General features: G+C 71.8%; 81 protein-coding genes and 1 tRNA gene. 28 read left to right on the top strand and 54 right to left on the bottom strand.

Going from position 1 to position 93,075, the window contains the following annotated elements; translation table 11 throughout:
• Positions 1-197 precede the first annotated feature (197 nt).
• Together pcrA and ACZ4A5_RS23010 are read right to left on the bottom strand one after the other, a co-directional pair.
• Complete coding sequence (gene pcrA, locus ACZ4A5_RS23015; protein WP_398868071.1) at positions 198-2,651, bottom strand: DNA helicase PcrA; 2,454 nt, start codon at positions 2,649-2,651, stop codon at positions 198-200.
• A gap of 101 nt (positions 2,652-2,752) precedes the next feature.
• Positions 2,753-3,106, bottom strand: coding sequence for a hypothetical protein (locus tag ACZ4A5_RS23010; RefSeq protein ID WP_398868072.1), 354 nt, complete (start codon positions 3,104-3,106; stop codon positions 2,753-2,755).
• A 360-nt stretch (positions 3,107-3,466) separates the two neighbouring features.
• Here ACZ4A5_RS23010 and ACZ4A5_RS23005 point away from each other — a divergent pair, with 360 nt between their 5' ends.
• Positions 3,467-4,549, top strand: a complete 1,083-nt coding sequence (locus ACZ4A5_RS23005) for a C40 family peptidase (RefSeq protein WP_467587164.1) — start codon at positions 3,467-3,469, stop codon at positions 4,547-4,549.
• A 64-nt stretch (positions 4,550-4,613) separates the two neighbouring features.
• Here ACZ4A5_RS23005 and ACZ4A5_RS23000 read toward each other — a convergent pair whose 3' ends face one another.
• From ACZ4A5_RS23000 to ACZ4A5_RS22985, 4 genes are all read right to left on the bottom strand, one after another.
• Entirely contained in the window at positions 4,614-5,729 is a 1,116-nt protein-coding gene (locus ACZ4A5_RS23000; protein WP_467587160.1) for an alpha/beta hydrolase, read from the bottom strand.
• A gap of 145 nt (positions 5,730-5,874) precedes the next feature.
• A complete protein-coding gene (locus ACZ4A5_RS22995) occupies positions 5,875-6,558 on the bottom strand; it encodes a LuxR C-terminal-related transcriptional regulator (protein WP_467587158.1) in 684 nt (227 codons plus the stop codon).
• Entirely contained in the window at positions 6,555-7,820 is a 1,266-nt protein-coding gene (locus ACZ4A5_RS22990) for a PspC domain-containing protein (RefSeq protein ID WP_467587155.1), read from the bottom strand. Before ACZ4A5_RS22990 ends, ACZ4A5_RS22995 begins: the two co-directional genes overlap by 4 nt.
• A gap of 68 nt (positions 7,821-7,888) precedes the next feature.
• The gene (locus ACZ4A5_RS22985) at positions 7,889-9,511 is read right to left on the bottom strand and encodes a serine/threonine-protein kinase (RefSeq protein ID WP_467587194.1); all 1,623 of its coding nucleotides are present in this window, start codon (positions 9,509-9,511) and stop codon (positions 7,889-7,891) included.
• A gap of 238 nt (positions 9,512-9,749) precedes the next feature.
• Between ACZ4A5_RS22985 and ACZ4A5_RS22980 the strand changes: the two genes are divergently transcribed.
• Positions 9,750-11,057, top strand: a complete 1,308-nt coding sequence (locus tag ACZ4A5_RS22980; protein ID WP_467587150.1) for a PspC domain-containing protein — start codon at positions 9,750-9,752, stop codon at positions 11,055-11,057.
• On the top strand, positions 11,044-11,280 hold the full coding sequence (locus ACZ4A5_RS22975) for a hypothetical protein (RefSeq protein WP_467587147.1): 237 nt from the start codon (positions 11,044-11,046) through the stop codon (positions 11,278-11,280). The genes ACZ4A5_RS22980 and ACZ4A5_RS22975 overlap by 14 nt, the downstream gene beginning before the upstream one ends.
• A gap of 81 nt (positions 11,281-11,361) precedes the next feature.
• Here the strand turns inward: ACZ4A5_RS22975 and ACZ4A5_RS22970 are convergent, their stop codons facing one another.
• From ACZ4A5_RS22970 to guaA, 6 genes are all read right to left on the bottom strand, one after another.
• A complete protein-coding gene (locus ACZ4A5_RS22970; protein ID WP_467587144.1) occupies positions 11,362-11,889 on the bottom strand; it encodes a DoxX family protein in 528 nt (175 codons plus the stop codon).
• Positions 11,890-12,080: 191 nt separating this feature from the next.
• Positions 12,081-13,106 (bottom strand): L,D-transpeptidase, encoded by a 1,026-nt coding sequence (locus tag ACZ4A5_RS22965; RefSeq protein WP_467587142.1) that lies wholly within the window; start codon positions 13,104-13,106, stop codon positions 12,081-12,083.
• Positions 13,107-13,273: 167 nt separating this feature from the next.
• Positions 13,274-14,062, bottom strand: coding sequence for a class II aldolase/adducin family protein (locus tag ACZ4A5_RS22960; protein ID WP_467587140.1), 789 nt, complete (start codon positions 14,060-14,062; stop codon positions 13,274-13,276).
• Between the two features lie 87 nt (positions 14,063-14,149).
• On the bottom strand, positions 14,150-15,022 hold the full coding sequence (locus ACZ4A5_RS22955; RefSeq protein WP_467587137.1) for an alpha/beta fold hydrolase: 873 nt from the start codon (positions 15,020-15,022) through the stop codon (positions 14,150-14,152).
• A gap of 107 nt (positions 15,023-15,129) precedes the next feature.
• Positions 15,130-15,750 carry a Uma2 family endonuclease gene (locus ACZ4A5_RS22950; protein ID WP_467587135.1) on the bottom strand — a complete coding sequence of 207 codons (621 nt, stop codon included), beginning with the start codon at positions 15,748-15,750 and terminating at the stop codon, positions 15,130-15,132.
• Between the two features lie 124 nt (positions 15,751-15,874).
• A complete protein-coding gene (guaA, locus tag ACZ4A5_RS22945) occupies positions 15,875-17,473 on the bottom strand; it encodes a glutamine-hydrolyzing GMP synthase (protein ID WP_398868085.1) in 1,599 nt (532 codons plus the stop codon).
• A gap of 315 nt (positions 17,474-17,788) precedes the next feature.
• On the opposite strand from guaA, the gene ACZ4A5_RS22940 reads away from it, so the two are divergent.
• Complete coding sequence (locus ACZ4A5_RS22940) at positions 17,789-18,076, top strand: chorismate mutase (RefSeq protein WP_361529878.1); 288 nt, start codon at positions 17,789-17,791, stop codon at positions 18,074-18,076.
• Between the two features lie 592 nt (positions 18,077-18,668).
• Here ACZ4A5_RS22940 and ACZ4A5_RS22935 read toward each other — a convergent pair.
• From ACZ4A5_RS22935 to ACZ4A5_RS22925, 3 genes are all read right to left on the bottom strand, one after another.
• On the bottom strand, positions 18,669-20,423 hold the full coding sequence (locus ACZ4A5_RS22935) for a GMC family oxidoreductase N-terminal domain-containing protein (protein ID WP_467587190.1): 1,755 nt from the start codon (positions 20,421-20,423) through the stop codon (positions 18,669-18,671).
• 129 nt (positions 20,424-20,552) lie between these two features.
• Positions 20,553-22,193, bottom strand: a complete 1,641-nt coding sequence (locus tag ACZ4A5_RS22930) for a succinic semialdehyde dehydrogenase (protein ID WP_467587124.1) — start codon at positions 22,191-22,193, stop codon at positions 20,553-20,555.
• Between the two features lie 163 nt (positions 22,194-22,356).
• A complete protein-coding gene (locus ACZ4A5_RS22925; protein ID WP_467587120.1) occupies positions 22,357-24,024 on the bottom strand; it encodes a serine/threonine-protein kinase in 1,668 nt (555 codons plus the stop codon).
• Between the two features lie 225 nt (positions 24,025-24,249).
• On the opposite strand from ACZ4A5_RS22925, the gene ACZ4A5_RS22920 reads away from it, so the two are divergent.
• Positions 24,250-24,322: transfer RNA gene (locus ACZ4A5_RS22920), tRNA-Arg, on the top strand.
• Positions 24,323-24,402: 80 nt separating this feature from the next.
• On the opposite strand, the gene ACZ4A5_RS22915 is transcribed toward ACZ4A5_RS22920, so the two are convergent.
• Together ACZ4A5_RS22915 and ACZ4A5_RS22910 are read right to left on the bottom strand one after the other, a co-directional pair.
• The gene (locus ACZ4A5_RS22915) at positions 24,403-24,897 is read right to left on the bottom strand and encodes a GNAT family N-acetyltransferase (protein WP_467587117.1); all 495 of its coding nucleotides are present in this window, start codon (positions 24,895-24,897) and stop codon (positions 24,403-24,405) included.
• A gap of 72 nt (positions 24,898-24,969) precedes the next feature.
• On the bottom strand, positions 24,970-25,665 hold the full coding sequence (locus ACZ4A5_RS22910) for a TetR/AcrR family transcriptional regulator (RefSeq protein WP_467587114.1): 696 nt from the start codon (positions 25,663-25,665) through the stop codon (positions 24,970-24,972).
• A 101-nt stretch (positions 25,666-25,766) separates the two neighbouring features.
• Here ACZ4A5_RS22910 and ACZ4A5_RS22905 point away from each other — a divergent pair, with 101 nt between their 5' ends.
• Both ACZ4A5_RS22905 and ACZ4A5_RS22900 read left to right on the top strand, forming a co-directional pair.
• Positions 25,767-27,266, top strand: a complete 1,500-nt coding sequence (locus tag ACZ4A5_RS22905) for an MFS transporter (RefSeq protein ID WP_467587111.1) — start codon at positions 25,767-25,769, stop codon at positions 27,264-27,266.
• A 14-nt stretch (positions 27,267-27,280) separates the two neighbouring features.
• Entirely contained in the window at positions 27,281-27,706 is a 426-nt protein-coding gene (locus tag ACZ4A5_RS22900) for a VOC family protein (protein ID WP_467587109.1), read from the top strand.
• A 152-nt stretch (positions 27,707-27,858) separates the two neighbouring features.
• Here the strand turns inward: ACZ4A5_RS22900 and ACZ4A5_RS22895 are convergent, their stop codons facing one another.
• The 3 genes from ACZ4A5_RS22895 to ACZ4A5_RS22885 all read right to left on the bottom strand — a co-directional run bounded on the left by ACZ4A5_RS22895 (position 27,859) and on the right by ACZ4A5_RS22885 (position 31,950).
• Positions 27,859-29,040, bottom strand: a complete 1,182-nt coding sequence (locus ACZ4A5_RS22895; protein ID WP_467587106.1) for a winged helix DNA-binding domain-containing protein — start codon at positions 29,038-29,040, stop codon at positions 27,859-27,861.
• A 68-nt stretch (positions 29,041-29,108) separates the two neighbouring features.
• Complete coding sequence (locus ACZ4A5_RS22890) at positions 29,109-30,401, bottom strand: M64 family metallopeptidase (protein WP_467587103.1); 1,293 nt, start codon at positions 30,399-30,401, stop codon at positions 29,109-29,111.
• Between the two features lie 208 nt (positions 30,402-30,609).
• Positions 30,610-31,950, bottom strand: a complete 1,341-nt coding sequence (locus ACZ4A5_RS22885; RefSeq protein ID WP_467587100.1) for an alpha/beta fold hydrolase — start codon at positions 31,948-31,950, stop codon at positions 30,610-30,612.
• A 169-nt stretch (positions 31,951-32,119) separates the two neighbouring features.
• Between ACZ4A5_RS22885 and ACZ4A5_RS22880 the strand changes: the two genes are divergently transcribed.
• The 3 genes from ACZ4A5_RS22880 (at position 32,120) to ACZ4A5_RS22870 (ending at position 35,765) form a co-directional block, all read left to right on the top strand.
• Positions 32,120-33,481, top strand: coding sequence for a tetratricopeptide repeat protein (locus ACZ4A5_RS22880; RefSeq protein WP_467587187.1), 1,362 nt, complete (start codon positions 32,120-32,122; stop codon positions 33,479-33,481).
• Between the two features lie 369 nt (positions 33,482-33,850).
• Positions 33,851-34,564: a response regulator gene (locus ACZ4A5_RS22875; protein WP_467587096.1), complete on the top strand. Its 714-nt coding sequence runs from the start codon at positions 33,851-33,853 to the stop codon at positions 34,562-34,564.
• Positions 34,565-34,640: 76 nt separating this feature from the next.
• The gene (locus ACZ4A5_RS22870; protein WP_467587184.1) at positions 34,641-35,765 is read left to right on the top strand and encodes a sensor histidine kinase; all 1,125 of its coding nucleotides are present in this window, start codon (positions 34,641-34,643) and stop codon (positions 35,763-35,765) included.
• Between the two features lie 52 nt (positions 35,766-35,817).
• On the opposite strand, the gene ACZ4A5_RS22865 is transcribed toward ACZ4A5_RS22870, so the two are convergent.
• Positions 35,818-36,186: an STAS domain-containing protein gene (locus ACZ4A5_RS22865; RefSeq protein WP_467587094.1), complete on the bottom strand. Its 369-nt coding sequence runs from the start codon at positions 36,184-36,186 to the stop codon at positions 35,818-35,820.
• A gap of 398 nt (positions 36,187-36,584) precedes the next feature.
• On the opposite strand from ACZ4A5_RS22865, the gene ACZ4A5_RS22860 reads away from it, so the two are divergent.
• Together ACZ4A5_RS22860 and ACZ4A5_RS22855 are read left to right on the top strand one after the other, a co-directional pair.
• The gene (locus tag ACZ4A5_RS22860) at positions 36,585-37,148 is read left to right on the top strand and encodes a sigma-70 family RNA polymerase sigma factor (protein WP_467587091.1); all 564 of its coding nucleotides are present in this window, start codon (positions 36,585-36,587) and stop codon (positions 37,146-37,148) included.
• Positions 37,145-38,284 carry a maleylpyruvate isomerase N-terminal domain-containing protein gene (locus ACZ4A5_RS22855; protein ID WP_467587087.1) on the top strand — a complete coding sequence of 380 codons (1,140 nt, stop codon included), beginning with the start codon at positions 37,145-37,147 and terminating at the stop codon, positions 38,282-38,284. The genes ACZ4A5_RS22860 and ACZ4A5_RS22855 overlap by 4 nt, the downstream gene beginning before the upstream one ends.
• 28 nt (positions 38,285-38,312) lie before the next feature.
• On the opposite strand, the gene purU is transcribed toward ACZ4A5_RS22855, so the two are convergent.
• The 3 genes from purU to ACZ4A5_RS22840 all read right to left on the bottom strand — a co-directional run bounded on the left by purU (position 38,313) and on the right by ACZ4A5_RS22840 (position 41,254).
• A complete protein-coding gene (gene purU, locus ACZ4A5_RS22850) occupies positions 38,313-39,197 on the bottom strand; it encodes a formyltetrahydrofolate deformylase (RefSeq protein WP_398868103.1) in 885 nt (294 codons plus the stop codon).
• Positions 39,198-39,256: 59 nt separating this feature from the next.
• Positions 39,257-39,703 (bottom strand): SCO4402 family protein, encoded by a 447-nt coding sequence (locus ACZ4A5_RS22845; protein WP_467587180.1) that lies wholly within the window; start codon positions 39,701-39,703, stop codon positions 39,257-39,259.
• Between the two features lie 117 nt (positions 39,704-39,820).
• Positions 39,821-41,254: a hypothetical protein gene (locus ACZ4A5_RS22840; RefSeq protein WP_467587082.1), complete on the bottom strand. Its 1,434-nt coding sequence runs from the start codon at positions 41,252-41,254 to the stop codon at positions 39,821-39,823.
• A 342-nt stretch (positions 41,255-41,596) separates the two neighbouring features.
• Between ACZ4A5_RS22840 and ACZ4A5_RS22835 the strand changes: the two genes are divergently transcribed.
• Complete coding sequence (locus ACZ4A5_RS22835; protein WP_116213435.1) at positions 41,597-41,899, top strand: hypothetical protein; 303 nt, start codon at positions 41,597-41,599, stop codon at positions 41,897-41,899.
• A 707-nt stretch (positions 41,900-42,606) separates the two neighbouring features.
• Here the strand turns inward: ACZ4A5_RS22835 and ACZ4A5_RS22830 are convergent.
• The gene (locus ACZ4A5_RS22830) at positions 42,607-44,001 is read right to left on the bottom strand and encodes a transcriptional regulator (RefSeq protein ID WP_467587079.1); all 1,395 of its coding nucleotides are present in this window, start codon (positions 43,999-44,001) and stop codon (positions 42,607-42,609) included.
• 329 nt (positions 44,002-44,330) lie between these two features.
• Here ACZ4A5_RS22830 and ACZ4A5_RS22825 point away from each other — a divergent pair, with 329 nt between their 5' ends.
• Entirely contained in the window at positions 44,331-45,002 is a 672-nt protein-coding gene (locus ACZ4A5_RS22825; RefSeq protein ID WP_390752581.1) for a bifunctional DNA primase/polymerase, read from the top strand.
• Between the two features lie 33 nt (positions 45,003-45,035).
• On the opposite strand, the gene ACZ4A5_RS22820 is transcribed toward ACZ4A5_RS22825, so the two are convergent.
• The 3 genes from ACZ4A5_RS22820 to ACZ4A5_RS22810 all read right to left on the bottom strand — a co-directional run bounded on the left by ACZ4A5_RS22820 (position 45,036) and on the right by ACZ4A5_RS22810 (position 48,741).
• Positions 45,036-46,445 carry an FAD-dependent monooxygenase gene (locus ACZ4A5_RS22820; protein ID WP_467587075.1) on the bottom strand — a complete coding sequence of 470 codons (1,410 nt, stop codon included), beginning with the start codon at positions 46,443-46,445 and terminating at the stop codon, positions 45,036-45,038.
• A 144-nt stretch (positions 46,446-46,589) separates the two neighbouring features.
• Positions 46,590-47,447 (bottom strand): alpha/beta fold hydrolase, encoded by an 858-nt coding sequence (locus ACZ4A5_RS22815; protein ID WP_467587069.1) that lies wholly within the window; start codon positions 47,445-47,447, stop codon positions 46,590-46,592.
• Positions 47,448-48,048: 601 nt separating this feature from the next.
• Complete coding sequence (locus ACZ4A5_RS22810; protein WP_398868108.1) at positions 48,049-48,741, bottom strand: metal-dependent transcriptional regulator; 693 nt, start codon at positions 48,739-48,741, stop codon at positions 48,049-48,051.
• 196 nt (positions 48,742-48,937) lie between these two features.
• On the opposite strand from ACZ4A5_RS22810, the gene ACZ4A5_RS22805 reads away from it, so the two are divergent.
• On the top strand, positions 48,938-49,693 hold the full coding sequence (locus ACZ4A5_RS22805; RefSeq protein ID WP_467587059.1) for an SIS domain-containing protein: 756 nt from the start codon (positions 48,938-48,940) through the stop codon (positions 49,691-49,693).
• 31 nt (positions 49,694-49,724) lie between these two features.
• Here the strand turns inward: ACZ4A5_RS22805 and ACZ4A5_RS22800 are convergent, their stop codons facing one another.
• Entirely contained in the window at positions 49,725-51,122 is a 1,398-nt protein-coding gene (locus ACZ4A5_RS22800) for a PAS domain-containing protein (protein ID WP_467587054.1), read from the bottom strand.
• Positions 51,123-51,502: 380 nt separating this feature from the next.
• Positions 51,503-52,126 carry a pyridoxamine 5'-phosphate oxidase gene (gene pdxH, locus ACZ4A5_RS22795; protein ID WP_467587176.1) on the bottom strand — a complete coding sequence of 208 codons (624 nt, stop codon included), beginning with the start codon at positions 52,124-52,126 and terminating at the stop codon, positions 51,503-51,505.
• 441 nt (positions 52,127-52,567) lie between these two features.
• On the opposite strand from pdxH, the gene ACZ4A5_RS22790 reads away from it, so the two are divergent.
• Positions 52,568-53,677: a citrate synthase 2 gene (locus ACZ4A5_RS22790; protein ID WP_467587049.1), complete on the top strand. Its 1,110-nt coding sequence runs from the start codon at positions 52,568-52,570 to the stop codon at positions 53,675-53,677.
• Between the two features lie 70 nt (positions 53,678-53,747).
• Here the strand turns inward: ACZ4A5_RS22790 and ACZ4A5_RS22785 are convergent, their stop codons facing one another.
• The 13 genes from ACZ4A5_RS22785 to ACZ4A5_RS22725 form a co-directional block, all read right to left on the bottom strand.
• Positions 53,748-54,248, bottom strand: coding sequence for an ester cyclase (locus ACZ4A5_RS22785; RefSeq protein WP_467587045.1), 501 nt, complete (start codon positions 54,246-54,248; stop codon positions 53,748-53,750).
• A 58-nt stretch (positions 54,249-54,306) separates the two neighbouring features.
• Complete coding sequence (locus tag ACZ4A5_RS22780) at positions 54,307-55,422, bottom strand: 3-oxoacyl-ACP synthase III family protein (RefSeq protein ID WP_467587040.1); 1,116 nt, start codon at positions 55,420-55,422, stop codon at positions 54,307-54,309.
• A gap of 2 nt (positions 55,423-55,424) precedes the next feature.
• A complete protein-coding gene (locus ACZ4A5_RS22775) occupies positions 55,425-57,761 on the bottom strand; it encodes a beta-ketoacyl synthase N-terminal-like domain-containing protein (RefSeq protein WP_467587032.1) in 2,337 nt (778 codons plus the stop codon).
• A 92-nt stretch (positions 57,762-57,853) separates the two neighbouring features.
• A complete protein-coding gene (locus ACZ4A5_RS22770) occupies positions 57,854-59,152 on the bottom strand; it encodes a beta-ketoacyl-[acyl-carrier-protein] synthase family protein (protein ID WP_467587028.1) in 1,299 nt (432 codons plus the stop codon).
• A complete protein-coding gene (locus ACZ4A5_RS22765; RefSeq protein ID WP_467587025.1) occupies positions 59,149-59,559 on the bottom strand; it encodes an ApeI family dehydratase in 411 nt (136 codons plus the stop codon). Before ACZ4A5_RS22765 ends, ACZ4A5_RS22770 begins: the two co-directional genes overlap by 4 nt.
• A complete protein-coding gene (locus ACZ4A5_RS22760) occupies positions 59,556-60,824 on the bottom strand; it encodes a beta-ketoacyl-[acyl-carrier-protein] synthase family protein (protein WP_467587021.1) in 1,269 nt (422 codons plus the stop codon). Before ACZ4A5_RS22760 ends, ACZ4A5_RS22765 begins: the two co-directional genes overlap by 4 nt.
• Positions 60,821-61,273, bottom strand: a complete 453-nt coding sequence (locus ACZ4A5_RS22755; protein ID WP_467587017.1) for a hotdog family protein — start codon at positions 61,271-61,273, stop codon at positions 60,821-60,823. The genes ACZ4A5_RS22760 and ACZ4A5_RS22755 overlap by 4 nt, the downstream gene beginning before the upstream one ends.
• An 18-nt stretch (positions 61,274-61,291) precedes the next feature.
• Positions 61,292-62,059 carry an SDR family NAD(P)-dependent oxidoreductase gene (locus tag ACZ4A5_RS22750; RefSeq protein ID WP_467587014.1) on the bottom strand — a complete coding sequence of 256 codons (768 nt, stop codon included), beginning with the start codon at positions 62,057-62,059 and terminating at the stop codon, positions 61,292-61,294.
• A gap of 58 nt (positions 62,060-62,117) precedes the next feature.
• On the bottom strand, positions 62,118-62,528 hold the full coding sequence (locus ACZ4A5_RS22745; RefSeq protein ID WP_467587011.1) for an acyl carrier protein: 411 nt from the start codon (positions 62,526-62,528) through the stop codon (positions 62,118-62,120).
• Positions 62,529-62,599: 71 nt separating this feature from the next.
• Positions 62,600-63,523 carry an ACP S-malonyltransferase gene (fabD, locus tag ACZ4A5_RS22740; protein ID WP_467587007.1) on the bottom strand — a complete coding sequence of 308 codons (924 nt, stop codon included), beginning with the start codon at positions 63,521-63,523 and terminating at the stop codon, positions 62,600-62,602.
• Positions 63,524-63,827: 304 nt separating this feature from the next.
• Complete coding sequence (locus tag ACZ4A5_RS22735) at positions 63,828-65,720, bottom strand: AfsR/SARP family transcriptional regulator (RefSeq protein WP_467587003.1); 1,893 nt, start codon at positions 65,718-65,720, stop codon at positions 63,828-63,830.
• A 449-nt stretch (positions 65,721-66,169) separates the two neighbouring features.
• Entirely contained in the window at positions 66,170-66,778 is a 609-nt protein-coding gene (locus tag ACZ4A5_RS22730) for a TetR/AcrR family transcriptional regulator (RefSeq protein ID WP_467587000.1), read from the bottom strand.
• Positions 66,775-67,365 (bottom strand): TetR/AcrR family transcriptional regulator, encoded by a 591-nt coding sequence (locus ACZ4A5_RS22725; protein ID WP_467586997.1) that lies wholly within the window; start codon positions 67,363-67,365, stop codon positions 66,775-66,777. The genes ACZ4A5_RS22730 and ACZ4A5_RS22725 overlap by 4 nt, the downstream gene beginning before the upstream one ends.
• Positions 67,366-67,471: 106 nt before the next feature.
• Here ACZ4A5_RS22725 and ACZ4A5_RS22720 point away from each other — a divergent pair, with 106 nt between their 5' ends.
• The 5 genes from ACZ4A5_RS22720 (at position 67,472) to ubiG (ending at position 71,568) form a co-directional block, all read left to right on the top strand.
• A complete protein-coding gene (locus tag ACZ4A5_RS22720) occupies positions 67,472-67,900 on the top strand; it encodes an ester cyclase (protein ID WP_467586992.1) in 429 nt (142 codons plus the stop codon).
• Positions 67,897-68,373 (top strand): DUF1772 domain-containing protein, encoded by a 477-nt coding sequence (locus ACZ4A5_RS22715; RefSeq protein ID WP_467586987.1) that lies wholly within the window; start codon positions 67,897-67,899, stop codon positions 68,371-68,373. Before ACZ4A5_RS22720 ends, ACZ4A5_RS22715 begins: the two co-directional genes overlap by 4 nt.
• Before the next feature lie 107 nt (positions 68,374-68,480).
• Entirely contained in the window at positions 68,481-69,482 is a 1,002-nt protein-coding gene (locus ACZ4A5_RS22710; protein WP_467587173.1) for an aldo/keto reductase, read from the top strand.
• Positions 69,483-69,595: 113 nt separating this feature from the next.
• Complete coding sequence (locus tag ACZ4A5_RS22705) at positions 69,596-70,807, top strand: FAD-dependent oxidoreductase (RefSeq protein ID WP_467586984.1); 1,212 nt, start codon at positions 69,596-69,598, stop codon at positions 70,805-70,807.
• A gap of 41 nt (positions 70,808-70,848) precedes the next feature.
• On the top strand, positions 70,849-71,568 hold the full coding sequence (gene ubiG, locus ACZ4A5_RS22700; RefSeq protein WP_467586981.1) for a bifunctional 2-polyprenyl-6-hydroxyphenol methylase/3-demethylubiquinol 3-O-methyltransferase UbiG: 720 nt from the start codon (positions 70,849-70,851) through the stop codon (positions 71,566-71,568).
• 87 nt (positions 71,569-71,655) lie between these two features.
• Here the strand turns inward: ubiG and ACZ4A5_RS22695 are convergent, their stop codons facing one another.
• A complete protein-coding gene (locus ACZ4A5_RS22695) occupies positions 71,656-73,128 on the bottom strand; it encodes a DHA2 family efflux MFS transporter permease subunit (protein ID WP_467586977.1) in 1,473 nt (490 codons plus the stop codon).
• 282 nt (positions 73,129-73,410) lie between these two features.
• Here ACZ4A5_RS22695 and ACZ4A5_RS22690 point away from each other — a divergent pair, with 282 nt between their 5' ends.
• The gene (locus tag ACZ4A5_RS22690; RefSeq protein ID WP_467586973.1) at positions 73,411-74,574 is read left to right on the top strand and encodes an FAD-dependent oxidoreductase; all 1,164 of its coding nucleotides are present in this window, start codon (positions 73,411-73,413) and stop codon (positions 74,572-74,574) included.
• Between the two features lie 118 nt (positions 74,575-74,692).
• Here the strand turns inward: ACZ4A5_RS22690 and ACZ4A5_RS22685 are convergent, their stop codons facing one another.
• The 9 genes from ACZ4A5_RS22685 to ACZ4A5_RS22645 form a co-directional block, all read right to left on the bottom strand.
• Positions 74,693-75,166, bottom strand: a complete 474-nt coding sequence (locus tag ACZ4A5_RS22685) for a DUF1772 domain-containing protein (RefSeq protein ID WP_467586970.1) — start codon at positions 75,164-75,166, stop codon at positions 74,693-74,695.
• A 156-nt stretch (positions 75,167-75,322) separates the two neighbouring features.
• Positions 75,323-75,766, bottom strand: coding sequence for an enediyne antibiotic chromoprotein (locus tag ACZ4A5_RS22680; RefSeq protein WP_467586967.1), 444 nt, complete (start codon positions 75,764-75,766; stop codon positions 75,323-75,325).
• 157 nt (positions 75,767-75,923) lie between these two features.
• Positions 75,924-76,565 (bottom strand): TetR/AcrR family transcriptional regulator, encoded by a 642-nt coding sequence (locus ACZ4A5_RS22675; protein WP_467586963.1) that lies wholly within the window; start codon positions 76,563-76,565, stop codon positions 75,924-75,926.
• Positions 76,553-77,293, bottom strand: coding sequence for an enoyl-CoA hydratase family protein (locus tag ACZ4A5_RS22670; RefSeq protein WP_467586959.1), 741 nt, complete (start codon positions 77,291-77,293; stop codon positions 76,553-76,555). The genes ACZ4A5_RS22675 and ACZ4A5_RS22670 overlap by 13 nt, the downstream gene beginning before the upstream one ends.
• 18 nt (positions 77,294-77,311) lie before the next feature.
• Positions 77,312-78,469, bottom strand: coding sequence for an acyl-CoA dehydrogenase family protein (locus ACZ4A5_RS22665; RefSeq protein WP_467586956.1), 1,158 nt, complete (start codon positions 78,467-78,469; stop codon positions 77,312-77,314).
• Positions 78,466-80,487 (bottom strand): acetyl/propionyl/methylcrotonyl-CoA carboxylase subunit alpha, encoded by a 2,022-nt coding sequence (locus ACZ4A5_RS22660; protein WP_467586953.1) that lies wholly within the window; start codon positions 80,485-80,487, stop codon positions 78,466-78,468. The genes ACZ4A5_RS22665 and ACZ4A5_RS22660 overlap by 4 nt, the downstream gene beginning before the upstream one ends.
• Before the next feature lie 8 nt (positions 80,488-80,495).
• A complete protein-coding gene (locus ACZ4A5_RS22655; protein ID WP_467586950.1) occupies positions 80,496-82,094 on the bottom strand; it encodes an acyl-CoA carboxylase subunit beta in 1,599 nt (532 codons plus the stop codon).
• A complete protein-coding gene (locus ACZ4A5_RS22650; protein WP_467587170.1) occupies positions 82,091-83,854 on the bottom strand; it encodes an acyclic terpene utilization AtuA family protein in 1,764 nt (587 codons plus the stop codon). The genes ACZ4A5_RS22655 and ACZ4A5_RS22650 overlap by 4 nt, the downstream gene beginning before the upstream one ends.
• Positions 83,855-84,005: 151 nt before the next feature.
• Complete coding sequence (locus ACZ4A5_RS22645) at positions 84,006-86,831, bottom strand: FAD-binding and (Fe-S)-binding domain-containing protein (protein ID WP_467586947.1); 2,826 nt, start codon at positions 86,829-86,831, stop codon at positions 84,006-84,008.
• A gap of 497 nt (positions 86,832-87,328) precedes the next feature.
• Here ACZ4A5_RS22645 and serC point away from each other — a divergent pair, with 497 nt between their 5' ends.
• The 4 genes from serC (at position 87,329) to ACZ4A5_RS22625 (ending at position 90,319) form a co-directional block, all read left to right on the top strand.
• Positions 87,329-88,447 (top strand): phosphoserine transaminase, encoded by a 1,119-nt coding sequence (gene serC / locus ACZ4A5_RS22640; protein ID WP_467586943.1) that lies wholly within the window; start codon positions 87,329-87,331, stop codon positions 88,445-88,447.
• A gap of 188 nt (positions 88,448-88,635) precedes the next feature.
• A complete protein-coding gene (locus ACZ4A5_RS22635) occupies positions 88,636-89,580 on the top strand; it encodes a hypothetical protein (protein ID WP_467586940.1) in 945 nt (314 codons plus the stop codon).
• Positions 89,581-89,666: 86 nt separating this feature from the next.
• Positions 89,667-89,861 carry a hypothetical protein gene (locus tag ACZ4A5_RS22630; RefSeq protein ID WP_467586938.1) on the top strand — a complete coding sequence of 65 codons (195 nt, stop codon included), beginning with the start codon at positions 89,667-89,669 and terminating at the stop codon, positions 89,859-89,861.
• 149 nt (positions 89,862-90,010) lie between these two features.
• On the top strand, positions 90,011-90,319 hold the full coding sequence (locus ACZ4A5_RS22625; protein WP_467586936.1) for a hypothetical protein: 309 nt from the start codon (positions 90,011-90,013) through the stop codon (positions 90,317-90,319).
• A gap of 265 nt (positions 90,320-90,584) precedes the next feature.
• On the opposite strand, the gene ACZ4A5_RS22620 is transcribed toward ACZ4A5_RS22625, so the two are convergent.
• The gene (locus ACZ4A5_RS22620; RefSeq protein WP_467586933.1) at positions 90,585-90,968 is read right to left on the bottom strand and encodes a VOC family protein; all 384 of its coding nucleotides are present in this window, start codon (positions 90,966-90,968) and stop codon (positions 90,585-90,587) included.
• Between the two features lie 158 nt (positions 90,969-91,126).
• Here ACZ4A5_RS22620 and ACZ4A5_RS22615 point away from each other — a divergent pair, with 158 nt between their 5' ends.
• Both ACZ4A5_RS22615 and ACZ4A5_RS22610 read left to right on the top strand, forming a co-directional pair.
• Positions 91,127-91,813: a GDSL-type esterase/lipase family protein gene (locus tag ACZ4A5_RS22615; RefSeq protein WP_467586929.1), complete on the top strand. Its 687-nt coding sequence runs from the start codon at positions 91,127-91,129 to the stop codon at positions 91,811-91,813.
• Positions 91,814-91,872: 59 nt separating this feature from the next.
• Positions 91,873-92,859 (top strand): aldo/keto reductase, encoded by a 987-nt coding sequence (locus ACZ4A5_RS22610; protein WP_467586925.1) that lies wholly within the window; start codon positions 91,873-91,875, stop codon positions 92,857-92,859.
• The last annotated feature ends 216 nt before the right edge of the window (positions 92,860-93,075 follow it).

The raw sequence follows: 93,075 nt of genomic DNA, 5'->3' as shown, positions 1-93,075 counted from the left end.
GAGGGTGGGGTTCTGGAACGCGGTGCGAATTCGGGGCACTCAATGCGCATGACCCGCACCGCACCGCGTTCCAGGTCCCCAGCCCGGAAGACCCACCCCCGCACCCACCACAAACCAGCCCGGCCGGCGCTTGAGGCCACCCGAACCCCAACCACTCACAAAGCCGCACCCGACAAAGCCCCCCAAGCCCCGCAGGGCTAAAGCTTCTCCACCGGCGCATACCGCAAAAGCAACCGCTTCGGCTTCTCCGAGCCGAAGTCGACCGTCGCCTCCGCGTTGTCGCCGCTGCCCTTGACCGCGACGACCGTGCCCAGGCCGAAGGAGTCGTGCGTGACGCGGTCGCCGACGGCGAGGGCCACGACCGGCTTCTCCTTGGCGCGCCGGGTCGCGAAGCCGCTCGGGCCCGCCTTCGTGCTGCCGCGCGAGGACGAGAAACCGGGCGTGAGCCCCGAGACCGCGCCCATCGACGCGGACGGCGTCGAGGGGCCCGTGCGGCGCCACTGGAGATACTGCTCGGGGATCTCCTCGAGGAACCGCGACGGCGGGTTGTACGAGGGCTGGCCCCAGGCGCTGCGCATGCTCGCCCGGGTCAGATACAGCCGCTCGCGCGCCCGGGTGATGCCCACATAGGCGAGCCGCCGCTCCTCCTCCAGCTCCTTCGTCTGTCCGAGGGCGCGCAGGTGCGGGAAGACGCCGTCCTCCAGGCCGGTGAGGAAGACGACGGGGAACTCCAGGCCCTTCGCGGTGTGCAGGGTCATCAGCGTGATCACGCCGGTGCCCTCGGTGTCCTCGTCGGGGATCTGGTCGGAGTCCGCGACCAGCGCGACCTTCTCCAGGAACTCCGCCAGCGTGCCCTGCCCCTCCTCGCCCTCCCGCTCCTGCTCGAATTCCAGGGCGACGGCCGCCAGTTCCTGGAGGTTCTCGATGCGGGTCTCGTCCTGCGGGTCGGTGGACGCCTGGAGCTCGGCGAGATAGCCCGTGCGCTCCAGCACCGCCTCCAGCACGGTCGCGGGACCGGCCCCCGACTCGACGACGGTGCGCAGCTCCTCCATCAGGACGTTGAAGCGGTTGACCGCGTTCGCCGAGCGCGCGGCCATGCCGTACGCCTCGTCCACACGCCGCAGCGCCTGCGCGAAGCTGATCTTCTCGCGGAGGGACAGCGCGTCGATCATCGCCTCGGCGCGCTCGCCGATGCCGCGCTTGGGGACGTTGAGGATGCGCCGCAGCGGCACGGTGTCCTCGGGGTTGGCGAGCACCCGCAGATACGCGAGGACGTCGCGGACCTCCTTGCGCTCGTAGAACCGCACGCCGCCGACGACCTTGTAGGGCAGGCCGACGCGGATGAAGATCTCTTCGAAGACACGCGACTGGGCGTTGGTGCGATAGAAGATCGCGACGTCGCCGGCCTTGGCGTCGCCCGCGTCCGTCAGCCGGTCGATCTCGTCGGCGACGAACTGCGCCTCGTCGTGCTCGGTGTCGGCCACATAGCCGGTGATGGACGCGCCGGCCCCGGCCTCGGTCCACAGGTTCTTCGGGCGGCGGTTCTGGTTCCGCTCGATCACGGCGTTGGCGGCGCTGAGGATCGTCTGCGTGGAGCGGTAGTTCTGCTCCAGCAGGATCGTGGTGGCGTCCGGGTAGTCCTCCTCGAACTGGAGGATGTTGCGGATCGTGGCACCGCGGAAGGCGTAGATCGACTGGTCGGCGTCACCGACGACGCACAGCTCGGCGACACCGTCCTCGGGGGCGTTCTCCGCGGTACCGACCAGCTCCCGCACCAGGGTGTACTGCGCGTGGTTGGTGTCCTGGTACTCGTCGACCAGCACGTGCCGGAAGCGGCGGCGGTAGTGGTCGGCCACATCCGGGAAGGCCTGGAGCAGGTGGACCGTGGTCATGATGATGTCGTCGAAGTCGAGCGCGTTGGCCTCGCGCAGCCGCGACTGGTACATCGCGTACGCCTGGGCCAGCGTCTTCTCAAAACCGTCGGCCGCCTGCCCGGCGAAGGTCTCCTCGTCGATGAGCTCGTTCTTGAGGTTGGAGATCTTCGCGCTGAACGACTTCGGCGGGAACTTCTTCGGGTCGAGGTCGAGGTCCCGGCAGACGAGCGCCATCAGCCGCTTGGAGTCGGCGGCGTCGTAGATCGAGAAGGACGAGGTGAAGCCGAGCTTCTTGCTCTCGCGGCGCAGGATCCGCACGCACGCGCTGTGGAAGGTCATCACCCACATCGCGTGGGCGCGCGGGCCGACGAGCTCCTCGACGCGCTCCTTCATCTCGCCCGCGGCCTTGTTGGTGAAGGTGATCGCGAGGATCTGGCCGGGGTGGACGTGGCGGGCGCCCAGCAGGTGGGCGATGCGGTGGGTGAGCACACGCGTCTTGCCGGAGCCGGCGCCCGCGACGATCAGCAGCGGCGAGCCCGTGTGCACGACGGCGGCGCGCTGCTGGTCGTTCATCCCCTCCAGCAGCGCGGCGGGGTCGACGGCGGGCCGGGCCGCGCCGTCGCGGTAATACGCCTCGCGGGGCACGGGCGCGTCGAAAGCGCCCCCGAAGAGGTCGTGCGGCACCGGCTCCGGGGCCGCGTCCTCCGGGGGCGGCGGGGGCTCCTCGCCGCTGGGGCCGAGATCCGCCAGGAAGCTGTCGTCAAAGAGGCTGCTCATCGCCTCCCGAGTCTAGGCCGCCCCACTGACAGCCGGTCCCACTTCCCCGGGCACCCCGTGAATCGGCCATGATCCGTGCGGGGTCCGGGGCCCGAGGGGGCTCACGTCCAGAGCAGCGCGATGAAGATGTTGGCCACGGTCAGCGCGCCGACCGTGCCGAAGGCGGCCGCCTCGACCTTCTCCTCGTCCCGCTTCACATAGACCAGCCCGAGGATCACGATCAGGAACGCGAGCTTCACGCCGATCTTGAAGGTGTCCAGGGTGTAGCCCTGGGCCTGGTTCAGGCCGACCAGCGCCATGCCGGTGACCAGCATGGTCAGGGCCCCGTGCAGCATCGCCGGGACCATGCGCGCCTCGCCCTTGCCCATGGCCTTCATCTGGGTCATGAAGCCGCCGAGCAGGGCGGCGATGCCGATGATGTGGAGGCCGACGACGGCGTGAATGAGTACGTCCATGAGGCCGACCCTAGCCGGGGCCATAGCACCCCCCGACAGTGAGGTAAGGCTCAATCGCCACTTCGATCACTCACGGCATATATCCATCCGTACCAACGCGTTCCGCTTGATCAACCTCAGTCGCATCATGGCCGATTCACGCCAGTAGCAGTCATGTGCGTTCTCGGGCGTGACCCCTCGGTTTAGCGTCCTGCCCCAGACAGCGGCGGTCCGTGTTCTCTCCCTCCCTGCGGGCCGCCGCCGTCCCCGCCGCAGGGCCCGCACAGGCCGTACGGCAGGACCGGGACAAGCCAGCACCACCAGCGCGAACCGCACCACCAGCACCATCAGCCGGTGTGGAAGAAGGAAGTGACGGCCGACGTGGCATCGCACCGAAAGCCCAAGCAGCACCCGCTCGCCAGCAGCACCGTGCGGACCGCGGCCACCCTGGCCCTGGCGGGCGCGGCCACCGCCACCGTCCTCGACGGCACCGGCCATGCCGCGCCCCGCCCGACGACCGCCCAGCTGCGGGACCAGGTCGACCGCTTCTACCAGCAGGCCGAGGCCGCCACCGAGCGCTACAACGGCGCCAAGGAGAAGGCCCGCGCCGCGGAGACGGCCCTCGACGGCCTCCAGGACGAGGCGGCCCGCAAGACCCAGAAGCTCAACGCCGCCCGCGCCGCGCTGGGGTCCGTGGCCACCGCGCAGTACCGCGACGGCGGCATCCCCACGAGCGTGCAGCTCCTGCTGTCCTCCACGCCCGGCCAGTATCTGGACCGGGCCGCCCTCGCCGACCAGGCGGGCAGCCGCGAGGCCCTCGCCGTCGACCGCTTCCGGCACGAGCTGCGGGACGTCCAGCAGGTGCGGACCACCGCCGACGGCCGGCTCGCCGAGCTCAAGCGCCAGCAGGCGTCGCTCGCCCGCGACAAGCAGACCATCGAGGCGAAGCTCAACGACGCCCGGCAGCTGCTGGACCAGATGCCCGCACCGGCCCGCGCGGCCGTCGAGCGGGGCGACATCGCCTCCGCCCCCGCGCAGGGCGTGGCGGCCGTCGTGCCCACCGCGGCCCGCACCGTCCACGCCGTCGCCCAGGGCGGCGAGGCCCAGGCCCCCACCGACCGCGCCGCCAAGGCCGTGGCCTTCGCGTACGCCGCGCTCGGCAAGCCGTACGTCTGGGGGGCGACCGGTCCGTCGGCGTACGACTGCTCCGGCCTGACGCAGGCCGCGTGGCAGGCGGCGGGGGTGTCACTGCCGCGTACGACCTACACCCAGATCAACTCCGGGCGGCGCGTCGCGCGGGGGCAGCTGGAGCCTGGGGATCTGGTGTTCTTCTACTCCGGCGTCAGTCACGTCGGCCTCTACGTGGGTGGCGGCCAGATGATCCATGCGCCGCATCCGGGGGCGCCGGTGCGGCTGGCTCCTGTCGATGAGATGCCGTTCGCCGGGGCGACGCGGCCGGCTTGAGGGTGCGGCACCCCGGGTGCGGGTGAGTGGCGCCTGCGGCGGGCTTTTCCCCTGCCCGCCGCGCCTACTGCTGCACCCTCTTCGTCAGCCACCGGAAGACGTCCGGCACCTGCCGCTCCCATACCGCCGTGCCATGGCCGCCCGCCCCCGCCGGGACCTTCACCACGTCCACCGTCGTCGGCGCCTTGGCCGCCTGCTTGAGGGCCATGCCTCCCTGATAGCCGTCGTCCTCCGCGCCGGAGACGAAGAGGGCCACGCGCGGCGGCGTCTTGGCGCGCTGGAGCATCTTCCAGGGGTTGTTCTCGTCGCGCAGCTCGGGCGTCTTGGCGGTCAGGGAGGCCGACTCGCCGGCGGGGTCGTTGTAGCCGGAGAGGCTGACGCCGGCGCGGTAGCGGTCGGGGTGGGCGATGGCCAGCTTCGCGGCGCAGTGGGCGCCCGCCGAGTAGCCCGCGACGGCCCAGCCGTCCGGCTTCTCCTCCGCGCGGAAGTTGTCGACGACCATCTTGCGGACGTCGACGCTCAGCCAGGTGTCGGCGTTGACCTTGCCGGGGATGTTGGCGCAGCCGGTGTCCACGTCACCGAGCAGGGTGGTGCGCGGGGCCACGATGATGAAGGGCGCGACCTCGCCCTTCTCCATCATCGGCTTGAGCTGCGTGTTGACCTCCAGCGAGCCGAACCACGCCTTCGCCGACCCGGGGAAGCCGGGCAGCACCTCGACGACGGGGAACTTCTTGTCCCGGTAGGCGGGGTCGTCGTACTGCGGCGGCAGCCAGACGTAGACCTCGCCCTCCACGCCCGATATATGCCCCTTGAGCTCGGTCTGCCGCACGCCGGCGCCCATGCGCTTGTCCGACACGGGCGTGAACTTCTGGAGCATCTTCGGCTCGTCCTGCACGGACTTGCCGCCGGTGCCGTCGGGCCCGAGGTCGGCCGCCGCCCGGACGTGGTTGCCGGTGCCGAGGAGGTCGGCCCAGTTGTCGAAGAGCCCGTTGGCGTTGTTGACGATCACGAACACCAGCGTGACCGCGGTCGCCTGCGCGAACAGCAGCATGAGGAAGCGGGTGACGTGACGTACGGCCTTGGGCCCGCCGACCCTGCCCCACAGGGTCAGCGGCACGGCGAGTGCCACCACGACCAGCACGATCGTGGTGAGGAGGAAGGGCGTCCCCGTCAGACTCATCGGGCTCTCGTTTCGGATCGAAGGGCCCGGTCCGGGCCCCGGCCCTACGGGAGTGAGAGCCTCTCGCCCGTTCTAGATGGCCTGGAGGCCGCGCGGGTTCCCGCCCGCCCGGCCGCCGGGCACAGCGGACGGGCGGGCGGCCGCCTCAGACCAGCCTGCGGGCGGTGGCCCAGCGGGTCAGCTCGTGGCGGTTGGACAGCTGGAGCTTGCGCAGCACCGCGGAGACATGGGACTCCACCGTCTTCACCGAGATGAAGAGCTGCTTGGCGATCTCCTTGTACGCGTAGCCGCGCGCGATCAGGCGCAGCACCTCGCGCTCGCGCTGGGTGAGGCGGTCCATGTCCTCGTCGACCGGCGGGGCGTCGGTGGAGGCGAAGGCGTCGAGGACGAAGCCGGCGAGCCGCGGGGAGAACACCGCGTCGCCGTCCTTGACCCGGAAGACGGCGTCGATGAGGTCCGTGCCGGTGATGGTCTTGGTGACGTAGCCGCGGGCACCGCCGCGGATGACGCCGATGACGTCCTCGGCGGCGTCCGAGACGGACAGCGCGAGGAAGCGCACCGGGCGCTCCGGGTCGGCCATCAGCGGGGCGCTGCGGCGCAGCACCTCGACACCGCCGCCGCCGGGGAGGTGGACGTCCAGCAGGACGACCTCGGGGCGGGTCGCGGTGATGACGGTGATCGCCTGGTCGACGTCGGCGGCCTCCCCGACCACCTCGACGCCCGTGCGGTCGGTGGCGCCGATCTCCGCCTGCACGCCGGTCCGGAACATCCGGTGGTCGTCCACGAGCACCACCCGCACATGGCGCTCCGCCGTCTCTTCGGTCGTCATGACGCCCTCTCCATTTCCAGCTCCACTTCGGTTCCCCCGCCGGGCACGGACCGCAGTCTCGCCGTGCCGCCGTTGCGCTGCATCCTGCCGATGATGGACTCGCGGACGCCCATCCGGTCGTCCGGCACCGCGTCCACGTCGAAGCCCGGGCCGCGGTCGCGCACGGAGACGAAGACCGTGCGCCCCTCGACCTCGGCGTAGACCTGGACGGCGCCGCCCTCGCCACCGTACTTGGCGGCGTTGACCATGGCTTCACGGGCGGCCTGCATCTGCGCGGCCAGCCGCTCGTCCAGCGGGCAGTCGCCGACCACGACGACCTCGATCGGGACGCCGTGGTGGTCCTCGACCTCGGCGGCGGCGGCCTTGACCGCGTCGGCGAGGGTGGTGGGCTCCCGCTCCTCGTCCTTGCCGCGGCCCTCGGGCCGGTAGAGCCAGGCGCGCAGCTCGCGCTCCTGCGCCCGGGCGAGGCGGGCGACCTCGCGGGGGTCCTCGGCGTTGCGCTGGATCAGGGTGAGGGTGTGCAGGACGGAGTCGTGGACGTGGGCGGCGACCTCGGCCCGCTCCTGGGCGCGGATGCGCATGGTGCGCTCGGCGGAGAGGTCCTGGGTCATCCGTACGACCGAGGGTCCGGCCAGCAGCGCTATGCCGACGAGGACGGCCAGTGACGCCTGGAGGACGGTGCCCAGGTGCTCGGCCGAGCCCTGGAGTACGACGATGCCGGTGACGCCGACGCCCGCGAGCACGACGCCGGCCGCGCCGCGCGCGAGCGGCAGGACGCGCTTGCGGCGGCTGACCTCCATCCAGTGCGCGCGCCGGGCGTTGTCGGCCTGCCGCCAGACGAGGGCCACGCCGGCGCCGACCAGGAGCATGGGCCAGATGTAGGCGTTGGCGCGGCCGAGGTGGAGGTTGTCGACGAAGATCGCGGCGCCGATGACGAGCGCGATCAGCGCGAAGACCTGCCCGCGGTCGGGCTTGCGGGCGAAGAGGCGCCGCGGCCCGTCGGGGTAGGTCTCCACGGGCGCGGGGCGGGGGGCGTCGACCCCGCCGACGCCGAGCGGGACGACGAACCAGAAGACGGCGTAGAGCACCGCGCCCATGCCCTGGGCGAGCAGCAGCGCGAGGAAGACGATGCGCACCCACGAGACCGGCACGCCGAGGTGCCCGGCGAGACCGCGCGCCACGCCGCCCAGCATCCGCCCCTCCGCGCTGCGGTAGAGCTTGCGCAGGGGGCGGTCGTCGGTATGGGGGGTGGCGGTGGTCATGGTCCGATCGTCACACGGGGAGGCGGGCGGGAGCATCAGGGGCGACCCTGACAAGACCCGGGGGCGGGCTACCGCTTGGGGCGGAAGCCGTCGCTCACCACGTCGAACACGGGCCGGTAGCGGTCCCAGTCGGCCGAGGGGGCCGAGAGGTAGATCGCGTACTCGCTGCCGCCCTCCTTCCCGAAGCCGAGGTCGATCGCGCGGTACTCGCGCGCCCGGCCCTGGAAGGTGAACTCCCAGACCGCGGCGGGCTCCCCCCGGAAGGACGTCTCCTGCATGCGCCCCCGTTTGTAGCCGTCGACCTCGGTCTTGAGCTGGCCCTCGACGTCCTTCCAGTGCTGGAGGTGGTCGGGTCCGGCGAAGTCCAGCACGTTGATCTTGATGCCGACGCGGGTGGTGCGGTCGAGGTAGTCGACCTCCACCGCCGACTTCTCCTGCCGGGTCCAGCCGTCGGGCACGGGGAAGGACACGCCGAGCTTCTTCTCCTCCACCAGGTGATAGCCCGCCGGCACGGGCGGCGGTGAGTACGAGGAGGCGGACGGGGAGGGTTTCGGCGTCGGCCGGGGCCCGCCGGACGCGGCCTCCTTGCCGGGCTCGTCACGGGCCACGGCCTCATCGGAGGTCCCGCCGTCCTCGAAGTGGACGTAGAGGCCGCCGGCGACCCCCGCGAGGGCGACCACGGCCACCGCGCTCCACAGGAGCGCGCGTCCCTTGCGGGCCTTGCCGCCGGGGGGCGCGGGCGGTCCGGCGGGCGCGGCCTCCGTCCTGGCCTCCGTCGCCGCCTCGCCCGCGGCGCGTACCGCGTCCGCGCGGGACCCGGCCTGCGTACGTGCCGTGTCGTCCCTACGGGTCCCGGGCCCGGCGGCGTCCGCGAGGGCCGGCTTCTCCCCGACGGCGGGCGGAACCACCGGCTCCGAGAGTGCCGGGTGCACCGCCGTCTCCGATTCGGCGGCCGGCTCCCGCAGAATCTGCTCGGCCAGCTCGGCCGGGGGCCGCAGCGCCGGGTCCTTGGCCAGCAGCGTCTCGACCAGCCTGGTGAGCGGCCCCGCGTTGCGCGGCGGCGGCAGCGGGTCCATGGCGATGGCGTAGGCCGTCTCGACGGCGGTGTCCTTGCGGAACGGCGGCCGGCCCTCCAGCGCCTGGTAGAGCGTGGCACCAAGCGCCCACAGGTCGGCGGCGGGGCCCGGCTTGGCGCCCTTCACCCGCTCGGGCGCGATGTAGTCGATGGAGCCGACCATCTCGCCGGTCTTGGTCAGCGTCGAGGTGCCGGTGGACTGCGCGATGCCGAAGTCGGTGAGCACGACCCGCCCGCCCTCGCCGAGCAGGACGTTGCCGGGCTTGACGTCGCGGTGCAGCACCCCGGCCGCGTGGGCCGCGCGCAGGGCGGCGATCATGCCGCGGCCGATCCGGGCGGCCTCGTCCGGGGTGATCGTGCCGTTCTTGAGGACGTCGCCGAGCGTCGTCGACGGCACGTACTCCATGACGATGCAGGGCAGGCCCCGGTCCTCGACCACGTCGTGGACGACGACCACATTGGGGTGGTTGATCCGGGCGGCGCTGCGGGCCTCGCGGCGGGTGCGCTCGTAGAGCGTGGCGAGCTCGTCCTCGTCCAGATAGTGCGCGACGTGCAGCTGTTTGAGGGCGACCTGACGGTCCAGCAGCGAGTCCTCGGCGCGCCAGACGGTGCCCATGCCGCCCCGGCCTATCCGCTCGAGCAGCCGGTACCGGCCGGCGACCAGCCGCCCCCGGTCCTCCCCCGGCCCGGCCGCCGCGGGCCCGGACGCTGACTCAGACACCGTGCTCCCCTCCGCTTCCCCCATGAGTGTTCGATGCGCCACGATATCCGGCGCCGTCTCAGGGGCGATCTCAGGGAACGGCCAGGGTTGGGAGGTGTGCCGAAAGCGCGTTCCGGTTGACACCATGTTCTGTATGACCGACACACCCACCACCGAGGACGCCCGGCAGGGCGGCACGGTTCACGGCTCCCCGCCGGAAGTCCGGCCACCGCTGCGGCGCAGCCGTGAGCACAAGGTGGTCGCCGGCGTGTGCGGCGGCCTCGGCCGCTGCTTCGACCTCGACCCCGTGATCTTCCGGGTGGTGCTGGGCGTGCTCGCGGTCACCGGTGGCCTCGGCCTGATCGTCTACGGCTTCGCGTGGCTGCTCATCCCGCAGGAGGGCGAGGAGGAGAACGAGGCCAAGCGGCTGCTGTCCGGGCGCGTCGAAGGCCCGGCCCTGACCGCCGTGCTGTGCGCCCTGGTGGGCTGCGGCCTCTTCCTCTCCATGCTCAACAACAGCGCGGTGATGTCCTTCGCGCTGATGCTGAGCGTCGCCCTGGCCGGCGCGGCCTACTGGTCGAGCCACCGCCACCGCCCGGAGGCCCCCGAGGAGGCGGCCGCCGCCGCGCAGAAGCCGCTGAAGACGGTGGAGGCTCCCCCGGAGACCAAGGCGCCACCCGCCCCGGGCACGCCGTCCTGGTGGCGCGACCCGATCGTCAAGGACGGCACCACGGGCCCCATGGGCACGCGGACCGGCTATCTGTGGGGCCCGGACGACGGTCCGTACGACAAGGAGACCGCCGAGCGCACCCGCTCCCGCCCGGTCCGCCGCCCCCACCCGCTCGGCGGCTGGATCTTTCTGCTGGCCCTCCTCCTCTTCGCCCTCGGCGCCGGCCTGACCTGGCACCACGAGCCGCTGGGCACCAGCCTGGAGACCGGCCTGGCCCTCGCCCTGGGGGCCTACGGCCTCGGCATCGTGATCAGCTCGCTGTACGGCCGCACGGGCGGCGGCACGGTCGTCATGGCCGTGCTGACGGCGCTGCTGCTGAGCGGCGCGGCCGCGCTGCCCAAGTCGGTCACCACCGAGTGGACGCGGTCCACCTGGCACCCGGCGAGCGTGGCCTCCGTGCAGGACTCCTACCGGGTGGGCAGCGGCGTGGGCGTGCTCGACCTGACCGGCCTCCAGTGGCCGAAGGACGCCCCGGTCCGCACGGCCGCCGAGGTCGGCGCGGGACAGCTCAAGCTGGTGGTCCCGGAGGACGTGACGACGAAGCTGACCGTCGACGTGGGCGTCGGTGACGTCCGGATGCCCGGCGAGGGCCGCGACAACGTCGACATCAGGCCGAACCAGAAGCAGCACCTGACATTGGAGCCCCGCGTCGGGCAGTCCTCGCGCGGCACCTTGGAGATCCGGTTGAAGGTCGGCATCGGCCAGGTGGAGGTGGACCGTGCGAAGGCATGAATTCGAGCCGGGCAAGGTCGTCGTCGGACTGGTGCTGCTGGGTGGCTGCTTCGCCTATCTGGCCCTGGCCCACGGCACGTGGCACTTCCCCTCCTACGCTCTACTGCCCGCCCTGGGCATCGGCTTCTGCGCGGCCGGTCTGGTCTCCTCCCTCGCCTTCGCGCTGCGCCGCCACCGGGCCCGCGGCGACTCGCCCGACCCGCTGGACCGGGACGCGCGCTGAATCCGCCCGCGGGCGGGAGGGGCACTGGGGGATGCGGCCGCATCCACCCGCACACGGGCGGGGCGCACGCCTCACGCCCCGTCAGCTGAAGAGCCTCCCCCGTCGCGCGTGGTCCCGGTGGCCGCGGGACCATAGGGCGTCGACGGACAGACAGGGCGCGCCCGCGAGCACCAGGGGAAGCCAGGCCATCAGATAGGCGAGGTCGTTGCCGTAGTAATACGGCGTGGACGACCAGCTCACCGTCATCCACAGGCTCAGCGAGATCAGGGCGCCGCCCGCCGCCGCGACCCGGGCGAACAGGCCGAGGAGGGTGCCTATGCCCACCGCCAGCTCGCCGAGGGCTATGGCGTATCCGAAGCCGACCGGGCTCTTCAGCGCGAGGTCGACCAGGGCCGGGATCGCGCTCGAATCCCGCACCGAGTGGAGCAGTTCGCCGAGGGAACCCGGCCCGCCGCTCGCGAGGAAGGCCGAGTCGGTGAGCTTGTCGAGCCCCGCGTAGATGAAGGTGACGCCGAGGAAGATCCTCAGCGGCAGCAGGGCATACCGCGAGAGCGTGGACCGCCGCTCACCGCTGCCGCCCACCGCCTCCCCGCGACCCAGGAATGACATACCGTCCGCCGCCTCTCCGTCGTTGTCGTCATCCGACCATACGTACGGAAGGTGGTGCCTGTTCAGCCCTGTGGACAACCCGCCTGTGGACAACGCATCGTCGTCACCCGAAGGACTGGCGGTTTTCTCAGCCGGTCTTCCCGGCCGGCCTTCCCCGGCTGTCCTCCCGGCCCGTCCTCCCGGCTGCCTTCTCAGCCCGTGCGGACGCCCAGCGCGCTGCCCTCCAGCCACTCCTGCCAGCTGAGGTTCCAGTCGCCGTAGCCGTTGCCGAAGTGGTCCATCGGCTTCGGCTTGGAGCTGCCGGTGACCTGCACGACGTCGCCCTTGAGGCTCAGCCCGTACAGCCACTTGGCGTCGGCGGTCGACATGCCGATGCAGCCGTGGCTGACGTTCTCCTTGCCGAAGGACTCGGCGTTGTCGGGGGCCGCGTGCACGTACTCGCCGCTGATCGTCTCGCGCATGCTGAAGTCGTACGAGCCGTAGAACCCGTCGGGGTGGCTGCGCGGGATGCCGATGGACAGCGAGTCCATGACGACCCGGCCCTCCTTGGCCAGGATGGTCTTGATGCCGTCGCGGGTCTGGAAGTTCTTCGACTCGTCGCCGCCGCTGATGGGGATCGTCCGCAGCGTCTCGCCGTTGCGGACGACCGTCAGCTTGTGGGCCTTGAGGTCCACGGTGTTGATCATCGAGTCGCCGACGGTGAAGGAGACCGTGCGGTCGCCGCCGCCCGCGGCCGTCCCTTCGGCGAGCTTGACGCCCGCGAGGCGCGCGTCGAGCGTGACCTTGGTCCCCGCGGGCCAGTACTTCTCGGGACGGAAGTGGACGCGGGTGTCACCCTTGGTCTCATTCCAGTGCCAGGCGCCCGGGACCTTCGGCGAGGTGGAGACCTTCAGCCGGCCCTCGATACCCGCGCGCAGTTCCTTGGAGACCTTCTGCTGCTTGAAGACCAGGGCGATGGGCTGGCCGACGCCGACCTTCTCACCGTTCGCGGGGGCTATCTCCGGGCGTACGACCTTCGCCGCGCTGGTCAGCGTCTGAGCGGCCGGGGCGGGCTTCTCCGTGACGGGCGTGGCGGAAGGGGACGGCGATGCCGGTGCGGACGAGGAGGACTTCGCGGCGGGCCGCTCCTCGGCCTCGGCGCCACCGCCGCAGCCGGTGACGGCCAGCCCTGCCAGGGCCAGGGCGACGGGCAGCCCGACGGAACGGGAGAGGCGCATGGTTCTCCAACCGGTTCATTGCTTCCAGGCATGGCGGAGCCGAGGCGGCGAAGCCCCGGCTTCCGACCATCGTAAGCAGGGCGAATGCCCCGAAAAGGCGCCCGGAAGAACGAGTGACCCCCGCCTGTCGGCGGGGGTCGGGCCACCGGCCGTCGACGCCGCCGGCCTCAGCTCAGCAGCTCGGGCTCGCTCCGTGTGATCTGCTCGTAGAGCGGCTGGTAGTTGATCCACGCCGCCAGGTCGTTACCCAGCTTCTCCCGGGTCTCCTCGGCGTGCGCGGCGTCGATGTGCACGGGCTTCCCGGCGGCTTTGGCCAGCAGCTGCACCTGGCACGAGCGCTCCATGGTGATGAACCACCAGGCCGCGGCGTCCACGGAGTCCCCGACCGTGAGCAGCCCGTGGTTCCGCAGGATCACGGCCTTGTGCGGCCCCAGGGTGGTCGCGATGCGGCGGCCTTCCTCCAGGTCCACGACGACTCCGGTGTAGTCGTCGAACAGCACGTGGTCCTGGTAGAAGGGGCAGACGTCCTGTGTGATCGGCTCCAGCAGCTCCCCGAGGGCGGACAGTGCCCGCCCGTACGTGGAGTGGCTGTGCGCGGCGGCCACGACGTCCGGGCGGGCCTGGTGGATCTGCGAATGGATCGCGAACGCCGCCTCGTTGACATGGTGGCGCCCCTCCACGACCCGCCCGTCGTGATCGACCATGATCAGATCGCTGACGGTGATGTGTTTGAAGGACATCCCGAAGGGGTTCACCCAGAAGCAGTCCGTGAACTCCGGGTCCCGCGCGGTGATGTGGCCCGCGACGCCCTCCTCGAAGCCGAACCGTCCGAAGATCCGCAGCGCGGCGGCCAGCCGTTCCTTGCGGTGCCGCCGCTCGTCCTCGACGTTCTCGTGCTTCGGCGGCAGCGCGAACCGGAGCTGATCCGCGGGTACGGGCTCGGGCCTTGGCGACATGAGCTTCTCCTTACGATGCGCGCGGTTCCGTACGCCTCGGAAGCTACCTCTGGGTAGGCGAGGAGGACAGGGGCACGGCGCCACGGATCACACACGCGCCGTGTGCGCCAGGATCGCGTCGGCGAGCGGCCCGAGGCACTCGCGCGGCAGCGCGTGCCCCATGCCCGGCATCCGCACCAGGCGGGCGGCGCCGATGACCTGCTGGAGGTGGCTCGGGTGCGGCGGCGGGAAGACGGGTTCGGCCGGGGCCTCGATGATCAGCGTGGGAACGGTGTTGCGTGCCAGCTCGTCCGTGCGCAGCATGTCGGAGTGGTCGGCGCGCCCATGGGCGGTGGAGACGTCGTAGCGCCCCGCGTGTTCGATGATCCGGCGTTCGCGCTCGCGCATCTCGTCCGCGTGGAAGGGGAGTTCGGTGCCGCTGAGCACCTGCCAGTGCTCCACACGCCGGTCGAGCTCGGCCTCCAGGCCGTGGTCCTCGACGGGCCGCGCCCACATCTCCAGCACGCGCGGGTCGATGGCCGGCAGGTCGGCGGCGGCGGTCTCCGTGCCATCGGGAGCGGTCAGCGGCTTCTCGCTGAGCGCGCAGGTGCTGAAAAGGGTGGCACTGAGGATGCGCTCCGGATGGTCGGCCAGCAGCAGCTGGGCCAGCATGCCGCCGAGCGACATCCCTACGACGTGGGCGCGTGCGACGCCGTACGCGTCCAGGACGGCGAGCGCGTCCTCGGCGAGGTCGTTGATGCGGTAGGGGTGCGCGTCGTACGACCAGGTCGAGCGGCCCGCGTCGCGGTGGTCGTAGCGGATCACCCGGTGCCGGGCCGCCAGCGCGTCGACCAACTCCTCGGGCCAGCCCAGCCCGGACGCCTGCGCGCCCATGATCAGCAGCAGCGCGGGCGCGTCGGCGGGCCCCCGCGCTTCGCTCCACAGGTGCACGCCGGGGGCGACTTCGACGGTTTGCTGCATGCGGTTCCTCCTGCGGGGGTTCGGCGAATCAGGAGTTGAAACGATACGTATCGTCTCGTCATCACGCAAGAGAAAAGCGGCGCCCACGCGTGGACGCCGCCCGGCGTTTACAGCTGGTCGATCTCCGTGAGGTCGATGTCGATATCGAAGGGGACGGAGAGCTTGAGGCGGTCGTGATAAATGCCGGTGACGACATAGGACTTCGTCGCCGGATCGAGCTCGTACACATAAGCCACGGGCCTGTCCTCGTCACCCACCATCTCGACACGCCAAAAATGCGGGATACCGGCTTGGGCGTACTTGCGCGGCTTGGTATCCCGGTCGCGAGCTTCCGAATCCGGGGATACCACCTCTACGGCCAGCACAACATCCTTCACGTCATAGCGAGTCTGGCGGCGACCGGTGACGGCCTCTGCCCGCACGACGGACATATCGGGCTCCAGAGCATTACGACCGTTGAGCACCACGGCCATCTCCCGCTTGACCCGTAGATCGTCGGGCGCCGTCCGGCGCAGCCCGCTCTCCAGCAAGTAGAGGGTCAGCGCATGAAAATCCCGCTGAGGACTCACGAAGACCAGACTCCCGTCGATCAGCTCAGTGTGTGGCGGGAGGTCGGGCAGGCTGAACAGATGGTCCACGGTCCAGCCGCCAGGCGGCGGGACCGGCCACCGCGGCGCAGTCGGCCGCTCGGGCTCAGGCAGAGAATCGGGCAGCGGTTCAGCGGTCATGAGTCCTCCCATGAACGGGATTCTGGGCCGTACAGCCAGCGTACCCACCCCACATGACAGCGCCGCCGCCCAAACGAATGAGCGACGGCACTGGCGTATGACCCCGGCGGGCCTCAGGGGAGGACTACTCCCACTCGATGGTGCCCGGCGGCTTGCTGGTGATGTCGAGGACGACGCGGTTCACGTCGTCGACCTCGTTGGTGATGCGGGTCGAGATCTTCGACAGGACGTCGTACGGCAGGCGCGACCAGTCGGCCGTCATGGCGTCCTCGGAGGAGACCGGGCGCAGCACGATCGGGTGGCCGTAGGTGCGGCCGTCGCCCTGGACGCCGACGCTGCGGACGTCCGCGAGCAGGACGACCGGGCACTGCCAGATCTCGCGGTCGAGACCGGCGAGGGTCAGCTCCTCGCGGGCGATGGCGTCGGCCTCGCGCAGCAGGTCCAGGCGCTCCTTGGTGACCTCGCCGACGATGCGGATGCCGAGGCCAGGGCCCGGGAAGGGCTGGCGCTGGACGATCTCGTCCGGCAGGCCCAGCTCCGAGCCGACCATGCGGACCTCGTCCTTGAAGAGCTGGCGGAGCGGCTCGACGAGCTCGAACTCCAGGTCCTCGGGGAGGCCGCCCACGTTGTGGTGGGACTTGATGTTGGCGGTGCCGGTGCCGCCACCGGACTCGACCACGTCGGGGTAGAGCGTGCCCTGGACGAGGAACGCGACGTCCTCGCCCTCGGCGCCCGCCTCGGCCACGATCTCGGCCTGGGCCTGCTCGAAGACGCGGATGAACTCCCGGCCGATGATCTTGCGCTTGGCCTCCGGCTCGGAGACGCCGGCCAGGGCGGTCAGGAAGCGCTCCTGGGCGTCGACGACCTTCAGCTGGACGCCCGTCGCGGCGACGAAGTCCTTCTCGACCTGCTCGGTCTCGCCCTTGCGCATCAGGCCGTGGTCAACGTAGACGCAGGTGAGCTGGTCGCCGATGGCCTTCTGGACGAGGGCGGCGGCGACGGCGGAGTCCACGCCGCCGGAGAGACCGCAGATCGCGCGCTTGGTGCCGACCTGGGCGCGGATCGCGGCGACCTGCTCCTCGATGACATTGCCGGTGGTCCAGCTGGGCTCGATGCCGGCGCCGCGGTAGAGGAAGTGCTCCAGCACCTGCTGGCCGTGCGTGGAGTGCATGACCTCGGGGTGGTACTGGACGCCGTAGAGCTTCTTCTCGTCGTTCTCGAAGGCGGCGACGGGCACGACGTCCGTGGACGCGGTGACGGTGAAGCCCTCGGGGGCGGCCGAGCAGGCGTCGCCGTGCGACATCCACACCGACTGCTCGGCGGGGGTGCCCTCGAAGAGCGTCGAGCCGGGGCGGGAGACGGTCAGCGCCGTACGGCCGTACTCGCGCGCGCCGGTGTTGTCGACGGTGCCGCCGAGGGTGGTGGCCATCAGCTGGAAGCCGTAGCACATGCCGAAGACCGGGACGCCGGCCTCGAAGAGGGAGCGGTCGACGGTCGGCGCGCCCTCCTCGTAGACGGACGACGGGCCGCCGGAGAGGATGATCGCCTTGGGGTTTCTGGCGAGCATCTCGGCCACCGGCATGGTGGACGGGACGATCTCGCTGTAGACCCGCGCCTCACGGACTCGACGGGCGATGAGCTGGGCGTACTGCGCACCGAAGTCGACAACGAGCACCGGTTCCGCGGTGTTGTCGTGGGCGGCGGCGGGGGGTGCTGCTGACACGGGAGCGGCCTTCCGGCGGTCGGTGAGGGGGTCTCTATTTGTCGATTCTACCGGGGCGTGGGGGCTTGCTTTTGTCTCACCATCCGAATCCGCGTTGGCCCCGGGGCCCCGCCCGGGCCATACTGTGCGCCATGCGCAAGCACCTGACCTACGTCTTTACCTATGGCAACCGGCCCGTCCGGCTGCCATGGTCGTGCTGCTTGAGCCACTGACAAGCGACTTCGACAGGCGCCCCGGGCCGACAAGGCCCGGGGCGCCTGTCGTTTTCCCGGGCCTTGCCGCTCCGGGGGGCCGCGCCCCTTTGGAGGAACACACATGAGCACTCGGACCGTCGCGGAAACCGGCGCCCGTACCGACGAGGCCGCGGGCGTCATCACCGACGAGCGCAAGCGGATCGACGATCTCGACGGCCGGATCATCGGTCTCGTGCAGGAACGGATGGCCGTCTCGGCGGTGATCCAGCGCGAACGCATCGCCTCCGGCGGGCGGCGCGTGAACCTGGCGCGCGAGATGGAGGTCCTCGGCCACTACAGCGACCAGCTGGGCAAGCCGGGCACGGCCCTCGCCATGACGCTGCTGGAGCTCTGCAGGGGGCGCGTCTGAGCCGGCGGTCCGCTCCCGCACCACCCCCTCGTCACCCGTACGGCGCGTGACCGCCCTCCGCACCCTTCGTTGGACCCGGTGCCGCGCTGGCCAGGAGCGGCTCACCGAATTGCACGCGTGGCTTCCGTCCCTGCTCGCCCGGTCGTCCGGCGCGACAGGGCGGATCCGCCGGAGCGCGAGACGTGCGCGTACGTACGTCGTGGGACCGCGGTCCGGTGGCGAGGCGACCGGTCAGCAGGGGACAGCAGCCCGGCCGCCACCCGAAGGACGGTCGGTTCCGGGGACGCCTGGAACCGACCGTATCCGGTCGAAACGGTTGCGCTCGGAGCGGCGCATCCCGCACGATGCCAAGAGAGCGCCGAAGCCCCGGCTCCGTACCGCCATTGGTTGGACCACTGCCCTCGGCGAGGCGCCCGCACGAATCGCGCGGCGAGCGCGAACGCACCACCCAGATGCCAGCGGCGCTCCCCCCGGCGCCGCTCCGCGGCACCGACCCTGTCCGACCCCCGGTGCCGGCAGTCAAGGGCCCCGGGCCGCCCGCACGCCCCCGCGGAAGCGGCCCGGGGCCCTTCGCCATGCGCGGTGATCCCGGTCAGCGGTCGGCCTGACCGTCATCCGAAGGCGCCGGCCAGGGCAGCCGCAGCTCCGCGAACGCGCCCTTCGGGACCGCCGGATGGTGCGGTGCCACCGCCGGTACGCGCTCGTACGTGCCGCCCTGCGGCGGGCGCGCGTCCCGCTCGCCCTTGTTGGGCCAGAAGGACATCGCGCGTTCCGCCTGGGCCGTGATCGTCAGTGACGGGTTGACGCCGAGGTTCGCCGAGACCGCGGCGCCGTCGACGACCGAGATCCCCGGGTGGCCGTACAGCCGGTGGTACGGATCGATGACGCCCTGCGTGGCGTCCGCGCCGATCGGGCAGCCGCCCAGGAAGTGCGCCGTGAGCGGGGTGCCCATCAGCTCGCCGACGTTGCTGCCCGCGAAGCCGTTGATCTCCCGCGCGATCAGCGTCGCCGCCTCGGTCGCCTCGGGGATCTGCTTCGGGTTGGGCGTGCCGTGTCCCTGCCGCGCGGTGAGCAGTCCCCTGCCGATGCCCTTCTCCTTCCGGTACGTCGTCAGTGAGTTGTCCAGCGACTGCATGACGAGCCCGATGATCGTGCGCTCGGACCAGCGGTGGAGGGACAGCGACCGCAGCAGCTGCACCGGGTGCCGCGCGCAGTGCGCCGCGAACGCCACGGCGCGCGGCGCGCGCGTGCCCACCGGCACCTGGAGGATCGACAGCGCGCCCATCGCGTTGGAGCCCTTGCCGTAACGGACGGGCTCGATATGCGTGTTGGCGTTCGGATGGATCGACGACGTGATCGCGACGCCCCGGGTGAAGTCGACCTCCGGCACGCCATGGGCCGCGCGGTAGCGGCGGTTGTCGGTCTGCGCGCCGACCAGCGCCTCCGAGTTCGTCCGGGTCAGCCGCCCGAGCCCGTCGGGGATCCGGGGCAGCAGTCCCTTGTCCTTCATGGTGTGCAGCAGCGTCTGCGTGCCGTACGTGCCGGCCGCGATCACGACGTGCCGCGCGCGCAGCACCCGGGGGCGGGCCTTGCGCCGCTTGTCGGTGGGGACGGTGACGACGCGGTGGCCGCCCTGACGGTGTTCCGTGACGGCGACGACCGTCGTCATCGGGTGAATAACGGCCCCGGCCCGTTCGGCGAGGTGGAGGTAGTTCTCGTTGAGGGTGTTCTTCGCGCCGCGACGGCAGCCGGTCATGCACTCACCGCACTCGACGCACGCCTTGCGCGCCGGTCCCGCGCCCCCGAAGTACGGGTCGGCGGCCTCCTCGCCGGGCCGCGCGCGGGCCGCGCCGTCCGCGTCCTGCCCGTCCCCGAAGAAGACGCCCACCGGCGCGCGGTGGAAGGTCTCCCCCACGCCCATCTTCTCGGCCGCCGCCCGCAGATGGACGTCCGAGGGCGTCATGGTCGGGTTGAGCCGCACGCCGAGCATGCGCTGCGCCTGCGCGTAGTACGGCTTGAGCTCCTCCTGCCAGTCGGTGATGCCGGCCCACTGCGGGTCGTCGAAGAACGCCTTCGGCGGGACGTACAGCGTGTTGGCGTAGTTGAGGGACCCGCCACCGACGCCGGCGCCCGCCAGGACCATCACATGGCCGAGCAGGTGGATGCGCTGGATGCCGTAGAGGCCGAGGGCGGGCGCCCACAGGTAGTTGCGCACGTCCCAGGAGTTCCTGGGCAGGGTGTCGCGGGTGAAGCGGCGGCCCGCCTCCAGCACGCCCACCCGGTAGCCCTTCTCGGTCAGGCGGAGGGCGGACACCGCTCCGCCGAAGCCCGAGCCGACGACGATCACGTCGTAGTCGTAAGGGTCTTTCCCGCCGGAGTCATCCCCGGCGCCGTCTTCCCCGGCGCGGGCCTTCTCCTCGCGGTCCTTCTCGTCGTCGGCAGACGCGGGCACCTGTACCTCCGTAAGAGCGTCCGGTCAGCGCAGGCGCAGTGCCTTCAGCGCGCGCAGGCTGCGGGTCATGAACTCCGCGTACTTCTCGTCCGTCATCCCGAGGGACGGTGCGAGCGGCATGAGCCGCTGCTGGGCGACGGTCTGGGACTCGGTGTACTTCAGGATGCCCTCGGAGCCGTGCCGGCGGCCGAGGCCGGAGTCGCCCATGCCTCCCATGGGTGACTGCGCGCTGCCGTAGGCCGCCGCGTACGCCTCGTTGACGTTGACGGTGCCCGCCCGCAGCCGGGCGGCGACCGCGCGGCCGCGCCGCCCGTCCTCGGTCCAGACGGAGGCGTTCAGCCCGTACGGAGTGGCGTTGGCCGTCGCGACGGCCTCGTCCTCGTCACGGAAGCGGTAGACGGAGACCACCGGCCCGAACGTCTCCTCCGTGCAGACCGCCATCGGCGCCTCGACGCCTTCGAGGACGGTCGGTTCGTAGAAGAGCGGGCCGACGTCCGGCCGGGGGCGACCGCCGGTGCGGACGGTGGCGCCCTTGGCCACGGCTTCCTCGACGTGCCGGGTGACGGTCTCCAGCTGCCTGGCGGAGACCAGCGACCCCATGTCGGCGCCGTAGGCGAGGCCCGTGCCGAGCCGCATCGCGCGCGTCCGGGCGACGAAGCGCTCGATGAAGGCGTCGGCGACCGACTCGTGGACGTACAGCCGCTCGATGGAGACGCACAGTTGCCCCGCGGACGAGAAGCAGCCGCGGACCGCGCCCGCCGCCGCCTTCTCGATGTCGGCGTCGCGCAGGACCAGCATGGCGTTCTTGCCGCCGAGTTCGAGCGAGCAGCCGACCAGCCGGGCGGCCGCTCCCCGCGCGACCTCGCGGCCGGTGGCGGTGGAGCCGGTGAAGGAGACGTAGTCGGCGTGCGCCACCACGGCGGGTCCGACGACGGGCCCCTCTCCCAGCACGATCTGCCAGACCGCCGGGGGCAGCCCCGCCTCGATCAGCAGCTCCCGGGCCCACAGGGCGGTCAGCGCGGTCTCGGTGTCGGGCTTGGTGACAAGGGCGTTGCCCGCGACGAGGGCGGGCAGCGCGTCGCCGGCGGACAGCTCGAAGGGGTAGTTCCACGGCGAGATCTGGCCCACCACACCGCGCGGCCGGCGCAGTTCGGTGACCTTGGTGAGTGCCGGCACGACGCCGGTGTGCCTCTTGGGACGCAGATACACGGGAGCCTTGCGCCCGTAGTGGCGGGCGGAGACGGCCACCGCCTGCACCTCCTCGTGCGCGTGCAGCCGGGCCTTGCCGGTCTCCACCTGGATCAGGTCGAGCACCTCCGCCTGGCGGGCCAGCACGAGGTCGTGGAAGCGCAACAGGACGGCGGCGCGCTCCCGTACGGGCACGGCCGCCCACGCGCGCTGCGCCTCGCGCGCCCGCCCGAACGCCGCGGCCACGTCCTCCGGGCCAGACTCCGGCAGGTCGGCCAGCTTCCGCCCGGTGAAGGGCGTATGGCTGACGGTCGTCCCGGATCCGGTGAGCCCCCGGGTGAGCCGGGCGACGAGCGCGGGCGTGACGACGTCCGCGGTGGTACGGGCTCCGGGCGGGGCGACCGGGTTCCCGCCCTCCACCGGTGCCGCTTCCGCTGCCGGTCCCTCTGCTGCTGCGCTGTGCCGCGAGTCGGTCATGGGGGCGAGCGTAGGCGGGCTCGCACACTTTGGGTACCCGGCAGTAACCACTTTCCGCCGGGCCGCCCCGCGCCGCTTCCGTGACGGCCGTAGAGGAATTCCGGGGGCCTGCCGGGGACGGCGTCGCCTGGCGGCCGTCCGTGGCGACGTTCTCCGACGGCCGTCAGGGAACCGACACGGGCCGGACGCGTACGAAGGTGTCGAGCGCCGTCTGCGCGTAGCGGCGGCCCTCGGCGGCCCGGCCGTCGGGGGAGGCCACCCACACGTCGTACCTCTTGTCGCCCTCGTCCCAGCAGACGTCGTACATGTGCCGGGCGCTCCCGTCGCCCGTGTCCTCGTCCCAGGTGAACTCCCAGAGGGCGGCGAAATCGTCCTTGTGCGTGACGGGGGTGACCGTGGCGTCGCGGTAGCCCGGGTAGCGGTCGGGTGCCGCCTCGGCGGCGGTGCGCAGCGCGCCCATCGGACCGTCCTCCTGCCGGTCCTGGATCGTGACGCCGATGACGAACTTCCCGTCGGGCGAGCGGTAGAGGACGCGCGGCGGCTCGAAGGAGCGGGTGAAGCCGTCCGGGACGGCGAGGGCGAACCCCGCCGGGTCCTGGACCGCGTGATAGCCGTCCGGGGCGTCGACGGCGGCGGTGGCGGGCGGCGCGGAGGGCGAGTGGGGTGAGGGCGAGTGCGACAGCGGGCCGCTCGCCACGTGGCTCGGTTTGTCGTCCACCCCTGCGGTGTCCGAGCCCGTCAGCAGGGCGGCGAGCCCGGCGCCCATCCCGGCCAGCGTCATCACGGCGACACCGGTCATCAGGGCGAGCCGGGCGCGGCCTTGCGGGGCGGGCGCGAAGGGCGGTGGCGGGGGCAGCGGCGAGGTGGCGGCGGACCGCGGGGTGAACGGGCCGGTGCCGTGGGCGCGCCGTCGCGCCCGCGTCCTGCCCCTGCGGCGGGGGCGCCGCAGCGCGCGGGGTCCGGGCCGGCCCACCGCCTCGGGCATCCGGCCCGAGGCGAGGTAGGTCAGCAGCAGCCATTCCGCCTCGTCCGCGCCCATCCGGCGGCCGGGGTCGCGCTCCAGCAGTCCCCGGATGACCGGCAGCAGGGGTTCGGCCGCCGCGGGTGGCCGGATCTCGTCCTGGACGACGGCTTGCAGGATGCCGCCCAACGAGTCGCGGCGGAAGGGCGATTCACCGCTGAGCACCACACAGAGCAGCACGCCCAGGGACCACAGGTCGGACGCCGGTCCGGTGCTTCGGCCCGCGATGCGCTCCGGCGCGGTGTATTCGGGTGAGCCGACGAACGCGCCGGATTCGGTGATCGTCGTGGCTCCGGAGACGCGCGCGATGCCGAAGTCCGTCAGCACGACACGCCCCGTACCGGCCTCCAGCAGGACATTCGGCGGCTTGATGTCACGGTGCAGGACGCCCCGGGCGTGCGCGGCCCGCAGCGCGCCCAGCAGCGCGGCCCCGATGCGGGCCGCCTCCCGCGCCCCGGCGGGCCCGTCCGCCGCCAGGACCTCCGACAGCGCGCGCCCCTCGATCAGCTCCATCACGATCCAGGGGCGCCCCTCCTGGATCACTATGTCGTGGAGGGCGACCACATTCGGATGGTTGATCAGCGCGGCGGCGCGCGCCTCTCTGAGCGTGCGGTCGACGCTGGACGTCGGGAGAGTGGTGGCTCCGGAGAGCGAACGGTCGCCATCCATGTGCAGCTCTTTGACCGCGACTTCGCGGGCGAGCAGCTCATCGGTGGCACGCCAGACGGTGCCCATGCCACCGCGCCCGATCTTCTCCCTCAGGCGGTAGCGGCCGACGATCAGACCATCGTGCGCGGCGAAGGTCCCCATGAACACATCTTGCCCCTCCTCCCCCCACCTCACCGCGCCCGTACCGGCCGGTTGTGCGCGTACGGGGGACACGCTCCACAGGTGCGCCTCCGGAGCCCCTCCGCGGGCGTCCCCGGCCGGCGGGACGGCCCGGCGGCCGGGCGGGAAGGATCACGGAAATGTTCGGGTAATATTGCTCCCGCAACGCCGACCCGGCAGCCCCCAGAGGGCCACCGGAAGCGACGGGCACTCGTAGCTCAACGGATAGAGCACTTGACTACGGATCAAGAGGTTGCAGGTTCGAATCCTGCCGAGTGCACAGCCACCGCCCCGGACGATGAGGTCGTCCGGGGCGGTTCCGCGTTTCCGGGCGGCGGCCGCCACCGCGACTCCCGGACCTCACTTGCGCGCGGCCACCGACTGCGCCATTCCCGGCCACACGTAGCGGATGTCCGGCTCCCCCTCCTCGTTCGCGCTGCCGTCCGTCCGTTCCGCCTCGGTGAAGCCGTGGCGTTCGTAGAAGCGGTGAGCCGGGGTGTTGACCTGGAACGTCCAGAGGTCGAGGCCGGTGGGGTGGCGCCGTTTCGCCAGGGCGACGAAGCGGTCGCCGAGGCCCTGTCCGCGCCGGTCCGGTGCGAGGTAGAGCTGATCGATGCGGCCCTCCCCGAGAACCATCACGCCGACGAGAGGGCCGTCCGGCGACTGCGCCACCCAGACCTCCCGGCCGGGGATCACCACTTCCCGGAAGTAGTCGCGGACCTCGTCGTCGGAGTGCGCGCGCCGGACCGTGGGCAGCGCCGCGTCGTACGAACGGAGCCAGACCTCGGCGGCCTCCCGCGCGTCGAGCGCTCCGGCACGCCGAATGGCCGCCTCATGGGCGGTGATGTCATCCATGTCGCGTACGGTCCCAGCGCCGCCGGGTCACCGCATGCGAATTACCCGCCCAGGGGCGGAGAAGACGGGCCGCTACGCCGCGTCCAGCACGTCCGATTCCGCGTACGCCCGGGCCAGCCGGCCGGTGGCGCGGTCGAGTGTGTCGCGCACCGCCGCGCGGATGCGGGCGGGCGGCTCGTCCTCCGCGAGCTTGGCGTGCAGTACGTCGAACACCAGCTGCCGGACGGCGACCGCGAGGGCGGCGAAGATCTCCAGCTCCGCGCGGAGCCCCGGCACGGCGCGGACGCGCGGGCCCGCGCGCTCGACGAGCAGCTCCAGAAGGCGCTCCTGGCGGCGCCGCATGAAGTGCGTGTAGCTGCAGCCGAGGGCCGAACTGCCCAGCAGCACACGGGAGAAGACGCGCCCCTGGGCGACGGCGTCCTCATCGCCGAGGATCAGTTCACAGGTGTCCGCGAGCGAGCCGCGCAAGGCATCGAGAAGCTCCGCGCCGGTCGCGCCGGAACGCACCGCTTCCCACAGCTGCGCGTCGAACTCCTCACGACGGCCGAAGAAGATGTCCTCCTTCGAGGCGAAGTGCGTGAAGACGGTGGCCGGCGCCACGTCCGCCTCGGCCGCGATCCGGGTGAGGGTGACGGCGTCGAACCCCTCCCCGGCGAAGAGCCGGAAGGCCGCGTCGGAGATCGCGCGGCGGGTGCGCTCGCGCTTGCGGCCGCGCAGCCCGGCCGCGGGCACACAAGCGGTCGGCGCGGCGTCGGCGGGCGTGGTCATGAGCCCAGGATACGTCCCGGGGAGCCGAAAATAGAGGTGCTACATTTTTAGACAGCCTCTAATTTAGAGAGGTGTCCAGCGCTCGTGAGGATGTCTCCGCCATGCCCGACCCATCAGCACCGACGACCCGGACCCCGGCCCCACGGGAGGCACTCCACCCGGCCGCGGCGCACGCCGGTCCCGCGCCCTCCCGGACCCCCCGGTCCACCGCGGCGATCCTCTTCATCGCCTGCGCGGCCCAGTTCATGGTCATCCTCGATGTGTCGATCGTGAACGTGGCCCTGCCGTCCATACGCGCCGAACTCCACCTCAGCGGCGCCGGTCAGCAGTGGATCGTCAACGCCTACACCCTCGGCTTCGCCGGGCTGCTGCTGCTCGGCGGCCGCGCGGCCGACCTCGTGGGCACCAAGCGCGCCTTCCTCACCGGCCTCACGGCCTTCACCGCCGCCTCCCTGGCGGGCGGACTCGCCACCGACGGCGCACTGTTGATCACCGCCCGCGCCGTGCAGGGCATCGGCGGCGCGGTGCTCGCCCCGGCCACCCTCACCCTGATCATGACGACGTTCACCGAGCCCGCGGCCCGGACCCGCGCGATGGGCGCCTGGAGCGCCGTCATGGCCGCGGGCGGCGCGGCGGGCGCGGTCATCGGCGGGGTGCTGACGGAGTACGCGGGCTGGCGCTGGGTACTGTTTGTCAATGTGCCCCTAGGCGTAGCCCTGTTGGCCGCGGCCCTGGTGTACGTCCCGGCCACCGCCTCCGGGCGGGGCGGGCTGCGCCGCCTCGACCTCCCCGGCGCCGTGTCCGTCACCGCCGGTCTGACCGCGCTCGTCTACGGGATCATCTCCACCGAGACGCACGGCTGGGACTCCCCCGCCGTGTGGGCGCCGCTCACCGCCGGTGTGCTGCTGCTCCTGGCCTTCCTCGCCGTGGAGTCGCGGGTCGCGCATCCGCTCGTACCACTCGCCGTCCTGCGCCGCCGCGGCCTGGCCACCGCCAACCTCGTCGTGCTCGGGATGGGCGCGGCCTCCTTCGCGATGTGGTTCCTGCTGTCGCTCTACTTCCAGCAGATCCTCGGCTACAGCGCGGTCAAGGCCGGCCTGTGCTTCCTGCCCGGCTCGCTCGCCATCATCGTCGGCGCGCAGCTCGCCACCCGGATCATCGCCCGCACGGGGCCGCGCCCGCTGCTCGTCGCCGGCATGGCACTGAGCACGGTCGGCTTCGTCTGGCTCTCCTGGATCCGGGCCGACGGGAATTATGCAACTGATGTGGCAGCACCGTTCGTTCTCGCCACCTTCGGTACGGGACTCGGGATGATGCCCGCCACCGTGGCCGCGACCAGCGGCACCGACCGCGCCGAGGCGGGGCTCGCCTCGGGCCTCGTCAACACCTCCCGCCAGGTCGGCGGCGCGCTCGGACTCGCCCTCCTGGCGACCGTCGCGTCGCACGTCACGACCGGGCGCCTGGCCGCTCACCCCCAGGACGTCCAGCAGGCACTGACCGCTGGATACGGCAGGGCCCTGCTGATCGCCGCCGCGTTCACGGCATGCGCCGCGCTCGGCGCGCTCGCCGTGCCCGGCAAGGCGCGCGGGGTCACCTCATGAAGGAAGGATCCGTCATGGCCAACGAGTTGAACCACATCATCGTCCACGTCAGGGACCGCCGGGAGACCGCCGCGTTCATCGCCGAGCTGATGGACACCGAAGCGCCCTTCGACTGGGGTCCCTTCACCCAGATCACCAGCTCCAACGGTGTCGGCATCGACTTCGCCGACGACCACGTGGCGCCGGACGCGATCAACATCAGCCACCTCGCGTACCTCGTGACGGACGCGGAGTTCGACGCGATCTTCGGCCGCATCGAGAAGAAGGGCGTGCGCTACTGGGCGGACCCGGCGATGAAGCGCGAGGGACAGATCAACCGCGAGTACGGCGGGCGCGGTGTCTACATCAAGGACCCGGGCGGCACGTGCGCGATCGAGTTCATCACCAAGCCGTACGGCGCGACGCCGTCCCCGAACGTCGAACGGCCCCAGCCCGCCTGACACCGGGGGCACGCCGAATGGCACGCCCGGCGCACTGAATCGCACACCTGCGTAAGCCGCGTCCAGCCTGCGGCGCTTGAGGACAGCGCCGCGCCGAGGTCGTGCGGAACGAGACCACCCGCAGCCGGCCGACAACGTGCGCCGGACCCCGCTCAGCGCGGGAGCGAAAGCTCCCTTTCCAACGGCGTGCGGAAGCGCGGCGTGACCCGCACGGCGCCCAGCCACGCCGACAACCGGGCGGCCTCCGCCGCGATCGCGGAGGCCGCGCCGCTGCCCGCGTCCGACAGCAGCCGCCAGACGACCTCGCCGTCCGGGCGCTGCGCCCAGCCGCCGACGACGCGGCCGTTCCACCACACGGTGGGACCGATGTTGCCCGCGCGGTCGAAGAGGGCGGGCACGTGGTCCGGGTCCAGGTACCAGTCCCGGCCTCGCCAGCCCATGGCGGTGGGGTCGAGGCCCGGGAGGAACGCCGCCCACGGCTCGGCCGCTTCGACGTCCTCCAGGTCGTCCGGCAGGGCGAATCCCGGGCCGTGCGCCAACTCCACGTCCCGCACGCCCACATCGGCCAGTGCCCGGCGCGTATCACCGAGCGTCCAGCCCGTCCACCACTTCAGATCCGCTTCCGTCGCCGGACCGAAGGACGCGAGCCACCGCCGGGCCACTTCCGCCTTGGACTCCCGCACGGGGAGTTCCGGCAGTCGGTGCACGGGCGCCCACGCATACATGCTGCTGGTCCACGATCCTCTCGGACGGGCGCGGCGTACGTGTCCGTCCGAGGCCAGCAGGCGCAGCAGCCGGCTGCCGACGCTCTGCCGGGCCGCGTACGGCTTGCCCGCCGAGACCAGGATCGTCTCCCGCAGGGCGGGCACGTCCTCGGCTAGCTGGGCCGTGGTCGCCTCCCCGCGGGCGGCGAGGGCGGCGAGCACCTCCTCCTCCGTCCGGGCGAGCCGCTGTTCGTCCCAGCCGCTCTCGGCGCTCTTCTGGAGGAATTTCATGAACGCGGCCCGCTCCCGCGCCGCGATCGCCCGCGCGGTGGAGGCTTCGACGTACGGGGCGAGCCCGGAGCTCACGGCGAAGATCGTGTGGCGCATGGACAGCAGCTTCCACAGTGTGACGTCCTCGTACAGCGCGCGCTCCACCTCCGCCGCCGACGGCTCGGCCAGCCGCGCGTACGCGGACAGATACACGGTCGCGGCGTCGGTGGCGTGCAGCCCTACGAGGGCGTCCGCCACGTCCTCGACGGACGCGGCCCGGTGCGCGGGCGCGAGGAGGTGCCGGCGGCCGAGGCGGGCGCGGCGCTGTTCATCGGTGATGCGAGGGCGGAAGCTGCTCATGGGGGTGAGCCTAGGAGCGATGTAGGGCGGAGCCTGTCCTATTCCGCGCCGGTCCGGTCAGGCCCGGCTCAGTGCGCGGTCGTCCAGGTCAGCGAGCCCCGCATCCGGCCCCGCAGCAGGGGGTCGCGCACCGCGTCCGTGCCGTCCGCCGCCCGCGCCGACACCGTGTGCGCCCGGTGGTCGTCGGGGACGCCGAGCGCCCGGGGTGTCACCGACAGCCGCCCGCGCGCGCCGGTGACCTCGCGCCCGTCGACGTACCACCGGACCGCCACGCTGCTCGCGGACAGCCGCACGGTGAGGCGTTCGCCCCGGCCGACGGCGGCGTCCGTGCGGCGGTCGCTCGTCAGCGCGCTCGCGTGCCGGTAGAACCCGGCGATCATGGCCTCCCGGCCGGGCAGGTTGAACTCGTGCCCCAGGGTGCGCATGATCGAGTTCTCGGTGGGCCGGAAGAGGCCCTTGGGGTAGTAGCCGCCGCCTTCGTACGCGCCGACCGTGCCGCCGTCCGGTGAGGTCCGACCGATCCAGCGGTACCACTTCTGCCGCTGCGCGGTCATCTCGGCGGCGCTCAGCTTCGTGATGTTCGCCTGGGCCGGTTCGGCGCCCGTGTAGGTGCCGTACTCGTCGTACTGGTACTCGTCCGCGAGCTTCCCCAGGGAGTGGCCGGTCTCGTGGACGGCGATCTGGTCGGACTTGGCGTTGTCCGAGGAGGCGGTGGCGATGCCGTCGTAACCCACCTTGGAGACGACGTCGTTGTAGCCCGCGCCGCCGTATTTGGTGGAATTGGACAGGACCACCACGAGGTCGGCGGCGGGCGCCTTCGCGGCGTACGACTCGACCCTGCCGGTGTCGACGCACAGCAGCCGCTCGATGCCGTCGCAGAAGAAGGCGGAGCGGAGCGCGGTGTCCTTGACGACGTCCTTGCCCGGGTCGCCGGAGACGCCGGAGTCGTGGGAGACGGCGTCCACGGCCCAGACGTTGAACAGGTTCTTGTACGAGGCGTACGGCTCGACGGCCGACATCTTCGCCCACTTGGCGCGCACGGCGGCGTGGAAGTCGCCCTGCTGTGCCGCGGTGTAGCCGTCGCCGACGAAGACGACGTCGAGCTTGCTGCCGACCGGGCCGTTCCGGACGACCGAGGTGACGTCGCCGTCGCCGCGGACCGAGGGCCGCAGGGACCGGGGCGGGGTGGGGGACGCGGTCACCGTGGTGTGGCGGGGGTGGCCGTCGGGGCCGGTGAAGTATTCGACGGACTGGGAGCGTCCGGGCTGCGGCGTGGCGGCGGAGACCGCCGGCGCGGCCGTGGCGGCCAGGGCGGCGGTCAGGGCGGCCGCGCCGGCCGCGAGGGATATTCGTCTGCGCATGGGGGGTTCCTCCCGAGTTCCCGCCGCGGTGTAAGCGGCGGGTTAAGTCGAGTTAAGGTGCCGCTCAACGTAGGGGCTCGGGAGGACCGGGGCAATGGCTGTGACGTGAGGGATGGCTCAAAAAGAGGCGGGAACTTCCGTGGTGTCACGGGGAGTTATCACTCCGGTACGGCCACCCGCCGGTCCGTATCAGCCTGAAGCGCCATGGTCACCCGTCGTCCCGCACGAGCGTCAGCAGCCGGTCCAGCACCACGCGACCGCTCGCCCGCACGCCGTCGTGCTCGAACTCGTCGGTGACCCAGGTGCGCAGGCCGCCGATGGCGCGGGCGGTGCGCAGGGAGTGGCCGGTGTCGACGTAGAGGTCGTCGTGGTAGATCGCGGCGGCCACGGGGACGGTGTTGCGGGCGAGGCGTTCGGGGTCGTAGAGGGGCGTCCAGCCCCTGCGTTCGGCGAGGAGCTCCGCGGTGTGCCGCAGGGGGCGCAGCGCGGGGTGGGTGCGCAGCATCCAGGGGTGGACGGTCTCGCCGGTGAAGAGGAAGCGCGCGCCGGGCTCGAAGTGCTGGTCGAACTGCGGGAATTCGGCGCGCACGCGCTCGGCGGACCAGTGCGTCGCACGCCCGTCCTGGGCATAGATGGCCTCATGGAGGATCGCGTAGAGCGGGCAGTGGGCGCGGGAGAGCACCGCGGCGACCGCTTCGGCGAACGCGTCGGACAGCCGCGGCCCGGCGACCGTGTCCACGAAGGCGTCCTCCAGGAGATAGTGCAGCCGGTGGGAGCCGTCGCCGGTGCCGAGCAGGACGCCGAGCTGCTGGAACGCCTCGACAGTCAGGAGGGTGCCGTCGGGCAGCACCTCCTCGCGCCCGGCGAGGTGGGCCGCTATGCGCCGGGCGGCCGCCTCGTCGCCGGGGTAACGCGCGTAGTGCGCGAGGTTCTTGCGCTCCATGCGCGGATAGGCGGCGCGGTAGACGGCGTCCGGGTCGGCGTCGAGCGAGGGCAGGCCGCCGGTGATGATCACCTCGGCGAGCCCCTCGGGGGCGTACGAGAGGTAGCTGACCGCGCAGAAGCCGCCGAAACTCTGGCCGAGCACGGTCCAGGGCCGCCCGCCGGTCAGCCGGGGGCGGATGAGCTCGCAGTCGCGGACGATGGAGTCGGCCCGGAAGTGGGCCAGGTAGTCGGCCTGTTCGGCGGGCGTGCCGCGCAGCGGCAGCGTCTGGCGGTCGGCGGGTGTGGAGCGTCCGGTTCCGCGCTGGTCGAGCAGGAGGACGCGGTAGTCCTCCAGCGCGCGGTCGAGCCAGTTCTCCCTGCCGAGCGGGCGGCCCGCCGCGAAGCCGGGCCCGCCCTGGAGATAGACCAGCCAGGGCAGGTCGTCGTGCTCACGGCGGGTGGCGACGACCTCGCGGGCGTAGAGGCGGATGGTCTCGCCACCGGGGTCGGCGTGGTCGAGGGGCACCTCGAAGTGGTGGTCGGTGAGGACGAGTCCGGGCTGCCGGAAGGTGGCCGTACCAGCTCTTCCCGTCGTGACAGCCGCCCCGCGGACGGTCTCCGGCATGCTTTCCACCCTCATGTGAACGGGCCCGCCGGATGTCGGCCGGACATCGGACAGGCATCAGCAGGACATCGGACAGCCGTGAGCGGGCCCGGAAGGGTTTGACTCACCGCGTGCATCGCACGGCGTAACTTATCGAGGGGCACCAGTGGCCGAGAACAGCACCCAGGGCATGCGGGCGGACGGGCCCTTGGACATAGGGCGGCGCGTGCTGCGGCTGCGCACGGAGAAGGGCCTCACCCAGCGCCAGCTGGCCGAGCCCGCCTATACGGCCGCGTACGTCTCCACCCTGGAGGCCGGGCGGGTGCGTCCGTCGGAGAACGCGCTGCGCCACCTCGCCGGGCGGCTCGGCACCACGGTCGAGGAGCTCGCCACCGGCCGGCCGGCGCACCTGGCGACCGCGCTGCGGATGCGGCTCGCGGACGCCCGCCGGACGCTGGCCACGGGCGCCGCGCGGGACGCCGCGGAGCTGTTCGGCGCGCTGCGCGAGGAGGCGGCCGGGCTGGCGCTCGTCCCCGAGCAGAGCGCCGCGCTGCTCGGCCTCGGGGACTGCGCCCTGGAGACGGGCGATCTCGCCGGGGCGCGCGGCCACTTCACGGCCGCCGAACGGCTCCTCGCGGACGAGCCGCTGCCACGCCGCGTCCCGGCCCTCCGGGGGCGCGCCACCGCGCACCTGCTCGCGGGCGAACTGCGCTACGCCTGCTATCTGCTGGAGTCCGCCGTCGACGAACTGAACGCCTCGGGGCTGCACGACCCTGACGCGCTGCTGTTCCTCTACACGGCGTCCATCGCGCCCTATATGGACATGGGGGCGCACGCCCGGGCCGCGCACGCCGCCGAGCTCGCGCTGGCCCTCGCGCCCAAGGTGGAGGACCCGGCGCTCGTCGCGGGGATGCACCGGGGGGTGGCCCGTACGCTGATCGCCGAGGGGCGCATCGCCGAGGCCGACGCGTCCCTGGCCAAGGCGCAGGAGCTCTACCTCCAGCTGCACATCCGTACGGAACTCGCCCACTGCCACTGGATGCGCGGTTACGTCCGCGCGCAGGACGGCGACCTGGAGGGGGCCGAGAGCGAGCTGCGCACGGCCCGGGACATGCTGGCGTCCAAGCGGGCCGCGCTGTTCACCGTGCAGGTCGAGGTGGAGCTGGCGGACGTGCTGCGGCGGCGTGGCAAGACGGACGAGGCGGAGCGGCTGCTGCGGCCCCTCCTGGCGCCCTCGGCGCTGGGTGCCGAGCGGGGCGCCGTCCACGCGGGCGGCGCGCACCGGCTGCTGGGCCTCATCGCGGAGGAGCGCGGGGAGCACGAGACGGCGGAGGAGCACTACTGCTCCGCCCTGTCCCTCCTGGAGCGCACGGGAGCCGCGGGCGACCTCGCCGACCTCTGCCGTCTGCTGGGTGATCTGCTGCGGCGTACGGGCCGTACGGAGGCCGCGCTGGACGCGTACCGCACGGGGCTGGGGCACCGCGCGGCGCCGGGGACGACGACGCTGGGCCCCGCGCCCACCGAGCCGCCCTTCAGGAGCGGAGTGCTGTAGCGGGCCACCGGTGGCGGCGGCACGCGGTGCACAGGCCGCCGCTTGTGGGGGACGCGGCGGTCCGTGACCGCGTGCTGCCGCCTCGCTCCGGGCGCGTGGGCGCGCCACGGGCGGCCGGGCGCCCGGTCGCGGCCCCCGGCATGGTGCAGCATGGACGTCATGCTGCCCGGACGGTATCCGTCTCGGGTCCCGGCGGACCCCCTCCGGTCGGCGGGGGTGCCGCACGGAGCGGACAAACCAACGACTGGAGCCTTACGCTCCGTTTCTGGCCGTCCTCTCGGGCGGTGCGGCGGGCCGGAGACCGGCCCGCCCGCCGGAGGCCCCCGGGCGGTCCGGCCGGACAGAGCTGACAGGAAGAGGTAGCGGTCGGTGATCCGTGTTGCGGTGGTGGACGACGAGCAGCTCGTCCGGTCCGGGCTGCGGATGATCCTGGGCACGGCCCCGGACATCGAGGTCGTCGCGGACTGCGGCGGGGGCGAGGCCGTGGACACCGTGCTCGGCCGCGCCCCGGACGTCGTCCTGCTCGACATCCGGATGCCGGACGTCGACGGCCTGACCGTGCTGCGCGCCCTGCGCGAGCTCCCGCGGCCGCCCGCCGTGGCCATGCTCACCACCTTCGACGCCAACGAGTACCTCGCCGCGGCGCTGCGCGGCGGGGCCACCGGCTTCCTGCTCAAGGACACCGACCCGGAGCAGCTCGTCCAGTCCGTACGCACTCTCGCGGCCGGCGGCAGCGTCCTCGACCCGGGCGTGACGCGGGCGGTCATCGGCGGCTACCTCGCCGCGGAGGCCGAGTCGACGGCCGCGCGGGCGGTGGCCACGCTGACCCCGCGCGAGCGCGAGGTCCTCACCCACGTCGGCGCGGGCCTGGCCAACCCGCAGATCGCCGAACGCATGGGCCTGGCCCCCAGCACCGTCAAGGACCATGTGCGGGCCGTCCTGGGCAAGCTGGGCGGCCTCAACCGCGTCCAGGCCGCGATCGTCGCCGACCGCGCGGGCCTGGTGGCGACCCCGCACCCCACACCCACCCGCGGCCCGCGCCCGGCAGGCGGCCCGCACCCGGCGCCGGGGAGCCCGCGGTGAGGCGCGCCGCGGCCCGCGCCGCCGAGGTGATGACGGCGGGGCGGGGCGCGCGGTGACCGTGCGAGCGGGGCACCGGATGCCCGCCGCGGTGCGGAAGGCCGCGCCCGTCCTCGTGCCCGTGCTGCTGGCGACGGTGGACGCGCTGCTCGTCAACGGCGCCGGGCTCGGCCAGGGCATGGGCGTCTCGCTGCTCGCCGCGGTGGCGCTGCTGTGGCGGCGGCGGTTCCCCGTCACCGTCTTCCTGGCCACGCTGCCGGGCATCTACATCGGCTACATCTGGTTCGCGCCGATGATCGCTCTCTACACCGTGGCCGTACGCCGCACGGACCGCCGGCTGCTCGCCGTCACCGGGCTGCTGCTGGCCGTCGCGCACTTCCTGCCGTTCCCGGCCTCCGAACTCTCCTTCTCCGACCGCCGCCAGACCGCTCTGCTGCTCGTCGACGCGCTGGTCACCGCCGCGACCCCCATCGCGCTCGGCCTGCTCACCCGCACCCGCCGCGAACTCGCCGCCCGGCTCGCCGACCTGACCCGCAGCCGCGCCCGTGAGGACCGGCTCCTCGCCGACCAGGTGCTGGCCACCGAACGCGCCCGGCTGGCACGGGAGATGCACGACGTCGTCGCCCACCAGGTCAGCCTGATCAGCCTGCAGGCGGGCGCCGTGCAGATCAGCACGCGGGACGCGCAGGCGCGCGACGGCGCCACGAAGATCCGCGAACTGTCCGTGCGCACGCTGGAGGAGCTCCGCCACATGGTCGGCATCCTGCGCGCCGCGGGCGCGGACACCGAGGAGCTCACCCCGCAGCCGAGCCTCGCCGATCTGCCGCGGCTGATCGAACTGAGCGCGCTGGACGTCGCGTACGACAGCGGGTGCGACCCGGCGGCGGAGCGCTCGGAAGCCGTGGAGCGCGCGGCCTTCCGCACGGTGCAGGAGGCGCTGACCAACGCCCGTAAGCACGCGCCCGGCGCGCGCGTACGCGTGCGCGTGGCCGAGACGGACACGGGGACGGCGGAGCCCCGGCTGCTGGTGGAGGTCCGCAACGGCCCGCCGGACGCGGCCGCGCCCGCGCCGGGGCTGCCGGGCGGCGGCCACGGGCTGGTGGGCCTGCGCGAGCGCGCGCAGAGCCTCGGCGGAACGCTCCTGGCGCACCGGACGGAGGACGGGGGATTCGTCGTACGGGCGGAACTCCCCCTGGAAGGGTAGGGGCCGGGGGCACACCGGGCGGCGGCGGTCGCCGTGGGCAGCCGGGCAACCGCTAGGCGGAAAGCGGCTCTTCGTGCGTCGCGGCCGCCAGGTCGGGGTAGATGTCGAAGAGACGGCGCACCCCGAGCGCCGCGAGGACCCTGTTGACGTGTGATCCGTCCGCGCCGCCCTGCTCGGGCAGGATGAGTCTCAGCCGGCCCTGACAGGAGCGCATCAGACGGCGCGCGGCGATCAGCACCCCGACGCCGCTGGAGTCGCAGAAGCGCACGTCGGCCAGGTCGAGCACCAGACTGCGGCGGCCGTCGGCGACCGCGTCGTGCACGCGTTGCCGGACCACCGGCGACGTCACCAGGTCCATCTCACCGGAGACCAGGAGGACTGCCCAGTCCCCTTGGTCGGCGTCCTTCACCTTCAGCGTCACGCGCTCGAAGCCCCTTCGCTCGGTCTCTCGTTCCCCGGAACGGACCCTTCCTCGGGTGCGGCTGCCCGACCGCTCCCTCGTGAAACACCACAGCGCCGATCGGCCCTCAACGAGCCTATGCCCAGCTCGAACCCTCAATTCTCCTGGATCCGGTCACACACGCATAACACATCGGCACATTCGCGCACGTACGATCTATAACGATCGGACAATGGTGCGGAACGTGACCGTGGCAATACCATCCGCAGCCGTCACGAGCTCCCCTTTGCCGCAAACGCGTCTGCGGTGTCACACCCGCCGACTACATTCGTAAAGCATGTGACGCCGCGCACAAGCGCGAGCGATCATCAGTACGAGAGCCAACGCGGGACGGCCGGGCGCACGTAAGGAGGGGCAGCATGACGACCGACGCACCACCCAGGTGGGACCGCAAGATGCAGCAGCGGCTCGCGCACGGTGAGGCGGCGGCGCTCGGCGAGCTCTACGACCGCTTCGCCACGCTCGTCCACACCCAGGCCCACCGCGTGCTCGGCGACGAGAGCGGCGCCGACCGCGTCACGCGCGAGGTCTTCGGCTACGTCTGGGAGCACCCCGGCGCCTACGACCCGAAGCAGGGCTCCCTGCGCTCCTGGCTCGCCTCCCTCACCCACCAGCAGGCCGTCGAGCGGCTCCGGCAGGCCCAGAGCGACGGCCGGAGCAGCCCGGAGGAGATCGAGGAGAAGGTCCGCGCGGCCTCCGCCGCCGCCCGCGCCGACTACATCGTCACCTCCATGCCCGCCCCGCTGCGCGCCGCACTGGACCTCGCCTACCTACGCCGCCTCGACTACCGCCAGGCCGCCGCCCAGCTCGGCGTCACCGAGGAGGAGGCCCGCCGCCGGCTGCGGCTCGGGCTGCAACTGCTCTCCACCGCGCACCACGGCCCCCGCGTGACCGCGCCCCGCACGCACGGAGGAGTGCGATGAGCGACGCCGCGGCCGATGCCCGGACGACCCACAAGGTGCTGAAGTCACTGCTCGGTGCCTGGGCGCTGGCCGCCTGCTCCTGCGAGGAGACGGCCGCCGTCGAGGAGCACCTGACCGACTACGCCACCTGCGCGGACGAAGCCGTGCGGCTGCGGGACGCGGTCGCCCTGCTGCACCCCGAGGACAGCCTCGACCTCGACCCGAGGCTGCGCTCCCGGGTGCTCGCCTCCTGCCTGGGGCGCCGCCCGGCCCGCGTCCCCGTGCCGGAGTGGGCCGCGCCGTACGACGCGGAGACGGCCCGGCTCGACGCCCTGCTGCGTGACATCGGCGACGCGGAGTGGCGGGCGCCGGTGCGGCTGAAGTGGTTCGACGGCGAGCGGTCCATGGCCCGCGACCTCACCGCGGCCGCCGTGATCGGCCACCTCATGGCGGTGGACGGCCTCGTCTCCGCCGCGCTCGGCTTCCCGGACCCGCTGGGTCCCGGTGCCACCCGCTCGCCCACGGAGCGCACCGAGGCGCTCTGGGCACAGCAGGCGGCGGCCGGCGCTCCCGGCCGGCACAGCCCCGGCATGGCGCGCGGAGCCTGGCGCGACCAGAGCACGGCGCTGATCCGCGGCGTGTCCTTCGCCGCCGAGGAGGTGTCCGGCCTGCCGGTGTCCTACGGCGCGTTCGGCCTGCCCCTGCGCGACTCCCTCGTCGACCGGGCCTTCGAGTGCTGGGTGCACGCCTCGGACATCGCCGAGGCGGTCGACTATCCCTACGACCCGCCCGCGCCCGCCCACCTCAAGCACATGGTGGGCCTGGCGGCCCGGATGCTGCCCGGCGCACTGGCCGGCCGCCGCCGCGCCGGGCTCGCCCCGCCGGCCCGCACCCTGGTCGCGGCGGGCGCCCCGGGCCGCACGCTCCACCTGGAGGTCGAGGGCAGCGGCGGCGGGCACTGGTACGTCCCGCTGGACTCCCCCGGCGCCCTCGGTTCACCCGAAGGGACGGTCGCCCACGTCGCCCTGGACGGGATCGAGTTCTGCCGGCTGGCCGCGGGCCACATACCCCCGAAGGACGCGGCCGTGGGCCGCACCGGTGACAGCGAGGCGATCGACGACGTCCTTCTGGCCACGGCTTCCCTCTCCCGGCTGTGACGGGAGAGGGGGGCCGCGGGCCCGGGGCTCAGGCGAAGACGACCGTCCGCCGGCCGTTGAGGAGGACGCGGTGCTCGCTGTGCCACTTCACCGCGCGGGCCAGCGCCTGGCACTCCACGTCGCGGCCGATCGCGACCAGCTGGTCGGGCGTGACCTCGTGGCCGACGCGCTCGACCTCCTGCTCGATGATCGGGCCCTCGTCGAGGTCGGCGGTCACGTAGTGCGCGGTGGCACCGATCAGCTTCACACCACGCGCGTGCGCCTGGTGATACGGGCGGGCGCCCTTGAAGCTCGGCAGGAAGGAGTGGTGGATGTTGATGATCTTCCCGGAGAGCACCTTGCACAGGTCGTCCGAGAGCACCTGCATATAGCGCGCCAGCACGACCAGCTCGACGTTCTCCGCCTGCACGAGCTCCAGCAGGCGCGCCTCGGCCTCCGCCTTGTTGTCCTTCGTCACCGGGATGTGGTGGAAGGGGATGCCGTACGAGCCGACGAGCTCGGCGAAGTCGGTGTGGTTGGAGACGACCGCGGCGATCTCGACCGGCAGCGCGCCGATCCGCGAGCGGAACAGCAGGTCGTTGAGGCAGTGCCCGAACTTGGACACCATCAGGACGATGCGCATCTTCTCGTCGGCCCGGTGGATCTGCCAGTCCATCGCGAAGGAGTCACCGATGGCGGCGAAGCTGGCCCGCAGCTTCTCCAGCGTCACCGGCGCGTCCGCACCGAAGTGCACGCGCATGAAGAAGAGCCCGGTGTCTCTGTCGCCGAACTGCTGGCTGTCCTCGATGTTGCAGCCGGTCATGAAGAGATAGCTGGACACCGCGTGCACGATGCCCTTCTTGTCCGGGCAGGAGAGAGTGAGGACGTACTGTTCCGGGGCCCCTTCGGTGACAGGGGACTGCGAGGCGTTCATAGCCCAATAGCGTCGCACACCCGACGCCCCCTCCTGACCGCGCCGGTGGCTGGGCCCGCTCAGCGGGCGCCGGTGGCCAGGGCCAGGACGTCCAGCGAACGGGGCGGGACGTCCGGGTCGTCCCCGTCGTTCGCCGCCAGCCGGACGTGCGCCTCACGGGCGGCCCGGACGGCGTCCGGCCAGCCGTGGTGCTCCAGATACGCCGAGACCGGGGCGTCGGCCCCCACCTGGTGCATGATCCGCAGCACCCGCAGCACGGCGACGTCGACGACGGCCACCTCGGCGGAGTCCCGGAAGATCGTCCCGAGGTACTTCTCGGCCGACCAGTTGTCCAGCCAGGTGTCCTCGACCAGCCGGTAGACGGCGTCGGTGACGTCCCCGAAACCCGCGCGCCCGGCCAGCCAGCACTCCTGCTGGAACACCGGGTCGGAGAGCATGTGCAGCGCGGAGCGTACGTTCACGCGCCAGCGCCACCATGGCATGTCATTGAGCGGCATGCCGTCCATGGTGGTCGAGCGGCGGCCGCGGCGGGGAGACTTCTCCGAAGCTGTCACACGCTCGATCGTACGTTCCCCCTCCGCGCCCCCGGCCGGGGGCCCGTGCCCGGAAGCGGCCCGCCGCTGCTACAGCTGGGTCCACTGGTGCTGGGACAGGTGGTATTTCTTCGCGATCGGGTTCCACAGGTCGGCCGCCTTCTTCTTGGCCGCCGTCGCGTCGCCGCTCGCCTTGTCACCCGCCGCGCTGTCACCCGTCGGCTTGGCGTGGCCCTTGACGCAACCGCCCTTGCCGCCCGCCTGACCCGCCCACGCCGCGTAGTGGGTGTCCGCCGCCGAGGAGGACTGCCACGCCTTCGTCAGCTGGGCCGACAGCTCCGCGTTGTCCGGAAGCTTGTCGATCGAGGTCTGCTGGAGCCGGGTCACCAGGCCGTCACGCTGCTTCGCCGCGTCCCGGAGATCGTTCCCCGACTTGTCGAGGTCCTTGCAGCTGCGGGTCGCGTCGACCGCCCTGATGACGGCGTCACGGCTGTTGTTGCTGTCCTTCAGGAGCGCGTCGAGCGCCTTCGCCTGGGCGAGCGCCGGATCGTCGGCCTTGGCCTCCGGGTCCTTCTTGCCGTCGTCGGCCGCCGGACCGGAGCCGGGCGCGGACGAGCTCGACGCCGCGTTCTGCTGATCGCTCTTGTCGTCGCCACCACCGCTGAGCAGCGCGCCGGCGCCGAGCCCGGCCGCGGCACAGGCCGCGACGACGATCCCGACGATCGCGGCGGTCGGCAGCTTCTTCCCGCGCGGCGGCTGCTGGGGCTGCGGCTGAGGCGGCGGGCCCGCCTGGGGACCGCGCGGCGGCGGCACCTGCCGGTGCGCCTGGGGCGCCTCCGTGGCACCGCTCTCCCGGAACAGCCCGTCGAACTCGGCCGGCGGCGGCCGCTCCCCCGCCTGCGCGAAGGCCGCCCCACCGGCCGGGGGTATGTGCGGGCCGGGCGGAACGGGAGGGCCGGACGACACCGGCGGCAGATACTGCGTGGCGCCGTCGTCGGCCACCGGCGGCAGATACTGCGTCGCGCCCGCCTCCTGCACCGGCGGGAGGTACTGCGTGGCCGCGCCGTTGTCGACCGGCGGCAGATACTGCGGAAGCTCCGGCTCGCCCGACCGCGGCGGAAGGAACCGCGTCGCCTCACCCTGCGGGCTCGCGGGCACGGGCGGCAGGTACTGCGTCGCCGCGGCCGCGGCGTCGGGCAGCGGCCCGCCGCCCACGGGCGGTATGTACCGCGTCGCCTCGTTCGCCGAGGCCGAGTCCTGGACCGGCGGGAGGTACTGCGTGGCCTCCGAGGCGCCCGGCGCCTGGGCGGGCGGCAGCGGCGCGCCCGGCGGCATCTCCGGCGGCAGCGGCGCACGCTGCGCGTCCGGCCCCCAGGGCTGCCCCCACGGCTGCCCCGGCGCCGGAGCCGGGTGCTGATCGGCGCCGCGCCGCTCGGCGGATTCCTGCTGAGCGGGCAGCACAACACCCTCGCGCGGGGCCTGCGCGGGAGGCTGCGGCACGTTTCCCTGTCCGCTCTGCGTCACCGGAACTCCTATTTGTACGGGACTTGGCGTCGCCTCACGCTACCGGGTCGCCGGGCGGCGGTGCCATGTCCGCTGGGTGCGGGGGCCGTGGACGGGTTGCGGCCCGTATTTCCGGTACGGGCCGGTTCACGCCTGCGGCGGGCGGCCTCCGCTCTCCCCCGGCCACCTCCCCCGGACTCCGTCCGGGGCGCCGCGGAGCGCGGCCGATCCGCGTGGTGACCTCGCTCCTCACGTCGAGGGGGACTGCGCGGGTACGCGTTGTCAAGCCGGAGTGCGTGGGGTTGCGGGGTGCCCTACGGTGCTCCCAAGTAGCCAGGAATCATGCGCAGAAGGAGGGGAAGAGTGGACGAGGAGGAGGACCGGCGGCTGCGGGCGATCGCACCGGAGATCTCCCACACCACGATCGGCCTGATGCGAAAGGTCGTCGGGCTCGAACCGGCCGAGCGGGTGCCCGAGGAGGCCATGCGGGTCGCCGACGAGGTGCTCGCCAAACACGGCACGGACGGTCTGCGCGTCCTCATCATGAGCCTGTCGGGATGGATGGCGGTCGGTATCGAGAACGTCGCCCACCTCACCCATCAGACGAACGAGGCCGTGATCGACAGCATCGAACTGACTTGCCTGGAAGCGAATCCTGACGGCTGACGGCTGCGCCGACGGCGGCGGGGCGGGTGGGGCGGCGGGCTTGTTCCCCACCCCGCTCCTCCCGGCGCCGGGCACACGCCTCAGGCCCCGGCTGCGGGTTGGTGGGCGCCTGCGGCGGGCTTGTTCCCCGATCCCGCCCCTTCCCGAAACCGGGGGCAAGCCCCCAGACCCCCACAACTCTGCGCGCCCCGAAACTGGAGCGCTGCCCCGGGCCCCGACCTGCGGGCCGGTTCGCCGCCTGCGGCGGGAGCGCCCTGCGGGCACGTCCTCAAACGCCGGACGGGCTGAAAGAAACGCGTGCGCCCCGGGCTGAAAAGAAACGTCGGGCCCACCCGGACAGCAACGAGCCCCCCAGGCGGGCCGAAAGGGAAGACCGGCGCACCCCGCAGCCCCGCACGCGCCCTCCGGCGGGAGGGGGTGGGGCTGGAGGGTGGGGTTCTGGAACGCGGTGCGAATTCGGGGCACTCAATACGACATGACCCGCACCGCACCGCGTTCCAGGTCCCCAGCCCGGAAGACCCACCCCCGGCACCCACCACACCCAGCCCGGCCGGCGTTTGAGGACGCGCCCGAAGGGCGCTCCCGCCGCAGGCGGCAACGAACCCGCACCCGGCAACCGCGAGCCCGAAGGCCACCCCACCACAAGGCGCAAGCAACCCGCACCGGACAACAAACAACAACCCAGAAGCAGGGGCAGCAGCCTGCCCCTACGCCGCCGCCACCTCCAACCGCGCCCCGAACTCCCGAACCACCGGCTCCTCCCGGTAAGGAGCCAGCCGCTGCTGGAAGTCGTCCAGATACTCCGCCCCCCGGTTGGACCGCAGCGTGCCGAGCAGTTCCAGGGCGCGCGTGCCCGTCGCGCACGCCTCGTCCACGTCGCGCTGCTGCACCTGCGCCGTGGCCAGGAGCAGCATCCCGATGGCGCGGCGCCGCACCCGTCCCTCGGGGTGGCCCGCGATGGCGTCCTCCGCCTGGCGCCGCGCCAGGTCGGCCTGGCCGAGGTCGCGGTGGCAGTGGGCGAGTTCGTCGGCGAGGTAGGCGTGGTCGAAGTGGCGGATCCAGGGCGGATCTTCGCCAGTGCCCTTGCCCGCTTCGGCACCGGCCTGTTCGAGGTGGTTCAGGGCGCGCCCGGCGGCCGTCTGGAAGGCACGCGCGTCCCCCATCAGCGCGTGCCCCCGGGCCTCCGCCGCGCAGAACATCGCTTCGGCGCGCGGGGTGACCTGCCCCCGCGCCCCTTCCTGCGCGGCCTTGGCGAGTTGGGCGATCTCCCGTGGGTTGCCGAGGGACGCGGCGAGGTGGCTCATGCCGGCGGCGAGCACATAGCCGCCGTAACCACGGTCCCCGGCGGCCTGGGCGAGCCGCAGAGCCTGGATGTAGTAGCGCTGCGCGAGCCCCGGCTGGCCGGTGTCGACGGCCATGTAACCGGCGAGCTCGGTCAACCGGGCGACGGCGGCGAAGAGTTCCCGTCCGACGGATTCCCGGTACGAGCCGGCGAGCAGCCCGGAGACGACGCTGTTGAGGTAGTGGACGACGACGGGCCGGACGTGTCCGCTGCCGTAGCGGTGGTCGAGCTCGACGAGGGCGTCCGTGGTCGCGCGTACGGCCTCGACGTCCGAGGCGCCCACGCGGGCCCCGGCGTTGCGCGCGACCTGTGGGTCGGCGCCGGTGATCAGCCAGTCACGGCTGGGCTCGACGAGGGCGGAGGACGCCACGGACGTGCCGCTGAGGAAGTCCCGCCGTCCGACGTCGCTGCGCCACAGCTCGCAGACCTGCTCGATGGCCCCCAGTACGGTCGGGGAGAACTGGAGGCCGACGCCGGACGCGAGGTTCTTGCCGTTGGCCATGCCGATCTCGTCAATCGTGACCGTGCGGCCGAGCTTGCGGCCGAGCGCCTCGGCGATGATGCCGGGTGCGCGGCCGCGGGGTTGCTGGCCACGGAGCCAGCGGGCTACGGATGTTTTGTCGTACCGCAGGTCGAGGCCGTGCTCGGCCCCGCACATGTTGACGCGGCGCGCCAACCCGGCGTTGGAGCAGGCTGCTTCCTGAATGAGTGCTTGCAGCCGTTCGTTCGGCTGCCGCGCCACGAGTGGCCGTGCGGCCATGCTGTACCCCCTGAGACTGCTAAGCGTTCGCGGCTCGCGCCGCGAGGTGCGGAGAAGCTGAGACAGCTGCTGAGAGCGTCTTCCCCTGTGATCTTTGCCCCCTGAATGTCCGGAGAATGCGGACTTAACGGTAATGACAGCAAAGGCGGCAATGGCCAAACAATGACTGCATCGCCCTTTCGCCTCGCAGGTGGCTACCCACCTGCGGCGGGGAACCCGCGCCTGCGCCCCCGTACATGCATCCGTGCGCCCCATGTGCATATCCGACCGCGGCCGACAAGCATGACCCTGAGCCGTAACCCCTCGTGACAAGGGGAGTTGTGAAGGACGTGGAAGAGACCATCGGAGTAGTAGGAGCACCGCTCGTCCCTCAACAGCGCGGCGAGCGGCTGCTGGACGCGGCTGTCCGGTACGCGGAAGAACGGCACTGGGACGTCTTCGCCGGCACCTGGCTGGAGGCCGAGGAGGGGCGGGAGCGCTGCTCGTGCGGCGAACTGGGCTGCCCCGCCCCGGGTGCGCACCCCGCCCGCCCCGACTGGGCGACCCAGGCCACCGGGAGCGCCGTCGCCGCCCGCCGGATGTGGGCGCGGCAGCCCGGCTCCTCGGTCCTGCTGCCGACGGGGCGCACGTTCGACGCGCTGGACGTGCCGGACACCGCCGGGTGCCTGGCGCTCGCCCGCATGGAGCGCATGGGCACCCCGCTCGGCCCCGTCACCTGCACGCCGTACGGACGGATGCTGTTCTTCGTGCTGCCCGGTGGGGCGTTGAAGGTCGGCGATCTCGCGCGGAAGCTCGGCTGGCACCCCTCCACGCTCGATCTGGTCGCACGGGGTGAAGGGGATTACGTCGTCGCCCCGCCGACCCGCATGGGGTCGCGCGGCTCGGTGCTCTGGGCGCGCGAACCCACCGCCGCCAACCGCTGGCTCCCCGACGCCGAGGAGCTGGTCAGCTCGCTGGCGTACGCGTGCGGGCGGGACGCGGCGGACGCCCGGCGCAGGTGAGGTCTCCCGTTCCGCGACCGTGCCGGGCGGCGGTCAGGAAGCCTCCGCGACATGCCCGTCCGGCCGCACGAGCAGGGTCACCGGGAGCGCGTCGGCCCGGGTGACCGTGGTGACGTCCGGCTCGGTCCCGGTCTTCGCGCCGCGCGGCAGGACGCGGACGTGCCGTCCGGCGCGCAGCGCTTCGTAGAGCCTGGACGGGCCGACGGCGGGCTCGGCCAGCGGCAGGTCGGGGGCGCGGCGGCCGGTCAGCGGGTGGGCCCCGGGCGGGGCGGGGTAGTCGATGCCGATGCCGGACACCAGGCGCGCGCTGCGGTCGAGGGCGAAGGGCAGGACTCCGACGGCATCGGCCGCGACGTCGCGCAGGGCGCGGGCGGCGGGTGAGCCGAGGAGCGCGGCGTGCAGGATGGCGCCGCTGAGGCGGAGGGTCAGCTTGCCCACCGGGTGGCGTTCGTCGTGATAGCTGTCGAGCAGCGCGCTCTCCGCCCGGCCCTGGAGGACGGCGGCGAGCTTCCAGCCGAGATTGGCGGCGTCCTGGATGCCCGCGTTCATCCCCATGCCCCCGGCGGGCGAGTGGACGTGCGCGGCGTCGCCCGCGAGGAGGACCCGGCCGTCGCGGTAGCGCGGCACCTGCCGCTCGTCGCTGTGGAATCGCGAGGTCCAACGGACGTCGTGCATCCCGAAGTCGGTGCCGAACGCGTCCCGGGTGACGGCCCGCAGATTCTCCATGTCGACGGGGGCGTCCGAGGGGAGATCGCTGCCGCGCTCCCAGGCGATGGCGCGGTACCACCCGTCACCGAACGGCACCAGGAACGCGAAGCCACCGGCCCCGGCCTCGAAGGCGGGCAGCCCGGCGGGCTCGGTGTCGACGCGGACGTCCGCGAGCATCACGGACCGCAGCACGGCCTTTCCCGGGAAGGGCATCCCCAGCGCCTTCCGCACGGCGCTGCGCACCCCGTCGGCCCCCACCGCATACGCCGCGCGCAGCCGGCTCTCGGCCTCCCTCTCGCGTATGTCCACCTCCACGCCGTCGGCGTCCTGGCGGAGGCCGGTCACCTCGGCGCCCCGCCTGATCACCGCGCCGAGGGCGAGGGCGCGCTCCTCCAGGACGCGCTCCGTCTCGTACTGCGGGGTCAGCAGCACGCCCGGGAAGCGGGTGGGCAGCCGGGAGAGGTCGACCCGGGCCCGGCCGAAGAAGCGCAGGGAGGAGGTGAACACCCCTGTTTCCAGGAGCCGTTCGGCGATGCCCCGGGCGTCGAACTGCTCCAGGGTGCGCGCGTGCACCGCGAACGCCCTGGTCAGATTGGACTCCTCGGCCCGCCGCTCCAGCAGCGTGACCCGCACTCCGGCGGCGGCGAGATCCCCCGCGAGCAGCAGGCCGGTGGGACCGGCACCGACGACGAGGACGTCGGCGGACAGGGACGCGGACGACAGCTGGGAGGACATGGCATCTCCTCGGTGTGCACGGTCAGTGCTCGGTGAGCCGTACTTCCAGTGGACACCTCGCACCCGAATTATGTCAACGCTTGTTGAATTCCTTGCGTGAGGACCGGCCAAGCCCGCGCGAGGACCGGCCGAGGGGGCGCCCGGCTACGCCGGGAGCGCCGTCTCCAGAAAGCGCTCGACCTCGCGCCGCCAGGCGTCCGGCTGGTCGTAGTGCACGAAGTGCCCCGCGTCGTGGATCTCCGCGTAGGCCCCGCGCGGGAGCACGCGCACCATCTCGTGGGCCTCGGCCCGGCCCAGCTCGCCGTCGAGCCCGCGGACGACCAGCGTCGGGCACTGCACCAGCGCGAGGTCCTCCCAGTGCGCGTCGCGTGCGTACGTCTCGCGGGCGAGCAGCATCTGGCGGCGGGAGAAGACCGGGCGCCAGCCGTCCGAGCGCTCCGCCATCACCTCGGCGTAGAAATCGCCGCGGGCCGGCTTGGGGCGCTCCAGGGCCGGGTCGTCCTCCCCGAACCACTTGCGGACGTCCGCGAGCGTGGCGAAGGGCACCGGCCAGGACTTGAACCACTCACCCCACTCGCGCCGCCCGGCGACCCCCAGCGCGGAGGCCCGCATCTCGCAGATCACCAGGGCCCGCACCAGATCGGGGCGGCGGGCGGCGAGCTGCCAGGCGACGAGGGCGCCCATGGCGTGGCCGACGAGGGTGACGGGCGCGAGCCCGAGCTGCTCGACGGCGGCCTGGGCGTCCGCGACATACGCCTCGCGGGTGAAGGGGCCGTCGACGGGGCGCTCGCTGCGGCCGTGGCCCCGCAGGTCGAGCGCGACCGCGCGATGGCGGGTGGAGAGCCAGCGGGCGGTCTCCGCCCAGTGCGCGGCGCGGCCCATCAGGCCGTGGAGCAGCAGCACCGCGCCCTCCGGGCCGCCCTCCGCCTTCGGCGGGTCCGCGAACTCCCAGGCGGCGAGCCGAACTCCGCCGCCTCCACTCACGTCGATACGCCGCGCCATGAGCCTGGCACCCCCTTTTCTCCCCCGATCAGCTCCACTGTATAGAACTGGTATTCGAACACTCGGCTGTCGCGTACAACACCCCTCGTTCGAGTGACCTTGCTGAAGGGTTGACCGGCGGTGCCCAGGGGAGTAATCGACCTGGGCGTGGACCGCTCGGGGAAGAGGGTCCACGGGGCGGACCCTGGGAGCTCGGGGCTCCGGGTCGCCACGGGGGTGCATGGGGAGGCAGGGCCCCGGCTGCTCGTGAGAGCGCCGGGGCCCTCGCCATCTCCGGCCACCGACCCCATCGCAGCCCCTCCCAGGACGACGGCGCACCGCGCATATGCGTCAGCGCCAGCGTGGCATGAGGCGGGGCGCTTTGCGCCCTATACCGGGAGTCCGGGCCGGAGTTGACCGCGCCGCCCGCGGCGGGCCGGGGGCTCGGCGTCGCGGAGTGGAGCAGAGCGCCCTTGGGGGTCCCCAACGGGCCGGAAGCGCGGACCCGCAGGCCACGAACCCACGATCCGCGCACTCCGGCACCCCCGGCCCCGCAGGTGACGAACGGGCAGTCCGCGCAAAAGAAGGGGCACAGGCGGCACCCCGGCCGCCGCCGCCGGAACTACCGCTTCGCCACGAACACGTGCGTGGCGATGTCCGCCTCCAGCTCCGCCGCCTCGCCGCCGCTGCCGACGAGCACGCCGCCCGCGGACTCCGTCACGCTGACGACCGCGCCCGGCTGCACGCCCGCCCGGCGCAGCGTGTACATCAGCTGGGGGTCCGTCTGGATGGGCTCGCCGATGCGGCGGACGACGACGGTCTTGCCCTCGCTGCCCGGCTCCAGGTCCATCAGGCTGACCATGCCGTCGTTGAGGAAGGGGTCCGGCTCGGGCCGCTCGCCCAGCTCCTCCAGGCCCGGGATGGGGTTGCCGTACGGCGACTCCGTGGGGTGGCGCAGCAGCTCCAGCACGCGCCGCTCCACCGCCTCGCTCATCACGTGCTCCCAGCGGCACGCCTCGGCGTGCACCTGCTCCCACTCCAGGCCGATCACGTCGACGAGCAGGCACTCCGCGAGCCGGTGCTTGCGCATGACGCGCGTGGCCAGCCGGCGGCCCTCCTCGGTGAGCTCCAGGTGCCGGTCGCCCGCGACCGAGACCAGACCGTCACGCTCCATGCGGGCCACCGTCTGGCTCACCGTCGGGCCGCTCTGGTCGAGCCGCTCGGCGATGCGGGCACGCATGGGGACCACACCCTCCTCCTCGAGCTCGAGAATGGTGCGGAGATACATCTCCGTGGTGTCGATCAAACCGGACATGCGTGCCCCTTGATAAGTCGTGCGCTGGCCCCGGACTCAATTCTGACGCATATCGCTGACAACGGTGCCGCGGACGGCGACGCCCGCCGCCGTCGTATTGACAGGGCCCAGGTCCAGACCGCAACGTGATCCGCGCCACGAGCGTACGCCCAGACCGTACGCGCCACCGGATCCCTAGCTAAGGAGCCCCGCAGCGATGAGCGAGAACAAGCTGGCCGGGCAGTTCTTCGACGCCGCGATCGGGCTTCTCCAGCGGGTGCGCGACGAGGAGGCGGAGCACATCGCCACCGCGGGGTCGATGCTGGCCGACGCCGTGGCGGCCGGGGGCCGGATCTTCGTCTTCGGCGCCGGGCACTCCTCGCTGCCCGCCCAGGACGTCGTCTACCGCGCGGGCGGCCTCGCCCTGGTCAACCTGCTCGCCGTGCCCGGTGTCATCGGCCTCGACGTCATGCCCGCCACCCTCGGCAGCGCGCTGGAGCGGGTCGACGGCCTCGCCGGCGCGGTGCTGGACACGAGCCCCGCGCAGGCCGGTGACGTGCTGATCGTCATCTCGCTGTCGGGCCGCAACTCACTGCCCGTGGAAATGGCCATGAACGCCCGCGCGCTCGGGCTCCGCGTCGTCGGCGTCACGTCGCTCTCCTACGCCGAGCACACCCGGTCGCGGCACACGTCGGGGACGTTCCTCAAGGACCACTGCGACCTCGTCATCGACAGCAAGATCGGGATCGGGGACGCGGAGCTGACCGCCGACGGCATCGCCGCGCCCTTCGGCCCGGCGTCCACCGTGGTCACGAGCGCGCTGATGCAGGCCGTCGTCGCCAGTGCCGCGGGGGCGCTCGCCGAGCGGGGTATCGACCCGCCGATGCTCCGCTCCGGGAACGTCGACGGGGGCCACGAGTGGAACGGCCGCGTCATGGACGAGTACGGCGACCGCATCTTCTTCCGGCACTGACCGCTCCGCTCCCCCGCTCCGGCCCTCCGCTCTAACCCCCCGTCGCCACCGCCAGGTCGACCGAGGCCGCCACCCGTGAGGCGATGTCCTCCGCGTACGTCGCGTCCGCCCTGTCGAACGGCCGCCGGGACGGGCCGCGGAGGAAGGTGACCACGCCCACTGTCCGGCCCCGGCTGCGCAGGGGCGTCGCCAGGGCGTGCAGCGTGCCGTCCGGCCACTTGCGCGCCGCCGCCCACCCCTCCGAGCAGTCCGAGACGGCCCGTACGGAACCGCAGCGTTCGACCGCCTGGAGCGCCGGGTGGCCCTCCGCGTACGGCACCGGGATGCCGCCCCGGACCGTCGCCGGGGAGGCGGCCGGGCCGGGCGTACCGGACGGCGTGGCCGCGGCCCGTACGACTCTGACCGGCTCGCTCGGGGTCGCCTCCGGCTCCGGCAGCAGGTCGACCAGGGCGTGGTCGGCGAAGCCGGCGAGCGCGAAGTCCAGATAGAGGGTGGCGGCCTCCATCGGGTCCTCGCACTCGGCGACCGCCCGGCCCGCGCGGTGCAACTGGCTGCTGCGGAAGCGCAGTCGCGCGCTGTCCTGCTCGGTCAGCCGGGCCGCCGTCACGTCCATGAACAGCCACGCCACCCCCAGCGGCACCGGCTCCTCCGCCAGCGGCGAGGCCAGCCGCAGGAAGCCGCTGCGCCAGCAGCGCCGCTCGGGCGGGGCCCCGCCCTGGTCGCGCAGGGTCACCCAGAGGTCGGTGGGGGCGGACGGGGCGCCGGCGGCCAGTACGTGCTGGAGGGCGCCCTCGATCTCCTCCACGCCCTGGTCGAGCAGCTCACCGAGGGGGCGCCCCAGCAAGGCCGTGCGCCCCGAGCGCAGGGCGCGCGCCGCGTGCGCGTTGGCGAGCGCCGGGCGCAGGTCGGCGTCCACAAGGACCACGCCCCACGACGCGTCCCCGAACAGCGCCTCGCTCAGCGCGATCGACCGCTCCAGGTCGATCTGCGTGTGCACCTCGCTGAAGGCGCAGTACGCGCCCGCGGGCCTGCCGTCCGCGCCGGGCACCGCCGACAGCTGCGTACGCACGAGGACCCGCCCGCCGTCCTTGGTCAGCAGCGCGAACTCGTGCACCTGGCGGCCGTGCGCCCGCATCGCGGCCGTCAGCCGCGCGGTGACCTCCTCGGCGTCCGCCGTGCGCACCGCCCAGCCGGCCAGCCCGTGCCGCCCGACGGCCTCGGACGCGGTCCAGCCCAGTATCCGCTCGGCCTCGCGGTTCCAGTGGGTGACCGTGCCGTCGGCGTCGAACGCGCACAGGGCCGCGTCCATCCCGTCGAGGAGCGCGGCCAGGAGATCCGAGTCGTCGCAGTCGGCGCCGGGGGCGGAACCGGGCCCGGGGCCGGCGAGTGCTTCCGGGCGGACCGGCCCGGACTGGTGTGGTGCGGTCACGAGGTACCCCCAGCTGGACGCGTCTGCATGTCCTGCACGACGGGTCATTCAACTCGACCGTGCTGGGCACCACACCGTCTTCGGGGAAATCGTTGCCCACAGGAAATTGGGTTGTGGGTCCCCGGCACGCTTCCTAGGGTGGTGCGCACACGAGAAGGGAGGTGGTTCGGGACATGATTTCAGTCCGGACGCGTGAGGTGACTGCGGGCTAGCGCCCGTCGTCGCGCACAGCGCAACGCCGGCTCCGCCGGCCAATCCCAAGCAGTCACCCGATCCGTGGGCTGCCGAGTCGTCCGCTCGGCGCTCGTCGTCATGACGAGCAGTGGCCCACGGATCGCTGCGTTTTCCGGCTCCCTCCGGCGGCGTCCTTAACGAGGCTCTCACGGGCAGAGCCGCTCCACTCGCCAGAGGCCGTCCGCCAGGACATATCGCAGGCGGTCGTGCAGCCTGTTCTCGCGGCCCTGCCAGAATTCCACCGATTCCGCGGCCACCCGGAATCCGCCCCACCCGGTGGGCACCGGCACCGGTTCGCCCTCCGGATAGCGTGCGGCCAGTCGCTCGTACGCCGCGTCGATCTCCGCGCGCGAGCCGACGACCGCCGACTGGGAACTCGCCCACGCGCCGAGCTGCGAGCCGTGCGGCCGGGAGTGGAAATACGCGGCGGTCTCCTCCGGGTCCACCCGCCGCGCGGTGCCCGTCACGATGACCTGCCGGGCGAGCGGGTGCCAGGGGAAGAGCAGGCAGACGTGCGGATTTCCGTCGATCTCACCGGCCTTGCGCGAGCCGTAGTTGGTGTAGAAGACGAAACCGCGCTCGTCGTAGCCCTTGAGGAGCACGGTCCGCGCGCTGGGCCGTCCTTCGGCGTCCGCGGTCGACAGGACCATGGCGTTGGGTTCCTGGAGCCCGCTCGCGAACGCCTCGGCGAACCAGGCGGCGAACTGCTCGTACGGGCCTGTGGCCAGGTCCGTCTCCAGCAGGCCCCGGGAGCCGTACTGCTCGCGCATGCCGGCGGGATCGAGGGCGCCCGCGTGGAACTCCGGCGGGCGGAACTCCGGTGTGGGGAACTCATCGGGAAGGGTCACGCGCTCATCTTGCAACACCGGCCCTCTTCGCCCACTCGGGCGTAGCCGATCAGTCTGCCCTTCGCGTTCCCTTCGGACCCCGCGATCGCGGAATTCCGCGGTGTGCCGGACATCACCCTTCCCCGCGTCTGTCCGGACACCTCAAAATCGCAGGGCGGGAGGCTGTGGGACCCGCACATCACCAGCTATCGTGTCCGGCCTGAATCCGGGTACCCGGCGCCCGCGAAGGCCGGGCGCGGAACCGGGTGAAAGACAGCCGCACGGGGCATGACCCGGGTTGACCGATCCGGACCGCGAGCCGCGCCGAGCGGCCGCGTAACCGGCCCGGACCCGCTCGTCGCACACATCATGAGGAGCCGCCTGATGTCCGACTTCGTACCCGGACTCGAAGGAGTCGTCGCGTTCGAGACGGAGATCGCAGAACCCGACAAGGAAGGCGGCTCGCTCCGCTACCGCGGTGTGGACATCGAGGACCTGGTCGGTCAGGTGTCCTTCGGGAACGTCTGGGGTCTGCTGGTCGACGGTTCGTTCAACCCCGGTCTGCCGCCCGCCGAGCCGTTCCCGATCCCCGTGCACTCCGGTGACATCCGGGTCGACGTGCAGTCGGCGCTGGCGATGCTCGCCCCCGTCTGGGGCCTCAAGCCCCTCCTCGACATCGACGAGGCGACCGCCCGCGACAACCTCGCCCGCGCCGCCGTCATGGCGCTCTCCTACGTCGCCCAGTCGGCGCGCGGGCAGGGCCTGCCGATGGTCCCGCAGCGGGAGATCGACAAAGCGGAGACGATCGTGGAGCGCTTCATGAAGCGCTGGCGCGGCGAGCCCGACCCACGGCACGTCAAGGCCGTCGACGCGTACTGGACCTCCGCGGCCGAACACGGCATGAACGCCTCGACGTTCACCGCCCGCGTCATCGCGTCGACCGGCGCGGACGTCGCCGCCGCCCTGTCCGGCGCGGTCGGCGCGATGTCCGGCCCGCTGCACGGCGGGGCGCCGTCCCGGGTGCTCGGCATGATCGAGGAGATCGAGCGCACGGGCGACGCGACGGCGTACGTCAAACAGGCCCTGGACCAGGGTGAGCGCCTCATGGGCTTCGGCCACCGCGTCTACCGCGCGGAGGACCCCCGCGCCCGCGTCCTGCGGCGCACGGCCAAGGAGTTGGCCGCGCCCCGCTTCGAGGTCGCCGAGGCGCTGGAGAAGGCGGCCCTGGAGGAGCTCCACAACCGCCGCCCGGACCGGGTGCTGGCCACGAACGTCGAGTTCTGGGCCGCGATCGTGCTGGACTTCGCGGAGGTCCCGGCGCACATGTTCACGTCGATGTTCACCTGCGCCCGCACGGCGGGCTGGAGCGCGCACATCCTCGAACAGAAGCGGACGGGCCGCCTGGTCCGCCCGTCGGCCCGCTACGTGGGCCCCGGCCCCCGCAACCCCCGCGAGATCTCGGGCTACGCCGACATCCCGGCGGTACAAAACTGACTCCCGGCCCCCCGGGCCCGCGCGGCGGGTCCGGGGGCTTCGTGGGGGCTGGGCTCAGCTCACACACGGCTCAGCCGGGCGGCGGCTGCGCTGTCCGTCTCCTGCGGGCGCCGCTCCGATTGCCGGGCGCCAGGCTCCTCATGCCCAGTTCGGCGAGCATGTTCGACTCGACCCCGATGCCCCAGCGTTCGGCGATCAGCCCGCCTGCCAGTCGCCAGACGACCACCCCCGTGAACTCCACGACCCTGCCGGTCGGAGGTATGCCGAGGAAATCGCCGAGATGAGTGCCCCGCCAGGTGTTGTGGATGACGACGTGGTCCGCATGGGCGCTCATGTCCTCGATGGTGACGTGCAGATCAGGGAATCCGCCCCGCAACCCGGCGATGGTGTACTTGACTCCGGGAAGGCCCTTCGGGGCTCCGGGCAACGGCTGGTGATCGACCACATCGGTGCGGTACACCTCGTCGACCACGGAGAAGTCGCCCCGGTTGACGAACTCGTCGAACACCCTGCGGATGACCGCCTTGTTACGCTCGTCGCCGCTCTCGATCGCCGCTGCGTCAGCGGGCACGGCAGCGTGTCCTTCGTCGTGCCGGGCCGGAGGGAAGTCCTCGGACCCGAGGGACGGTTCAGGCATGTCCGGGCCCCTGCCAGGTAAGAGTGAGTCCGGCGTAGAGATAGCGGCTGGCCTCGATGGCGAGCAGCAGGACCGTATGTCCCGGAAGCACCCGGCCGGCCGCGATCCCCGCGTCGAGGGCGAGTGGCACCGCGGCGGAGCCCGTGGCACCGGCATCCGCCAGATTCTCGACAATGATCTTCTGCAGCACGCTGTGATCGGCTACGCCGATCCCCGCGGTTTCGAACTCCCGGCTGAAATAGTCGGCGTTCCCCTCGGGCAGGACACAGGCGTCCACATCGTGCACCGTCAGACCGGAACGCCGCAGCACGTCCCTCAGGCCGGTGACGAACACCCGCGGGCCGAACTCCGCGGTGCCCCGGACATCCAGCCGGATCTCCATCAACCGCTCACGCGTCCGCTGTTCGCCCAGCGGGGCGTCCGTGCCGCCGCCGAAGACCTGCATGCCCGGCCGCCGTCCGCCACCGAGGCACTGGGTCGCGAAGGTGTGCCCGACTGGATCCTCGGCGGCCGACCCCTCCTCACCCCCACGCAGTACGACGGCTCCCGCTCCGTCCCCGAAGGTGTACGCGGTGAGCCGGTCACGCATCCGGACGCGGAACGGATCACGGCCGAGATAGACGGCGGCCAGCAGCGGCGAGATCGACTCGGCGCCGATGACGAGCGCCGTTCCGTAGGTCCCGTCGGCCAGCATGCGGCGGGCGTAGTCGAGCGCCTGCACCGCCCCCACGCAGCCGGCGCGCACATCGACGACGGCACACCGGTCGAGCCCCAGCCGTTCCTGGACGAAGGTGCCCGCCGCCGGGAGGGCGTGGTCAGGACTGGCCGTGGACATCACCAGGAGGTCGATGTCACCGGGCTCCAGGGCCGCGCGTGCGAGGGCGAGGCGGGCCGCCGCTGTCGCCATGTCGGTCGTGCTGGACCGGTGTTCACCGGTCTCCGGGTCGATGATCCAGTGCCTGTGCCGCACCCCGGTCCCGGCGAGTACGTCCTCCGGCAGCGGGCCGCACAGACGCTCCAGGGACGCGTTGTCGATGGGGTCGCCCGGCAGGTGGGCACCGGTGGCGAGGAAGGACACCTTGCGGAGGGCGGGCATGTGCTTGGGCATGGTCAGTTCTCCGTCGCTGGTCGGAACACGAGGCTGATGTGAGTGCCGCCGAGAGAGGAACTGTTGACGAGCACAGGTCCCGAGGTCCCGGTGCGCCGCCAGCCGGTGATGGCCAGCGCCGCCGCGAGTTGCGCTCCGGCGCCCACCGGCTCGCCGACCACGCGCTTGGGGGCGTGCACCGGGATGGGTGAGCCCCCGACCAGCCTGCCGATCGCCCGCGCCTCCGGACGGTCCACCGCCGCCAGCCCCGCCGCGTTGGCCCACACGGATTCCAGGTCGGCGGCCTCAAGACCGCTGTCCGCCAGAGCGTTGCGCATCGCGCGCTCGACCCCGGCCCCGTGCGCGTCCCAGCGCCCTATCCCGAGTGCGTCGGACGCCGTGCCGTGTCCCACGAATTCCGCGAGCGGCCGGGCGCCCCGGGCACGGGCGGCAGAAGCACGCTCAAGGAGCAGCGCGACGCCACCGTCAGCCAAGGTGTAGCGGCGCCCCGCGGCCCCGCGGAAGAGCGGGAGCGCACCGTAGAAACCGAGCACTGTGGCCGAGAGGTCGTCCACCGCCGGACAGAGCACCGCGTCGGCGCGGCCCGTGCGCAGCAGGTCGTGCGCCACGGAGAGGGCGGATGCGCCCGCCGCGTGCCCCGCCGTGAGCGTGGATGTGGGCCCTTTGGCACCGAGCAGCATGGCGACCTGGCCCGCAGCGGCGTTGAAGACGGTGTTGGGGAAGACGGCCGGGTTGGCCGCTGCGGAGCCCCCGGCGAGTACGGGCCCGCAGAACTCCTCCGTGCTGCGCATCGGCCCCAGTCCGGTGCCGAGCATCACGCCCACCCTGTCGTGGGTTTCGAGGCCCGCGTGCGCCAGCGCTTCGTGACAGGCGGCGACGGCGAGCAGGCCGAGCCTGTCCATCCGCCGGCGTTCGCGAGGCGGGACCCACCGGTCGGGGTCGAACTCGGCGGGGGCGGCCCACAGTCCATGGCGCGGACCACCGAGGCGCTCGCCCGCCCGGTAGCTGTCCCACAGCGCGTCCGGGTCCTGGCCGCCTGCCGTCACCACACCGATGCCGGTCACGACGACGTCCTCGCCCCCGTCTTCGGGCGAGGCGGACACCGCCGTGCCCGGCCGGGCCAAGGCGACGGTGGCGTTGGCCCCCGCGAAGGCGAAGTTGTTGGACAGGGCCACGTCCACCGGTTGTGGTCGCGCCTTCAACGGCACGCTGTCCAAGGCGCACTTGGGATCGATGCCGGTGAACCCGGCCGTGGGCGGCAGCGTCTGGTCCCGCAGCGCCAGGACGGTGACGACCGCCTCCACGGCGCCGGCAGCGCCGAGCAGGTGCCCGACCATCGACTTCGTACTGCTCAGCGGGGTCTTCTCAGCGGCCTCGCCGAGGGCGGCACGTACGGCGTTGCTCTCCGCCTCGTCGTTCTTCCGGGTGCCTGTTCCGTGGCCGTTGATGTAGCCGATGTCCTCGGCGGAGATGCCGGACGCACTCATCGCGCCCCGGATGGCCCGGGCCGCGCCCTCGCCCTCCGGGTGCGGCGCCGTGGCGTGATACCCGTCGGCCGAGAGTCCGTAGCCGAGCAGCCTCGCCAGCACCGGCGCTCCGCAACGCCGTGCGACGGATTCCTCCGCCAGCACCAGCATGCCGCTCCCCTCGCCCAGCGAGAGGCCGTCCCGGTCCCTGGAATACGGGGCGGCCGGGCGGCCGGACAGCGACTGGAGGCTGGCGAACCCGGCGAAGGCCGTCTCGGTGAACGCGTCGCTGCCTCCCACGAGCATCGCGTCGGCGCGTCCCCCGCGGATCGTCTCCAGCGCGTGCGCCAAGGCGTGCGCACCGGACGCGCACGCAGTGTTGACCGACAGGACAGGCCCCTTGATACCGAACGCCGCGCTCAATGCCTCCGCCAGGGCCTGCGGGGACACCAGCAAGGGCTGGAAGGGGTTCCCGGCCGCTCCCCCGGATTCGCGCGTCCGGCTCAGCTCGAGTTCCCCGCTGCGGGTACCGCCGTTGCAGCTGCCGAACGCGATCCCCCAGCGTTCCGGGGACACCCCGGTCAGCCCGCTCGCGGCGAGCGCCTCCTGTGCCGCGGTGAGCGCGAAGTCGAGGGCGGGGTCCCGCGCCCCACCGAGCCCTGACGCATAGTCGTGAGCCGGAACCGGCAGCTCCTGCACCGCTCCCCCTATCCTCGGGGTGGAGCCGTCCCCGGCGAAGGCTTCCAGGGGACGAATGGCCACCGTGCCATCCAGGCTGCCTTTCCACAGCGCCTCGGCACCGATGCCGTGCGCCGTCACCGCTCCCACGGCTGTGATGACCACGTGCCGGGTCTTTCGGGGCGTACCGTCCATCGCGTCGTCTCCTTCCACGCCTGGCCGTCCTGAGATGTGCGATACCGAAAGGTCTCCCCCGCCCCCCGCGGGGGACGGAGGCGCGGGCGCCGTCACCCGGCGCGCTTCAACGACAGGGCCGCCGCCTGCCCCTCCAGGCCACGGGCGAGGGCGAGGGCCGTGCGCGGCGCGCTGTCGCGCGGAGAGCCGGGGATCCAGTCCAGGTCGCACCCGGCGGCGGGGGTGTCGCAGTGCAGCGTGGCCGGCACCGTCCCGCAGTCGAGGGCGAGCGCCGCCACCGCCACGTTGAGGGCCCCCGCGCCGCCGAGCAGATGGCCGGTCTGGGGTTTGACGCTGCTGATCTGGGCGGCTCTTGCGCTCGGCCCCAGCGCGTCGTGCAGAGCCCGGGTCTCGCTCACGTCGCCCTGCGGCGTGGCGCAGCCGTGTGCGGCGATGTAGTCGGTCCCCGGCCCCCGCCCGGCGTCCGCCAGCGCGCGGGCGACGGCCCGGGACAAGCCACGGCCGTCAGGGTCGGGGCTCGGTGGCCTCGTGCAGTCGTTGCCGGTGCCGAAGCCGTCGATCTCCGCGTAACAGCGCGCGCCGCGCGCCAGCGCGTGTTCCCGTTCCTCCAGGACGAGCAGCGCCGCGCCTTCCCCGAACACGGAGCCGCTGTGCTCGCGGTCGAAGGGACGGAAGGCCCGCCCGCCCAGTTCGTCACGGCTGGTGAGGACGCCGAGCCCGTCCATCTTCGCCATCGTCCACCACGAGGTGGCGTCGTCGTATCCGCCGCAGAGCGCGATGTCCGCCTCTCCCCGTCGCACGGAGCGCATACCCCGCCCGAGTGCGACGGCTCCGGAGTCCGCGGTGCCCGCGAAGAACGCGTTGGCCCCGCGTATCCCGAACTTCTCCGAGATGTGGAAAGCGGCGGCGGGTTGCAGCCCTTCGACGTAGAACAGCGGAGCGATGATCGAGGAGGCATTCCGTCCGAGTTCCGCCAGGTCCACCGTTCCGTCGGCGCGGCGGACACGGCCGAGGTTGCCGATGAGCTCGTCCAGCTTCGGCACCTCCTTGTTGCCCCCGAGATACAGCCCGGTCCGCGGGCCGAGCCCGGCGCCGCCGCCCTGCTTCCCATGGAGACCGGCGTCCTCCAGGGCCAACACCGCACCTGCGACGGCGAGTTGATCGCCGCGGTTGAGCATGCGCAACGACCGGCGCGCCATGAATCGCTCCGGTTCGAATCCCTCGATCTCGGCGGCCAGGCGGGTGCGCAACGGCCGTGGATCGTAGGCCCGGATGGGACCGATGCCGCTGCGCCCCGCCAACAGCCCCTCCCAGGTGGCCTGTACGCCTTCCCCCAGGGCCGTGAGCAGCCCGATCCCGGTGACCACCACCCGACGCTCCAGACCACTCACAGCGCCTCCACGGGACGAAGCAGGAGCGCGCCTGCCGTGGCGACCGGCCGACCGCCGACCCGCGCGACCGCGGCGCACTCCGTGCCACCCTCGGCCAGGTCCGAAGCCTCGACGGTGATCTCGACCTGATCACCCGGACCGACCGAGTGCCGGAAGCGCATGTTGCGTACGGCCCGAAGGCGCAGCGGCCGCCCTGTGGAGGCCATGCCGACGGCAAGGGCAGCCATGTCTTCCAGCAGCAGGACGCCCGGCAGCACGGGGAGGCGTGGGAAGTGGGTGGCGAAATGCGGCAGTGTCGCCGGGATATTGCGCACGGCCGCGACCCGCCGACCGGCTTCGAAGTCCACGATCCGGTCGAAATCACCGGCGGTCAGGAGATCCGGCACGCCGACTGCGGTGGTTGTCATGAGTTCTCCTGGTAGGCGCCGATGACGAGGCTCGTGTTGCTCCCGCCGAAGGCGAAGGCGTTGGCGAGCACCGCGCCCACCGGCATGCGGCGCGCGGTGCGGGGCACGTAGTCGAGGTCGAGATGCCGGTCGGGTGTGTCGAGGTTCCTGGTGGGCGGGACGACCGAATTCCCGATCGCCCCCACTCCGGCCAGGACGTTCAGTGCGGCGCCTGCCGAGGTCAGATGACCGGTCATGGACTTGGGCGAGCTGACCACCAGCCGGTGGGCGTGGCCGCCGAACACCTCCTTGATCGCCACGGTCTCCGACAGGTCGTTGCCGTGGGTGCCGGTGCCGTGTGCCACCACGTAGTCGATATCCTCCGCGCCGAGGCCCGATTCGGCGATGGCGCCCTCCATCGCCTGGATCGCGCCCGACCCGTCGGGCGGGGAATCGGTGATGCGCCACGCGTTGAGAGTGCTCCCGTAGCCGAGGATCTCCGCCGTGATCCGAGCGCCGCGGTCACGGGCGGACTCCAGCTCTTCCAGGACGAAGACGACGGCGCCTTCTCCCACGACGAAGCCGGACCTGTTCGCGTCGAAGGGCCGTGAGGCCCTGTCGGGCTCGTGGTTGTGCCGTTCGGTCATGGCCCCGAGGAGGCTGAACCCGAGCACGTCGATCCAGCTCGTCAGGGAGTCGTAGCCTCCCGCGAGCATGAGCCGCGCGTCGCCTTCCTGGATGGCACGGAACGCCTCGCCGATCGCGTGGCCGGAGCCCGAGCACGCGGTGCTGACACCGATCATCGGGCCGGTGGCCGACATCAGCCGGGCCATGGTGCTCAAGGGGAGGTTCTGGTTGTCCCGCAGTACGGAGCGCGGGCTCTGCGGCAGGAAGGCGTCGGCACGCCCGCTCCCGGCCCGTATCCGGTGGGTCTCCACGAGGTACTGGAGGTCGGGCCGGCCGACACTCGCGCCCATGGCGACGCCGCGTTCGGACTCAGGGCAGGCTTCCTCGCCCACCCCGGCGCGACGCAGTGCCTCCGCTGCCGCGGCCATCCCGAACTGCCCCGCGCGGGACAGCCTCGCGACGCCGAGCCGCGCCGCCATCCCGGCCCCGGGGTCGAGATCGCGCACTTCACCGGCGATGCGTACGGGAAAGCCCGTGGGGTCGAACGTCGTCAGTGGCCCGATGCCGTTCCGGCCCTCGCACAGCCCCTGGAAGGTGGTTTCCGCGTCGTTACCGAGCGGGGTGACCGCGCCGGCCCCCGTGATGACCACGCGCTTCACGGGGCCAGCCCTCCGCCCAGCAGCAGGCCGCCCATGCGCGCGGTGTCGGCCGGGTCGTCGAGCCGTCCGGCCTCGACGAGCCCGCACATGATCCCACGCGCGCTGAATACGGTTTCGCCGTCCACTTCGACGCTGCCGTCGACAACGGCCGCCTCCGCGGTGAGCGAGACGATCTCCGCCGAGACACGCAGCACCTCGCCCGGAGCGGCGGCCCGGTGCTCGACGGCCTCCTCGACGGCGAGCAGCACCGCCCGCCGGTCGTGGTCGGTGCTGAGGAGGATGAGCCAGGTAGCCGCCTGGCACACGGACTCCAGCAGGAGCCCGAAGGGCATCACCCGGCGACCTTCCACCCGCTGCCAGTAATCCTCTCCGCGGGAGGTGACCTTGCGCGCGGTGATGCGTTCGTTCGGCTTCCAGGACTCGATCCGGTCGATCAGATGGAATCGCACAGTCCGCTCCTCTCCCCCTCAGGGGCGTCCGATACCGAGCTGGGAGGCGAGTCCGCCGTCCACCAGCACGAGTTCGCCCGTCATGTACTCCGCGCCCGGGCCCGCCAAGAAGGCCGCGACCGAGGCGACCTGCTCGCAGGTGCCGAAGGACCGCATCGGCACCTGCTGCCTGATACCTCGGCCGCCGTCCTTCGCCAGCACCTCCCCCACCAGTTCGGTGGGGACGATGCCCGCGAGCACGCCGTTGACCCGCACCCCGAAGCGGGCCAGCTCGACCGCGGCACTGCGGGTGAAGGCGTTGAGCGCCCCCTTGGAGGCGGAGTAGTTGGACTGGCCGATCCACCCTCTCTCCCCCATCACGGAGGAGATGTTGACGACGGCGCCCTGGTGCTGCGCCATGAAGTGCGGTGCGACGGCGTGGGTGCAGTGATAGGCGCCCCCGAAGTTGACCTTCATCACGTCCCACCAGGCGTCGGGGCCGACATCCCAGAGCAGTCCGTCCCGGGTGATGCCGGCGTTGTTGACGAGCACGTGCAAGCCGCCCAGGGCCGCGCGGGCCTGCTCGACGAGCTCGTGCGCCGCGGCCGGGTCCGCCACATCCGCGCCGAGTGCCACCGCCCGTCCGCCCGCCGCCTCGATGTCCTTCACCACGGAGAACGCTTCGTCGCTGTGTGAGCGGTAGTTGACGGCCACGGCCGCGCCTTCGCCCGCCAGCCGCAGCGCGATGGCGCGGCCGATCCCGCGCGACGCCCCCGTGACGAGAGCGGCGCGGTTCTGGAGCATCATGGCTCTCCCCGTTCAATCGTCGCTTCCGGAGAACGGCAGACCGGTCAGCGGCCTGCCGTCACGCCGCACGGGCTGCCGCCGCGCGCTCGGTCAGCAGGTCGACGAGGTTGCGTACGGTGAAGAGGGCCAGCACCCCGTCGGCGGTGAGCGGCTCCGCCAGCCGCGTGCGGTCGAACTGCGGCAGCACCTTCTCCAGGTGGCTCAGGCCGGTGTCGTTGACGACCTCGTTCTCGTCGCCGAACTCCTCGTCCGGAATGCCACCCTGGAGCAGGTCTCCGATGTCCGACACAGTGATCTTCACGCCGGAGGCCCGCGCGATGCGGAAGAGGATGTCGAGCAGGTCGATGGACTCCGCGCCGAGCTCGTCCAGCAGCGTGGCTTCGGCGGTCACGTCTTCTGCCTCAAGGCCCAGCGCTTCGGCGACCGCGTCCCGGACGACGGTCAGGTGGTCGAGAGCTGTCTCGGACATGATGGTGAACCTCTCTGTTGACGGGGGGGGGACATGGCCCTCTTGCCATGTCCGGGTTCCGGACGCCCAGGTCAGCCGCGCAGCAGACGGAGCAGCCCGGTGACGCGAGGCGCGTCGTTGGTGCTGCGCACCGTGGCATCCGGTACGGCGCGACGGGCGAATCCGCTGAGCACCCTGCCGGGGCCGACCTCGATGAAGGCGGCACAACCGGACGCCTCGGCGGCGCGCAGGACCTCGACCCACCGCACGGGGCCACTGAGCTGGCGGCGCAACAGCACCCTGCACTCCGCGGCCGTACGGACCGGGGCACCGGTCACGGAGCTGAGCACTGTCGTGCGGGGCTCCCCGAAGGGAACACACCACAAGGCGTCCTCGAACTCCTTCTCGATCTCACACATCAGCGAACAGTGGAACGGCGCGCCGACGTTCAACGTGACCACCCGCTCCGCACCGAATTCCCGGGCGAGTCGGACAGCTTCCTCCACCGCGGCGGGGTGGCCGGACACCACGGTCTGGGCCGGTTCGTTGTAGTTGGCCACCTGCACGACTCCGTGGCCCGATGCTCGGAGGCACGCCTCCTCCACCTGGGCCGAGGCCAGTCCCATGATCGCAGCCATGGACCCGGCGGTCTGGCCGCCGACCCGCGCCATCAGCTGGCCGCGCTCTCTCACCAGGCTCAACGCCGCCGTGGGTGTGAGCACTTCGGCGGCCACCAGGGCCGCGTACTCGCCGAGGCTGTGGCCGGCCAGAGCGGCCGGAGCGAAACCGCCCTCCGTGCGGAGAACTTCCAGGACGGCCAGGCTGACAGCGAGGACCGCGGGCTGGGTGATCTCGGTGCGCGCCAGGTCGGCGGCCGAGCCTTCGATGCACATGGCAGTGAGTGGCAGGCCCAGCGCGTCGTCCGCGAGACGCAGCATCCGCCCCGCGCTGTCCGGGAACCGGCGGACAAGGTGAGCGGCCATGGCCACCCGCTGTGAACCCTGTCCCGGAAACATCGCCAACACGTCAGCCGTGAACGTCGCCCTGTCCGCCACTGCGACTGTCTGCCGGAATTCCCTCTCCATCTCACTCCCTGCAACCAGATATCGGCTTCCACTTCCCTGGGTACATCACCCATACTCCGGCAGGGAGTTGAAAACCTTCTTGAATCCGGCTTGAGAAGATCTGGCAGCTAATACCGGCCGGCCGTTCTTGCGCAAACAGCAGAAACAGTCGTGCCGGAGTGCGTGAACACTCCGGCACGACCGCTGGCACGATTCACTCTGCACGGGCTACGGAAAGGCTGAGCCAAGGTACTGCTCAGGCAGCTTGCCATTCACAGGCGGAAAGGCTTCGCGCGTAGGCACGTTGCAAGTAATGGAGTCGATAGTGGATGTGCCCCGCGACGTCGCGACCCGCCACGTGCAGGAGATGCGCGTCGACCAGTTCCTCCAACGCTTCCTCCGCTTCCCGCCGGGTCAGCCCCGCCGGCCCCCGCCAGTCCTGCGGCACGGCCTTGGACCGTGCTTCGCTCTCACACCCCAGAGCCCGGAAAGCGCGGGAGGCGATCGGGCTGAGCCGTTCGTACGAGAGGGCCATGCTGGCCCTCATGTCGAACGAGCCGTACGACAGCACGTCGAGACAGCGCTTCTCGTCGGCCACGCGTTCAAGGTGCCACTGCAACGTGTAGTGCGGCCTGGCGTCCACCCGGCTCGCCACAGCGCACAGCGCCAACGGGACGCCACCGCACAATCGCACCAGGCGGTCAGCGGCGGCCGTCTCCGCCGCCACCCGGTGTTTCCCCACGAGCCGGGCGAGCAGTCGCACCCCGTCTCCCGGTCCCAGCCCAGCCAGATTCCGCATCAGCGCCCCACCGCGCTTGGCGAAGGGTGCCCTGGTGGTGACGATCACTCCGCAGGCCGGACTGTTCGGCAACAGCGCCATGAGCTGGCTGTCGTCCGCCGCGTCGTCCAGCACCAGCAGGACTCTCCGCCCGGCCAGCCGAGCGCGGTAGAGCTGGGTCAGCTCGTCGATATCACCCGGGCATCCGTTGCCGTCCACACCTGTCGCGCGCAGCAGTTTGGCCAGCGCGGCAAAGGGCGAGAGTGGGCGGTCACCAGTACCCCGCAGGTCGAGGTAGATGCGGCCGTCGGGGTAGTGCGCACCGAAACGGTGTGCGGCGTGAACCGCCAATGCCGACTTGCCGACGCCTGGACCGCCGCGGACGATCGCCACTGCGGGGCGGCACTTCTCCCCCTTGGTCAGAGCCTCGTGGATCCAGTCCATGTCGGCTTCTCTGCCGACGAAGTCCGCGTGACCTGTGGGAAGCAGGTCGGGGAGACGGACCTGTGAGGGTGTCGCCCCGTGGTCCTCCGCCGGCCTCGCGGAACTGCCGTGGCGGCCGGGGGACGGAGCTACGGTCTTCGGAGCTGCGCGAACGACAGTCCTGGCCCCTGTCCCGGGCAGTGGGTCCCCGGCGAGCATGAGCTCGTACAGTCGTTGCAGTCCGGGGCCCGGTTCGGTTCCGAGCTCATCGGCGATGACACGGCGAGCGTGTTCGTACTGGATGAGCGCCTCCGACCGCCGGCCCGAGAGGTAGAGCGCCCGCGTCAGCCCCTCGTGCAGCGGTTCGACCATGGGCGCCTCGAGAAGTTCCTGTCGCAGGGCACCGATCACATCCGCGGAACCGCCCGCCTCCATATGCGCGTCGGCCCACTCGGCCAGCGCCTCGTGCTTCAGCGTCCGGAGGGCACCACGGAGGTTGTGCGCCCACTCGTTGTTCACCCCGGCCAGTGGCTCGCCGCCCCACAGAGCCAGCGCTTCGGTCAGCCACGCGCGACGCTGGGGAACACTCGCGTCGGCGGCCCGTGCCTGAGCCAGCAGACGGCGGAACCGGTGCAGATCGACACGGTCGCTGTCGATGTCCATCAGGTATCCGGCGGGCTCGCGGCGGAGCAGCAACCTCTCCGGTACCCCCTCCGTCGCCCGGGTGAGCGTTCGCCGCAGCCGGGCGATGTAGGTGTAGACGACACTGCGTGCACCGGCCGGTGGAGAGTCGCCCCATACCCGGTCGATGAGTGAATCCATGGACGCGGTCAGCGGTGACTGGACGAGCAGTGTGGCGAGCACGGCCCGTTGCCGGGCAGGGCCGACGTCGATCCTCGCGCCCTCCACCCGTAGTTCAACCGCCCCCAGCAGACGAAATTCGATCACGGTCCCCCCCAACCTCAGAGCTGGTCCATGCGCGCACTGGGCATCGAAGAGTGCATGAGAAAGACGACTGTGCCGGGAATCAATGCCTCACAAATCGACGCAGGCGGGAGCGGTGGGCGCGGCCGACCTTCGGTCGAACAGCTCCGTGGACGCTCTCTCAGCTCGCCACTATGGACAGTTCAAGCGTTGGCGAAGCTAACACGGACGCAATCTCGAATGCTAGCCATACGCAGAAGTTGTAGCTCGAAATCGAGTTTTTCTGCCGAATAGTGAGTGACCACTAATTAAGGCGGCTTTACGGCGCCTCGACTTCCGGTCGATTCTGCATACAAGAGCGTCCGGCTTCGAATCGGAGCCGGCTCGGTACGCACTTATGGCCCGGTCGGCATCAGCGGCGAACCCGCATATGCGAATCGCTGATGACACTCACCGGGCGACCAATCGCTTCGTCAGTTCCCCTTCGGGGACTGTTTTTTGAGGAGAGCCACCACACCGGGTCGCAACCCCTCCCAGTACCGGGTCTCGGGCGCCACATCAAGCGCGAGGAGCACATTGATGTACATGCCCACGGCGAAGAACTGACTGACCTCCGCGTCCGTCGCGCCGGTCCTCGTCTGCACGTCGGCCCACAGCTCCACCCACCGGCGCCGTACCAGCTCGGCGATGTCGGGCTCGACGGCGGCCGACGTCATGTAGGACTGGAGCTGGAACAGCAACAGGCTCTGGTTCAGAACGAGATGCTGATACGCGGCGCCCATGGCATCCAGCGCCGAACCGCCCTCGAGTCCCTCGGCCGCCTCCTGGAAGGCCGCGCCGAGCCTGTCGAAGCACAGCTGGACGCAGGCCATGAACAACGCCTTCTTCCCCGGGAACAGCCGGAACACATAGGGCTGCGAGATCCCGGCCCGCAGGGCGATGCGCTCGGTCGTCGTGGCGTGATAGCCGCCCAGGGCGAACTCTTCCATCGCCTCACGCACAATCCGGCGCCGTCGCTCCTCCGCGCTCAAGCGAGCCCCACGCGCGGGCCTTTCCTCGGGTAAGGGCGCGTCCTTGCTCATGCCTGGGAGTCGATCGGGCGCAGGAGCTGCTCCACGAGGAGTTCCAGCCGCTCATCCCGATGACTGGGGCGCAGCCGTCCGCTGCGGTTGAGCACGACCAGGCCGTGCAGCGCCCCCCATACGACCTCGGCAACCGTCTCCAGCGCGCGCCCGTTCGCGATGCAACTCACCGATCGACTCAGTTCGTCGAACGCCTCGACCAGCGTGGGCGGCGAGTCGGACTGGCCGAACACCAGGTCTATGGGGGTGATGAACATCGCCTCGTAAAGCATCGGGTTCGCCTCGGCGAAACCCACGTACGTCCGCGCGACCGCCCTCAGCGCCTCCGGCGGCGAGGTAGCCTCCAGCCGAGCCGCACGCATGCTCTGCGCCAGTTCCCCGAACCCCTCCAGGGCGACGGTCCTGACGATGTCGACCTTGTCCTTGAAGTGCTTGTACAGAACCGGCTGGCTGTACTCGATGCGTTCGGCGAGGCGCCTGGTCGTGACGGCCGCCCACCCTTCCGATTCGGCGAGCTCACGCGCGGCGGAAATGATCTGGTTACGGCGCTGAGCCAGCTCACGCGCCCGGCGCTCTTGCACAGACATGACACCGATCCTATCTGCGCTACCGATGCTGTCAACACTAGCGAAGGCTCGTTATCAACGCTAGATTCCATAACACAGCTATCCGTTCCATCTCTCGGGAGGATCCGTGCAGGCCGACCACGGCAAGCTCGCAGCAGGCTTCGTGAACATGGTCAACAGGCGCAACGCAGACGCGCTGGATGAACTGTTGATCAGTGACTACATCGACCACAATCCGCTGATAGGCAACGGCCGTGAGGCCAACCGGGCTTTCTGGGCCGACTTCTTCACAGCGTTCCCCGACATCACCGTCACCGCTGAGGACGTCATCGTCTCCGGTGACCGACTCGTGGGTCGCTTCTCCTACTGCGGCACGCATCGCGGCCCCTTCGTCGGCGTCCCGGCCACCGGTCGCGAGGTGCGCATGCGCACCATCGACATCTGGCGCGTCGAGGGCGGCCGACTCGCCGAACACTGGGACGAGATCAACCTCTACGAGCTTCTGCAGCAGGTCGGCGTCGTTCCGCCGATGACGAACGACGGGCGGCGGCCATGATGGCCGTCGCCTTCCAGGCGCCGGCGGTGCTCGCCGTCCTTTCCAACGCCGTCGTCTACGGCACAGATGTCTTTTCCGCGTTGGTGCAGAGGCCCGCTCTGGCTCAGGTCGACGACCGCACTCTCACCGAGGTGATGGGGCAAGTGCACCGCTACGGCGACAAGCGGCTGCCCATACCCGGAACCGTGGGGCTGATTGCCGCGATCGCCGGCACAGTCGTCGCCGCCGCGCAGGGGGAGACGGCCTCCGCAGTGGCCGGTGGCGTGGCCTGCGCCGCCCTGCTCGCGTGGCTCGGTTTCTTCAACAAGGTGACCGCCCCCGTCAACCGTGCAATGACTCAGGCCACCGACACGGGCAGCACACCGACCGACATCCGTGCGCTGCAGCGGAGGTCCGACGGTGTGCTGGGCCTGCTCGTGTGCTGTCAGGGGCTGGCCCTCGTGGCGCTCTGCGTGATGATCGCCGCGCCTTGAACGGGCCGCCTCCTTCCAGGCGTGGCAAGGCACGAACTCTCGGTGACACGCCGTCCGGGCAGTCGTGCTCGTGCGGCGGTCGACGTACGGAACAGGAGCCGATGACGATGCAACTGCGCGAGCTCGGCAGCCAGGGCCTGGCAGTCTCCGAACAGGGCCTCGGCTGTATGGGCATGACTTTCGCTTACGGCCCGACAGATGACGAGGAGTCGCTGCGGACCATCCACCGCGCCCTCGACCTCGGCGTCACCCTTCTCGACACCGCGGACATGTACGGGCCGTTCAGCAACGAACTGCTCGTGGGCCGCGCGGTGGCCGGACGGCGCGACACGGTGACCCTGGCCTCCAAAGTGGGAGCCGAGATCATCGACGGCAACGGCGTACCCGCCATGACCGGCGGGGTCAACGGCACCCCCGCGTACATCCGGGCGGGCATCGAGGGGACCCTCCGACGGCTGGGCACGGATCACCTCGACCTCTATTACCTGCACCGTGTCGACCCACGGATTCCGATCGAGGAATCCTGGGGCGCGATGGCCGAGCTGGTACACGAGGGCAAAGTGCGCTTCCTCGGCATCTCCGAGGCGTCGGCCGCGACCATCGGCCGCGCCCACGCGGTCCACCCGGTGACCGCCGTACAGAGCGAGTATTCCCTCTTCACCCGGGACGTCGAGGTGAATGGCGTGCTGGAGACCACGGACAGGCTCGGCATCGGCTTCGTCGCCTACAGCCCGCTCGGCAGAGGCTTCCTGTCGGGGCGGATACGCGGCGTGGACGACATCCCGCAGGCCGACTTCCGGCGCGTCGCGCCCCGTTTCCAGCGGACGAACCTGGAGACGAATCTCCGGACCGTCGAAAAGCTGAGCGCCCTGGCCGAGGGCCGTGGCGTCTCCCCGGCACAGCTCGCGCTCGCCTGGGTGCTCGCGCGGGACCCGCGGCTGGTGGCCATTCCCGGCACCAAGCGCCGCAGCTATCTGGAGGAGAACCTGGCCGCCTCCGACTCGCCCCTCACGGATGAGGAAGTGGCCCGTGTATCCCGGCTCGCGCCGGTGGGAATCGCTGCCGGCGACCGCTATCCGGCCGACGCCATGGCCTACCTCGACGGCTGACGCCGCAAGGTCTCGTCCGCAAGGTCTCGTCAAGAAACATACAACCCGGCCCTGCCAGGCTGCCGTTCCGACGGCGGACACCGCCTGTCCGCGCCGCCCGGAGGAGAGAGCAGATGTCCCACGGAACCATCCGTCGCGTACTCGTCGCCGGTGGCGGCATCGGGGGCCTGGCCACGGCACTCGCCCTGCAGCGCAAGGGATTCGAGGCCGTCGTCCTGGAGCGCTCCGAGCAGCTCAGGGACGGTGGCGCCGGCCTCCACATCTGGACCAACGGGGTACTCGCCCTGGACGGTCTGGGGCTGGCCGACGAGGTACTGAGGACGGCGCCGGCCCAGTCCGTCTGCCACTTCAGCACCTGGCGCGGCGGCAGCCTCGGGGCCTGGCCCGTGGGCGACTTCACCGTCCGGTACGGTCGGCCCACCATCGCCGTCGAGCGTTCGGTCCTGCACGGCATTCTGCTGAACGCCTTACAGGGCGACGCCGTACGCCTCGGTGCGCACGTATCCGGATTCACGCAGGACCGGGCGGGCGTGACGGTGCGGCTGGCCGACGGCAGTACGGAGCGCGGAGACATCCTCGTCGGCGCCGACGGCATGCACTCCCGGGTGAGGAGCGGCCTGCTGGGGGACGAGGCGCCCCGGTACACGGGCTACATCGCCTGGCGCGGCAGGGCCCGCACCGAACACCCGCTCGTCCCCCCCGGCTCCTTCAACGCGCTCTTCGGACGCGGCACCCGGTTCACCTACTACGACGTGGCCCCCGGCACCGTGCACTGGATGAGCGTCGCCAACGGCCCGGCCGGCGGCCGGGACACGCCGGGCACCGTGAAGCCGGAGCTCATCGCCCGGCACCGCGGCTGGACGGCTCCGGTACAGGATCTGATCGGTGCGACCTCCGAAGCGGAGATCATCCGCAGTGACGTACAGGGCCGGCGGCCGGACCGGCGCTGGGGCGAGGGGCGCGTCACCTTGCTCGGCGATGCCGCGCACCCCATCACGTTCAACATCGGCCAGGGCGCCTGCCAGGCGCTGGAGGACGCTCTCGTGCTCGCCGAACGACTGGCAACAGCCGACGGCCGCCCCGAAGCGGCCCTGCGCGCTTATGAGAAGGAACGCCGGGGGCGCACCGCTCCCATGCAGCGTGTCGCCTGGTGGATCGGCCGCATGGGAGCCGTCGAGAACCCGGTCGCCGTCCGGGCCCGCGAGGCGTTCATGCGCGCCTTCTGGAACACCCGCGCCTTCCCGGCCGCCGAGAAGGGCCAGGTCGCCTATGGCACCCGCTGGAGGAGTCCCCACACAGCCGGGTCCGTCATCCCGCCCGGCTGAGCCCGCACCACACCACCCGAACGATCCGAGGAGAGCTGAAGATGACCGATCTCGTCCAGGACGACTATTTCTTCGCCGCCTATGCCGACCAATGGTGGTGCACCGACTCGAAGATGAATCCGCTGCGGTCCTTCAACCCCGAGCGCTTCGCCTACTTCGACAGGTACGTGGAGGGCGGCTGGGAGGGCAAGCGGGTCCTCGACGTCGGCTGTGGAGGCGGATACACCGCCGAGTTTCTCGCTCAGCGCGGTGCCGTCATGAGCGGCCTCGACCCGTCCGGCAAGCTGATCGCCGTGGCGGACAGGCACGCCCGTCAAACCGGGAAGGACATCGACTACCGCATAGGCGTTTCGGAGCGACTCCCCTTCGCTGACGCCGAGTTCGACATCGTCACCTGTGTGGACGTCCTGGAGCACGTGGAGAGCCCGGCCCAGGCCGTGAGCGAGGTCCGTCGCGTACTGAAGCCCGGCGGCCTCTTCCTCTTCGACACCATCAACCGCACCTTGCGCTCCCGGCTCATGATGATCTGGCTGCCGGAGCGCATCCTGGGAATCGTCCCCCGGGGCGCCCACGACTGGTCCGATTTCGTCAAGCCCGCCGAGATGCTCGGCTACCTGCGTGAGGCCGGGCTCACGCCGGTCGGCCGACTGGCCGGGATCGCCATCCGCGGACAGCGCAAGGACGGCAGCCTCAAGCTGAAGTCCACCGAGGACTTGTCCTCCCTGTATCTGGGAGTCGCCCGTCGGCCGGATGGACGCTGACGGCGGTCGAGGAAGCGCACCGAACACCGCACAGCCGAGGGCCTGTCAGCATCCCTGACAGGCCCTCTACCGTACCCACTGTCCGCATCAGATGATGTTAACCGCCGAGTCGGTCTGCGCCGCGCCCTCTCCGGACAGGTCACCCTGGGGCCGGAGCACCTCCGGCGCCGGGTGCTTCCGGGCGAAGCACATCGCGATGCCGCCGAGTGCGAGGACTCCCGTACCGACCCACAGGGCGGGCACGAGCCCGTCGACGAACTGCTGCGGAGAGGCGTACGAGCCCTGGCCGGCGAAGATCGCCGCCAGTACGGCGATACCGAGCGCGCCACCCACCTCGCGGAGCGCGTTGTTGGCACCGGACGCCACGCCCTGTTCGACTGTCCGTACCGACTGCATGAGCACGTTGGCGACCGGCGCGTAGAAGAGCGACATGCCCGTGCCGGAGAGGAGCATCGGCGTCAGCTGGGCGAGATAGGAGACGTCCGGCTCCGCGACCACCGCCCACCACCCGAGCCCGATCGCCTGCAGGAAGAGGCCGAGGACGATCAGCGGCCGGCCACCGACCCGGTCGGAGAGGATTCCCGCGATCGGGGCGACGATGATCGGGGTGCCGGTCCAGGGGAGCAGGCGCACGCCCGCCTCGACCGGGCTGTACCCCTGAACCGTCTGGAGGAACTGCGTCAGTAGGAAGATCGCGCCGAACATGCCCAACGCCATCAGCAGACTCGTCAGGTTGACGGCACTGAACGTGCGGTTCCTGAACATCCGCATGGGGAGCATGGGTTGGTCGACCCGCATCTCCCACCCCACGAAGGCAGCCAGGAGCACCCCGCCCGCGACGAGGCCGGCGATGATCAACGGGCTCGACCAGCCGTCGGCGTTGCCGCGGATGAGGCCGAAGACGATGCCGAGGAACCCAAGGCTGACGATGACCGTGCCGACGACGTCGAGGCGGTTGTCCGGGCCGTGGCTCTCGGACACCTTCCAGCGCGCGAGCGGAATCAGCAGCACACCGATCGGGACGTTCAGCCAGAAGATCCAGTGCCAGGAGATGTGCTGGACGAGCACACCGCCGATCAGCGGGCCGCTCGCGATCGCCAGGCCGTTGATCGCGCCCCAGGCCCCGAGGACCGCGCCCCGGTACTTGGGGCCGACGGCTGCCATCAGCAGAGTCAGGGTGAGCGGCATGAGCAGCGCGGCCCCGACGCCTTGAGCCGCCCGGAAGGCGACCAGTTCATCGATCCCCGGGGACAGCGCGGCCGCGGCCGACGCGGCCGTGAACAGGGCGAGGCCGCCGATGAACATCCTGCGCCTGCCGAACCGGTCGCCCGTCGCGGCGCCCAGCATCAGCAGCACGGCGAAGGTCAGGGTGTAGGCGCTCACCGTCCATTCGAGCTTGTCGATACCTCCTCCCAGGTCCTTGGAGATGGCCGGTAACGCCATCATCACAACGAGGTTGTCGAGCATGGCCATGAAGCCGGCCAGGCCGGTCACGATGAACACCCACGTCGGGAACCCGGTCCCGGCGTCGTGTCGGTGGTGGGAAGTGTCACCGGTCATGAGGGGTCGTCTCCGATTCAGTCGCGCCTACACGGGTGTGAGTAAGCGACCAATAACTGGCTGACCTGCGCGTCGGGACAGCTGAGGCGCCCCCTCGGCAGCATCCGAACAGACCTGGAAGTCAAGGACGTTAGCGGCGACAGCTAGCGTGTCAGCGCTAGACAGCCTACACCTGTCAACGCTACGATCGATAGCACCGATTCTGGCCGCAAGGTCACACAGGACGCCGTCGAACCGACGCCGTCGATCCCCGGAGTGAGCACGGAAAGACGAGTGCGGAGAATGGCAGAGATTACGGTTGTCGGCGGCGGGATCGCCGGGTTGACGGCAGCGATAGCCTGCGCCGGAAGAGGCGTGCGCACCACCGTTTACGAATCCCATTCCACACTGGGCGGCCGCGCCAGATCGACCTCGCCCCCCTACGTGGCGAACGATGGAACGCATACTTTCTATTGCAACGGCGAACCCTGGCAGTGGCTGACCAAGTGGGGCCTTGTGGGCTCATTCTCTCGGCTGAGCGCACGTGAGGCGATGGGCATGAGATTCCGGCGCGGGGGCAAGCTCCGGATGACGGTCCCCGTCGGATATCTGAGAATGATTCGCAGAGGACAGCGCCACACTCCCCCGGTCGACCGTTCCTTCCGTGACTGGGGCACCGAGAAATTCGGCGAACAGGCGGTGAACGACTCGGTCGGATTCCTCGGCCCCGTTCTCTACGATGCGGACCCGGGGCGGCTGTCCGCCTCCTTCGTCTTCGAAAGGCTGCTTCGCGTCGGCACCCCTCGCTTCCCCCTGCCCACTCGCTATGTCACCGGCGGCTGGGCCGGCGCCATCGAGCACATGACACGCCGGGCGAAAGAGCTGGGTGTGAGGATCGAGGCCGGTTCACGCGTGACGGAACTGCCCCGGCGGGGGCCGGTCATCATCGCCACCTCCCTGGAGGCCGCTCGCGCTCTGCTCGGCGACAGCAGCCTGCGCTGGGAGAGCGGCGCATCGGCTCTGCTGGACCTCGCGATGACGCACTCGAAGCGGGACCGCTGCGACGTGTTCGACATGGACGACGGCGGGTTCATCGGGCACTACAGCGATCACGACGCGTCACTCGCCCCGGCAGGGGAGTCGCTGTTCCAAGGCCAGATGCCGATGCGCCGAGGCGAGTCGAAAGCGGACTGTCTGGCCAGGCTCGAGGGCCTCTACGACCTCACCACGCCCGACTGGCGCGGTCGCGTCACCTGGCGGCGCGACTACGTCTCGCGTGGCCGCACAGGCGCCCTCGACCTACCGGGCACGACCTGGCGGGACCGGCCGGCGATCGATCGGGGCGGCGACGTGTTCCTCGCGGGCGACAGCGTCGCCGCCCCGGGCATACTCGCCGAAGTGTCGCTGAACAGCGGCCGGACAGCGGCCCGTCTTGCTGTCGAGCGGCTCTCCGCGAGCCGCGTGTGACACAGCCTGGACACGAGCACAGTCGCTCACCGCTGCGGAGCCGGCGAGCAGCCCCCGCCTCGCGGCGAAACGCGACCCGGCCCCGACGCCCGCCGGCGTCGGGGCCGGGTCGCGGAGCTCAGCGCACGGCGACAGCCACGGCCAGCGCCGCGAGCAAGTAACCCTGCAAGGCGACGCGCAGGTTGATCACCCGGTCCCAGCCGCGCTGCAACGAACGGGCGTCCTCGGGCTGCCGGTCCTCGAGAACGGCTTCGACGAACGCGCGGTTGATAGGTGCGCTGATCTTCGCGTAGACGACCAGCCAGACGAATGCCGCCACTGCCGCGGTACCCGCCAGAATCGCCGAGGCATAGGAGCCGGCCAGCGCCGTCGTCACGATTCCGAGAAGTATCGCGATGACGCTGACAACTCCGGTGATGGGCATGCGCCGATCACCGTAGAGGTGGACATAACCCATCGCGCGCGCCAGCGTGACGTCATCGGCGCGCGCCATGGCGGAGCGCTGGACAATCGCACAGAATGCATCGGTGCCGTAGACGATCGCATTCGACATGATGGCGATCAACAAGAATATTAAACCGGCGGTTTCCATTGCTCTTCCTCACCCTCGTACGACGGGCCCACGAAATCATACAGTGCTTGCCCAGGAATCCTGGGCGCAAATCCTTTTCAGCCGAAAACACCGTTGCGGGCCGCGGAATGCGCGGCCCGCAACGGCGGGGCGTCAAGCCTGACGGAACGGGACCGGTCAGGCGAAGGAGAGGGGCGCCGCACCCACACCGCGGCCGAGGTCGCTCGTCAGTACGGCGGCAATACCGACCTGGTTGATGGAGGCGTCAACCGGCCCGGTCTCCCGGCCGGTTGCCATGTCGTGGCCCACGAAGCTCTTCTTGACGGTGAACGCCGTGGTGAAAGTGCCGTCCTGACCGACCGTCACCTGAAGCTGCGTCGCCTGGTTGCACGCGACCCGCTTGGCGAAGTCCAGGTCGCACTCGGCGACGCCCAACTGGCTCCCGGGCGTGTATCCGGTGCCGGACACAGTGATCGTCTGGCCGTCCACGAGCCCGGAGGACGGGGTCGCGGTGATGGCGGCGGCGGCCGCCGTCGCCGGGTTCGCGACGAGCAGGGTCGCCCCGATGGCAGCGGCGACGAGAGCCCCCACGCGCATCGGCTTCCGTGACGTGAGCGTCATGCCTACCTTCTTCCTTTTGACTGTCAGAGGGTGACTGGAAGCCTAGGAACGGAAGGTGGGCGGGATTCTTGAAGATACCTTGAACGGTGGACGACCGGGCTCGGGCGCCTGCTTGCTTGAACAGTGACCACGCCGCGGCGCCCTCAGGCGAGCCCGCTCATCCCTCTCCGCCGCTCCCTTCCCGCTCGGGAGCCGGTGTCCGCAGCATCGCGTCCAGGACGTCCGACCAGTGGGCCACCACGCGTTCGCGGCGCGCGCTGTCGTCCGTCAGGAGGTTGGCCAGGCCCATGCCGCGGGCCATGTCGAGCACGCCCTGCACCGTCTCCCGTACGCCCTCGCGGCTCTCGTCCGCGCCCAGGAGTTCCACGGTCATCCGGTGCACTTCCCGGCCCACCCGTGTCTCCAGGTCCGTCACGCGGGCGCGGAGCGGCTCCTCGTTCGCGGCGACGACCCAGAGCTGGAGGGCCGCGCTGAAGAGGGGGCCGGTGAAGACGCCGACGAGTTCGCGGACGACCGCGTGGGTGCGGGCCGGGCCGGAGATCAGGCCGGCCGGGGTGAGGGCGGCGCGCAGGGCGGCCGAGCGCTGTTCGGCGACGTACTCGACGGCCGCCGTGAACAGGTCCTCCCGCGTACGGAAATGATGCTGCGCGGCGCCCCGCGACACCCCGGCCCGCTCGGCGACCACGGAGACCGTCGAACCGGCCCAGCCGTACTCCGCGAGGCACTCCACGGCCGCCTCCAGCAGCCGCTGCCGGGTGACGCGGCTGCGGTCCTGCTTGGGCGCGCTCACCGGACCCATGCGGGATCCCTCCGCTCCAGGAACGCCGTCATGCCCTCGCGTGCCTCCTCCGAGGCGAACAGCCGGGCGGACCGCCCGGCCAGCGCGTCCGTGTCGCGGTCGAGGACGCGCCGCACCTCAGCCGTCACCAGCCGCTTGGACTCGGCGAGCCCCTGCGGTGAGCCGCGCCGCAGCCCGTCCAGCACCGGCGCGAGCACCTCGTCCATCTCGCCGGCCAGCGTCACCAGCCCGGTGCGGGCGGCCTCCGCCGCGCCGAAGCGCTCGCCGGTCAGGAAGTAGCGCGCGGCCGCGCGGGCGTCCAGCCGCGGCAGCAGCACCATGGAGATCACCGCGGGCGCCAGCCCCAGCCGGGCCTCCGTGAAGGCGAACGAGGACCGCTCCCCCGCCACGGAGATGTCACAGGCCCCCAACAGCCCCAGCCCGCCGGCCCGGACGTGCCCGTCGACGACGGCGACGACGGGCTTGGGCAGCTCCACGACCGCGCGCATCAGCCGGACGAGCCCCAGCGGAGCCGACGCGTCCGAGCCCGCCTCGCTCAGGTCGGCACCGGCGCAGAACGTGTTGCCGGTGTGCGTCAGGACGACGGCCCGGACACCGGAATCCTCCGCCGCCCCGGCGAGGGCGTCGTGCAGCTCGCCGACGAGCCGTGCGGACAGGGCGTTGCGATTGCGCGGGGAATCGAGCGTCAGGGTGGCTATCCCCTGCTCATGGGAACGGCGGACGAGCATCGGGCAACTCGATTCTGGTCAGTAGGACTTGGGGAGTCCCAGCGTTCGGTGCGACACGTAATTGAGGATCATCTCCCGGCTGATCGGCGCGACCCGCGCCACCCGGGACGCCGTGATCAGCTGGGCGAGCCCGTACTCGGTGGAGAGGCCGTTGCCGCCGAGGGTGTGCACGGCCCGGTCGACGGCGCGCACGGCGGCGTCGGCGGCCGCGAACTTCGCCATGTTCGCGGCCTCCCCCGCGTCGGCGTCGTCACCGGAATCGTAGAGATGAGCGGCCTTCCGCATCATGAGCCGGGCGAGTTCGATCTCGATGTGCGACTGCGCGAGGGGGTGCGCGATGGCCTGGTGGGCGCCTATGGGCTCTTTCCACACCTGGCGCGTACGGGCGTATTCCACGGCCCGGCCCAAGGCATAGCGAGCCATGCCGATGGCGAACGCGGCGGTCATGACGCGCTCGGGATTGAGTCCGGCGAAGAGCTGGAGCAGACCGGCGTCCTCGTCGCCCACCAGGGCGTCGCCCGGCAACCGGACGCCGTCCATGACCAGCTCGAACTGCGCTTCCGGTGAGGCGAGTTCCATGGGGATCCGCCGGAACGAGAATCCCGGTGTTTCCCTCCCGACGATGAAGAGGCAGGGCTTGAGCCTGCCGGTCCGCGCGTCCTCCGTGCGCCCGACGATCAGTGTGGCGTCGGCGGCGTCGACTCCCGAGATGAAGACCTTGCGCCCGTTGAGCACCCACCCGTCGCCGTCCCGGCGGGCGGTCGTGGTGATGCGGTGCGTATTGGAACCGGCCTCGGGCTCGGTGATGCCGAAGGCCATGCGGAGCGCGCCGGAGGCCAGGCCGGGCAGCCATTTCCGCTTCTGTCCCTCCGTGCCGAAGCGGGCGATCACGGTGCCGCAGATCGCGGGCGAGACGACCATCAGCAGAAGCGGGCTTCCTGCGGCCCCCAATTCCTCCAGGACGATGGCGAGTTCGGATATGCCACCTCCGCCGCCGCCGTACTCGACGGGCAGGTTCACCCCCAGATATCCGAGCTGACCGGCCTCCGCCCACAGCTCGTCGGTGTGCTTCCCCTCACGTACGGCCCGGGCGACGTATTCACGTCCGTAGCGGTGGCCGAGCGCGGCGACGGCGGCGCGGAGATCGGCGTGTTCCGTGCTCTCGACAAGGGTCATGGCGTCGGCTCCTCGGTGACGACGGCGAGCAGGGCACCGACCTCGACCTGGCGGCCGGGGACGGCGTGCAGGACAGCGAGTGTGCCGTCGGCGGGCGAGACGACACGGTGTTCCATTTTCATGGCCTCGATCCACACCAAAGGCTGGCCGGCGCGCACGGCTTCCCCGACGGCGAGACCTTCGGCGAGCCGCACGACGACACCGGGCATGGGCGCGAGAAGGGATCCGGGCGCGATCTGCGTGCGGGGCTCGGGAAAGCGCGGCAGGGCGACGAACGCGTGCGGGCCCACGTGCACGCGGTCGCCGTAGACGGCCACCTCGTAGGCGCGGCGAATGCCGCCGGTCTCCAGCACGACTTCCGTGGCGTGCGCGCTCAGCAGCCGGACGTGCGGGAATTCCTCGGCCACCAGCCCCTCTCGCCCGAGCCGGTAGCGGATCTCGATCTCTTCCCCGCCGGGCTCGGTGCGATAGCGCTTGGCCTGCGGCCGGGACGGAAGATTGCGCCACCCGCCCACGTGGCGGGGCACCGGGGGAATCTCCGCCGTCCGCCGCGCGGCGGCGTCGGCGAGCGCGGCGACCAGGGCGGCGACGCGTACGGCTTCGCCGTCCCCGGGCTCCGTGAGTTCGGGGAGATACCGGTCGAGGAATCCGGTGTCCATCTGCCCGGCGACGAACTCCGGGTGCCTCAGCGCGCGTACGAGCAATTCCCGGTTGGTCACGAGCCCGTGGATCCGGGCGCGCTCCAGTTCACGGGCGAGCCGCCGCACGGCCTCGGCCCGGGTGGGGGCCCAGGTGATGACCTTGGCGAGCAGGGGGTCGTAATGCGCGCTGACGGAGTCGCCGTCCTCGACGCCGGAGTCGACGCGGAGAATTCCGCGGGCCGTGGAAAGGCCACCGGCCGTGGTGGTGACGCCCGTGGAAAAGCCACCGCCCGTGGAAGAGGCGACGCCCGTGGAGAAGGCACCGGCCCCCACCGACAGGTGCCGCACCACCCCGGTCTGCGGCAGCCAGCCGTTCGCCGGATCCTCCGCGTAGAGCCGCGCGGAGACCGCGTGCCCGTTCACCGCCGGCGGCTCGCCCAGCGCCATTCCCTCCGCCACCCGGAATTGCAGGGCGACCAGATCCACGCCGTACACGCACTCGGTGACCGGGTGCTCCACCTGGAGGCGGGTGTTCATCTCCAGGAAGTACGGCCGCCCGTCCCGGCCCACCAGGAATTCGACGGTGCCCGCGCCCACATATCCGACGGCCCGTGCGGCTTTGACGGCGGCCTCCGCGAGAGCGGAGCGCAACTCCTCGGGGAGGAACGGCGCCGGGGCCTCCTCGATCACCTTCTGGTGCCGCCGCTGGAGCGAGCAGTCGCGGGTGCCCAGCGTCCACACGGAGCCGTGCGCGTCCGCGAGCACCTGCACCTCGACGTGCCGCCCGCCCTCCACATACGGCTCGACGAACACCTCGGCGTCGCCGAACGCGGACAGCGCCTCGGCACGGGCCGAGGACAGCGCGCCCTCGAACGCGCCGAGCTCGCGCACCACGCGCATTCCGCGCCCGCCACCACCGGCGGCGGCCTTCACGAGCACCGGCAGACCGGCTTCGGTGATATCGGCGGGGTCGAGGGCCGCGAGCAGGGGCACCCCGGCGGCGGCCATCAATTCCTTCGCCCGGGTCTTCGACGCCATGGCCTCGATCGCGGACGGCGACGGGCCGATCCACACCAGCCCGGCCTCGGCGACCGCGCGGGCGAATTCCGCGCTCTCGGAGAGGAATCCATATCCGGGGTGCACGGCGTCCGCCCCGGCGGCGAGCGCGGCTTTCACCACGAGATCCCCGCGCAGATAGGTGCCGGAGGCGGCCGCCCCCGGCAGCCGGACGGACGCGTCCGCCTCCCTCACGTGCCGCGCGGACGCGTCGGCGTCCGAATGAACCGCGACGGTCGTCATGCCGAGTTCACGGCAGGTGCGGAAGATCCGGCAGGCTATCTCGCCCCGATTGGCGACCAGCACGGAATGAATCGTCACGAGAGCCCTCACATCCGGAAGACGCCGAAGCCGCCACGCGCGCCCTCCACGGGCGCGGAATGCACGGCGGAAAGGCAGAGGCCCAGCACGGTCCGCGTGTCGCGCGGATCGATGACACCGTCGTCGTAGAGCCGCCCCGAGAGGAACAGGGCCGCCGATTCCGCCTCGATCTGCCGCTCCACGGCGGCCCGCAGACCGGCGTCGGCCTCGTCGTCGTAGGGCTGCCCTTTCGCCGCCGCGGCTGCGCGCGCGACGATCGAGAGCACGCCCGCCAGCTGCTGCGGTCCCATGACGGCGGATTTCGCGCTGGGCCACGCGAAGAGGAACCGGGGGTCGTACGCCCGTCCGCACATGCCGTAGTGCCCGGCGCCGTACGAGGCCCCCATCAGCACCGACAGATGCGGGACCCGGGAATTGGACACGGCGTTGATCATCATCGATCCGTGCTTGATGATGCCGCCCTGCTCGTATTCCTGGCCGACCATATAGCCGGTGGTGTTGTGCAGGAAGATCAGCGGGGTGTCGAGCCGGTTCGCCAACTGGATGAACTGCGCGGCCTTCTGGGACTCGGCGCTGAAGAGGACGCCTTGGGCGTTGGCGAGGACGCCCACCGGATATCCGTACAACCGCGCCCACCCGGTCACCAGGCTGGTGCCGTACAGCGGCTTGAACTCGTCGAAGTCGGAGCCGTCGACCACGCGGGCGATGACCTCGCGGGGATCGAAGGGGACCTTCAGATCGCCGGGCACGACGCCGAGCAATTCCTCCTCGTCGTGCACGGGAGGAACCGCGATCCCTGATTTCGGGCCGGATTTCCGCCAGTTGAGGCGGGCGACCACCCGCCGGGCCTGCCGCAGCGCGTCGAGTTCGTCGACGGCGAGGTGATCGGCGAGTCCCGAGACCCGCGCGTGCATCTCGGCCCCGCCCAGCGCCTCGTCGTCCGCGTCCTCACCGGTGGCCATCTTGACCAGGGGCGGCCCGCCGAGAAAGACCTTGGCCCGTTCCTTGACCATGATGACGTGGTCGGACATTCCGGGGACGTACGCGCCACCGGCGGTGGAGTTCCCGAAGACGACCGCGACGGTCGGGATGCCGGCGGCGGACAGCCGGGTGATGTCCTTGAAGAGGGCGCCGCCCGGAATGAAGATCTCCTTCTGGCTGGGCAGGTCGGCGCCGCCGGATTCCACGAGCGCGATACAGGGCAGGCGGTTGGCGAGGGCGATCTCGTTGGCGCGCAGGGCCTTCTTCAGCGTCCAGGGATTGCTGGCACCGCCCCGTACGGTCGGGTCGTTCGCCGTGACGAGGCATTCCACGCCCTCGACCACGCCGATACCGGTGACGAGGGACGCCCCCACCGCGTAATCGCTGCCCCAGCCCGCGAGCGGTGACAGTTCCAGGAAAGGCGTGTCGGGATCGAGGAGCAGTTCGAGGCGCTCACGGGCGAGCAGCTTGCCCCGGGCGTGGTGCCGGGCGACGTATTTCCCGCCGCCTCCCGCGAGCGCCTTCGCGTGTTCCGCGTCGAGTCCGGCGAGCTTGGCGAGCATGGCCTCGCGGGCGGCGAGGTAGTCGGGACCGGCGGGGTCGAGCGCGGACGCCAGGGTGGTCACAGCAGTACCTCCGGGATGTCCATGTGCCGCGCGCGCAGCCACTCGCCGAGTGCCTTGCCCTGCGGGTCGAAGCGGGCCTGGGAGGCGACGCCTTCGCCGAGGATCCCGTCGATGGTGAAGTTGAGCGCCCGGAGGTTGGGCAGCGGGTGCCGCTCGACGGTGAACCGGGCGGCCTCGGGCAGGAGTTCGCGTAACCGCTCGACGGTCAGCTCGTGCGCGAGCCAGCGCCAGGCGTCGTCGCTCCGGACCCACACGCCGATGTTGGCGGACCCGCCCTTGTCCCCGCTGCGCGCGCCGGCGATCGTCCCGAGGGGGACGCGGCGGGTGGGGCCGGCCGGCAGGGGCGGGGGAAGCGGCGGGGACGGGAGCGCCGCGGGGGTGCCGGTCCCCGGCTCGGGAGGCGGGGCGGATCCGGGGCCCGGCTCACCGTGCCGTCCGGCGCCCGAGCACGGCGGGATCCGCAGCCGCGTCCCGTCGGGGAGCACCGCCACGTGCCGCACCGCGTACGCGTCGACGTACGCCGCCTCGAAGACCCCGTACGGCATGCTGTTGCCCGGCGGGGCCGTGACGTGGAAGCCGGGGTAGCTGGACAGGGCGAGCTGGATCGCCGCGCTGCTGACGGCCCGGCCGACCACCTCGGGGTCGGGGTCGCGCACGACGAGCCGCAGCAGGGCGCTCGCCTCCTCCTCCACGGGCGCGTCGGCGCGGTCCGTGCGGGCGAGGGTCCACTGGACCTCGGCCGGGCGGCGCCGGGCGAGTGCCTCTTCGAGCTGCTCGCGGACGAGGGACGCCTTGGCCTCGATGTCGAGGCCGGTGAGGACGAACACGACCTCGTTGCGCCAGCCGCCCACCCGGGTGAGGCCGGTCTTGAGGGTCGGCGGCGGGACCTCGCCCCGCACCCCGCTGATCCGCACCCGGTCCGGCCCGTCGTCCGTGAGCCGCACGGTGTCGAACCGGGCCGTGACGTCGGGGCCGGGGTAGCGCGGGCCCGCGGTCTCGTAGAGCAGCTGGGCGGTGACCGTGCCGACGGTCACCGCGCCGCCCGTGCCGGGGTGCTTGGTGATCACCGCGGAGCCGTCCGCGTGGATCTCGGCGATGGGGAAGCCGGGGTGGCCGACGCCGTGCGGGCCCGATATCTCCTGGAAGAAGGAGTAGTTGCCGCCGGTCGCCTGCGCGCCGCACTCCAGGACGTGCCCGGCGACGACCGCGCCCGCGAGCCGGTCGAGGTCCTCCGCCAGCCAGCCGAAGTGCGCGGTGGCGGGGCCGGTGACGAGCGCGGCGTCGGTGACGCGCCCGGTGACCACGACGTCGGCGCCCGCCCGCAGGCAGGCGGCGATCCCGGCGCCGCCCAGATAGGCGTTGGCGGTGAGCACGCCCGGCCCCCAGTCGCGCTCGGCGAGCAGGTCGTCGCCCTCGACGTGCGCGACGCGCACGGACACGCCCACGCGGTCGGCGAGCGCGCGGATCTCGTCGGCGAGCCCGGCGGCGTTGAGCCCGCCCGCGTTGGCGACGAGCTTCACGCCCCGGTCGACGGCGAGCCCGAGCCCCTCCTCCAGCTGGCCGAGGAACGTCTTGGCGTATCCGCGCCGGGGGTTCTTGAGCCGGTCCCGGCCGAGGATGAGCATGGTGAGTTCGGCGAGATAGTCGCCGGTGAGCACGTCCAGGGGGCCGCCGGTGAGCATCTCGCGCAGGGCGTCGAAGCGGTCTCCGTAGAAACCGGAGGCGTTGCCGACGCGGAGCGGGGAGCGGGCCCCGGCCATCCGTAGGTCCTCGGCTGCCTCGACGGGGTTGACCACCGCGTACTCCTCTGGGACAGGTGATGTGACGAACGGTTGCGCCGACCCCCGTGCCTGGCGTTGCCGCCGCCCCGAGGCTCCCAGCCACCCGAGAAACAAGCAAGCGTGCTTGCCTTTATTTTCCGTACTGCTTACGGGAGTTGCCTGGCAGGCAATCCGCGAGCACCTCCGCCAGGTGCCGTCCCTCGCGCCCCGCGAGCCCGCCGAGCTGCGTACGGCAGGAGAACCCGTCGGCCAGCACCTCGGCCTCCGCCCCCGCCGCCCGCACCGACGGCAGCAGCCGCTCCTCCGCACAGGCGACGGACACGTCGTAGTGCCCCCGCTCGAAACCGAAGTTCCCGGCGAGGCCGCAGCACCCTCCGCTCAATTCCCCGCTCAGTCCGGCCCGTTCGCGCAACCGGCGCTCCGCGCCGTCCCCCAGCACCGCGTGCTGATGGCAGTGGGTCTGCCCGACGACGGGACGGTCGACGCGCGGTGGCGCCCAGCCTGGCGCGAGCTCTTCGAGCGTCTGGGCGAAGGTGCGGACCGACGCGGCGAGCCGGTGCGCGCGGGGATCGCCGGGGAGGAGCTCGGGCAGGTCGGTGCGGAGCGCGGCGGCGCAGCTCGGTTCCAGGACGGTGACGGTGAGGCCGGCGTCGAGGGCGGGGGCCAGGACGTCGAGGGTCCGCCTCAACTGTTTTCGCGCGGCGGTGAGTTGGCCGGTGGAGATCCACGTGAGGCCGCAGCACGCCGCTTTCGGCGGGAGCGTGACGCGCAGACCGGCGTCGTGGAGCACGGCGACGGCCGCCCGGCCGACCCGCGGCGCGAGGTGGTCGGTGAACGTGTCCGGCCACAGCACGGTGTCGGCGGAGCCGTCCGCCCGCTCCGCCGACGCCCACCAGGACCGGAACGTCTCCCCCGGCAGCGCGGGCAGCGCCCGCTCCGGCGCGATGCCACCGATCCGCTTGGCGGCGGTGCCGAGCGGACCGCGGGCCAGCGCGTTCAGGAGCGGCGCCGCCCGGAGCGCCGAGGCCGCGCGGAGCCACACGGGGAGCCACCCCATCGAGTAGTGGCCGGCGGGCCGCAGCCGGCCCGCGTAGTGGTGATGGAGGAATTCCGCTTTGTACGTCGCCATGTCGACACCCACCGGGCAGTCGCTGCGGCACCCCTTGCACGAAAGGCACAGGTCCAGCGCGTCCCGGACCTCCTCGGAGCGCCAGCCGTCCCGTACGACCTCGCCCGCCAGCATCTCGTGCAGCAGACGGGCGCGGCCGCGTGTGGAGTGCGCCTCCTCGCCCGTCACGCGGTACGAGGGGCACATCACGCCCGCACCGGTCACCGCCGTCTCCCGGCACTTGGCGACGCCCACGCACCGCCGGACCGCCGCCGTGAAGTCCCCGCCATCACCCGGATAGACGAACTCCACATCGACCGGCCCCTTGGGCAGGGAGGCGAAACGGAGGTTCTCGTCCAGGCGGTGGGGGCGGGCCAGGATGCCGGGGTTGAGGCCGTTCGCCGGGTCCCAGAGGTCCTTGAAGTGTTCGAAGGCCCGCACCATCCCGGGCCCGTACATCCTCGGCAGCAGCTCCGCCCGCGCCTGCCCGTCACCGTGCTCGCCCGACAGCGAGCCGCCGTGCGCGACGACCAGCTCCGCCACGTCCTCGGAGAACTCCCGGAAGCGCCGCACCCCGCCCGGGCTCAGCAGGTCGAAGTCGACGCGTACGTGCACGCAGCCGTCACCGAAGTGCCCGTACGGCGCGCCGCGCAGCCCGTAGCGGCCCAACAGCTCCCGGAACTCGCGCAGATAAGCACCCAGCCGGGCCGGCGGAACCGCGCAGTCCTCCCAGCCGGGCCACGCCTCGGCGCCGTCCGGCATGCGGGTGGCCGTGCCGGCGGCGTCGTCCCGCACGCGCCACAGGGCGCGCTGTCCCGCCGGGTCGGTGATCACCGTATGGCCGGTCGTCTCCGGCGCCGCCGCCCGCACGATCTCCCCGGCGCGCGCCGCCGCCTCGGCCGGGGAGTCCCCGCCGGTCTCCACGAACAGCCAGGCCGCGCCCTTCGGCAGCCCGGCCGCGTCGCCCACGAGGTCGGCGGCCATGCCCTCGACGGTCAGCGGCCCGAACGGCAGCAGCAGGTGCGCCGCGTCGGCCGCCACGCTCTCGTGGCCGTACCCCAGCACCGCCAGGGCCCGGGCACGCGGCGCCGCCACCAGGGCGACCGTCGCCTCGGTCAGCACCCCGAGCGTGCCCTCGCTGCCCGTGAACGCGCGGGCCACGTCGACGTGCTTCTCGGGCAGCAGCTGGTCCAGCGCGTAGCCCGAGATCCGCCGCGGCAGCTCCGGAAAGCCGGTACGCAGCAGCGCCAACTGCGTGTCGGCCAGCCCCCGCAGCCCCTCGGCCAGCCGCGGCGGCAGCCCGCCGAGCCCGCGCCGAAGCCGCGCCCGCTCGCCGCCGTAGGTGAGAACCCGCAGCTCACGTACGTTGTCCGCCGTCGTACCCCAGGCGACGGAGTGCGAGCCGCACGCGTTGTTGCCGATCATCCCGCCGAGCGTGCAGCGCGCGTGCGTCGACGGGTCGGGCCCGAACGTCAGCCCGTGCTTCCGCGCCGCCGCGCGCAGCGTGTCCAGCACGACGCCGGGCTGCACGACGGCGGTACGGGCATCCGGGTCGATCCCGGTGATCTCCTTCATGTACGGGGTGAAGTCCATGACCACCCCGACTCCTGTGGCCTGCCCGCCGACCGATGTCCCGCCACCGCGGGCCACGACGGGCACGCCGTACTCACGGCAGACGGCGAGGGCGGCCTCGACGTCCTCTTCGTCGCGCGGGGCGAATCTGCCGAGCGGCAGGCGGCGGTAGTTGGAGGCGTCCATGGTGATCAGGGCGCGGCTTCCTGGGTCGAAGGCGACGTCTCCGCGGGTGGCTGCTCGCAGGGCGGCGTGGAGGGGGCGGGGGTCATCCATGGGTCAAGTGTGGCGAGAGTGAGGGGGTTTGCGGGGGTGCTGACGCCTGCGGCGGGCTTTTTCCCCAGCCCCGCCCCTTCCCGAACTGGGGCGCGCGTGCCCCAGACCCCCGGCTGCGAGTCCGTTGCCGCCTGCGGCGGGAGCGGCCTGCGGCCGCGTCCTCAAACTCCCCCAGCTACCGCTGGGAGGTGCCCCCAACGGGCTGATTTGTTGCCCGGAACGGACCCTGAACGTCCCCACCGGTGGGAAGGGGTGGGGCTGGAGGGTGGGGTTCTGGAACGCGGTGCGAATTCGGGGCACTCAATGTGCATGACCCGCACCGCACCGCGTTCCAGGCCCCCAGCCCGGAAGACCCACCCCCGCACCCACCACAAACCAGCCCGGCCGGCGCTTGAGGCCACCCGAACCCCAACCGCAAACAACCCGCACCCACGGACAAAAGTCTCACCCCCTGGACCACCCCCAGCCCAAGGACAACCTGCCGCTACGCTGCAACCGTGGCTGATATCCAGATCCCCGCTGACATCAAGCCCGCCGACGGACGCTTCGGCGCGGGCCCCTCCAAGGTGCGGACGGAGGCGCTCGGTGCCCTCGCCGCCACCGGGAGCTCACTGCTCGGTACGTCTCATCGCCAGGCCCCGGTCAAGAACCTGGTGGGCAAGGTGCGGGACGGCATCCGGGAGCTGTTCTCGCTGCCCGAGGGCTATGAGGTGATCCTCGGCAACGGCGGGTCCACCGCCTTCTGGGACATCGCGACGCACGGGCTCATCGAGAGCAAGTCGCAGCACCTCTCCTTCGGCGAGTTCTCCTCGAAGTTCGCGAAAGCGGCAAAGCTCGCACCGTGGCTGGCGGAGCCGACGGTCATCTCGTCGGAGCCCGGGACGCACCCGGAGCCGGAGGCGGAGGCGGGTGCCGACGTCTACGCGTTCACGCACAACGAGACGTCGACCGGTGTGGCCGCGCCCGTCCGGCGCGTGGCGGGCGCAGACGCGGGCGCGCTCGTGCTGGTGGACGCCACGTCCGGCGCGGGCGGGCTGCCCGTGGACATCACCGAGAGCGACGTCTATTACTTCGCCCCGCAGAAGTCCTTCGCCGCCGACGGCGGCCTGTGGCTGGCCGCGTTCTCCCCGGCGGCCCTGGAGCGCGCGGCGCGCGTCCACGCGTCCGGGCGGCACATCCCCGAGTTCTTCTCGCTGCCGACCGCGATCGACAACTCACTGAAGAACCAGACGTACAACACCCCCGCCCTCTCCACCCTCTTCCTGCTCAACGAGCAGCTGGAGTGGATCAACGGGCAGGGCGGCCTGGACTGGGCGGTCGCCCGGACCGCCGACTCCTCCTCGCGGCTCTACTCCTGGGCGGAGAAGTCGCCGTACGCGTCCCCGTTCGTCACCGATCCGGCCAAGCGGTCGCAGGTCATCGGCACGATCGACTTCTCCGACGAGGTGGACGCGGCGGCGGTCGCGAAGACGCTGCGGGCGAACGGCATCGTGGACACCGAGCCGTACCGCAAGCTGGGCCGCAACCAGCTGCGCGTGGCGATGTTCCCGGCGATCGAGCCGTCGGACGTCGAGGCGCTGACGGTCTGCGTCGACCACGTCATCGAGCGCCTCTGACCCGCCCCGTCCCGGGAGGCGGCGGACCGGACCGGGTCGCCGCCTCCCGGAACGTCACCTTCGGGTGAATCTGCGCCCTTTCCTCTTGCCCTGCCGGAGACGCGCCGCGAGCATGCGCACACAGGCTGCGGCCCCCTGTCCCGGCGGCCGTCGCCATCCGCTCCACCCTCCCCGGAGGAGGCGCGTCGATGGACGTCCCACCCGACTCCCCCGTACCCACTCCGAACTCCGGCCAGGAGCCGTCCGCCCCGCCGTCGGACGAGCGCGACACCTTCGGCCGGACGGCCGGCCAACGGCCCGACGAGCGCGCCGAGCTGGCCTTCCTGGCGAGCAAGGTGCACGTGGCCCGCACGCACCCCACGCTGAGCCCGGCCGGACGGCAGGCGGCGCTCGCCGAGTTGGCCGACCGGCTCGGCGAGTCGGCACTCGGGCTGCGTGACCGCGAGGACGCCCCGACGCCCGGCGGCGTCGGCTACGGCGTCTTCTACACCACTCCGTTCAAGACCGGATTCGCCCAGGGCACCTCCCTCTATTGGGAAGTCATCTGCCCGACCTCGCCCGGCGGAAATGTCAATACGTGGCTCTATCTCACCGCCATGAACAGGGCGGGCAAGGGCCTCGAGGCATTCGTCTCCTATTACTCCCAGGACGCTCCGCGTTTCAAGGTCTTCGACTGGGCGCGTGACGACCACTGGCAGATCGACATTCCGTGGTCCTCCCTCGGTGCCTATCTGATGACCAGGTCCGCGCACGGTCAGAACTATCAGGTTCTGGGTGTATGGAACAGCACCTGGCAGCTCACACCGGGAAGTTGGCGCAATCAGGCGCTGCTGTGGAATCAGGCCGCGCAGCGGTACGACCTGATCTACCAGTACGACTACGCCGCCGCGCCGGCCGACCAGACCGGCGGGTGGATCGGGTCCTGGGCGCCGATCGTCGAGACCTTCCAGCCTTCGTACAGCGGCACCAACCGCTTCGGCGCGCTCCGCACGATGCTGATCACCCGGGACAGCGGCGGAGCGTGGGGCTCCTGGCAACTGCTGAGCAGCGCGGACAGCTATATCCGAACCGACAACACGGGATTCCGCACGGTCTTCCTGGACCCGGACTACGCCTTCGCGGTGGAGAGCTGAGCCTGCCGATGCCCCAGCCACCCGGGCCCCCGCGCGACCGCCCGCCGGACGGACCGGAACCGGAGGAGCCCGCCCCGGTCGCCGACATGCGGGAGGAATTCGCAGACGAAACCGCCCGCGCGGCACGGGACCGGGAAGCGGAACGCGCCTTTCTCCAAAGCAAGATCGAGACGCTGCGTTCGGACAGGACGCGTTCCGCTTCCGGGAAAGAGGAGGCCATCGCCGCACTCCGTCGCGAACTGGCCCGGCTGGAGAAGGAAGATCCCGGCAGCCGACCATAGAAAGCCACTTTTGTCAGGCCCGGATTCCCACGATCCGGGCCTGATCCACTTCCCTGGTGAACAGGTTGGCGAATTTCCGCGCTTCGGCTCGGGCACGCCGCCTATAGGTTCACGTCCGACCAGTGCAGCGTCGCACCGGAGGGGAAGTCATGAAGAACATGAAACGCCGCCTGACGTACGCCGCCGTATCCTCGCTCCTCGCAGCCGGCGGGGTGGTGGGAGGCACCACCACGGCCTCCGCCGCACCCGCGCACGTCTCGTCGTGCGACAGCTTCCGCAACACCGGCACCGTCTGGACCGCGAACTGCCGTGTCGACTACGGCAGCTCGCAGTCGTGGACCCAGTGCTCCGACGGCACCTGGCTGTACGGCGCGTGGGTGGGCACCGGCTACTGGATCTTCAGAGGCGACTGCGGCGGCCACGGCTCCGTGGTGAACTACGGCTGGACCGACAGCTGATCCTCCCCGCAACCCGGCCGTGGGGGGGGGGGGGGGGGGGGGGGGGGGGGGGGCTGGGGGGGGGGGGGGGGGGGGGGGGGGGGAGGGGGGGGGGGGGGTTGGGGCCTCTCCCCCCCCCCCCCCCCTCCCCTCCCCCCCCCCCCCTCCCCCCTCCCCCCCCCCCCCCCCCCCCCCCCCCCCCCCCCCCCCCCCCCCCCCCCCCCCCCCCCCCCCCCCCCCCCCCCACGGCCGTCTCCACGCCGTCCGACGCGGCGCCGCCGGGGCATCAGCCGGCCTGGAGCACGGACAGGACGTTGCCCGCGGGATCGGTGAACCAGGCGATCCGCGGGCCGCCGTCGCGGGCGATGCCCTTCTCGTCCTGGTGGAACCCGGGGTAGCGCTCGAAGGTCACGCCGCGGCGGCCGAGTTCGTCCACAGCCCTGTCGATGTCGTCCACAGGGAAATTGAGCACGGTGAACGACGCCGGGGTGTGGTTCTCCTTGGGGTAGACCAGAACGGTCCCGCCGCCCGCGAGCCGGAGCGTCAGCAAGGTGTGGCCCGCCATGGACTCCTCGGAGAGCCGCAGGCCGAGCGTCGTGCCGTAGAACTCCTTGGCGCGCTCGGTGTCGTTCACCGCGAAGCTGCTGAATGCGTGGGCGTCCTCGAACATGGGTCGTGATCCTTCCCTCGTACCGCGTGGCTGATCAGCGGTACGAGTCTTCGGCCCGCGCGCGGGCGCGCCGTGTCCGAACCGCGGCGGCCCGGCGGAATGGCCGTGCCGATTCCCTCCGGAGAGGGAGCCGCGTCGCCGTACGGGATGATGGGTCCATGCGGATCATGTTCGTCGGCGACTCCATGACGATCGGTAGCGCCGGTGACCTCACCTGGCGCTACCGCATGTGGCAACACCTCAACGCCTCCTACGGCGGCCCGTACAAGATCGTCGGGCCGCGCAAGGAGCTGCACGAGCCGGCCGCCGACGCGCCCGTCTCCCTCGACTACGGCGACCCTGCCTTCCCCGAGCGCGCGCGGGCGCACCTCGCCGGGTGGGGCGAGGGCTGGCAGCACATGGCTCCGCTGATCAAGGACGCCGTGCGGGCCGGGAAGGCCGACACGCTGCTGATCTCGCTCGGCCTGATCGACCTCGGCTTCTACACCGACGCCGAGCAGACCACCCACAACGTCCGCCGTTTCGTCGCCGCGGCCCGCGAGGCGAATCCGCGCGTACGGGCCGTGCTGCTGCCCGTCATCCCCAACGTCCGGGCCCTGGCCGACCCCGCCTTCGCGGCCGAGGTCGAGCACTTCAACGAGCTGCTCGGCAAGACGGTCGCCGACCTCGACGCACCCGGCTCGCCGCTGCTCCTGGCCTCCCGCCCGCGGGACTGGGACATCGACGGCGACACCTACGACGGCACCCATCCCAACGCCTCGGGCGAGCACCGCATCGCCGCCGCGTTCGCCGACGCGATGCACCAGGCGTGGGGCGTCGGCGAGCCCTACGCGGGCCGCCCGTAAAGACGTACGGCGCGGGTCACCCTTGATCGGAGCGCACTCGAAGGCGTTGGCTGGTGCCCATGGAGTACACGCAGCTCGGACGCACGGGGCTCAAGGTCGGCCGGATCGTGCTGGGGACGATGAATTTCGGTCCCCGGACGGACGAGTCCGACAGCCACGCCATCATGGACGCCGCGCTCGACGCCGGCATCAACCTCTTCGACACCGCCAACGTCTACGGCTGGGGCGAGAACAAGGGCCGCACCGAGGAGATCATCGGCACCTGGTTCGCCAAGGGCGGCGAGCGGCGCGACAAGGTCGTCCTCGCCACCAAACTCTTCGGTCACATGGGTCCCGACGGCCCTGTCTGGCCCAATCACGACCGTCTGTCCGCCCTGAACATCCGCCGCGCCGTCGACGCCAGCCTCAAGCGGCTGCGGACGGACCACATCGACCTCTACCAGTTCCATCACGTCGACCGCCGCACGCCGTGGGACGAGATCTGGCAGGCCGTGGACGTCCTGATCCAGCAAGGCAAGATCCTCTATGTGGGCTCGTCGAACCACGCCGGCTGGCACATCGCCCAGGCGAACGAGGCGGCGCGGCGGCGCGGCGCGCTCGGCCTCGTCAGCGAGCAGTGCCACTACAACCTCGTCGAGCGGCGCGCCGAGATGGAGGTCATCCCGGCGGCACAGGCGTACGGCCTGGGCGTCATCCCCTGGTCACCGCTGGGCGGCGGCCTCCTCGGCGGCGTCCTGCGCAAGGAACGCGACGGAACCTCCGCCTCCGGGCGGTCGGCGGAGGCGCTCGCGAACACGACGGTCCGTGACCGGATCCAGTCCTACGAGGACCTCCTCGACAAGCACGGCCTCGAACCCGGCGAGGTGGCCCTGGCCTGGCTCCTCTCCCGGCCCGGCATCACCGGCCCCATCGTGGGGCCGCGCACGGCGGATCAGCTCTCTTCCGCGCTGCGGGCGGTCGAACTCCGGCTGTCCGACGACCTGCTCTCGGCCCTCGACGACATCTTCCCGGGCCCGGGGCGGGCGCCGGAGGCGTTCGCTTGGTAGGTGACGCGACGGGGGACGGGCCTGCGGCTGCCTGCGGCGGGCTTGTCCCCCACCCCCCTCCTCCCCGCACCGGGGCACGCGCCCCAGCCCCCCCGACTGCGGGCTCGTTGGCCTGCGGCGCTTTTTCCCCACCCCGCCCCTTCCCGAAACTGGGGCGCGTGCCCCAGACCCCCGGCTGCGGGCCAGTTGCCGCCTGCGGCGGGAGCGACCTACGGC

This window comes from Streptomyces sp. NPDC025618 (genome assembly GCF_055558795.1).
This window is presented reverse-complemented; position numbering and strand designations above follow the sequence as displayed.

Coding starts and splice junctions, on each gene's coding strand:
- pcrA (WP_398868071.1), bottom strand. CDS start 2,651: ATGAGCAGCCTCTTTGACGACAGCTTCCTGGCGGATCTCGGCCCCAGC.
- ACZ4A5_RS23010 (WP_398868072.1), bottom strand. CDS start 3,106: ATGGACGTACTCATTCACGCCGTCGTCGGCCTCCACATCATCGGCATC.
- ACZ4A5_RS23000 (WP_467587160.1), bottom strand. CDS start 5,729: ATGAGTCTGACGGGGACGCCCTTCCTCCTCACCACGATCGTGCTGGTC.
- ACZ4A5_RS22995 (WP_467587158.1), bottom strand. CDS start 6,558: ATGACGACCGAAGAGACGGCGGAGCGCCATGTGCGGGTGGTGCTCGTG.
- ACZ4A5_RS22990 (WP_467587155.1), bottom strand. CDS start 7,820: ATGACCACCGCCACCCCCCATACCGACGACCGCCCCCTGCGCAAGCTC.
- ACZ4A5_RS22985 (WP_467587194.1), bottom strand. CDS start 9,511: ATGGGCACCGTCTGGCGCGCCGAGGACTCGCTGCTGGACCGTCAGGTC.
- ACZ4A5_RS22980 (WP_467587150.1), top strand. CDS start 9,750: ATGACCGACACACCCACCACCGAGGACGCCCGGCAGGGCGGCACGGTT.
- ACZ4A5_RS22970 (WP_467587144.1), bottom strand. CDS start 11,889: ATGTCATTCCTGGGTCGCGGGGAGGCGGTGGGCGGCAGCGGTGAGCGG.
- ACZ4A5_RS22965 (WP_467587142.1), bottom strand. CDS start 13,106: ATGCGCCTCTCCCGTTCCGTCGGGCTGCCCGTCGCCCTGGCCCTGGCA.
- ACZ4A5_RS22960 (WP_467587140.1), bottom strand. CDS start 14,062: ATGTCGCCAAGGCCCGAGCCCGTACCCGCGGATCAGCTCCGGTTCGCG.
- ACZ4A5_RS22955 (WP_467587137.1), bottom strand. CDS start 15,022: ATGCAGCAAACCGTCGAAGTCGCCCCCGGCGTGCACCTGTGGAGCGAA.
- ACZ4A5_RS22950 (WP_467587135.1), bottom strand. CDS start 15,750: ATGACCGCTGAACCGCTGCCCGATTCTCTGCCTGAGCCCGAGCGGCCG.
- ACZ4A5_RS22940 (WP_361529878.1), top strand. CDS start 17,789: ATGAGCACTCGGACCGTCGCGGAAACCGGCGCCCGTACCGACGAGGCC.
- ACZ4A5_RS22930 (WP_467587124.1), bottom strand. CDS start 22,193: ATGACCGACTCGCGGCACAGCGCAGCAGCAGAGGGACCGGCAGCGGAA.
- ACZ4A5_RS22925 (WP_467587120.1), bottom strand. CDS start 24,024: ATGGGGACCTTCGCCGCGCACGATGGTCTGATCGTCGGCCGCTACCGC.
- ACZ4A5_RS22915 (WP_467587117.1), bottom strand. CDS start 24,897: ATGGATGACATCACCGCCCATGAGGCGGCCATTCGGCGTGCCGGAGCG.
- ACZ4A5_RS22910 (WP_467587114.1), bottom strand. CDS start 25,665: ATGACCACGCCCGCCGACGCCGCGCCGACCGCTTGTGTGCCCGCGGCC.
- ACZ4A5_RS22905 (WP_467587111.1), top strand. CDS start 25,767: ATGCCCGACCCATCAGCACCGACGACCCGGACCCCGGCCCCACGGGAG.
- ACZ4A5_RS22900 (WP_467587109.1), top strand. CDS start 27,281: ATGGCCAACGAGTTGAACCACATCATCGTCCACGTCAGGGACCGCCGG.
- ACZ4A5_RS22895 (WP_467587106.1), bottom strand. CDS start 29,040: ATGAGCAGCTTCCGCCCTCGCATCACCGATGAACAGCGCCGCGCCCGC.
- ACZ4A5_RS22890 (WP_467587103.1), bottom strand. CDS start 30,401: ATGCGCAGACGAATATCCCTCGCGGCCGGCGCGGCCGCCCTGACCGCC.
- ACZ4A5_RS22885 (WP_467587100.1), bottom strand. CDS start 31,950: ATGCCGGAGACCGTCCGCGGGGCGGCTGTCACGACGGGAAGAGCTGGT.
- ACZ4A5_RS22880 (WP_467587187.1), top strand. CDS start 32,120: ATGCGGGCGGACGGGCCCTTGGACATAGGGCGGCGCGTGCTGCGGCTG.
- ACZ4A5_RS22870 (WP_467587184.1), top strand. CDS start 34,641: ATGCCCGCCGCGGTGCGGAAGGCCGCGCCCGTCCTCGTGCCCGTGCTG.
- ACZ4A5_RS22860 (WP_467587091.1), top strand. CDS start 36,585: ATGACGACCGACGCACCACCCAGGTGGGACCGCAAGATGCAGCAGCGG.
- ACZ4A5_RS22855 (WP_467587087.1), top strand. CDS start 37,145: ATGAGCGACGCCGCGGCCGATGCCCGGACGACCCACAAGGTGCTGAAG.
- purU (WP_398868103.1), bottom strand. CDS start 39,197: ATGAACGCCTCGCAGTCCCCTGTCACCGAAGGGGCCCCGGAACAGTAC.
- ACZ4A5_RS22845 (WP_467587180.1), bottom strand. CDS start 39,703: ATGGACGGCATGCCGCTCAATGACATGCCATGGTGGCGCTGGCGCGTG.
- ACZ4A5_RS22830 (WP_467587079.1), bottom strand. CDS start 44,001: ATGGCCGCACGGCCACTCGTGGCGCGGCAGCCGAACGAACGGCTGCAA.
- ACZ4A5_RS22820 (WP_467587075.1), bottom strand. CDS start 46,445: ATGTCCTCCCAGCTGTCGTCCGCGTCCCTGTCCGCCGACGTCCTCGTC.
- ACZ4A5_RS22815 (WP_467587069.1), bottom strand. CDS start 47,447: ATGGCGCGGCGTATCGACGTGAGTGGAGGCGGCGGAGTTCGGCTCGCC.
- ACZ4A5_RS22810 (WP_398868108.1), bottom strand. CDS start 48,741: ATGTCCGGTTTGATCGACACCACGGAGATGTATCTCCGCACCATTCTC.
- ACZ4A5_RS22805 (WP_467587059.1), top strand. CDS start 48,938: ATGAGCGAGAACAAGCTGGCCGGGCAGTTCTTCGACGCCGCGATCGGG.
- pdxH (WP_467587176.1), bottom strand. CDS start 52,126: ATGCGCGAGCAGTACGGCTCCCGGGGCCTGCTGGAGACGGACCTGGCC.
- ACZ4A5_RS22790 (WP_467587049.1), top strand. CDS start 52,568: ATGTCCGACTTCGTACCCGGACTCGAAGGAGTCGTCGCGTTCGAGACG.
- ACZ4A5_RS22780 (WP_467587040.1), bottom strand. CDS start 55,422: ATGCCCAAGCACATGCCCGCCCTCCGCAAGGTGTCCTTCCTCGCCACC.
- ACZ4A5_RS22775 (WP_467587032.1), bottom strand. CDS start 57,761: ATGGACGGTACGCCCCGAAAGACCCGGCACGTGGTCATCACAGCCGTG.
- ACZ4A5_RS22765 (WP_467587025.1), bottom strand. CDS start 59,559: ATGACAACCACCGCAGTCGGCGTGCCGGATCTCCTGACCGCCGGTGAT.
- ACZ4A5_RS22750 (WP_467587014.1), bottom strand. CDS start 62,059: ATGATGCTCCAGAACCGCGCCGCTCTCGTCACGGGGGCGTCGCGCGGG.
- ACZ4A5_RS22745 (WP_467587011.1), bottom strand. CDS start 62,528: ATGTCCGAGACAGCTCTCGACCACCTGACCGTCGTCCGGGACGCGGTC.
- fabD (WP_467587007.1), bottom strand. CDS start 63,523: ATGTTTCCGGGACAGGGTTCACAGCGGGTGGCCATGGCCGCTCACCTT.
- ACZ4A5_RS22730 (WP_467587000.1), bottom strand. CDS start 66,778: ATGAGCAAGGACGCGCCCTTACCCGAGGAAAGGCCCGCGCGTGGGGCT.
- ACZ4A5_RS22725 (WP_467586997.1), bottom strand. CDS start 67,365: ATGTCTGTGCAAGAGCGCCGGGCGCGTGAGCTGGCTCAGCGCCGTAAC.
- ACZ4A5_RS22715 (WP_467586987.1), top strand. CDS start 67,897: ATGATGGCCGTCGCCTTCCAGGCGCCGGCGGTGCTCGCCGTCCTTTCC.
- ACZ4A5_RS22710 (WP_467587173.1), top strand. CDS start 68,481: ATGCAACTGCGCGAGCTCGGCAGCCAGGGCCTGGCAGTCTCCGAACAG.
- ACZ4A5_RS22705 (WP_467586984.1), top strand. CDS start 69,596: ATGTCCCACGGAACCATCCGTCGCGTACTCGTCGCCGGTGGCGGCATC.
- ubiG (WP_467586981.1), top strand. CDS start 70,849: ATGACCGATCTCGTCCAGGACGACTATTTCTTCGCCGCCTATGCCGAC.
- ACZ4A5_RS22695 (WP_467586977.1), bottom strand. CDS start 73,128: ATGACCGGTGACACTTCCCACCACCGACACGACGCCGGGACCGGGTTC.
- ACZ4A5_RS22690 (WP_467586973.1), top strand. CDS start 73,411: ATGGCAGAGATTACGGTTGTCGGCGGCGGGATCGCCGGGTTGACGGCA.
- ACZ4A5_RS22685 (WP_467586970.1), bottom strand. CDS start 75,166: ATGGAAACCGCCGGTTTAATATTCTTGTTGATCGCCATCATGTCGAAT.
- ACZ4A5_RS22680 (WP_467586967.1), bottom strand. CDS start 75,766: ATGACGCTCACGTCACGGAAGCCGATGCGCGTGGGGGCTCTCGTCGCC.
- ACZ4A5_RS22675 (WP_467586963.1), bottom strand. CDS start 76,565: ATGGGTCCGGTGAGCGCGCCCAAGCAGGACCGCAGCCGCGTCACCCGG.
- ACZ4A5_RS22670 (WP_467586959.1), bottom strand. CDS start 77,293: ATGCTCGTCCGCCGTTCCCATGAGCAGGGGATAGCCACCCTGACGCTC.
- ACZ4A5_RS22665 (WP_467586956.1), bottom strand. CDS start 78,469: ATGACCCTTGTCGAGAGCACGGAACACGCCGATCTCCGCGCCGCCGTC.
- ACZ4A5_RS22650 (WP_467587170.1), bottom strand. CDS start 83,854: ATGGCCGGGGCCCGCTCCCCGCTCCGCGTCGGCAACGCCTCCGGTTTC.
- ACZ4A5_RS22645 (WP_467586947.1), bottom strand. CDS start 86,831: ATGGATGACCCCCGCCCCCTCCACGCCGCCCTGCGAGCAGCCACCCGC.
- ACZ4A5_RS22635 (WP_467586940.1), top strand. CDS start 88,636: ATGGACGTCCCACCCGACTCCCCCGTACCCACTCCGAACTCCGGCCAG.
- ACZ4A5_RS22630 (WP_467586938.1), top strand. CDS start 89,667: ATGCGGGAGGAATTCGCAGACGAAACCGCCCGCGCGGCACGGGACCGG.
- ACZ4A5_RS22625 (WP_467586936.1), top strand. CDS start 90,011: ATGAAGAACATGAAACGCCGCCTGACGTACGCCGCCGTATCCTCGCTC.
- ACZ4A5_RS22620 (WP_467586933.1), bottom strand. CDS start 90,968: ATGTTCGAGGACGCCCACGCATTCAGCAGCTTCGCGGTGAACGACACC.
- ACZ4A5_RS22615 (WP_467586929.1), top strand. CDS start 91,127: ATGCGGATCATGTTCGTCGGCGACTCCATGACGATCGGTAGCGCCGGT.
- ACZ4A5_RS22610 (WP_467586925.1), top strand. CDS start 91,873: ATGGAGTACACGCAGCTCGGACGCACGGGGCTCAAGGTCGGCCGGATC.